General features: G+C 70.3%; 90 protein-coding genes and 1 riboswitch (2 of these 91 only partly in view). Of the genes, 54 read left to right on the forward strand and 36 right to left on the reverse strand.

Features of this window, described 5'->3' with window-relative positions; all coding sequences use genetic code 11:
* The 3 genes from AC1MLT_RS13070 to metH form a co-directional block, all read left to right on the forward strand.
* A protein-coding gene (locus tag AC1MLT_RS13070; RefSeq protein WP_481032632.1) for an amidohydrolase family protein crosses the window boundary here: on the forward strand, positions 1-1,435 show its 3' portion. The gene continues 86 nt to the left of window position 1, outside the view; the window shows 1,435 of its 1,521 coding nt (coding positions 87-1,521); its start codon lies beyond the left edge, outside the window; the stop codon is at positions 1,433-1,435.
* A 58-nt stretch (positions 1,436-1,493) separates the two neighbouring features.
* Positions 1,494-1,919, forward strand: a complete 426-nt coding sequence (locus AC1MLT_RS13075) for a DUF3830 family protein (RefSeq protein ID WP_481032633.1) — start codon at positions 1,494-1,496, stop codon at positions 1,917-1,919.
* Between the two features lie 46 nt (positions 1,920-1,965).
* A riboswitch (S-adenosyl-L-homocysteine riboswitch) is annotated at positions 1,966-2,047 on the forward strand.
* Between the two features lie 82 nt (positions 2,048-2,129).
* Positions 2,130-4,844, forward strand: coding sequence for a methionine synthase (metH, locus tag AC1MLT_RS13080; protein WP_481035014.1), 2,715 nt, complete (start codon positions 2,130-2,132; stop codon positions 4,842-4,844).
* A 28-nt stretch (positions 4,845-4,872) separates the two neighbouring features.
* On the opposite strand, the gene AC1MLT_RS13085 is transcribed toward metH, so the two are convergent.
* Positions 4,873-5,766, reverse strand: coding sequence for a gamma-glutamyl-gamma-aminobutyrate hydrolase family protein (locus AC1MLT_RS13085; protein ID WP_481032634.1), 894 nt, complete (start codon positions 5,764-5,766; stop codon positions 4,873-4,875).
* Between the two features lie 486 nt (positions 5,767-6,252).
* Between AC1MLT_RS13085 and AC1MLT_RS13090 the strand changes: the two genes are divergently transcribed.
* The 5 genes from AC1MLT_RS13090 to AC1MLT_RS13110 all read left to right on the forward strand — a co-directional run bounded on the left by AC1MLT_RS13090 (position 6,253) and on the right by AC1MLT_RS13110 (position 9,550).
* Positions 6,253-6,519, forward strand: coding sequence for a hypothetical protein (locus AC1MLT_RS13090; protein WP_481032635.1), 267 nt, complete (start codon positions 6,253-6,255; stop codon positions 6,517-6,519).
* Between the two features lie 65 nt (positions 6,520-6,584).
* The gene (infA, locus tag AC1MLT_RS13095) at positions 6,585-6,854 is read left to right on the forward strand and encodes a translation initiation factor IF-1 (RefSeq protein ID WP_429596829.1); all 270 of its coding nucleotides are present in this window, start codon (positions 6,585-6,587) and stop codon (positions 6,852-6,854) included.
* Between the two features lie 19 nt (positions 6,855-6,873).
* On the forward strand, positions 6,874-8,286 hold the full coding sequence (dbpA, locus tag AC1MLT_RS13100) for an ATP-dependent RNA helicase DbpA (RefSeq protein ID WP_481032636.1): 1,413 nt from the start codon (positions 6,874-6,876) through the stop codon (positions 8,284-8,286).
* A gap of 69 nt (positions 8,287-8,355) precedes the next feature.
* Positions 8,356-8,493: a hypothetical protein gene (locus AC1MLT_RS13105; RefSeq protein ID WP_481035086.1), complete on the forward strand. Its 138-nt coding sequence runs from the start codon at positions 8,356-8,358 to the stop codon at positions 8,491-8,493.
* Between the two features lie 202 nt (positions 8,494-8,695).
* Positions 8,696-9,550 carry an oxidoreductase gene (locus tag AC1MLT_RS13110; RefSeq protein ID WP_481032637.1) on the forward strand — a complete coding sequence of 285 codons (855 nt, stop codon included), beginning with the start codon at positions 8,696-8,698 and terminating at the stop codon, positions 9,548-9,550.
* A 45-nt stretch (positions 9,551-9,595) separates the two neighbouring features.
* On the opposite strand, the gene AC1MLT_RS13115 is transcribed toward AC1MLT_RS13110, so the two are convergent.
* The gene (locus tag AC1MLT_RS13115) at positions 9,596-10,921 is read right to left on the reverse strand and encodes an Nramp family divalent metal transporter (protein WP_481032638.1); all 1,326 of its coding nucleotides are present in this window, start codon (positions 10,919-10,921) and stop codon (positions 9,596-9,598) included.
* 155 nt (positions 10,922-11,076) lie between these two features.
* Here AC1MLT_RS13115 and AC1MLT_RS13120 point away from each other — a divergent pair, with 155 nt between their 5' ends.
* Together AC1MLT_RS13120 and AC1MLT_RS13125 are read left to right on the forward strand one after the other, a co-directional pair.
* Entirely contained in the window at positions 11,077-13,518 is a 2,442-nt protein-coding gene (locus tag AC1MLT_RS13120; protein ID WP_481032639.1) for a catalase, read from the forward strand.
* A gap of 202 nt (positions 13,519-13,720) precedes the next feature.
* On the forward strand, positions 13,721-14,515 hold the full coding sequence (locus tag AC1MLT_RS13125) for a transglutaminase-like domain-containing protein (protein ID WP_481032640.1): 795 nt from the start codon (positions 13,721-13,723) through the stop codon (positions 14,513-14,515).
* A gap of 46 nt (positions 14,516-14,561) precedes the next feature.
* Here AC1MLT_RS13125 and AC1MLT_RS13130 read toward each other — a convergent pair whose 3' ends face one another.
* The gene (locus AC1MLT_RS13130; protein ID WP_481032641.1) at positions 14,562-15,860 is read right to left on the reverse strand and encodes a YihY/virulence factor BrkB family protein; all 1,299 of its coding nucleotides are present in this window, start codon (positions 15,858-15,860) and stop codon (positions 14,562-14,564) included.
* 168 nt (positions 15,861-16,028) lie between these two features.
* On the reverse strand, positions 16,029-17,684 hold the full coding sequence (locus AC1MLT_RS13135) for a CYTH and CHAD domain-containing protein (RefSeq protein WP_481032642.1): 1,656 nt from the start codon (positions 17,682-17,684) through the stop codon (positions 16,029-16,031).
* Between the two features lie 183 nt (positions 17,685-17,867).
* On the opposite strand from AC1MLT_RS13135, the gene AC1MLT_RS13140 reads away from it, so the two are divergent.
* Together AC1MLT_RS13140 and glgX are read left to right on the forward strand one after the other, a co-directional pair.
* On the forward strand, positions 17,868-18,182 hold the full coding sequence (locus AC1MLT_RS13140; RefSeq protein WP_481032643.1) for a hypothetical protein: 315 nt from the start codon (positions 17,868-17,870) through the stop codon (positions 18,180-18,182).
* Between the two features lie 129 nt (positions 18,183-18,311).
* On the forward strand, positions 18,312-20,495 hold the full coding sequence (gene glgX, locus AC1MLT_RS13145; protein WP_481032644.1) for a glycogen debranching protein GlgX: 2,184 nt from the start codon (positions 18,312-18,314) through the stop codon (positions 20,493-20,495).
* A 106-nt stretch (positions 20,496-20,601) separates the two neighbouring features.
* Here the strand turns inward: glgX and AC1MLT_RS13150 are convergent, their stop codons facing one another.
* Positions 20,602-20,835: a DUF3606 domain-containing protein gene (locus tag AC1MLT_RS13150; RefSeq protein WP_481032645.1), complete on the reverse strand. Its 234-nt coding sequence runs from the start codon at positions 20,833-20,835 to the stop codon at positions 20,602-20,604.
* A 174-nt stretch (positions 20,836-21,009) separates the two neighbouring features.
* Between AC1MLT_RS13150 and AC1MLT_RS13155 the strand changes: the two genes are divergently transcribed.
* Positions 21,010-21,486, forward strand: coding sequence for an FKBP-type peptidyl-prolyl cis-trans isomerase (locus AC1MLT_RS13155; RefSeq protein WP_481032646.1), 477 nt, complete (start codon positions 21,010-21,012; stop codon positions 21,484-21,486).
* Positions 21,487-21,531: 45 nt separating this feature from the next.
* Here AC1MLT_RS13155 and AC1MLT_RS13160 read toward each other — a convergent pair whose 3' ends face one another.
* The 3 genes from AC1MLT_RS13160 to moaC all read right to left on the reverse strand — a co-directional run bounded on the left by AC1MLT_RS13160 (position 21,532) and on the right by moaC (position 24,635).
* Positions 21,532-22,695, reverse strand: a complete 1,164-nt coding sequence (locus AC1MLT_RS13160) for a polysaccharide deacetylase family protein (RefSeq protein WP_481032647.1) — start codon at positions 22,693-22,695, stop codon at positions 21,532-21,534.
* A gap of 8 nt (positions 22,696-22,703) precedes the next feature.
* Complete coding sequence (locus tag AC1MLT_RS13165; protein ID WP_481032648.1) at positions 22,704-23,732, reverse strand: glycosyltransferase family 4 protein; 1,029 nt, start codon at positions 23,730-23,732, stop codon at positions 22,704-22,706.
* Positions 23,733-24,134: 402 nt separating this feature from the next.
* Entirely contained in the window at positions 24,135-24,635 is a 501-nt protein-coding gene (moaC, locus tag AC1MLT_RS13170; protein ID WP_481032649.1) for a cyclic pyranopterin monophosphate synthase MoaC, read from the reverse strand.
* 93 nt (positions 24,636-24,728) lie between these two features.
* On the opposite strand from moaC, the gene AC1MLT_RS13175 reads away from it, so the two are divergent.
* Both AC1MLT_RS13175 and AC1MLT_RS13180 read left to right on the forward strand, forming a co-directional pair.
* Positions 24,729-26,321: a M48 family metalloprotease gene (locus tag AC1MLT_RS13175; RefSeq protein ID WP_481032650.1), complete on the forward strand. Its 1,593-nt coding sequence runs from the start codon at positions 24,729-24,731 to the stop codon at positions 26,319-26,321.
* Between the two features lie 159 nt (positions 26,322-26,480).
* A complete protein-coding gene (locus AC1MLT_RS13180; RefSeq protein WP_481032651.1) occupies positions 26,481-31,895 on the forward strand; it encodes an amino acid adenylation domain-containing protein in 5,415 nt (1,804 codons plus the stop codon).
* Positions 31,896-31,944: 49 nt separating this feature from the next.
* Here the strand turns inward: AC1MLT_RS13180 and AC1MLT_RS13185 are convergent, their stop codons facing one another.
* Positions 31,945-32,415 carry a hypothetical protein gene (locus AC1MLT_RS13185; RefSeq protein WP_481032652.1) on the reverse strand — a complete coding sequence of 157 codons (471 nt, stop codon included), beginning with the start codon at positions 32,413-32,415 and terminating at the stop codon, positions 31,945-31,947.
* A 122-nt stretch (positions 32,416-32,537) separates the two neighbouring features.
* Positions 32,538-33,275 (reverse strand): TerC family protein, encoded by a 738-nt coding sequence (locus AC1MLT_RS13190; RefSeq protein WP_481032653.1) that lies wholly within the window; start codon positions 33,273-33,275, stop codon positions 32,538-32,540.
* 500 nt (positions 33,276-33,775) lie between these two features.
* Here AC1MLT_RS13190 and AC1MLT_RS13195 point away from each other — a divergent pair, with 500 nt between their 5' ends.
* Both AC1MLT_RS13195 and AC1MLT_RS13200 read left to right on the forward strand, forming a co-directional pair.
* Positions 33,776-34,270, forward strand: coding sequence for a DUF3717 domain-containing protein (locus AC1MLT_RS13195; RefSeq protein WP_481032654.1), 495 nt, complete (start codon positions 33,776-33,778; stop codon positions 34,268-34,270).
* Between the two features lie 35 nt (positions 34,271-34,305).
* Positions 34,306-34,614: a DUF7577 domain-containing protein gene (locus AC1MLT_RS13200; protein WP_481032655.1), complete on the forward strand. Its 309-nt coding sequence runs from the start codon at positions 34,306-34,308 to the stop codon at positions 34,612-34,614.
* A 10-nt stretch (positions 34,615-34,624) separates the two neighbouring features.
* On the opposite strand, the gene AC1MLT_RS13205 is transcribed toward AC1MLT_RS13200, so the two are convergent.
* Complete coding sequence (locus AC1MLT_RS13205; RefSeq protein ID WP_481032656.1) at positions 34,625-35,185, reverse strand: YaeQ family protein; 561 nt, start codon at positions 35,183-35,185, stop codon at positions 34,625-34,627.
* 7 nt (positions 35,186-35,192) lie between these two features.
* On the reverse strand, positions 35,193-36,572 hold the full coding sequence (gene purB / locus AC1MLT_RS13210) for an adenylosuccinate lyase (RefSeq protein ID WP_481032657.1): 1,380 nt from the start codon (positions 36,570-36,572) through the stop codon (positions 35,193-35,195).
* A gap of 161 nt (positions 36,573-36,733) precedes the next feature.
* Here purB and AC1MLT_RS13215 point away from each other — a divergent pair, with 161 nt between their 5' ends.
* Complete coding sequence (locus tag AC1MLT_RS13215; protein ID WP_481032658.1) at positions 36,734-37,345, forward strand: glutathione S-transferase N-terminal domain-containing protein; 612 nt, start codon at positions 36,734-36,736, stop codon at positions 37,343-37,345.
* A 154-nt stretch (positions 37,346-37,499) separates the two neighbouring features.
* Here the strand turns inward: AC1MLT_RS13215 and AC1MLT_RS13220 are convergent, their stop codons facing one another.
* Complete coding sequence (locus AC1MLT_RS13220) at positions 37,500-41,144, reverse strand: indolepyruvate ferredoxin oxidoreductase family protein (protein WP_481032659.1); 3,645 nt, start codon at positions 41,142-41,144, stop codon at positions 37,500-37,502.
* 183 nt (positions 41,145-41,327) lie between these two features.
* Between AC1MLT_RS13220 and AC1MLT_RS13225 the strand changes: the two genes are divergently transcribed.
* Both AC1MLT_RS13225 and AC1MLT_RS13230 read left to right on the forward strand, forming a co-directional pair.
* Entirely contained in the window at positions 41,328-41,807 is a 480-nt protein-coding gene (locus AC1MLT_RS13225; RefSeq protein ID WP_481032660.1) for an Lrp/AsnC family transcriptional regulator, read from the forward strand.
* An 80-nt stretch (positions 41,808-41,887) separates the two neighbouring features.
* Positions 41,888-43,516: an MFS transporter gene (locus AC1MLT_RS13230; RefSeq protein WP_481032661.1), complete on the forward strand. Its 1,629-nt coding sequence runs from the start codon at positions 41,888-41,890 to the stop codon at positions 43,514-43,516.
* A gap of 58 nt (positions 43,517-43,574) precedes the next feature.
* Here AC1MLT_RS13230 and otnI read toward each other — a convergent pair whose 3' ends face one another.
* The 5 genes from otnI to mltA form a co-directional block, all read right to left on the reverse strand.
* Positions 43,575-44,411: a 2-oxo-tetronate isomerase gene (gene otnI, locus AC1MLT_RS13235; protein ID WP_481032662.1), complete on the reverse strand. Its 837-nt coding sequence runs from the start codon at positions 44,409-44,411 to the stop codon at positions 43,575-43,577.
* A 6-nt stretch (positions 44,412-44,417) separates the two neighbouring features.
* Positions 44,418-45,308 (reverse strand): L-threonate dehydrogenase, encoded by an 891-nt coding sequence (gene ltnD, locus AC1MLT_RS13240; RefSeq protein WP_481032663.1) that lies wholly within the window; start codon positions 45,306-45,308, stop codon positions 44,418-44,420.
* Positions 45,309-45,384: 76 nt separating this feature from the next.
* Complete coding sequence (locus tag AC1MLT_RS13245) at positions 45,385-47,622, reverse strand: PhoX family protein (protein ID WP_481032664.1); 2,238 nt, start codon at positions 47,620-47,622, stop codon at positions 45,385-45,387.
* Between the two features lie 230 nt (positions 47,623-47,852).
* Positions 47,853-49,853 (reverse strand): PhoX family protein, encoded by a 2,001-nt coding sequence (locus AC1MLT_RS13250; RefSeq protein WP_481032665.1) that lies wholly within the window; start codon positions 49,851-49,853, stop codon positions 47,853-47,855.
* A gap of 135 nt (positions 49,854-49,988) precedes the next feature.
* Positions 49,989-51,131, reverse strand: a complete 1,143-nt coding sequence (gene mltA / locus AC1MLT_RS13255; RefSeq protein WP_481032666.1) for a murein transglycosylase A — start codon at positions 51,129-51,131, stop codon at positions 49,989-49,991.
* Here mltA and AC1MLT_RS13260 point away from each other — a divergent pair.
* Together AC1MLT_RS13260 and AC1MLT_RS13265 are read left to right on the forward strand one after the other, a co-directional pair.
* Positions 51,130-51,312, forward strand: coding sequence for a hypothetical protein (locus tag AC1MLT_RS13260; RefSeq protein WP_481032667.1), 183 nt, complete (start codon positions 51,130-51,132; stop codon positions 51,310-51,312). The two genes, mltA and AC1MLT_RS13260, sit on opposite strands and share 2 nt — an antisense overlap.
* 239 nt (positions 51,313-51,551) lie before the next feature.
* Entirely contained in the window at positions 51,552-52,190 is a 639-nt protein-coding gene (locus AC1MLT_RS13265; RefSeq protein WP_481032668.1) for a YiaD family glycine zipper/OmpA-like lipoprotein, read from the forward strand.
* A 55-nt stretch (positions 52,191-52,245) separates the two neighbouring features.
* On the opposite strand, the gene AC1MLT_RS13270 is transcribed toward AC1MLT_RS13265, so the two are convergent.
* The 4 genes from AC1MLT_RS13270 to AC1MLT_RS13285 form a co-directional block, all read right to left on the reverse strand.
* Positions 52,246-52,872, reverse strand: a complete 627-nt coding sequence (locus AC1MLT_RS13270) for a response regulator transcription factor (RefSeq protein ID WP_481032669.1) — start codon at positions 52,870-52,872, stop codon at positions 52,246-52,248.
* A gap of 38 nt (positions 52,873-52,910) precedes the next feature.
* Positions 52,911-54,950: a sensor histidine kinase gene (locus tag AC1MLT_RS13275; protein ID WP_481035015.1), complete on the reverse strand. Its 2,040-nt coding sequence runs from the start codon at positions 54,948-54,950 to the stop codon at positions 52,911-52,913.
* 116 nt (positions 54,951-55,066) lie between these two features.
* Positions 55,067-55,882, reverse strand: coding sequence for a carbon-nitrogen hydrolase family protein (locus AC1MLT_RS13280; RefSeq protein WP_481032670.1), 816 nt, complete (start codon positions 55,880-55,882; stop codon positions 55,067-55,069).
* Positions 55,879-60,000 (reverse strand): YhdP family protein, encoded by a 4,122-nt coding sequence (locus AC1MLT_RS13285; RefSeq protein ID WP_481032671.1) that lies wholly within the window; start codon positions 59,998-60,000, stop codon positions 55,879-55,881. The genes AC1MLT_RS13280 and AC1MLT_RS13285 overlap by 4 nt, the downstream gene beginning before the upstream one ends.
* A 23-nt stretch (positions 60,001-60,023) precedes the next feature.
* On the opposite strand from AC1MLT_RS13285, the gene glnE reads away from it, so the two are divergent.
* Positions 60,024-62,849, forward strand: coding sequence for a bifunctional [glutamate--ammonia ligase]-adenylyl-L-tyrosine phosphorylase/[glutamate--ammonia-ligase] adenylyltransferase (gene glnE, locus AC1MLT_RS13290; protein WP_481032672.1), 2,826 nt, complete (start codon positions 60,024-60,026; stop codon positions 62,847-62,849).
* A 70-nt stretch (positions 62,850-62,919) separates the two neighbouring features.
* Here the strand turns inward: glnE and AC1MLT_RS13295 are convergent, their stop codons facing one another.
* A complete protein-coding gene (locus AC1MLT_RS13295) occupies positions 62,920-63,777 on the reverse strand; it encodes a ferritin family protein (protein WP_481032673.1) in 858 nt (285 codons plus the stop codon).
* A gap of 646 nt (positions 63,778-64,423) precedes the next feature.
* Here AC1MLT_RS13295 and yajC point away from each other — a divergent pair.
* The 4 genes from yajC (at position 64,424) to AC1MLT_RS13315 (ending at position 70,158) form a co-directional block, all read left to right on the forward strand.
* A complete protein-coding gene (gene yajC / locus AC1MLT_RS13300; RefSeq protein WP_481032674.1) occupies positions 64,424-64,756 on the forward strand; it encodes a preprotein translocase subunit YajC in 333 nt (110 codons plus the stop codon).
* Positions 64,757-64,810: 54 nt separating this feature from the next.
* On the forward strand, positions 64,811-66,694 hold the full coding sequence (gene secD / locus AC1MLT_RS13305) for a protein translocase subunit SecD (RefSeq protein ID WP_481032675.1): 1,884 nt from the start codon (positions 64,811-64,813) through the stop codon (positions 66,692-66,694).
* A 37-nt stretch (positions 66,695-66,731) separates the two neighbouring features.
* Positions 66,732-67,685: a protein translocase subunit SecF gene (gene secF, locus AC1MLT_RS13310; RefSeq protein WP_481032676.1), complete on the forward strand. Its 954-nt coding sequence runs from the start codon at positions 66,732-66,734 to the stop codon at positions 67,683-67,685.
* Between the two features lie 118 nt (positions 67,686-67,803).
* The gene (locus AC1MLT_RS13315; RefSeq protein ID WP_481032677.1) at positions 67,804-70,158 is read left to right on the forward strand and encodes a DUF1631 family protein; all 2,355 of its coding nucleotides are present in this window, start codon (positions 67,804-67,806) and stop codon (positions 70,156-70,158) included.
* A gap of 45 nt (positions 70,159-70,203) precedes the next feature.
* Here the strand turns inward: AC1MLT_RS13315 and AC1MLT_RS13320 are convergent, their stop codons facing one another.
* The 3 genes from AC1MLT_RS13320 to AC1MLT_RS13330 form a co-directional block, all read right to left on the reverse strand.
* Positions 70,204-70,722 (reverse strand): Smg family protein, encoded by a 519-nt coding sequence (locus tag AC1MLT_RS13320; RefSeq protein WP_481032678.1) that lies wholly within the window; start codon positions 70,720-70,722, stop codon positions 70,204-70,206.
* A 93-nt stretch (positions 70,723-70,815) separates the two neighbouring features.
* Positions 70,816-72,003: a DNA-processing protein DprA gene (gene dprA / locus AC1MLT_RS13325; RefSeq protein WP_481032679.1), complete on the reverse strand. Its 1,188-nt coding sequence runs from the start codon at positions 72,001-72,003 to the stop codon at positions 70,816-70,818.
* A gap of 20 nt (positions 72,004-72,023) precedes the next feature.
* A complete protein-coding gene (locus AC1MLT_RS13330) occupies positions 72,024-73,268 on the reverse strand; it encodes a LysM peptidoglycan-binding domain-containing protein (RefSeq protein ID WP_481032680.1) in 1,245 nt (414 codons plus the stop codon).
* A gap of 161 nt (positions 73,269-73,429) precedes the next feature.
* On the opposite strand from AC1MLT_RS13330, the gene def reads away from it, so the two are divergent.
* The 8 genes from def to AC1MLT_RS13370 all read left to right on the forward strand — a co-directional run bounded on the left by def (position 73,430) and on the right by AC1MLT_RS13370 (position 83,208).
* On the forward strand, positions 73,430-73,963 hold the full coding sequence (gene def, locus AC1MLT_RS13335) for a peptide deformylase (RefSeq protein WP_481032681.1): 534 nt from the start codon (positions 73,430-73,432) through the stop codon (positions 73,961-73,963).
* Complete coding sequence (locus AC1MLT_RS13340) at positions 73,960-74,496, forward strand: hypothetical protein (protein ID WP_481032682.1); 537 nt, start codon at positions 73,960-73,962, stop codon at positions 74,494-74,496. The genes def and AC1MLT_RS13340 overlap by 4 nt, the downstream gene beginning before the upstream one ends.
* Before the next feature lie 10 nt (positions 74,497-74,506).
* On the forward strand, positions 74,507-75,472 hold the full coding sequence (gene fmt / locus AC1MLT_RS13345) for a methionyl-tRNA formyltransferase (RefSeq protein ID WP_481032683.1): 966 nt from the start codon (positions 74,507-74,509) through the stop codon (positions 75,470-75,472).
* Positions 75,472-76,209 carry an AzlC family ABC transporter permease gene (locus tag AC1MLT_RS13350; RefSeq protein WP_481032684.1) on the forward strand — a complete coding sequence of 246 codons (738 nt, stop codon included), beginning with the start codon at positions 75,472-75,474 and terminating at the stop codon, positions 76,207-76,209. The genes fmt and AC1MLT_RS13350 overlap by 1 nt, the downstream gene beginning before the upstream one ends.
* Positions 76,206-76,544: an AzlD domain-containing protein gene (locus AC1MLT_RS13355; protein ID WP_481032685.1), complete on the forward strand. Its 339-nt coding sequence runs from the start codon at positions 76,206-76,208 to the stop codon at positions 76,542-76,544. Before AC1MLT_RS13350 ends, AC1MLT_RS13355 begins: the two co-directional genes overlap by 4 nt.
* Positions 76,545-76,738: 194 nt before the next feature.
* Entirely contained in the window at positions 76,739-79,162 is a 2,424-nt protein-coding gene (locus tag AC1MLT_RS13360) for a DUF6351 family protein (RefSeq protein WP_481032686.1), read from the forward strand.
* A gap of 188 nt (positions 79,163-79,350) precedes the next feature.
* Positions 79,351-81,801 (forward strand): DUF6351 family protein, encoded by a 2,451-nt coding sequence (locus tag AC1MLT_RS13365; protein WP_481032687.1) that lies wholly within the window; start codon positions 79,351-79,353, stop codon positions 81,799-81,801.
* A gap of 213 nt (positions 81,802-82,014) precedes the next feature.
* On the forward strand, positions 82,015-83,208 hold the full coding sequence (locus tag AC1MLT_RS13370; RefSeq protein ID WP_481032688.1) for a phosphoglycerate kinase: 1,194 nt from the start codon (positions 82,015-82,017) through the stop codon (positions 83,206-83,208).
* Between the two features lie 19 nt (positions 83,209-83,227).
* On the opposite strand, the gene AC1MLT_RS13375 is transcribed toward AC1MLT_RS13370, so the two are convergent.
* Both AC1MLT_RS13375 and AC1MLT_RS13380 read right to left on the reverse strand, forming a co-directional pair.
* A complete protein-coding gene (locus AC1MLT_RS13375) occupies positions 83,228-83,947 on the reverse strand; it encodes a hypothetical protein (RefSeq protein ID WP_481032689.1) in 720 nt (239 codons plus the stop codon).
* 52 nt (positions 83,948-83,999) lie between these two features.
* Positions 84,000-85,103 (reverse strand): fatty acid desaturase, encoded by a 1,104-nt coding sequence (locus AC1MLT_RS13380; RefSeq protein ID WP_481032690.1) that lies wholly within the window; start codon positions 85,101-85,103, stop codon positions 84,000-84,002.
* 194 nt (positions 85,104-85,297) lie between these two features.
* Between AC1MLT_RS13380 and pyk the strand changes: the two genes are divergently transcribed.
* From pyk to AC1MLT_RS13400, 4 genes are all read left to right on the forward strand, one after another.
* Positions 85,298-86,746 (forward strand): pyruvate kinase, encoded by a 1,449-nt coding sequence (pyk, locus tag AC1MLT_RS13385; protein WP_481032691.1) that lies wholly within the window; start codon positions 85,298-85,300, stop codon positions 86,744-86,746.
* Between the two features lie 85 nt (positions 86,747-86,831).
* The gene (locus AC1MLT_RS13390) at positions 86,832-87,746 is read left to right on the forward strand and encodes an alpha/beta hydrolase (protein WP_481032692.1); all 915 of its coding nucleotides are present in this window, start codon (positions 86,832-86,834) and stop codon (positions 87,744-87,746) included.
* A gap of 86 nt (positions 87,747-87,832) precedes the next feature.
* Complete coding sequence (locus AC1MLT_RS13395; RefSeq protein ID WP_481032693.1) at positions 87,833-88,720, forward strand: fructose bisphosphate aldolase; 888 nt, start codon at positions 87,833-87,835, stop codon at positions 88,718-88,720.
* A 125-nt stretch (positions 88,721-88,845) separates the two neighbouring features.
* A complete protein-coding gene (locus AC1MLT_RS13400; RefSeq protein ID WP_481032694.1) occupies positions 88,846-89,751 on the forward strand; it encodes a phosphoribosylaminoimidazolesuccinocarboxamide synthase in 906 nt (301 codons plus the stop codon).
* Positions 89,752-89,785: 34 nt separating this feature from the next.
* On the opposite strand, the gene AC1MLT_RS13405 is transcribed toward AC1MLT_RS13400, so the two are convergent.
* Both AC1MLT_RS13405 and AC1MLT_RS13410 read right to left on the reverse strand, forming a co-directional pair.
* Positions 89,786-90,277, reverse strand: coding sequence for an META domain-containing protein (locus AC1MLT_RS13405; RefSeq protein WP_481032695.1), 492 nt, complete (start codon positions 90,275-90,277; stop codon positions 89,786-89,788).
* 83 nt (positions 90,278-90,360) lie between these two features.
* Positions 90,361-91,281 carry a tetratricopeptide repeat protein gene (locus AC1MLT_RS13410; RefSeq protein ID WP_481032696.1) on the reverse strand — a complete coding sequence of 307 codons (921 nt, stop codon included), beginning with the start codon at positions 91,279-91,281 and terminating at the stop codon, positions 90,361-90,363.
* A gap of 36 nt (positions 91,282-91,317) precedes the next feature.
* On the opposite strand from AC1MLT_RS13410, the gene purE reads away from it, so the two are divergent.
* The 4 genes from purE (at position 91,318) to AC1MLT_RS13430 (ending at position 94,747) form a co-directional block, all read left to right on the forward strand.
* Positions 91,318-91,899, forward strand: a complete 582-nt coding sequence (gene purE, locus AC1MLT_RS13415) for a 5-(carboxyamino)imidazole ribonucleotide mutase (protein WP_481032697.1) — start codon at positions 91,318-91,320, stop codon at positions 91,897-91,899.
* Positions 91,896-93,113 carry a 5-(carboxyamino)imidazole ribonucleotide synthase gene (locus tag AC1MLT_RS13420; protein WP_481032698.1) on the forward strand — a complete coding sequence of 406 codons (1,218 nt, stop codon included), beginning with the start codon at positions 91,896-91,898 and terminating at the stop codon, positions 93,111-93,113. The genes purE and AC1MLT_RS13420 overlap by 4 nt, the downstream gene beginning before the upstream one ends.
* 40 nt (positions 93,114-93,153) lie before the next feature.
* Positions 93,154-94,179: an L-threonylcarbamoyladenylate synthase gene (locus AC1MLT_RS13425; RefSeq protein ID WP_481032699.1), complete on the forward strand. Its 1,026-nt coding sequence runs from the start codon at positions 93,154-93,156 to the stop codon at positions 94,177-94,179.
* A 151-nt stretch (positions 94,180-94,330) separates the two neighbouring features.
* Positions 94,331-94,747, forward strand: a complete 417-nt coding sequence (locus tag AC1MLT_RS13430; protein ID WP_481032700.1) for a hypothetical protein — start codon at positions 94,331-94,333, stop codon at positions 94,745-94,747.
* A 36-nt stretch (positions 94,748-94,783) separates the two neighbouring features.
* On the opposite strand, the gene dacB is transcribed toward AC1MLT_RS13430, so the two are convergent.
* Complete coding sequence (gene dacB, locus AC1MLT_RS13435; RefSeq protein WP_481032701.1) at positions 94,784-96,319, reverse strand: D-alanyl-D-alanine carboxypeptidase/D-alanyl-D-alanine endopeptidase; 1,536 nt, start codon at positions 96,317-96,319, stop codon at positions 94,784-94,786.
* Positions 96,320-96,373: 54 nt separating this feature from the next.
* On the opposite strand from dacB, the gene AC1MLT_RS13440 reads away from it, so the two are divergent.
* The 5 genes from AC1MLT_RS13440 (at position 96,374) to pyrF (ending at position 100,647) form a co-directional block, all read left to right on the forward strand.
* Positions 96,374-97,465: a DMT family transporter gene (locus AC1MLT_RS13440; protein WP_481032702.1), complete on the forward strand. Its 1,092-nt coding sequence runs from the start codon at positions 96,374-96,376 to the stop codon at positions 97,463-97,465.
* Complete coding sequence (gene tsaB, locus AC1MLT_RS13445) at positions 97,458-98,180, forward strand: tRNA (adenosine(37)-N6)-threonylcarbamoyltransferase complex dimerization subunit type 1 TsaB (RefSeq protein WP_481032703.1); 723 nt, start codon at positions 97,458-97,460, stop codon at positions 98,178-98,180. Before AC1MLT_RS13440 ends, tsaB begins: the two co-directional genes overlap by 8 nt.
* A gap of 61 nt (positions 98,181-98,241) precedes the next feature.
* Entirely contained in the window at positions 98,242-98,766 is a 525-nt protein-coding gene (gene rimI / locus AC1MLT_RS13450) for a ribosomal protein S18-alanine N-acetyltransferase (protein WP_481032704.1), read from the forward strand.
* On the forward strand, positions 98,763-99,743 hold the full coding sequence (locus tag AC1MLT_RS13455; RefSeq protein ID WP_481032705.1) for a uracil-DNA glycosylase family protein: 981 nt from the start codon (positions 98,763-98,765) through the stop codon (positions 99,741-99,743). The genes rimI and AC1MLT_RS13455 overlap by 4 nt, the downstream gene beginning before the upstream one ends.
* Before the next feature lie 79 nt (positions 99,744-99,822).
* Complete coding sequence (gene pyrF, locus AC1MLT_RS13460; RefSeq protein WP_481032706.1) at positions 99,823-100,647, forward strand: orotidine-5'-phosphate decarboxylase; 825 nt, start codon at positions 99,823-99,825, stop codon at positions 100,645-100,647.
* A gap of 21 nt (positions 100,648-100,668) precedes the next feature.
* Here the strand turns inward: pyrF and AC1MLT_RS13465 are convergent, their stop codons facing one another.
* From AC1MLT_RS13465 to AC1MLT_RS13475, 3 genes are all read right to left on the reverse strand, one after another.
* Positions 100,669-102,207 carry an EAL domain-containing protein gene (locus AC1MLT_RS13465; protein ID WP_481032707.1) on the reverse strand — a complete coding sequence of 513 codons (1,539 nt, stop codon included), beginning with the start codon at positions 102,205-102,207 and terminating at the stop codon, positions 100,669-100,671.
* An 88-nt stretch (positions 102,208-102,295) separates the two neighbouring features.
* Positions 102,296-102,523 (reverse strand): SlyX family protein, encoded by a 228-nt coding sequence (locus tag AC1MLT_RS13470; RefSeq protein ID WP_481032708.1) that lies wholly within the window; start codon positions 102,521-102,523, stop codon positions 102,296-102,298.
* Positions 102,524-102,571: 48 nt separating this feature from the next.
* Positions 102,572-103,402: an IclR family transcriptional regulator gene (locus AC1MLT_RS13475; RefSeq protein WP_481032709.1), complete on the reverse strand. Its 831-nt coding sequence runs from the start codon at positions 103,400-103,402 to the stop codon at positions 102,572-102,574.
* Between the two features lie 158 nt (positions 103,403-103,560).
* Between AC1MLT_RS13475 and hmgA the strand changes: the two genes are divergently transcribed.
* From hmgA to AC1MLT_RS13490, 3 genes are all read left to right on the forward strand, one after another.
* Positions 103,561-104,940 (forward strand): homogentisate 1,2-dioxygenase, encoded by a 1,380-nt coding sequence (gene hmgA / locus AC1MLT_RS13480; protein ID WP_481032710.1) that lies wholly within the window; start codon positions 103,561-103,563, stop codon positions 104,938-104,940.
* Positions 104,937-106,238: a fumarylacetoacetase gene (fahA, locus tag AC1MLT_RS13485; RefSeq protein WP_481032711.1), complete on the forward strand. Its 1,302-nt coding sequence runs from the start codon at positions 104,937-104,939 to the stop codon at positions 106,236-106,238. Before hmgA ends, fahA begins: the two co-directional genes overlap by 4 nt.
* 176 nt (positions 106,239-106,414) lie before the next feature.
* Positions 106,415-108,208, forward strand: coding sequence for an ABC transporter ATP-binding protein/permease (locus AC1MLT_RS13490; RefSeq protein ID WP_481032712.1), 1,794 nt, complete (start codon positions 106,415-106,417; stop codon positions 108,206-108,208).
* 50 nt (positions 108,209-108,258) lie between these two features.
* On the opposite strand, the gene AC1MLT_RS13495 is transcribed toward AC1MLT_RS13490, so the two are convergent.
* Positions 108,259-108,699, reverse strand: a complete 441-nt coding sequence (locus tag AC1MLT_RS13495; RefSeq protein ID WP_481032713.1) for an acyl-CoA thioesterase — start codon at positions 108,697-108,699, stop codon at positions 108,259-108,261.
* A 98-nt stretch (positions 108,700-108,797) separates the two neighbouring features.
* Here AC1MLT_RS13495 and AC1MLT_RS13500 point away from each other — a divergent pair, with 98 nt between their 5' ends.
* The 3 genes from AC1MLT_RS13500 (at position 108,798) to AC1MLT_RS13510 (ending at position 112,763) form a co-directional block, all read left to right on the forward strand.
* Complete coding sequence (locus tag AC1MLT_RS13500; RefSeq protein ID WP_481032714.1) at positions 108,798-109,691, forward strand: LysR substrate-binding domain-containing protein; 894 nt, start codon at positions 108,798-108,800, stop codon at positions 109,689-109,691.
* A gap of 227 nt (positions 109,692-109,918) precedes the next feature.
* The gene (locus AC1MLT_RS13505) at positions 109,919-111,580 is read left to right on the forward strand and encodes an L-lactate permease (RefSeq protein WP_481032715.1); all 1,662 of its coding nucleotides are present in this window, start codon (positions 109,919-109,921) and stop codon (positions 111,578-111,580) included.
* A gap of 31 nt (positions 111,581-111,611) precedes the next feature.
* Positions 111,612-112,763 carry an alpha-hydroxy acid oxidase gene (locus AC1MLT_RS13510; RefSeq protein ID WP_481032716.1) on the forward strand — a complete coding sequence of 384 codons (1,152 nt, stop codon included), beginning with the start codon at positions 111,612-111,614 and terminating at the stop codon, positions 112,761-112,763.
* 40 nt (positions 112,764-112,803) lie between these two features.
* Here the strand turns inward: AC1MLT_RS13510 and AC1MLT_RS13515 are convergent, their stop codons facing one another.
* Positions 112,804-114,315, reverse strand: partial view of an IlvD/Edd family dehydratase gene (locus tag AC1MLT_RS13515; RefSeq protein WP_481032717.1) — the 3' portion only. The gene runs 351 nt beyond the window's last position; only the last 1,512 of its 1,863 coding nucleotides appear in the window; the start codon falls outside the window, past its right edge — the gene reads right to left on this strand; its stop codon occupies positions 112,804-112,806.

The following is a 114,315-nucleotide window of genomic DNA, read 5'->3' on the forward strand; positions in this document are numbered from 1 at the left end:
CGCCGACGTGCGCATCCGCATCGCGCCGGACGGGCGCATCGCCACGCTCGACGCGCTCGGCCATGCCGCGACCGGGCGTCGCCTGCTGGCGCTGCCCGCGCTGGCCAACGCGCACGACCACGCGCGCACCTTCCGCAGCGCCACGCTCGGTGCCTTCGGCCAGCCGCTGGAGGGCTGGCTGCCGTTCCTGGGCGTGGTGCCGGGCATGGATCCGTACCTGTGCGCGGCCACGTCCTTCGCGCGTTCGGCGCGCCATGGCGTGACGCACCTGATGGTCCATTACACGCGCGTGCAGGGCGGCATGCCCTATGTCGACGAGGCCCGCGCCGTGGCCCGCGCGGCAGGCGACGTCGGCGTGCGCATCGGCTTCGCGGTGTCGATGCGCGACCGCCACGGCATCGGCTACGCGGACGACGCGGCCGTGCTGGCGGCGCTCAGGCCGGGCATCCGCGACGCCGTGGCCAAGCGGCTGGCGGCACCGCCGGTCGCGCCGGCCGCGCAGCTCGCGCTCGTGGACGAGGTCTGCGCCATGGTGGCGGAAGAGGGCCATGCCCACCACGTCACCGTCCAGTACGGGCCGACGGCGGTGCAATGGTGCAGCACGCCGCTGCTCGAAGCCATCGCGCGGGCCTCGGCCGACACCGGGCGGCCCGTGCACATGCACCTGCTGGAGACGCGCTACCAGCGCGACTGGGCCGATGCCGCGCATCCCGGGGGCGTCGTCCGCTTCCTCGACGACATCGGCCTGCTGAGCCCGCGCCTCACGCTGGCGCACTGCACCTGGGCGCGGCCGGACGAACTGGCGCTGTTGGCCGAACGCGGCGTCACGCTGGCGGTCAACACCAGTTCCAACCTGGGTCTGAAGTCCGGCATCGCGCCGCTGCCGGAGATGCTGCGGCAGGGCTGCCGCGTCGCCATGGGGCTCGACGGCCTGGCCCTCGACGAGGACGACGACGCGCTGCGCGAGCTGCGGCTGGCCTTCGCGCTGCATCGCGGCTGGGGCTACGACACCACGATGACGCCGCGCCAGCTGTGGGCCTTCGGCGCCGGTCACGGGCCGCGCAGCGTGGCCGGAGCGGCCGCGCGCGGGCAGGGCCGCATCGCGCCCGGCGAGCCGGCGGACATCGTGCTGCTGGACTGGGACGCGCTCGACGACGATGCCCTGTTCGCCGACACCGACCCGCTGGACCTGCTGCTGGCACGCGCCCACGGCGCGCACATCGCGCGGGTGCTGGCCGGCGGGCGCGCGATCGTCGAGCATGGCCGGGTGCTGGGCATCGACGAGCCGGCCCTGAAGGCCGAGCTGCTGGCGCGCACCCGCCACGCCCTGGCCGCCGATCCGGCCCACGCCGCCTGGCGCGAGGATGTCCGGGCGCTGGCCGACGACCTGGCGCCGTTCTATCGTCGTGGCCTGTTCGGCGGCTGCTGCGGCTGAACCCCGTCGCCCCGTCCTCCGTCCTTCCCGACCGACCTTTTTCCTCTCCATCGACCCCATGACCCGACTCAAGATCACCGCCGGCGGCCTCGAATTCATCGCCCTGACCCATCCCGACGCGCCGCGCACCGTGGCGGCGTTCCTCTCGCTGCTGCCCTACCGCCAGCAGTTGATCCACGTGCGCTGGAGCGGCGAGGGCTGCTGGGTGCCGCTGGGCGAGTTCAGGCTGGAGGCCGACGGCGCGCCGGTCGGCTTCGAGAACCACACCAGCCACCCGTCGGTGGGCGACATCCTGTTCTATCCGGGCGGCTACAGCGAGACCGAGATCATCCTGGCCTATGGCGCCTGCAGCTTCTCCAGCAAGATGGGCCAGCTCGCCGGCAACCATTTCCTCACCATCGTCGAGGGGCGCGAGCAGCTGCGCGCGCTCGGCGAGCGGGTGCTGTGGCAGGGCGCCCAGGACGTGCTGTTCGAACTCGCCTGACCGGCCCCACGGCGCGTCGGCCGGGCCGATGCGCCTAAAATCGCGCCTCCCCGAGGAGCGTTGCAGCGGAGCGCGTCGCGCCCCGCCAGGCTCGGGCGTGTTCCCCCCTGCAACGACGCTCGCCTGAACCTCCGCGAACCAGGTGAGTCCATGCCGTCGTCCTCCAGCCCCGCCACTTCCGCCGCCACATCCACCGCCGCCGTCCCGGCGATGAAGCTGTCGGGTCTCGAACCCGTGCAGATCGGCGAGGGAACCTTGTTCGTCAACATCGGCGAGCGCACCAACGTCACCGGCTCCAAGGCCTTCGCGCGCATGATCCTGAACGGCCAGTTCGAGGAGGCCCTGGCCGTCGCGCGCCAGCAGGTGGAGAACGGGGCCCAGGTGATCGACATCAACATGGACGAGGCCATGCTCGACAGCAAGGCCGCGATGGTGCGCTTCCTGAACCTGATCGCCTCGGAGCCCGACATCGCGCGCGTGCCGATCATGGTGGACAGCTCCAAGTGGGAGGTCATCGAGGCCGGCCTGCGCTGCATCCAGGGCAAGGGCATCGTCAACTCGATCAGCATGAAGGAGGGCGAGGACCAGTTCCGCCACCAGGCGCGGCTGCTGCGCCGCTATGGCGCCGCGGCGGTCGTGATGGCCTTCGACGAGAAGGGCCAGGCCGACACCTACGAGCGCAAGGTCGAGATCTGCGAGCGCGCCTATCGCATCCTGGTCGACGAGATCGGCTTCCCGGCCGAGGACATCATCTTCGACCCCAACATCTTCGCCGTCGCCACCGGCATCGAGGAGCACGACAACTATGCGGTCGACTTCATCGAGGCCACGCGCTGGATCAAGCAGAACCTGCCCGGCGCCAAGGTCTCGGGCGGCGTCAGCAACGTCAGCTTCAGCTTTCGTGGCAACGATCCCGTGCGCGAGGCGATCCACACCGTGTTCCTGTATCACGCCATCAAGGCCGGCATGGACATGGGCATCGTCAACGCCGGCATGGTGGGCGTCTACGACGACCTGGAGCCGGTGCTGCGCGAGCGGGTCGAGGACGTCATCCTCAACCGCCGAGCCGATGCCGGCGAGCGCCTGGTCGAGGTGGCCGAGACCGCCAAGAGCGGTGCCAAGGACGAGAGCCGGCGCAACGACTGGCGCGGCACGCCCGAGGCGCCGGTGAGCGTGGGCGACCGGCTCAGCCACGCGCTGGTCCATGGCATCACCGAGTTCATCGTCGAGGACACCGAGGAGGCGTATCGCGGCATCCTGGCCGGGGGCGGGCGTCCGCTGCACGTCATCGAGGGCCCGCTCATGGACGGCATGAACGTGGTGGGCGACCTGTTCGGCGCCGGCAAGATGTTCCTGCCCCAGGTGGTGAAGTCGGCCCGGGTCATGAAGCAGGCCGTGGCCCACCTGCTGCCCTACATCGAGGAGGAGAAGCTGCGCGACGAGGCCGCCGGCCGCGACGTGCGCACCAAGGGCAAGATCGTCATCGCCACCGTCAAGGGCGACGTCCACGACATCGGCAAGAACATCGTCACGGTGGTCCTGCAGTGCAACAACTTCGAGGTCGTGAACATGGGCGTGATGGTGCCCTGCCACGAGATCCTGGCGCGCGCCAAGGTCGAGGGGGCGGACATCGTCGGCCTCTCCGGCCTCATCACGCCGAGCCTGGAGGAGATGCAGTACGTCGCCGGCGAGATGCAGCGCGACGACCATTTCCGCATCAGGAAGATCCCGCTGATGATCGGCGGCGCCACCACCAGCCGGGTGCACACGGCCGTCAAGATCGCGCCGCACTACGAGGGCCCGGTGGTCTACGTGCCCGACGCCTCGCGCAGCGTCAGCGTGGCGCAGTCGCTGCTTTCCGACCAGGCCGCGAAGTACATCGACGAGCTCAACGTCGACTACGACAAGGTGCGCCTGCAGCACGCGAACAAGAAGCAGACGCCGCTGTGGCCGCTGGCCAAGGCGCGCGCCAACCGCACGCCGATCGACTGGAGCGGCTATGTCCCGCCGGTGCCGAAGTTCATCGGCCGGCGCGTCTTCCGCAACTTCGACCTCACCGAGCTGGCCAAGTACATCGACTGGGGCCCGTTCTTCCAGACCTGGGACCTGGCCGGGCCGTTCCCGGCCATCCTGAAGGACGAGGTGGTCGGCACCGAGGCCGTGCGCGTCTACGCCGACGGCCAGCGCATGCTCAAGCGCCTGATCGAGGGCCGCTGGCTCAGCGCCAGCGGCGTCGTCGGCTTCTGGCCGGCCAACAGCGTCGACGACGACGACATCGCGCTCTACACCGACGAGACGCGCAACGAGGTCGCGCTGACCTGGCACGGCCTGCGCCAGCAGACCGAGAAGCCGGTTATCGAAGGCGTGCCGCGCCCGAGCCGCTGCCTGGCCGACTTCGTGGCGCCGCGCTCGAGCGGACTGAAGGACTACGTGGGCATGTTCGCCGTCACGGCGGGCCTGGGCGTGGAGAAGAAGGAGAAGTACTTCGTCGACGATCTCGACGACTACTCGGCCATCATGCTCAAGGCACTGGCCGACCGGCTGGCCGAGGCCTTCGCCGAGGCCCTGCACCATCGCGTGCGCACCGACCTCTGGGGCTATGCCGCCGGCGAGGGCCTGAGCAACGAGGAGATGATCGCCGAGAAGTACCGCGGCATCCGTCCGGCGCCGGGCTATCCGGCCTGTCCCGACCACAGCGTCAAGCGCGCCATGTTCGATCTCATGGGCTGCGCCGACATCGGCATGACCCTGACCGAGAGCCTGGCCATGACGCCGGCGGCCAGCGTCAGCGGCTTCTTCCTGGCGCATCCCGACTCGACGTACTTCAATGTCGGCAAGATCGGCCACGACCAGCTGGCCGACCAGGCTGCGCGCCGCCATCAGCCGGAGTCGGAGCTGGAGCGCCTGCTGGCGCCCAACCTGTAGCCAGGCCAGGCCAGCCGGGGCCGGCGCCTCAGCGGCGCCGCAGCAGCAGCGCCTGGCGCAGCATGCGGGCGGCGCGGTCGCGGATCTTGCCCGGCATCAGGCGATGCGGTCGCGCGGGCTGCGCCTGCGCGCTGCGGCAGGCGCCCAGGAAGTCGTCGAGGATCGCGGTGTCGTCCACCGTGCTCACGGTGCTGCCGGGGCGGTGGAACTCCGGATGCCACTGCGTCGCGGCGATGTAGCCGCCGCCGGTGCGACCGGCGACGCGGCGGATCGCCTCGGGCACGCGGTCGGGATAGCTCCAGGCCTCGACCTCGAAGCCCGGCGCCAGATCCTTGATGCCCTGGTGATGGATGCTGTTGACGCGGGCATGCGCCACGCCGGGATAGAGCCTCGACAGCCGGGTGCCCTCGACCAGTTCGATGTCGTGGAAGTTCTGGTCGTAGCTCACCGGATCGCGATGGCGCAGCGCGTTGGGATGCTGCGTCTCGATGTCCTGGAACAGCGTGCCGCCGAAGGCCACGTTGATGAGCTGCAGGCCCCGGCAGACGCCGAAGATCGGCTTGCCGGCCTGCTCGAACGCCTCCACCAGCGCCAGGTCGTAGAGGTCGCGGATGCGGTCGCCGATCCACGCCTCGCGCAATGGCACCTCGCCATAGCTGCCGGGCCAGACGTCGGCGCCGCCGTGCATGACGACGCCGTCGAGCCATTCGGCGTAGTGCGAGAGCTTGGTGTCGCCGCGCGCGGTGGCGCCGGTCGGGCAGGGCACCATCACGACCATCGCGCCGGCGGACATCAGCCAGTGCGCGATCGACTGCTCGACATACTGCAGCGTCTTGTTGGTGAACAGCGGGCGGGACGGATCGGCATGCTGGAAGCAGGCGGAGAGACCGATCTTGAGACGGCCGGCGACAGTCTGGGGCATGGTGCGGGAACCCGCCGGGCGGGCGTGGGGACAGCGGAGGAAATCCATTGTGACCAGGCCGGGCCGTGGACGGGTCGGACGGCATCCTCAATGTCTCCGGGCCGCGACAGTCGGTGGTGGGTCGGCATCCCGTGGCGATTGACAGCATCGATGCGATCCACACGATGGCTCGTTAAAAGCTATAATCCTGGGTTCGTTTCGATATCACGACGAAGCATTTCGTCTTCCCTGCTGGCTGGCCCGGCGATCCCGTCACCAGGATCATCGGGCTTCCCGCCTCCCCAGCCAGCCGCACAGTGTGTTGGAGCGCCACGGTCCTTGCGGACCAGGCGTCCATGTGTGCCACCACTGCCTTCGTGCCTGTTGAAGCGAACCGCGCGCTCGTTAGGCGCCGCGGCCGGTCCGTATCGACGCCATCACGGCCGGCCCCGTCCCGTTCTCAACTGTATTCAGCGCATTCGCGGCGTCGCGGTGCGCAAGGCTTTCATGGACATCATTCAACACAGCGTGGCGATGGGTAAATACCTCGTCTCGCCCCTGATCAAGAACCTCGACGACGGTCGTTTCGCCGCCTCGGTCTCGATCCGCTCCGGCCGCGGCAGCGGCATGCACGATCGCGTGATGCGCTTCACGCCACGTTTCACCAGCCATTCGGCGGCCCTGCGCTATGCCGTCGACGAAGGACTGGGCTGGGTGCGCGAACGCACCGGCTCGCGCGTTGTATCGGCATCGCCGGTGCCGTGCGCCGCATGAGCGTTCCGCCCGCCCACCGCATCGTTTTCCCGTCATCACCGTCAACACACATCCAGAGGTAATTCATGGCCAAGGAAGAACTCATCGAAATGAACGGCGCAGTGACCGAAGTCCTGCCCGACTCGCGCTATCGCGTCACGCTCGACAACGGGCACCAGCTGATCGCCTACAGCGGCGGCAAGATGCGCAAGCACCACATCCGCATCCTGGCCGGCGACAAGGTGTCGCTGGAGCTGTCGCCCTACGACCTGACCAAGGGCCGCATCACGTTCCGCCACCTGGAGCGCCGTGGACCGCCGCCGGTCAACTCCGGCAACAACTCGCAGCGTCGCTGATCCCTCCGTGACCGCTCCCGTGACAGGTTCCGCTGCCGCCGATGCCGCAGCCGGGTTCGCCGCGCTGCCGCTCGCGCCGCAGACGCTCGCCAACCTTGCCCAGCTCGGCTATGCGCAGATGACGCCGATCCAGGCCGCCAGCCTGCCGGTGGCGCTGCTCGGGCACGACCTGATCGCGCAGGCCAAGACCGGCAGCGGCAAGACCGCCGCCTTCGCGCTGGCGCTGTTGGCCAATCTCAATCCGCGCCGCTTCGCCGTCCAGGCGATGGTGCTGTGCCCGACGCGCGAACTGGCCGACCAGGTCACCACCGAGATCCGCCGCCTGGCGCGCGCGGAGGAGAACGTCAAGGTCGTGACGCTGTGCGGTGGCGTCGCCCTGCGCGGCCAGACCGCCAGCCTGGAGCACGGCGCCCACATCGTGGTCGGCACGCCCGGGCGCATCATGGACCACCTCGAGCGCGGCAGCCTCGACCTGCAGGCCCTCAACACGCTGGTGCTCGACGAGGCCGACCGCATGCTGGACATGGGTTTCTTCGAGGACATCGCGACGGTCGCGCGCCAGTGTCCGCCGCAGCGCCAGACCCTGCTGTTCTCGGCCACCTATCCCGAGGGCATCGGCAAGCTGGCCGAGCGCTTCATGAAGACGCCCCAGCGCATCACCGTGCAGGCGCAGCACGAGGAGAGCCGGATCGTCCAGTACTGGTACGAGGTCGGCAACCACGAGCGCCTGCATGCGGTGTCGCAGCTGCTCGACCACTTCCGGCCGCAGAGCACGCTGGCGTTCTGCAACACCAAGCAGCAGTGCCGCGATCTGGTCGCCGTGCTGCAGGCGCAGGGCTTCAGCGCCCTGGCGCTGTTCGGCGAGCTGGAGCAGCGCGAGCGCGACCAGGTGCTGGTGCAGTTCGCCAACCGCAGCTGTTCGGTGCTGGTGGCGACCGACGTCGCCGCGCGCGGCCTCGACATCGCCCAGCTCGAAGCCGTCGTCAACGTCGACGTGACGCCCGATGCCGAAGTGCACATCCACCGCATCGGCCGTACCGGCCGGGCCGGCGCCGAGGGTCTGGCGCTCAATCTCGCGAGCATGGACGAGATGGGCAGCGTCGGGAAGATCGAGCAGCTCCAGGGCCGCGAATCGACCTGGCGGCCGCTCTCGGAGCTCACGCCGGGCAGCGGCGAGCCGCTGCGCCCGCCCATGTCCACGCTGCAGATCGTCGGTGGCCGCAAGGAGAAGATCCGCGCCGGCGACGTGCTGGGCGCCTTGACCGGCGAAGCCGGCTTCACCCGCGAGCAGGTCGGCAAGATCAACGTCAACGAGTTCTCCACCTATGTGGCGGTCGATCGGCGGATCGCGCGCGAGGCCGCCCACAGGCTCTCCACCGGTCGCGTCAAGGGCAAGTCCGTCAAGGTACGGCTGCTCGACGATGTGGCCTAATTCGTCCTTCGCATATTTCCACAGCAGAGTTTCAAGATGCCCCAAAAGATTCGTACCGAAGCAGACCGCATGGCCACCCCCCGTCCCACGCCCGTCGCCGGCTACAACATCCCCAAGAGCGGTGGCGGCCAGAAGGTCAGCCTGGAGCGCGGCACCGCCACGCGCAGCAAGAAGAACCCCGGCAAGCGTCCCAAGAAAGGCGGCTGAGGCCTCCGGTGCCGCCAGCGGCACCCGTGTCGCAGCAGCAGAGGAAAGCGCCCCGCGGGGCGCTTTTTTCATGGGCCGCGGGCTTGCCGTCGGTGCTCTCCGACACACCGGTCGCCCCGGCGGGCCCACCATCGCAGCCAGGCTCACGACCCGTCGTCCCGACCCTCCGGGCGCCGGCCGGGTCCGCCCGAAAGATCTCCTCATGACGACCTCCGACGCCACCACCCCCGTCTGGTTCATCACCGGCTGTTCGACCGGCTTCGGCCATGAACTCGCCCGCGCCGTGCTCGCGCGCGGCTGGCGCGTCGCGGCCACGGCACGCGACCGCTCGCGTCTCGCCGACCTGGTCGGGGCGGCGGGGGAGCGCGCGCTGGCGCTCGATCTCGACGTCACCGATGCGGCGCAGGTCGCCGCCGCCGTCGCCGCGGCCGAGGCGCGCTTCGGCCGCATCGACGTCCTGGTCAACAACGCCGGCTATGGCTATCAGTCCTCGGTCGAGGAAGGCGAGGAGGCGCAGATCCGGGCCCAGTTCGATGCCAACGTGTTCGGCCTGTTCGCCGTCACCCGGGCGGTGCTGCCGGGCATGCGGGCACGCCGCCATGGCCACGTGCTCAACATCACCTCGGTGGCTGGCTTCGTCGGCTTTCCGGGCTCGGGCTACTACGCGGCGAGCAAGCATGCGGTCGAGGGCTTCTCGGACGCCCTGGCCTTCGAGGGCGAGCCCCTGGGCATCCGGGTGACCTGCGTCGCGCCGGGACCGTTCCGCACCGACTGGGCCGGCCGCTCGCTGCGCCAGACGCCCAGCCGCATCGCCGACTACGCCTCGACCGCCGGCGCGCGCATGGCGGCCACCGCCACGCGCAGCGGCCACCAGCCGGGCGACCCGGTCCGCGCGGCCGAGGCCATGATCCACATCACCGAGATCGATTCGCCGCCGCGCCACCTGGTGCTCGGCGCCTTCGGCGTCGATGCCGTCGCCGGCCGCCTGCGCGGCAGCCTGGAGGAGATCGAACGCTGGCGCGACGTCGGCGTGGGCACGGATTTCCCGCCGGGCTGAGTCACGGTCGCGCGGCGCGACACCGCGCCCCGCCATGGGGCCGACTCAATCGGCGCCGCCCAGCGCGTTGCCCACCAGCCAGACATTGGCGATGGCGATCACGCCGAACAGTCCCCACGCCGCCATCCGCAGCGCCGGACCATTGACGAAGCGCCCCATCAATGCCGGGTCGCTGGTGAAGCGCACCAGCGGCCAGATCGCGAAGGGCAGTTGGAAGCTCAGCACCACCTGGCTGAGCACCAGCATGCGGCCGATGCCATCGTCGCCGAACCACCAGACGCCGACGAAGGCCGGCACCAGCGCCAGCGCACGCGTGGCGAGACGGCGCTGCCAGCACGGGATCTTCAGGTCGAGGAAGCCCTCCATCACGATCTGGCCGGCGATGGTGCCGGTGAAGGTCGAACTCTGGCCGGAGGCCAGCAGCGCGATGCCGAACAGCGCGGCGGCGAAGGCGCTGCCCACCAGCGGCTCGATGAGGTGGTAGGCATCCTCGATGCCGGTGACCTCGCGATGGCCGCTGGCATTGAAGGCGCTGGCCGCCAGCACCATGATGGCGGCGTTGACCAGCAGGGCCAGCGAGAGCGAGACGATCGCATCCGCCGTGCAGAAGCGGATCGCCTCGCTGCGCGCCGCGTCGGTCGGCGCCACCAGCCGGGTCTGCACGATCGACGAATGCAGGTACAGGTTGTGCGGCATCACCGTGGCTCCGACGATGCCGATCGCCAGGTACAGCGCGCCGGGCTGCTGCAGGCGCTCCAGGCTGGGCGCGAAGCCCATGGCGACGCCGAACCAGTTCGGCTGCGCCATCACCAGCTCGATCGCGAAGCAACCGGCGATGGTCGCCACCAGCGCCAGGACGATCGCCTCGACGCGCCGGAAGCCCGCGCCCTGCAGGCCGAGCACCAGGATGGTGTCGAAGGCCGTGATGGCGATGCCGGTGGTGACCGAGACGCCGAACAGCAGGTGCAGCGCCAATGCGCTGCCCAGCACCTCGGCCAGGTCGCAGGCGACGATGGCGAGCTCGGCGCCCAGCCACAGGAAGCGGTTGACCGCGGGCGAGTAGCGCTCCCGGCACAGGCGCGCCAGGTCCTTCTGCGCCACCAGGCCCAGGCGCACGCACAGCGTCTGCAGCAGCATCGCCGCCAGGCTCGCCAGCAGCACGACGAACAGCAGGCCGTAGCCGAAGCGCGAACCGGCCTCGATGTCGGTGGCCCAGTTGCCCGGGTCCATGTAACCCACCGAGACGAGGAGGCCGGGACCGGCGTAGCGCCAGAGCTTGCGATGGAAGGAGAGCGAGGGATCGACGGCGATGCTGCCCTTGACTTCGGAGGGGCAGAACGGCGCCGTGGCGGTGCGCGGCAGGAACGACATGCGGCGGATGATAGGTGCGCGACGATGGGCCGGCTGCCCGGGGTCAATGTCGCACCGTCCTACACAACGCATGAGGGGAGGTCCTTAGGTTGTCTTCAAAGGCGTCGTGAAATCCTCCCGACGTTCCTCCCCACCGATACCTCGAAAGCGCATACATGGCTCAATCCAGCAAGGCGTCGCCGCCTTCCTCCGTTTCCCCCGCCGTCGCGACCGCCGCCCAGGCCGCGGCCCGCAATACCGACAGCGGCCCCGCGCATCCGGCGCCTCCCGGTGCCGCCGGCGGCGACGTCCTGGCCCAGAAGGCCGCCGACACGCAGACCCTCGTCGCCGCCATGCCGGCCAACACCAACAAGGCCCTCGAACACGGCATGGACAACGCCCTGGCCGCGCCCCAGGGCCTGACGGCCACGCCGCCCTCGCGCCTGCCCACCGGCAGCACGCCGTCGGAGAGCAACTCGTCGGCCAAGGCGGGCACGGTGGCGCCCGAAGGCGTCAATGCCACCATCGGCACGCTCGACCGCGTGCGCGTCGACTCGTCGGGCCAGATCCTGACGACGAACCAGGGCGTGAAGATCGCCGACAACCAGAACTCGCTCAAAGCCGGCCTGCGCGGCCCGGCGCTGCTGGAAGACTTCATCCTGCGCGAGAAGATCACCCATTTCGACCACGAGCGCATTCCGGAGCGCATCGTGCACGCCCGCGGATCGGGCGCGCATGGCTACTTCGAAGCCTACGAGTCGCTGGCCAAGTACACCAAGGCCTCGGTGTTCGCCGAAGCTGGCAAGATCACGCCGGTGTTCGTGCGCTTCTCGACCGTCGCCGGCGAGCGCGGCTCCAAGGACACGGCCCGCGACGTGCGCGGCTTCGCGGTCAAGTTCTACACCGACGAAGGCAACTGGGACCTGGTGGGCAACAACATCCCCGTCTTCTTCATCCAGGACGCCATCAAGTTCCCCGATCTGGTCCATGCCGTCAAGCCGGAGCCGCACCACGGCATGCCGCAGGCGGCCTCGGCGCATGACACGTTCTGGGATTTCGTCTCGCTGATGCCCGAGTCGACCCACATGCTGATGTGGCAGATGAGCGACCGCACGCTGCCGCGCAGCTACCGGATGATGCAGGGCTTCGGCGTGCACACCTTCCGGCTGGTCAATGCCGAGGGTGAATCGGTGTTCGTGAAGTTCCACTGGCAGCCCAAGCTCGGCACGCACTCGATGGTGTGGGACGAGGCGGTGAAGATCTCCGGCGCCGATCCGGACTTCCATCGTCGCGACCTGTGGGAAGCCATCAATGCGGGCGAGTATCCGGAATGGGAACTGGGCCTGCAGATCTTCACCGAGGAGCAGGCCGCGGGCTTCAGCTTCGACGTACTGGACTCGACCAAGGTCATCCCCGAGGAACTGGTGCCCGTGCAGATCGTGGGCCGCATGGTGCTCAACCGCAACCCGGACAACTTCTTCGCCGAGACCGAGCAGGTGGCCTTCTGCACCGCGCACATCGTGCCGGGCATGGATTTCACCAACGACCCGCTGCTGGCCGGCCGCATCCACTCCTACGTGGACACGCAGATCAGCCGCCTGGGCGGCCCCAACTTCCACGAGCTGCCGATCAACGCGCCGATCGCGCCGGTCCACAACAACCAGCGTGACGGCATGCATCGCCAGGCGATCCCGCGCGGTCGCGTGTCGTACGAGCCGAATTCGCTGGCCGGCGGCGCTCCGTACCAGGCCGGTGCGGCCCAGGGCTTCCAGAGCATCGCCCGTCGCATCGACGCGGCGGAGTCGAGCGACAAGGTGCGCGGCAAGCCGGAGAAGTTCGCCGACCATTACACGCAGGCCACGCTGTTCTACGAGAGCCAGACGCCGGTCGAGCAGGCCCACATCGCCGCCGCGTTCCGCTTCGAGCTGTCCAAGGTGGCGGTGCCGGCGATCCGCCAGCGCATGGTCGCCGGCCTGGTGAACGTGTCGCCCGCGCTGGCGTCCCAGGTGGCCGCGGATCTGGGCATGGAAGTGCCCGCCGCGCTGCCGAAGGCCCTGGAGACCCCGGCGACGCCGGAAGTCGACAAGTCGCCCGCGCTGTCGCTGATGGCCCGTCCGGGCGATGGCGGCATCCGCACCCGCAAGATCGCGATCCTGGTGGCGCATGGCGTCGATGGCGCTTCCGCCGTGGCGGTGCACAAGGCCCTGTTCGATGCCGGCGCGGTGCCGCGCTTCGTCGCGCCGCGCCTGGGCACCGTGAAGACGGCCGATGGCACGCCGATCGAGGCCGATGCCACGCTGGAGAACACGCCCGGCTTCCTGTTCGATGCCCTGGTGCTGCCCGATGGCGCCGCCGGTGTCGAGCTGCTGGCCGGCGATGGCCACACGGCCGAGTTCGTCAAGGACCAGTACCGCCATTGCAAGACGCTGCTCGCCCTGGGTTCGTCGCAGGCATTGCTGACCGATGCGGGCATCCCGCTGACGCTGCCGGACGGCACCGACGACCCGGGCCTGATCCTGGCCGACGCGTCCGACGTCGGCTCCGCGACGGTGGCCTTCATCACCGCCGTCGGCCAGCCGCGCCACGCCGCGCGCGATTGCGATCCGCCGATGGTGTGAGGCATGCCGCCGGGCTCGTCCCGGTGGAAGCAATCCAGCCAGAGCCCGCCGACCGGCCACCCGCGCCGGGCCATGGCACATCAAGACGCCGTCCTCAGGGACGGCGTTTTTCGTGGGCGCCGTCCGATCGACTTGTCGTCCGGTCTTGGCACACTTGTTGAATGTTCCCCTCTCCCAACGCCTTTTTCCCCCAGGACCACCGATGAAGCTCAAAGCCAACTGCACCATGACCGTGAAAGCCGGCGCCGATTGCCCGGTGGTCGCCATGCTCCGTCCGCGCAGCGGCATGGCGCAATGGATGATCAGCGAACGCTACGAACTCTCGCCCTGGGTACGCACGGTCGAATATGTCGACAGCTATGGCAACCTCGGCCAGCGCTTCGTGATCCCCAAGGGCGAGATGCGCATCGAGGTCGAGATGGTGATGGAGACCGAGGACGAGATCCGCGTCACGCCCGGCGCGCCCCGCACGCCCGTCGAGGACCTGCCCGACGATGCGCTGCTCTATCTGCTCCAGAGCCGCTATTGCCCGTCCGACAAGATGGAGGCCAAGGCGCTGGAGATCGTCGGCAAGGCCAAGGCCGGCTACGACCAGATCGAAGCCATCCGTGCCTGGATCCACGACAACCTCGAATACCGCTATGGGGTCAGCGATGGCACCACCGACGCGCTCGACTCGCTGGCCCATGGCGCCGGCGTCTGCCGCGACTTCTCCCACATCGGCGTGGCGCTGACGCGGGCCTTGAAGATCCCGGCGCGCATGGTGGTGGGCTACCTCCACAAGCTCGATCCGATGGACATGCATGCCTGGTTCGAGGCCTTCGTCGATGGCCGCTGGTACACCTTCGACGCCACCCAGTCCGAGCCGTTGGGCGGACGCATCGTGGTGGCCTATGGGCGCGACGCGGCCGACGTGGCCTTCGTCTCGAACTACGGACCACTGGAGATGGGCGAGATGAAGGTCACGGTCGACCGGGTGGAACCGTCCGAGGAGTGACCGGCCGGCCTCACGGCCCGGATGGCCGTGGCGCCGCCGCGTGCGTTCAGCGGCGCAGCCGGCGCTCGAGACGGGTGGTGGCCTTGTGCTCGCGGCGCGCGGTCCTGCGCTGTCGCTTCTCCCAGTGCGTCGCGACGGTGGTGGCGAAGGTCGCCACCCCCAGCAGCAGCACCTGGCGCGCCAGGCTGGCCGTGGCGACATGCAGGCGTTCCTCGACCTCGCGCTGCGCCTCGACGGTGCGGCGCATGGTGTCGGCGTCCACCGCCAGACGCGTATCGCCCGTGCCGCCGGTGGCCGCCGGGCCGGCATCGCCCTGGGTCGCCGCCAGGGCCGAGCGGGCCGTCTCGTGCGGGGCGGCGCCCGGGACGATGGCATCGGTGCCGGCTTCCTTCACCGCGGCGACCGCCTGGGTGGCGGCCGTGGCCTTGGTGCCGGCGATCGAGCCGTGCTCGTTGGCATAGACCTTGGTGAACTCCGCGCCCAGCAGGAAGATCTGCGCCGCGTAGTAGACCCAGGCCAGCAGCACCACCAGCGAGCCGGCCGCGGCGAAGGACTCGTTGACGCCGCTCTTGCCGATGTACAGCCCGATCAGGGTCTTGCCGATCTCGAACAGCACCGCCGTCACGATGGCGCCGATCCAGACGTCGTGCCACTCGATCTTGGCCGTCGGCATGAGCTTGAAGATCATCGCGAACAGCACCGTCGTGATGCCGATCGACACCACGATGTTGAGCGCCATCAGCAGGATCTCCCAGCCCGGCAGCAGGCCCCCGGCCCAGCTGCCGAAGGCCGCCACGCTGGCGCTCACCAGCAGCGAGACCATGAGCAGGAAGGCCAGCCCCAGGATCAGGCCGAAGGACAGCACCCGCGCCCGCAGCAGTCCCCAGACGCCACTCGGCTTCTCGCGCTCGGGCACGTGCCAGATGCGGTCGAGCGAGCTCTGCAGTTCGCCGAACACGGTGGTCGCGCCGATGATCAGCACCACGATGCTGATCAGGCCCGCCACCAGGCCCTTGGCCGGCTCGTCGGCGCTCTTGATGAGGCCCTGCACCGCGATCGCCCCCTCGCGCCCGATCAGACCCTGCAGTTGCGTCACGATCTCGCCCTGCACCGCCTCGCGACCGAAGATCGCGCCAGCCACCGCGATGACGATCACCAGCAGCGGCGCCAGCGAGAACATCGTGTAGTAGGAGATCGCCGCGCCCATGCTCGGCGCGAGGTCGTCGATCCAGGCCATGACGGCCTTCTTGGCCAGGTCGAAGAAGTACTTGATCTTCGACCCCTTGGCCGCCGCGGAGGAAGACCCCGGCAGGATGGGGGCGGGAACGGATGGGGCGGTGGACATGACGTGGGTTTCCTCTCGTGGCGGCCTGATTAGCCGTCACGTTAGAAGCACGCGCCGCATGCGGGCGACGGACGATGTGAGTGCTTCGTGTCAGCCAGCGACCGTCCCGGAGCCGGTCCGCCAGGCCGCCGGCCGACAGCCACGTCGGCGGCGGCTGCCGCGTCGGCGTCAGCCCTGGCGCTTCCAGAACCTCGGTGCCTTGGCGATGCGGCGCAGCGCCTTCTGGCTGGCCCGCGTGGATGCCTCCTGCCGCGCGCTCAGCCAGCCGACGGCGAACCAGGCGCGCGGATCGGTCGCGGTGGCGCCGCGGAAGGCCTCGAGCGCGGAGGCCTCGTCGTTGGCCTCGCCCAGGGCATCCTGGGCCGGTGCCAGATGCGCGAGATAGCGTCGCGCGCCTTCGGCATCGAACAGCGGGGCGACGAACTCGGCCAGGTAGCGCAGGCGCTTGAGCTTCTTGCGCACGTCGTGGCGCGCCTCGATCTCCAGGGTGTCGAAGCGGTCGGCATCCTCGACCAGGCGACGGTGCAGCTTGCGCAGGCGCCGCTGAAGGGCGTGCCGGGCCTCGGGGGCGTCCAGTGGTTGCCCGGGCTCGGCATGCTCGCCGGTGTCGTCGCTCGGTGCCGCAGCGGCCGGTGCATCGATGGCCGCGAAGCCGATCAGATCGACCAGCACGGCCTGGAAGGCGGGATCGCGCACCAGGTCGCCCGGTGCCGGCGTGTCACCGGTCACGCTCTCCACGGTGGCGGATGGCGCGCCGGCGGCATCCAGCCGGGGCGCCAGCTTCTCGGCGCGCAACTCCTGGTCGCGCCGGGCGCCGAGGCCACGGAAGGCCAAGACCAGCGGTGGCTCCCACGCGGGATCGAAACCGGGGCCGAGCACGTCGAGCTCGCGCAGCGCGGTGCGCAGCCGGCGGATGCCCACGCGCAGCTGGTGCACGACATCGGCCGTGGCGTCGCCGGCGGCGATCTCGCTGGCGTTGGGCAGCATCTGCGCCAGGCAGGCCGCGACGACGGCGCGCTGGATCGCCGGGCCATCGGGGGCGTTCCGCCCATGCCGGTGGCTGCCCTTGCGCGCGCCCTTGCCCTTGCCCTTGCGGCCGGCCTTCTTGCCGGCGTCCTCGCGTGGCGCCGGTTCGACCGCCTCGAAGCGCGGTGGCCGCGCCTTCACGGCCGGTGCCGCGTCGAGGCCGGCCATCAGCCGTTCGCCGCGCTCGGCCTTCGACACGGTGCTCAGCCACAGGCCATGCGCCTGCGACCAGTGGCGGGCCAGTTCGACCAGGCCGGCGATGTCGCCATCGACCAGTTCGAGCTCGAGCTCGCACACCGGCGCGCGCCGCGCCGCGCCGCCCGCGGCCGGCGTGGCGACGACATGACCCAGGTCGAGCGCCAGTTCCACCGTCGTGCCGGCGCCGCCGTCCGGGGCAGGCACATGGACTTCGCGCGACAGGCGCCAGATGTCGGTGCCATAGGTCTCGACCAGGGGCTGCCCGGCGGCCTCGAGGTGGTGCGCGATGCGCTCGCCCACGGGAGTGCCGGCATGACGCCGCACATCGGGCTCGGGCATCTCGCCGGCCCGCGCCGGGCCCAGGTCGGCGTTGTGCTCCAGCCGGTGCAGCGGACCCTCGCCGAGCGCCTTGGCGGTCTGGACCCAGCGGTCGCCCTCCTGGCGCAGGCGCAGCACGGCGCCCTGCGCGGCCAGGCTGCCGTCGGCGGTGTCGAAATAGCGGGCCCGCAGTCGCGTGCGCCGGGTCGGCGCGCTGCGCAGTTCGGCCTTCAGGGCGGCGAGGCGATCGGCGGGGACTTGAAACTTGAACTCGATTTCCATGGACGTCGGGGATGCGCGAAGAGAAGAGAAGGAGAGGAGGGGGCCGGTGGTGCAACGGGGACCGGATCATGGTCGCACGCCGACCCCGCGGATTTGATGAAAGGCCGCGTCTCGCGCCGGGGTAGCGCCTACGATGGGGCCGCCTCCTTCCGCCACGTTCCCACGCCCGCCCGGGCCACCGCCATGACCGACGACTACCAGATCGACATCCCGCCCTCGTTCTTCGCGCTCCATGCCGACGCGCAGCGCCAGCGCCTGCGCGAACCCATCGCCACGGTGCGCGCGCGCTACGAGGTCTGCGAGGACCTGGCCGCGCATCTGGTGGAGCACGCGCGCGTGCTGGCGCATGTCGAGGTGCCCTCGGAGGACGAGGTGCTGCATCGCATCCATGCCGGGCTGCGCTCGGAAGCCTCGGGCGTCTCGGCCGACGAGGCCCGCTGGATCGTGCTGCGGCTGGCGGAGCTGCTGGGCTGGCAGACGCCGGCGCTCGACGCCTGAGCAGCGCTCTCCGGCCGACGGCTGTGCCTTCGGCCTACGGCAAATCCAGCCAACGGCTTTGCCGGCGATGGACGGGCGACCTCAGAGTCCCATGACTCCCGGTTTTCCCCAGCACCCACCCTTCCATCCATGACCGCCACCACGACCCCATCCACGGCCTCCGACAGCGCCGATTCGCCAGCCTTCACCCTCGAGGAAGGCGTCTCCCATCCGCGCGGTGCCACCTACAACGGACGCGGTGTCAATTTCGCCCTGTTCTCCGCCCATGCCACCAAGGTCGAGGTGTGCATCTACGACGAGAGCGGCACCAACGAGATCGCCCGCATCGCGCTGCCCGAATACACCGACGAGGTCTGGCACGGCTTCGTGCCCGGCCTGAAGCCCGGCACCCGCTATGGCTACCGCGTGCATGGTCCCTACGAGCCGCTGAAGGGTCATCGCTTCAACCCCAACAAGCTGCTGCTCGACCCCTATGCGAAGGCGCACATGGGCGAGCTCAAGTGGGGCCCCGAGGTGTTCGGCTACACCGTTGGCCATCCCGATGGCGACCTGAGCTTCGACGAGCGCGACAGCGCGCCCTTCATGCCCAAGTGCGTGGTGGTCGACTCGCGCTTCGAATGGAAGCAGACCGACACCGTGCGGGTGCCATGGAACGAGACCGTGTTCTACGAGACGCACGTCAAGGGCTACACGATGCGCCACCCCGGGGTGCCGGAGCATTTCCGCGGCACCTTCGCCGGCATGACCGACGAAGTCATCGCGCCGATCAAGGAACTGGGCGTGACCAGCGTCGAGCTGCTGCCGATCCAGATGTTCCTCAACCAGCCGTTCCTGCTGGAGAAGGGCCTGACCAACTTCTGGGGCTACGACACGATGGGCTTCTTCGCCCTCGACCAGCGCTACATGGACGGGCCCAACATCGACGAGTTCAAGGCCATGGTCGACCGCTTCCACGCCCACGGCCTGGAAGTGATCATGGACGTGGTCTACAACCACACGCCCGAAGGCAACGAGATGGGTCCGACGCTGTCCTTCAAGGGCATCGACAACGCCAGCTACTACCGGCTGATGCCCGGCGGCGAGGGCCAGGAGGGCCCCGGCCCGCGCTACTACATCAACGACACCGGCACCGGCAACACCTTGAACCTGAGCCACCCGCGCGTGCTGCAGATGGTGACCGACAGCCTGCGCTACTGGGTCACGGAGATGCGCGTCGATGGCTTCCGCTTCGACCTGGCGACCATCCTGGCGCGCGAGCCGCATGGCTTCGACGAGGGCGGCGGCTTCCTGGACAGCTGCCGCCAGGATCCGGTGCTTTCCAGCGTCAAGCTGATCGCCGAGCCGTGGGACATCGGCCCGGGCGGCTACCAGGTGGGTGGCTTCCCGCCCGGCTGGGCCGAGTGGAACGACCAGTTCCGCGACACCGTGCGCGCCTTCTGGAAGGGCGACGAGGGCATGGCGCCCGCGCTCGCGCAGTGCCTGACCGCCAGTGGCGACCGCTTCAACAAGCGTGGCCGTCGGCCCTGGGCCAGCGTCAACTTCATCACCGCCCATGACGGCTTCACGCTGGCCGACACCGTCAGCTACAACGAGAAGCACAACGAGGCCAACAACGAGAACAACCGCGACGGCCATTCCGACAACCGCTCGTGGAACTGCGGCGTCGAAGGCCCGACCGACGACGAGGGCGTGCTGGCCCTGCGCGCGCGCCAGCAGCGCAACCAGCTCGCCACGTTGCTGCTCTCGCAGGGCACGCCGATGGTGCTGGCCGGCGACGAGTTCGGCCGCACCCAGCAGGGCAACAACAATGCCTATTGCCAGGACGACGACATCTCGTGGGTGCAATGGCAGGACATCGACGAGCGCGGCGAATCGCTGCGCAGGTTCACCCAGCACCTGACCATGCTGCGCCGCCGACTGCCGGTGCTGCGCCGCAACCGCTTCCTGACCGGGCAGTGGAGCGAGGCCGCCCAGGTCAAGGACTCGACCTGGTTCGCCCCGGACGGCAACGAGATGCAGGCGCCGCACTGGCAGGATCCGCAGACGCGCTGCTTCGGCCTGCTGCTCGAGGGCACCGCGCCATCGTCGGCGCTGCCGCGTGCGTCGCACGACGACAGCGTGCTGATCGTCTTCAACTCCTGGGAAGGCGCGATCGACTTCACGCTGCCCTCGCGTGGCGAGGCCTTCGCCGGCAAGGGCTGGACGCGCGTGGTCGACACCGCGCTCGACACCCAGGAGGACGTGCCCTTCGAGCCGGGCCACCGCTACACGGTGACCGGTCGCTCGCTGCTGGTGTTCACCTCGCCGGCCTGAGATCCGCGCCGTCGGCCCCCGGTCTCCCGAGGCCGGAAGGGGCGGGCATGAAAAAAGGGCGGTGCATCGAGCACCGCCCTTTTTCTTTGCTCGTGGCCGTGGCCGCTCAGCTCGCGCCGCCGGCTTCCTCGACGCGCTCGGTGTTGGTGGTGCTGCGCGTGCCCTTCAGATGCATCTCGACATCCGTGGCGCGATCGCCGACCTCCGCGACCGCGTCCTTGAGCTGCTGGGACGTGACGTCGAGCTTCTTCGCCCATTCCTCCAGCGCGGCGTCGGACTGGACGTCGATGGTGTCGGGAGCGGTGGCATTGGGAGCGATGGGGGTGTCGTTGTCGGACATGGAGATTCCTTTGCGGGAGTCGAAGCGGGCCGCCTTGAGGCGGAAAGAAGCCTCAACCTAGTCCCGTCGCGCGTGCCGCGTTGTAGGCCGGGCGGACCGGTCGCGCGTCTGCCGACACCGACGCCGCATCCCGGACGGCACCCGGCATGCGCGCGATGTGGACAATCGATCGCCATGCAAATCCGAAAAAACACCGCCATCACCCTCCGCTACAAGGTCGCCGATGCCAAGGGCAAGCTCATCGAGGAAGCGCCCGAACCCATGACCTACCTGCACGGCGGCTACGACAACACCCTGCCCAAGATCGAGCAGGCGCTCGAAGGCAAGGAGACGGGTTACAGCGTCACGCTGCAGCTCAAGCCCGAGGATGCCTTCGGCGAACGCGATCCGGCGCTCGAACGCACGATCCCCAAGAGCGAATTCCCGCCGGGCGTGAAGGTCGGCGGCCAGCTCGAGGGACGCGACGAAGAAGGCCGGCCGCAGGTCTTCACCGTCAAGAAGATCAAGGGCGACAAGGTGCTGCTCGACGGCAACCATCCACTCGCCGGCATGGAGCTGCGCTTCACGCTCAAGGTGATCGAGGTCAGGGCCGCCTCGGCCGAGGAGATCGCGCACCGCCACGTCCACGGCGCGCACGGCCACCATCACTGAGCGGACGGTCCCGGGCGGTTGTCGGCGTCCCCCTGACGGGCCCCGCTACGAGCTCAGGACCTTGGACTTCACGAACAGCGCGGCCTTCTTCAGGTTGCGCAGCCGGTCCGACAGGCTCGGGGGCTTCAGGTAGGCCCGGGTGCCCGGCACGTAGGTCATGGCCCAGGCCTGGCGCATGAAGGGCGCATTGGCCTTGAGAGCGCCACCCTTGCCGGTCTCGGAGGCCAGGTAGTTGCCGTTGTGCGAGCGCAGGATGATCTGCGAGGCATTGACCGGAATGCTGTCGAACAGCGAATAGATGTCGCGCTCGTCGCAGAGGCGCACCGTCTCGTCGGCATCGGGGTTGACGCTCAGGTAGCGGCCCTCGGCCGTGCGCAGCACGATCTTGCCCTTGCCCTTGTCCTCCATGAAGAACTGCACGCGATCGTCCTTGATGGAATGACCCGACCAGTCCAGCGATGCGCTCTCGTCGTCCGAGTACTGGAGGAACCTGCCGTTCTGGCCCTTCAGGCCGAAGGTGTCGGCCGCCGGCGAGGTGAGCTGCGGGTCGTCGATCTCGTCCAGGCCGACGAAGCGGTAGCCCAGCGCCTGGAGCCGGGGGATCAGGTGGCGCGTGAGTTCCAGCGTCCGGCTCTTGGCGGCGACGGTGTCCATGTCGGCGATGCCGTCGTGCATCACGATGATGCCCTTGCCCTTGGACTCGATGTCCTTCAGGTAGACCTCGGCGGCTTCCTCGACCGACTTGCCCAGCTTCCAGTAGTAGCAGTCGATGCCGGCGATGTTCCAGTACACCGGACCGACGTGGCGGTAGGAGCTGCGCAGGTCGACGTTGAGCTCGTTGGCGACCTCGGGCGACCACTTGCCATAGGTGGCACGGAAGTAGATCGGCCGGTCCTTGTTGTATTTCTGGATGACCGTGTTGGTGCGGATGATCTGGTCGCGCACGTCACCGTTGACCGACACGTAGTAGGGCATGTCGGGATGCTCGAACGTGTGGTTGCCGATGATGTGGCCGTGGGCATGGAGTTCGTCCAGGATCTCCGGATGCTCGACGGCGAACTTGCCCACCACGAAGAAGGTGGCGCGCACGCCCTGCTCGTGCAGGAAGCGGCCGATCGCCGCGCTCGCCGGTCCGGGGCCGTCGTCATAGGTCAGGCACAGGGTCTTCTCGGGCAGGTCGACATCGACAATGTTCTGGGGGGCCAGCATCGGATTCCTTACATCTTGCCCAGTTCGAGGGCGACTCTCGACGACGGGCGGGAGAACACGTCCAGGTACTTCCGCGCGACGTTGCGCTTGGAATGCTCCTTCAGGTAGGCGACGCGGCACTCGGGCATCGGATCGCAGGCGGGCGCATCGAGCGCCTGCCGCAGCAGCCGGGTCAGTGCCTCCACGTCGCCCATCGGAAACACGTCGGCATGGCGATCGACCGCCTCGGCCAGTCCGCCGGCGTCGGCCACCAGCATCCGGCAACCGCAGGCCAGGCCCTCCAGCGCCACGATGCCGAAGCCTTCGTTGCCGGTCGAGGGAATGATCATGGTGCGATGGCGGTTCATGACGCGCGCCAGGGGCTCGTCACGCAGCATGCCCAGGAAGCTCACCTGGCCGGCCAGGCCCAGGGCCTCGACCTTGGCCTCGAGGCGGTCGGCCTCGGGTCCATAGCCCACGACGCTCAGGGTGAAGGGCCGCTTCAGGCGGCTGCAGGCCTCGATCAGCATGTCGCAGCCCTTCTGCGTCACCAGGCGGCCGACGAAGACGAAGTCGCGCGTCCGGCGCTCGTTCTCGTACAGCTTGAACAGTTCGTCGTTGTAGCAGTTGTAGATCACCGTCGAGGGCGCCGGCAGGGCCCGGGCGACGCTCCGGCTGACCGAGATGTTGGTGGTCGCCTTGCGGATCACCAGGCTCTTGAGCCGCGACTTGAGGCCGAGCGACTCTATGAGATGGAAGTCGTTGTGCGAAATCATCCAGCGCTTGAGCGGATTGAAGAACAGCAGCCAGATGCCCTTGAGCGTGATGTTGGGCATGTAGAAGATGTCGCTCCACATGAACAGGCGGATCTGGCTGAGCTTGTCGGCCGAATGGAAGATCTCGATGTTCTCCAGCGGTGTGCTGCCGGTCTGGGGCTGCTCGGTCACCACCTTGACCTCATGCCCGGCGCGAACGAATTCCTTGGCGAGGAACAGGGTGTGGTTCTCGATGCCGCCGATGGCGGGATAAAAAACTGAGCTGTAGATCAGTATTTTCATCCTTGTCGCTTTCCAATCTGAGAGGTTGAAATGTTTCCGCTCGTTGGAAAGCAGAGAGAGTCAGTAGGGCCCATATCGTCTTCACGAAAACTCGGATTCCTCCGGACCCTATCGTTTATATGTAACAAATCGAAAAACATCCGCGATCTTCCACACACTTTTCACTTACTTTTTCGAATTTCTTGAAAGGCTAAACGAAAGTAGTAAGGAATTTTCACAATCAGAAGCAATCAAGGGAAAACCTTAGGGATTCCGAGCCGTGTCATTGACAGTTCATCGACCGGCCGAGGCCTCGAAGGGCTTTTCTCGACGGCCACGACGAATCCGTCCGCTCGACGAAGCGGCGAATCTGGTCTGAAATGTTGCTGAAGGTAACTTGGCGGCGTTGCCGTGCAGCGACTGCTAGGGCGTGGCGGTCCAGCTGCCCGACTTGCCGCCGTGCTTCTCCAGCACCTGGACATCCGTGATGCGCATGCCGCGATCCACCGCCTTGCACATGTCGTAGATGGTCAGCAGGGCGACCTGCACCGCAGTCAGCGCTTCCATCTCGACGCCGGTGGGGCCGACGGTCTCGACGGTGGCGGTGCAGACGACCCGTGGCGGGTCGCCCGCCCGGCCGGAGGCGCCCCCGGCCGTCTCGAACACCACCGCCACCCGCGTGAGCGCCAGCGGATGGCACAGCGGGATCAGGTCGCTGGTCCTCTTGGCGCCCTGGATGCCGGCGATGCGGGCGATGCCCAGCACGTCGCCCTTCCTGGCCGTGCCCGATTCGATCAGCGCCAGCGTGGCCGGCAGCATCTCGATGCGCCCGCTGGCGATGGCGACGCGATGGGTGGCGGGCTTGGCGGCGACATCCACCATGTGGGCCTGGCCCTGGGCGTCGAAGTGGGTGAGAGAGCTCATGGAATTCCAGGGTACGCGGCGCGCGCGGGATGAACGGTCACGGGGGTGTGCATCATAGGAAATGGGCCCCACCTGGATTTCCCCGTTCCTTCCATGACGAAAAAAGTCTCGTTCCGGCGTCGCCTGCTGCGTCGCCTCGGCATCGGCGCCCTGGTCGCCGCGCAGCTCGCGGCCGGCGTCGCGCCGGTCCACGCGCAACTGCCGGGCATGGGCGACGGCGGCGAGATGACGGCCGCCGCCGAGCGCCGCCTGGGCGACCAGATCGCGCGCGAGCTGTTCCGCGATCCCGACTACATCGACGATCCGGTGATCGGCGACTATGTCCAGGGCATCTGGCAGCGGCTGATGGCGGCGGCGCGCGTGCGCGGGGAGCTGACGCCCGAACTCGACGAACGCTTCGCCTGGGTGGTGCTCGTGGGTCGCGACCGCAGCATCAATGCCTTCGCGCTGCCGGGCGGCTATCTCGGACTGCATCTGGGCCTGGTGGCGGCCACCGACAGCGCGGACGAACTCGCGACCGTGCTCGGCCACGAGCTGTCGCACGTCACGCAGCGCCACATCGCGCGTCTCATGGCCCGGCAGGGGCGCCAGCTGCCGCTGATGCTGGCGGCCATGGTGCTGGGCGCCATCGCCGCGAGCAAGAGTCGCACCGGCGATGCCGGCCAGGCCATGATCATGGGCGGCCAGGCCCTGGTGATGCAGAACCAGCTCGACTTCTCGCGCGACATGGAGCGCGAGGCCGACCGGGTGGGCTTCGGCGTCATGACGCAGGCCGGTTTCGCGCCCCAGGGCGCCGCCTCGATGTTCGAGAAGCTGCAGTACGCCTCGCGCCTGAACGACAACGGCTCCTATCCCTACCTGCGCAGCCACCCGCTCAACAGCGAGCGCATCTCGGACATGCAGGCGCGCTTCCAGTTCCGCGACGGCGCGGGTGCCCTGCCCATCGCCACGCCGGGCGCGACGCCACGCCTGCCCGCCGCGACGCGCCTGCTGAAGATGGATCACGCCCTGGTCGCCGCGCGCGCCCGCGTGCTCTCGCGCCCGGGCGTCGACGTGCTGCGCATGTGGATCGATGCGGCCTCCGGCGGCGAATTCGAACGCCGCACGCCGGTGCAGCAGGCCGCCCTCCTGTATGCCGGTGCCCTGGCGGCGAGCGAGTTGCGCGATGGCCGCGCGGCCCGGGCGCTGGCCGATCGCCTGGTCACGCGCGTGGCGGACGATGCCGCCTCGGCGCGTCTCGCGCGACTCCTGCAGGCCGAGATCGCGCTCGCCGCCGGCGACGCTCCGCGCGCGCAGCAGTTGCTCGATGCCCGCAGCCGGGAGCGCTCGGAGATGCTGCTGTCGGCCCAGGTCGCCCTCGCGCTGCGCCAGCCGGCTCCGATGGTGGCGCCATTGCGCGACTGGGTGGCCACGCATCAGCGCGATGCCACGGTGTGGCGCACCCTGGGCAATCTCTATGGCGCGCAGAACGACGCCCTGCGCGCCATCCGGGCCGATGCGGAATCGCAGGTCGCGACACTCGATTACGCCGCCGCGCGCGACCGCCTGAAGGCCGCCCAGGAACTCGTCGCGCGGGGTTCGGCGAGCCAGCCGATCGATCACTACGAGGCCTCGATCATCGACACGCGCGCACGTGTGGTCGACGCGCTGTTGCGCGAGCAGCAGGCCGAACCCCCGCCGCGCTAGCCCCGCGTATGCGGAGCGTCACGCGTCGACGGAGCGCCACGCGTCGATGCGGCTTCGTCGACCCGCCAGAGACGTATTCCACATTCCGGGATGGTTGTCTCATGCGCGCGGCATGAATGTCAGCGATAGTCAACTCCTGCTGCACTAAATAGCATCACTTTGTTTTCCTTTTCTTCCTCCTCCCTTTCCTCGCTCTTCGCGGCGCAATGCGCGAGGCAAGGCGACAAGCCGGCCTACGTCTTCCTGCGCGACGATCTCTCCGCCGCCGATGCCGTGAGCTTCGCCCAGCTCGGCCACGAGGTCCGGGCGCTGGCACGTCGCCTCGGCACCGTGGCGCCGGCCGGATCTCGCGTGCTGCTGGCGTTCCCACCCGGGCTGGACTTCGTGCGCGCGTTCTGGGCCTGCCTGCAGGCCGGCTGCGTGGCGGTGCCGGTGCCGGCGCCCGATCCGGTGCGCCTGCTGCATGGCCTGCCGCGCCTGCGCGGCATCGTCGAGGACACGGATGCCGCGCTGGTCCTGACCTCGGCCGAGCTGCTCGATGCGGGACGTCGTGTGCTGGAACCGGCCCTGCGGGCCCGGGTGCCCTGGATGGCGTTGAGCGATCTGGCGCCGGGCGCCACCGGCGCAGCCGCCTTCGACACCGATACCGATGGCACCGCCGCCGCGCCGGCGGGCCATGCGCTGGCCTACCTGCAGTACACCTCCGGCTCGACCCTGGCACCGCGCGGCGTGCGCATCACGCATGCGCAGGCGATCGCCAACCTGGAAGCGCTCAACGAGGTCGGCGGCGTCGGCCCCGACAGTCGCAGCCTGGTGTGGCTGCCGCACTTCCACGACTACGGCCTGGTGCACGGGGTGCTCGCGCCGATGATCGGCGGGCTGACGAGCTGGCTGATGTCGCCCCTGACCTTCCTGCGGCGCCCGCTGCGCTGGCTGGACGCGCTGGCGGCGCTGCGCATCACGCACTCGGGCGCCCCCGCCTCGGCCTATGTCGCCTGCCTGCGAGCGCTCGACGGGCGCCCACTGACCTGCGACCTGTCGGCCCTGGTCTCCCTCAATTGCGGCGCCGAGCCGATCCGCGCCGACACGGTGGCCGAGGTGCAGGTGGTCTTCGGCGCCGCCGGCATGCGGCGCGAGGCCTTCATGCCGGCCTATGGACTGGCCGAGGCGGTGCTGGGCGTGAGCGCCTCGCCGCGCGACCGGCCGGCCATGACGCTCGCGGTCGATGCCCGGGCGCTGGCGCGCGACCGCGTCCTGCCGGTGGCGACGGAAGCGGCCGGGCGGCCCGACGTCCGCCTGCTCGCCGGCTGCGGCCGCGCCCTGCGCGACACCGAGCTCCTGATCGTCGATCCGGCGACGTGCCGGCCCGCGCCGGCCGATGCGGTGGGCGAGATCTGGGTGCGTTCGCCCGGCGTCGGGGATGGCTACTGGCGCCAGTCCGAGTCCTCGGACGCGACCTTCGGCGTCCGGCTGGCCGCCGCTGCCACCGAAGCCGACACCGACACCGCCGCTGCCGTCGACACGCGGACCTTCCTGCGCACCGGCGATCTCGGCTTCCTGCAGGGCGACGAGCTGTTCGTCACCGGCCGCCTCAAGGATCTGGTGATCGTGCACGGCGGCAACCACTATCCGCAGGACCTGGAATGGACCGCCGAGCACGCGCATCCCGCGCTGCGGCCGGGTCACGGCGCCGCGTTCTCGATCGACGGCTCCGACGGCGAGGCGCTGGTGCTGCTGCTGGAGACCGAACGCCGCGTGGGCACGTCGATCGACGCCGACGCCATCGCGGCGGCGGTGCGGCGCGCCGTGGGCGAGGCCCACGGCCTGGCGGTGAGCGTGGTGGCGCTGGCGCGTTCGGGATCGCTGCCGCGCAGTTCCAGCGGCAAGGTCCAGCGCCGCCTCGCGCGCCAGCGCTATCTCGAGGGCGGACTGGACGTGCAGGCGATCGCGCCGCTGGCCGGTGTCGAGGCATCGTCCGATACGCCCGAGGACGCTGCGCGCGCGCTCGTCGTGATGCCGCGCGATGCCACGGAGCAGGCGCTGTGGGAGATCTGGCAGGAGGTCTTCGGCCGCGCCGCGTTCGGCGTGCACGAGAGCTTCTTCGAGCTCGGCGGCACCTCGCTGCTGATGACGCAGGTGGCGTCGCGCATCGGGCAGCGCCTGGGCATCGAACTGCCGCTGGCCGAACTGTTCGACCACACCAGCATCGCCGCGCTGGCGCGGCATGTCACCCTGTCGCTGGAGGCCCGGGCCGGGGGCGCGTCGCAGGCAGCGGCGTCGATGCCGGCCGTCATCGCGCGCGTGGCGCGGGGCGCGGCGCTGCCGGTGTCGCTGTCCCAGCGGCGCATGTGGGTGATCCAGCAGTTCGATCCGGCCTCGTCGGCCTACAACGTCGCGGTGACGCTGCGCCTGCGCGGCCTCCTGGACGCCGACCGGCTGCAGCGCGCCTTCGATCTCGTCGCCCGGCGCCACGAAGGCCTGCGCACGCGCTTCGCGCTGGGCGCCGACGAGCCGGTGCAGCTGATCGATCCGCCCTCGGCCGCGCCGATCCGCATCCAGCGGACCGATCTGCGCACGCATCTCGATCCGGTGGCGCAGGCGCGCGCGTTGCTGTCGACGCAGCTTGCCGAGCCCTTCGACCTGGCGCGCGCGCCGCTGCACCGCGCGATGCTGCTGCGCCTGGACGGACACGACCACGTGCTGTGCTGGGTCATGCATCACGCCATCACCGACAACTGGTCGTTCTCGGTCCTGATGCACGAACTGTTCACGGCCTACACCGCCTGGGAGGCGGGCCGCGAGCCGGTCTTCGAGCCGATGCCGATCGAGTACGCGGACTACGCCGCCTGGCAGCGCAGTCCCGAGGTCACGGCCCAGCGCCGGCCGCAGATGGCGTACTGGCTCGAGCGCCTGCGCGGGCTCGAGCCCCTGGACCTGCCGACCGATTTCACGCGTCCGCAGCGGGCCGGCTTCCAGGGCGGCCGCGTGGCCGCGACCCTGCCACCGCGCCTGCGCGACGCCATCCGCGCCTTCTGCGCCCAGACCGCCTCGACCCCGTTCGTGGTGCTGCTGGCGGTCTTCAAGCTGATGCTGTCGCGGGCCGCCCGCACCACCGACGTCGCCGTCGGCACGCCGGTGGCCAACCGCCATCGCTTCGCCGCCGAGCACCTGGTGGGCACGCTGGTCAACACGCTGGTGATGCGCACCGACCTGTCGGGCGATCCGAGCTTCACCGGCCTGGTCGAACGCGTGCGGGCGACCGCGCTGGAGGCCTATGCGCACCAGGAGGCGCCGTTCGACGAACTGGTCGAGGCACTCGGCCACGACCGCGCCACCCATCCCGAGGGACTGGTGCGCGTGCTGTTCAACGTGCTCAACGCGCCCCTGCGGCGCCTGGCCTATACCGGACTCGACGTCGAGGAATTCCAGATCGATCGCGCCACGGCGCAGTTCGACCTCGCCGTCCACGTCGACACCGAATTCACGCACCAGATCCACGTCGAGTACGCCACCGACCTGTATGCCCCGGACACCGCCGCGCGCCTGCTGGAGAACTACCTCGGCCTGCTGGAGCGGTTGCTGGCGGCGCCGTCGCTGCCGCTGTCGCACAACGCCATCGTCGCGCCGGCGCAGCTCGCGCGCTTGCGCGATGGCTGGAACGCGACCGCCATGGCGCTGCCCGCCGACGCGACGGTGCACCACGCGCTGGGACTGGCCGATCCGGCGCGCCACGACCGCGTCGCGGTGACCGATGCGACCGGGCGCGGCCTGACCTATGGCGAGCTGGATGCGCGCTCGAACGCGCTGGCGCGGGCCCTGCGGGCGCGCGGCATCGGTCGCGGCCAGCGCGTCGGCCTGGGGCTGGCGCGCGACGCGGTGATGCTGGTCGCATTGCTGGGCGTGCTCAAGTCGGGTGCCGCCTACGTGCCGCTCGACCCCGGCTTCCCGGCCGAGCGGCTGCGCTACATGGCCGGCGACGCCGGGCTCGCCGCGCTGCTGGTGCGCGGCGTGCCGCCGGACTGGCTGGCGGATGCCGACGTGCCGACGCTGACGCTGGACGACGATGGCCGGCCCGCCGAGGCCGGGAACGATGCCGCGCGCGCGCTGCCGCCGCAGCACCTCGCCGAGGCCGCCGACGCGGCGCTGCCGGCCGATGTCGCGCACGATGCCCGCGCGCTCGACGCCGCCTACATGATCTACACCTCCGGCTCGACCGGCCGTCCCAAGGGCGTGGCCGTGCCGCATCGCGCGGTGGTCAACTTCCTCGCCGGCATGGCGCGCGAGCCGGGCCTCGCGGCGACCGACCGGCTGGTGGCCGTGACCACCCTGTCGTTCGACATCGCCGTGCTGGAGCTGCTGCTGCCGCTGGCCGTCGGCGCCCACCTCGTGCTCGCGAGCGCGGCCCAGGCGCACGACCCGCACGCCCTGGGCGCGTTGCTGGCGCGCCACGACGCCACCGTCATGCAGGCCACGCCGACGCTGTGGCGCATGCTGGTCGATGCCGGCTGGTCCGGCCGCGCCCAGGGCGCCGGCTTCAAGGCGCTGATCGGCGGCGAGGCCCTGCCGCCGGTGCTGGCCGAGCGCCTGCTGGCCGTCGCGGGCGTCGAGCTGTGGAACATGTACGGACCGACCGAGACCACGGTCTGGTCGACGATCTGGCGCGTGGCCGCGCCGCGCGCCGGCATCTTCATCGGCCGGCCGATCGCCAACACCACCGTGCAGGTGCTCGACGAGACGGGCCATCCCTGCCCGGTCGGCGTGCCGGGCGAGCTGTGCATCGGCGGTGCCGGCGTCACGCTGGGCTATCACCGCCAGCCGGTGCTGACCGCCGAGCGCTTTCCGCCCGACCCCGAGTCGCGCGACGCGGCGGCCCGCTTCTACCGCACCGGCGACCTCGGCCGCTGGCGCCACGACGGGCAGCTGGAGCACCTGGGCCGGCTCGACCGGCAGGTGAAGCTGCGCGGCCTGCGCATCGAGCTCGGCGAGATCGAGTCGGCGCTGCTGGATCATCCGGACATCGCCGATGGCGTCGTCGTGACGCGCGCCCAGGGCGATGGCGATGGCGACGCCGCTGCCGGCGACGAGCGCGACGTGCGCCTGGTGGCCTACGTGGTGACGCGCGAGGCGAAGCCGTCCGGCATCGATGCCGCCGGGCTGCGCCAGCATCTGCGCGCGCGCCTGCCCGAATACATGCTGCCCCAGCACGTGATGCGGCTCGAAGCATTGCCGCTGCTGCCCAATGGCAAGATCGACCGCAAGGCCTTGCCGGCGCCTCAGCCGGTGCGCGCCGCATCGACGGCGTCCACCGCCGCGACGCAGACGGGCGACGCCGCGATGCCGACCGCGCGCGCGGATGGCCGCGGCGTGCCGACGCTGCCGGCCGAACGCGCCATCGCCGCCATCTGGTGCCGCCTGCTCGGCGTCGACGAGGTCGATCTGCGCGACAACTTCTTCGACCTGGGCGGCCACTCGCTGCTGGCGATGCGCGCCGTCGTCGCGATCCGCGAGGAACTCGGCCGGGAGGTCGATCCGCCGCGTCTGGTCTTCGAGACGCTGGAGCAGATCGCGCGCTGACCCGCCCGGCCGCGCCGGGCGCTCGCGCGCGCGGCGTGGCGTGGTGTTGCTACTCGGCGAAGCCGTTGGCGAGCACCAGGAGGGCGCCCAGGCCCATCGCCACGCCAGGGAACGACCAGCCGGCCTTGCCCTCGGGCGGCGCCACCGGGGCGACGGGCTCGAGCTCGACGCCGATCTTCGGCCGGCGCGCGTCGACGATGCGCACGCCGGCGCCATGGTCGCGCCGCAGGCGCAGCGTCAGTTCCGCGAGCGGGCCCTGCGCCAGCAGCGGCGTCACGGCGTCGCCGGGACGGCTGAGCAGCGGCACGACCTGGTCCTGCGTCTTGGCGAACCACTTGCCGCGCCAGTTCTCGCGCGCGCTGTGGCTGACCCACTTGCTGATGCGGTGCGTCATGCGGGGTGCGCAGGCCACCAGCACCCAGTGGCGGGCGCCATCGCCGCCGACCTGCTCGGCCGTGGCGCGCGCCAGGAACTCGCGGGCATAGGCCGCGTCGTCGACGTACAGGATGATCTTTTCCACAACGGTCTCCTTCGAAGTTCCTGATGAAAGCATCCGGCGCCGTGCGGATGCAGCGGCGCCGGATGCGTGTCGGATCATGCGCCGCCCGCCGTATCGGCGGCGGCGGCGCGGATGGGCGTTTCTCAGACGCCCGGGGCGTGCGTCACCTTGGGGCGGCGCGCGGCCACCATCTTGCCGATCACGAGCACCAGCAGGGCACCGGCGATGCCGGCGGCGTACTTGATGACATCGGTCTGCGGGATCTTCGGCACCCAGGTCCAGGCATCGGTGCGGACCACGGCCGGATCGGAGATCAGCATCGTGCCGGCGATCCAGCCCAGCAGCATGCCGCCGAGCGTGATGATCAGCGGGAAGCGGTCCATCAGCTTGATGACCAGCTGGCTGCCCCAGACGATGATCGGGATGCTCACGATCAGGCCGAAGATCACCAGCGGCATCTGATGGCCTTCGCCCGCGCCCTGCGCCGCGCCGGCGATGGCGATCACGTTGTCCACGCTCATCACCAGGTCGGCGACGATCACGGTCTTCACGGCGGCCCACAGCTTGTCGCTGCCGGCGATGTTGCCGTGCGCGTCGTCGCTCTCGGGTGCCAGCAGCTTGACGCCGATCCACACCAGCAGCAGCGCGCCGACGATCTTCAGGAACGGGATCGCCAGCAGCGTGAGGGCGAAGAAGATCAGGACCACGCGCAGCACGATGGCGCCCGCGGTGCCCCACAGGATGCCCTTGGTGCGCTGGGCCGGCGGCAGCTTGCGGCAGGCCAGGGCGATGACCACGGCGTTGTCGCCGCCGAGAAGAATGTCGATCATGATGATCTGACCGACTGCGACCCAGAATTCCGGGGTCATGAACTGTTCCATGGAGAGCGTCCTCTTTGTGTTTCGAGCCATCCCGTGCGAACTGGATCGAAGCCATCGATGGAAGACGTCGGCGGATGCCGTCGCCCACGCGGACGCGGGGGCGATGTCCTGGTTGCAATTGCTTCGATCAAACCTGCGCGGGTTCAAATCGAAGGTCTTGCTCGATCGCCCGGGTGGGGCGACCCGACAGGCCGGAAGCTGATGTGCTTCGTATTGACGACCGGTCGATACCCACCGTCGTCGACTGCAGGCGGGAGCTACTCCCCTTCGTGGCGCGGATTAAAGCATTGGCATCCAGGTGCCGCAACAGGGATTTGCCAGGTCCTTGAAAGAAACCGTCTCGCAACCTCGATCGGAGCTGGGTTCGATGCTCTTGATTCGATAGCAATCGATAATCCCCAGGGCTTGGCGGGACTTTGCGGCACTATCATTCCGACGTCCGCGTTCAGACGCTTCCCATTCCCTCGCTCGACGGTTCCCGTCCGCCGTTCCTCCCGCCCATGGCCGCCATCCACATCACCGACATCGAGGCCGCCATCAACTTCTGGCGCGCCCGCAAGCCCTCGCCCGACGGGGTGACGCTGGCACCCGAGTTGCGGGCATTGGCCGAGGTCTATGCGCTGATGGTCTATCACCACGAGGACGAGGTGGCCGAGCAGGGCTTTCCCGCCGCCGCCTGGGCCGCCTGGCTGGCCTGGTACGAGACCACGCCCGACACCCCCTGCATCGCCATCTGCTCGACCAGCCAGGGCGACGAGGAATGCAAGGGCTGCGGGCGCAGCTTCGGCGAGGTCCAGCACTGGCCGGCCATGACGCCGGCCGAGAAACGCCAGACCTGGCGCCGCATCACCCTGGAGGGTTCGGCCTGGCGCTTCAACACCTATGCCGAGCGGGCCCGCGAGACCGTGGACGCGCGGCCGGACGCGGCGGCCGCCGACGCGTCGCCCCCCGCCGCGGTCGACGCCGATGCCAAGGCCGGTGCCGGCCACGGCTGAGCACCACCGATACCGACCGCGCCGTCATCGTCACCATGCGCCGCCTCGCCCAGGCTCCCAATCTCGCCATCGCCACGCTGTGGGCCCATGCCCTGCGGGCCGATGGCATCGCGGCGAGCGTGCAGCGCGAGTTCCTCGGCGGCGCCCTCGGTCAGCTGCCGCCCGACCAGTGCCTGCCGGAGATCTGGATCGACGACGAGACCCAGTTCCCGCGCGCGGAAGCGGCCCTGCACGACCTGCGCCACCGGCCCCAGCGCACCTGGCATTGCCCGGCCTGCGGCGAACTCATCGAGGGTGGCTTCGAGCAGTGCTGGCAATGCGGCGAGATGATGCGCTTCGCCTGAGCCGGTCCGGCTAGCGCCAGCGCAGCGGCTCGATGTCGATGCTGTGCTTGCCGTCGCCCAGCATCAGCGCGCCTTCCTGCACCGTCGCCTGCAGCTGCATGCTGCGCTGGGCCAGGGCCGCGAGCGCCTGCGAGGCGGCCGTCGGGATGCGGAACACGCTCAGGTTGCGCACCCGGGTCAGCTTGTTCTCGATGCCCCGCCACCAGATCTCGGCGGCATGGTTGAAGCAGTAGAGCAGCACCTCGTCGCCCTTGCCGCAGGCCTTGATCAGGGGCTTGTCCTCGGGCTGGCCGACCTCGATCCAGACCCGCGTGCGGCCGGTGAAGTCCTTGAGCGAGACATCCGGATCGTCGGTGTTGGACAGGCTGTCGCCGAAGCCCAGCACGCCGTCGCCATCGAGCACGCTCTGCAGCTTGTGGGCGTTGAGCGCCAGCGCGACCAGCCGGATCATCATCCGCTCGTCGGTCTCGCTGGGATGGCGGGCCAGGGTCAGCGCGTGGTCGGCGTAGTACCCGTGGTCGATGTCGGCCACCGCGAGGTTGGCCTTGAAGATGGTGGATTTGAGGGCCATCGCGCGCTCAGACGCGGCGGGCCAGTTCGGTCGCCTTGCCCACGTAGCTCGCGGGCGTCATGGCCAGCAGGCGGTCCTTCTCTTCCTGCGGGATCTCCAGCGAGCGGATCAGGCCGTGCAGCGCCTCCGATGTCACGCGCTGGCCGCGCGTGACCTCCTTGAGCTGCTCGTAGGCGCCCTGCACGCCGAAGCGCCGCATCACGGTCTGGATCGGCTCGGCCAGCACTTCCCAGGCGGCGTCGAGGTCCTCGGCCAATGCCTCCTGGTTGAGCTCGAGCTTGCCCAGGCCGGTCGACAGGCTGGCATAGGCGAGCACCGCGTAGCCCAGCGCGACGCCGACATTGCGCAGGACCGTGCTGTCGGTGAGGTCGCGCTGCCAGCGGCTGATCGGCAGCTTCTCGCTCAGGTGGCGCAGCAGGGCGTTGGCCAGGCCCAGGTTGCCTTCGGCGTTCTCGAAGTCGATCGGATTGACCTTGTGCGGCATCGTGCTGGAGCCGATCTCGCCCTTCTTCAGCCGCTGCTTGAAGTAGCCCAGGCTGACATAGCCCCAGACATCGCGCGCGAAGTCGATCAGGATGGTGTCGGCGCGCGCCACGGCGTCGAACAGTTCGGCCATGTAGTCGTGCGGCTCGATCTGGATGCTGTAGGGCTGGAACGAGAGGCCCAGGCCGTTGGGCACCGGCGTCTCCACGACCCGGCGGCTGAAGGCCTCCCAGTCGAAGTCGGGCCAGGCGGCCAGGTGGGCGTTGTAGTTGCCCACCGCGCCGTTCATCTTGCCCAGCAGCTTCACCGCCGCGATCTGCTCGCGCGCCTTCAGCAGCCGCATCGCCACGTTGGCGATCTCCTTGCCGACGGTGGTCGGGCTGGCGGTCTGGCCATGCGTGCGCGAGAGCATCGACACATCGGCGAACTGGTGCGCCATCTCGCGCAGCCGGGCGATCAGGCCGTCGAGCGCGGGCAGCAGCACCTTGTCGCGCGCGGCCTGGATCTGCAGCGCGTGGCTGGTGTTGTTGATGTCCTCGCTGGTGCAGGCGAAGTGCACGAACTCGGCGGCGGCCAGCAGTTCCGGGCGGGCGTCGAACTTGCCCTTGATCCAGTACTCGACGGCCTTGACGTCGTGGTTGGTGGTCTTCTCGATCTCCTTGATGGCCATCGCATCGGCCTCGGAGAAGTTGGCGACCAGGCCCTGGAGATATTTGCGTGCGCCCGGCGTCAGCGGCTTGAATTCGGCGAACCCGCAATCCGACAGCGCCACGAACCAGGCCACCTCCACCTGCACCCGCCGGTGCATGTAGCCCTGCTCGCTCATCAGCGGACGCAGCGCCGCGAGTTTGGCCGCATAGCGGCCGTCAAGGGGGGAAAGGGCGGAAACGGTGGAAAAGCTCATCGCAGGATTTTAGGTGGGTGGTTCGTCGCGCCGTCTTCGGTGACAAATGCGTCATTTTTCTTGCACGATTCTGAGTTGATTCGACTACAGCGAATGCGTATGGGGTGGCGACACTAGAATCAAAACGCTACAACCAAGTCCCCAACGGAGAGAGAAAACGCATGAAACTGATCGGATCTGCCGCCAGCCCCTACGTGCGCAAAGTGCGCGTGGTTCTGGCCGAGAAGCGGCTCGACTATCAGTTCGTCATCGAGGACGTCTGGTCGGAGGCCACGGCGATCGCCAAGTCCAATCCGCTGGGCAAGGTGCCCTGTCTGGTGATGGAGGGTGGCGAGGCGATGTTCGATTCGCGCGTCATCGTCGAGTACCTGGACACGCTCTCTCCCGTGGGCAAGCTCATCCCCCAGTCGGGCCGCGAACGTGCCGAGGTCAAGACCTGGGAGGCGCTGGCCGATGGCGTGATGGACGCCGGCGTGCTCTGGCGCCTGGAGGCGACCTGGAGCGGCCGCGCCGATGGCGAGCGCAGCCAGGCCTGGATGGACCGCCAGCGCGGCAAGATCGAGGCCGGCATCGCCGCCATGGCCAAGGGCCTGGGCGAGAAGCCGTTCTGCATCGGCATCCACCTGACCCTGTCCGACATCGCGGTCGGCTGCGCGCTCGGCTGGCTCGACCTGCGTTTCCCCGAGATCGACTGGCGTGCCACCCACCCGAACCTCAAGCGCCTCCACGACAAGCTGAGCCTGCGGCCGAGCTTCGCCGACACCCAGCCCTGACCTGGGCTCGCCCCCAGGCTGCACGCACTTCGTGTCGCTGCGCCCACCCCTGCCGGGAGCGACACCGGTGGACCGGCGGAGCCGGCGCCACGGTGCCCCCGGTTTCAGGGGGGGACGGCCACCCGATCGCTCTCGAGGCAGGACGCCATCGAATTCATGCGGCGGCGCGCACCGATGCGCCGGTCGGCACCGCACCGGCTTCGCCGCGCCAGGTGGCCATCAGGCCGGTCCAGCGCGTGCGGGCCGCCGCCAGGTTGCGTTCCTTCACGTGGCCATAGCCACGGATCTGGTCGGGCAGGCTGGCGATGTCCAGCGCCAGGGCATGGTTGGTCGCTGTCAGGCCGGCGATCACTTCCTCGATGCTGGCGCGGTACTCCCCGATCAGCGCCCGCTCGGTCCGGCGTTCCTCGGTGCGTCCGAAGAGGTCGAGGGCCGTGCCGCGCAGGCCCTTGAGCTTCGCCAGGATCCGGAAGCCGGTCAGCATGGACGGGCCGAACTTCTGCTTCTGCAGCTCGCCCTTGCCGTTCCTCTTCGCGATGCCGGGCGGCGCGAGGTGGTAGTTGAGCTTGAAGTCGCCCTCGAACATGCCGTTGACGCGTTCGAGGAAGGCGCGGTCGGTGTGCAGGCGCGCGACCTCGTACTCGTCCTTGTATGCCATCAGCTTGAAGAGGTTGCGCGCCACCGCCTCGCCCAGGCCGGTCCGCCCGGGCGTGGCGGCCGCCTCGGCCTGGCGCACCCGTTCGACGAAGACCCGGTACTGCTCGGCATAGCCGGCGTTCTGGTAGCCGGTCAGGAACTCGACGCGACGCGCGACCAGGGTCTCGACCGTCTCGCGACGCTTGAACTCGATCACCTGGCCCGGTGAGACGCGCTGCTGCATCGAGGCCGGATCGTGCGCCGCACGGCGGCCCCATTCGAAGGCGGCCTTGTTGTTGTCGATGGCGACGTCGTTGAGCTCGATGGCGCGCATGAGCGACGCATGCGCGAGCGGCACCCAGCCGCGCTGCCAGGCATAGCCCAGCAGCATCGGGTTGGCATAGAGGCTGTCGCCCATCAGCGAGGTCGCGGTGGCATCGGCGTCGAAACCGCCCACGGCATCGGCGCCGACGAGGCGCGCGAGCTGGCCGGCGCAGTCGTCCTGCGGATTGACCCACTGGGCATTGCGCACGAAGGCGGCGGTGGGCGCGCCATGCGTGTTGAGCGCGATGTGCGTGCGGCCCTCGCGCAGACGCGCCAGCGTCTCGGGGTTGACGGCCACCAGCGGATCGGCCGCCAGCACCAGGTCGGCCGCGGCGGTGCCCACGCGGGTGGTGCGGATCGCGTCCTGCGTGTCGCCGATCAGCACGTGGCTCCAGGTGGCGCCACCCTTCTGCGCCAGGCCGGCCGCGTCCTGCGTGACGATGCCCTTGCCCTCGATGTGGGTCGCCATGCCCAGCAGCTGGCCGATGGTGATGACGCCCGTGCCGCCGACGCCGGCGACCACGATGCCCCAGGTCTGGCCGGTGGCGAGCGCCGGCACCGCGGGCTCGGGCAGGGCCGGCAGATCGCCCATGGAGGCGGTCGCCGGGGAGCGCTTGGCACGCTTCATCGTGCCGCCCTCGACGGTGACGAAACTCGGGCAGAAGCCCTTGAGGCAGCTCATGTCCTTGTTGCAGGTGCTCTGGTTGATGGTGCGCTTGCGGCCGAACTCGGTCTCCAGCGGCTCCACCGAGAGGCAGTTGCTCTTCACGCTGCAGTCGCCGCAGCCCTCGCACACCAGCTCGTTGATGACCACGCGTTTCGCCGGATCGACGGCGGTGCCGCGCTTGCGGCGGCGGCGCTTCTCGGTCGCGCAGGTCTGGTCGTAGATGATCGCGGTGGTGCCCTTGATCTCGCGGAACTCGCGCTGGATGTCGTCGAGCAGGTCGCGATGCTTGACCTGCGGGTCGCCCGCCACCTTCACGCCCTCGTACTTCTCGGGCTCGTCGGTGACGATGACGACCCGCGTGGCGCCCTCGGCCTGCAGGCTCTGCGCGATCTGCAGCACCGAATGGCCCTCGGGCCGCTCGCCGACCTGCTGGCCGCCGGTCATCGCGACGGCGTCGTTGTAGAGGATCTTGTAGGTGATGTTCACGCCCGCCGCGATGCTCTGGCGGATGGCCAGCAGGCCGCTGTGGAAGTAGGTGCCGTCGCCCAGGTTGGCGAAGATGTGCTGGTCGGTGGTGAAGGGCTGCTGGCCGACCCATGGCACGCCCTCGCCACCCATCTGCGTGAAGCCGATGGTGGAGCGGTCCATCCAGGTCGCCATGAAATGGCAGCCGATGCCACCCATCGCGCGCGAACCCTCGGGCACCACCGTGCTGGTGTTGTGCGGACAGCCCGAACAGAACCAGGGCTGGCGGTCGGCACCCTGCACGGCGCCACCGGCGCCGCCGACCCGCAGCACGTCCATCGAGCGTTCCTTGGCCTCCAGGATGGCGAGCTGGGCGTCGATGCGGGCGCGCATGTCGGCGCCGGCGCGCTCGAGCAGGCCGGTCTTCTTGAGGCGCTGGGCGATGGCGCGGGCGATCAGGGCCGGGTTCAGGTCGGCATTGGCGCGCAGCAGGGTGTGCGCGGTGGGATTGGGCATCGACCACTCGCCGCCCGAATAACCCTCGGCGGCGTGGACCTCGCCCTCGTCGAACTTGCCCACCACGTTCGGGCGCACGTCGGGGCGCCAGTTGTAGAGCTCCTCCTTGAGCTGGTATTCGATGACCTGGCGCTTCTCCTCGATCACCAGGATCTCCTGCAGGCCGGTGGCGAATTCGCGCGTGAGCTGGGCCTCCAGCGGCCACACCACGCCCACCTTGTGCAGCCGCACGCCCAGCTGGCGGCAGGCCGCGTCGTCCAGGCCCAGGTCGATCAGGGCCTGGCGGGTGTCGTTGAAGGCCTTGCCGCTGGCCATCAGGCCCAGGCGGTCGTTCGGGCCCTCGATGACGTTGTGGTTCAGGCGGTTGGCGCGGATGTAGGCGAGGGCGGCATACCACTTGTAGTGCATCAGCCGCGCCTCCTGCTCCAGCGCGTGGTCGGGCCAGCGGATGTGCAGGCCGCCCGGCGGCATCTCGAAGTCGGTCGGGATGACGATGTCGACGCGCTCGGGGTCGATCATGGCGGTGGCGCTCGACTCGACGATCTCCTGGATCGTCTTCATGCCCGACCACACGCCCGAGAAGCGGCTCATGGCGAAGGCGTGGATGCCCAGGTCGAGGATCTCCTGCACCGTGGCCGGGAAGAACACCGGCGTGCCGCAGGCCTTAAAGATGTGGTCGCTCTGGTGGGCGGCCGTGCTGCTCTTGGAGATATGGTCGTCGCCGGCCACCGCGATGACGCCGCCGAATTCGGTCGTGCCGGCCATGTTGGCGTGCTTGAAGACATCGGAGCAGCGGTCCACGCCCGGGCCCTTGCCATACCAGATGCCGAAGACGCCGTCGAAGCGGTTGGTGCCCGGCGGCGAGAAGCCCAGCTGCTGCGTGCCCCACAGCGCGGTGGCGGCGAGTTCCTCGTTGACGCCCGGCTGGAAGACGATGTTCTGCGCCTTGAGGTACTTGCTGGCCTTCCACAGGGCCTGGTCGTAGCCGCCCAGGGGGGAGCCGCGATAGCCGCTGATGAAGCCGGCGGTGTTCTTGCCCTGGCGCTGGTCGCGCAGGCGCTGCAGCATGGGCAGCTTCACCAGGGCCTGCACGCCGCTCATGAAGGCGCGGCCGTGGTCGAGCGAGTATTTGTCGTCGAGGGTGACCGTCTCGAGGGCTTTGCGGATGTGCTCGGGCAGGGGGGCGTTCATCGTCTCGGACTCCTGGTGTGGCGTGGCCTCGTGGGCCTGGCTGGGTGGGGTGGAGGCAGGCCCGGATCGGGTGCCGCGTCCCATGACCTGCGGAAAGTGTAGGCCGGTGACAAAGACAGGTGCTTCCATTTTTTGGCCGGGAAACCCTAATTCCTGGAAGATCCTTTCCTAGAATGCCGCCGGATGGAAAGCATCGACAAGTTTGACCTGGCCATCCTGCAGGAGTTGCAGGCCCACGGACGCCTGACCAACGCCGAGCTCGCCCAGCGCGTGGGCCTGTCGGCCGCGCCATGCTGGCGCCGGGTGCGCGCCCTGGAGGAGTCGGGCTTCATCAAGGGCTATCACGCCGAGATCGATCGCCGCAAGATCGGCCTGGGCGTGCTGGCCTTCGTGCGGCTGGACACCGAGCGCGCCAACAGCGAGGTCACGCGCAAGATCGAGGAGGCGATCCGCAAGCTGCCCGAGATCGTCGCCTGCCACTACATCAGCGGCACCGGCATGTTCGAGCTGCAGGTGGTGGCGCAGGACCTCGACGCCTTCTCGCGCTTCGCGCTCAACAGCCTGATGAACCTGCCCAACGTGAAGGATCTGCACACCAGCTTCTCGCTGGGGGAGGTGAAGTCTGGGTCGGCGCTGCCGCTGGGGCATCTGCGCATCAGGTGACCCGCATCGGGCGTCATGCGCGCCACCCGGGCGGCCAGGGTGCGAGGCGATCGGCGATGTCGGTCCACAATCCCTCCTCGATGCCGCCCCTTTCCCCCGAAGAATCCCCCATCCCCGCCATGCGCGCCGAGCCGGCCCGCATCGGTGCCCTGGTCCCCCTGAAGCTTCCCGTCTTCCGCATGCTGTGGAGCACCTGGCTGATCGCCAACGTGTGCATGTGGATGAACGACGTGGCGGCGGCGTGGATGATGACCTCGCTGACCACCTCGCCGATCTGGGTCGCGCTGGTGCAGACGGCCTCCACGCTGCCGGTGTTCCTGCTGGGCCTGCCCAGCGGCGCGCTGGCCGACATCCTCGACCGGCGGCGCTGGCTGATGGCGACCCAGTTCTGGCTGGCCGGCGTGGCGATCGTGCTGTGCGGGGCCGTCGCACTGGGCTGGCTGACGGCGCCATTGCTGCTGGCGCTCACGTTCTTCAACGGCATCGGACTGGCGATGCGCTGGCCGGTGTTCGCGGCCATCGTGCCGGAGCTGGTGCCGCGCGCGCAGCTGCCCGCCGCCCTGGGCCTCAACGGCATCGCCATGAACGCCTCGCGCATCATCGGCCCGCTGGCCGCCGGCATGCTGATCGCCAGCGCGGGGTCGCTGTGGGTGTTCGTGCTCAACGCGGTGCTGTCGGTGGCCTCGGGCTTCATCGTGCTGCGCTGGCGGCGCGAGCACACGCCCAACCCGCTCGGGCGCGAGCGGCTGATCGGCGCGATGCGCGTCGGCGTGCAGTTCGTGCGCCAGTCGCAGCGCATGCGCGCGGTGCTGGCGCGCGTGTCGCTGTCCTTCCTGCACTCGACCGCGCTGCTGGCGCTGCTGCCGCTGCTGGCACGCGGCCTGGAGGGCGGTGGCGCCGGCACCTTCACCTTGCTGCTGGCGGCCATGGGCTCGGGCGCCATCATCGCGGTGCTGTTCCTGCCGCGCCTGCGGCAGACCTACGAGCGCGATGCGCTGGTGCTGCGCGGCACCTTGCTGCAGTCGGCCTCGACCGCCGCGATGGCGCTCGCTCCCAATGCCTGGATGGCGGTGCCGGCCATGATGCTGGCCGGCATGGCCTGGATCGCGGTGGCCAATTCGCTGTCCGTCTCGGCCCAGCTGGCGCTGCCGGACTGGGTGCGCGCGCGCGGCATGTCGATGTACCAGATGGCGATCATGGGCGCGAGCGCGCTGGGCGCCGCGCTGTGGGGGCAGATCGCCACCGTCGGCACCCTGCAGCTGAGCCTGCTGGTCGCCGCCGTCAGTGGCGTGCTGACGATGCTGCTGGTGCTGCGCTTCGTGGTGGACGGCGGCACCGACGACGATGTCAGCCCGGCGCGCGCCGGCTGGGCCGACGCGCCGGCCGATGCGCATGCGTCGCCCGGCGAGGGGCGCCTGGTGATCACGGTCGAATACCTGATCGATCCGGCCCGCGCCGATGCCTTCCTCGACGTGATGCAGCAGACGCGGCGCACGCGCCTGAGCGAAGGCGCCATCGGCTGGGAGCTGCTGCACGACATCGCCGAGCCGGGCCGCTACCTGGAGCAGATCGTCGATCCCTCCTGGACCGATCACCTGCGTCGCTTCCAGCGCGCCACCGCCGCCGACCTGGCGCTGCGCGAACGCCGGCTGGCCTTCCACCTCGGCGAGGAGCGCCCGCGCGTGACGCGCTACGTCGTGCGCAGGTAGCGCCGGAGCCGGAGCCGGAGCCGGAGCCGGAGTTGGCGCGGGCCGGGGGCCACGGGCTTCAGCCGGCCTCGCCGTCCTTTGCGGAGCTGGCCGGACGCGGCAGCCACGACAGGCCGGCGCTCGTGCCGCCGGTCACGGCGCCGCGCCGGGGACGGTATTCGCAGCCGATCCAGCCATCCCAGCCGCATTGCGCCGACACCTCGTCGATGACGTCGAACAGGTAGGGGTAGTTCAGTTCGCCCCGATCGGGCTCGTGGCGCTCGGGCACGCCGGCGATCTGCAGGTGGCCGACCCGGCCGGTGGGCAGGTACTGGCGGATCTTCATCGCCACGTCGCCCTCGACGATCTGGCAGTGGTAGAGGTCCATCTGGACCTGGAGGTTGGGCGCGCCGACGGCCTCGACGATGCGGTGCGCCTGCGCCTGGTGGTTGAGGAAGAAGCCCGGGATGTCGCGCGGGTTGATCGGCTCGATGAGCAGGTCGCGCCCGGCCGCCCGCGCCGTTTCGGCGGCCCGGCGCAGGTTGTCGACATAGACCGCCTCGGCGCTGGCGCGATCGACATCGGCGGGCAGCAGGCCGGCCATCACGTGGATGCGCGGGCAGTCGAGCGTCTCGGCGTAGTCGAGCGCCCGGGCGATGCCGGCGTGGAATTCCCGCTCCCGGCCCGGCAGGCAGGCCAGGCCGCGCTCGCCGCCGGTCCAGTCGCCCGGCGGGCCATTGAACAGCACCTGTCGCAGACCGTGCTCGCGCAGCCGGGCGGCCAGTTCGCGGGCCTCGAATTCGTAGGGGAAGAGGTACTCGACGGCCTGGAAGCCATCCCGCGCCGCCGCCTCGAAGCGATCGAGGAAGTCGAGCTCGGGGTAGAGCATGGAGAGATTGGCGGCGAAGCGGGGCATGGCCTGTCAGTCCTTCTTCACCGGCAGCTCGATGCCGGGGAAGATCTTGATGACCGCGCTGTCGTCCTCGCGCGCGAAGCCGGCGCTCGAGGCCTGCATGAACATCTGGTGCGCGGTGGAGGCCAATGGCAGCGGAAACTTGCTGGCGCGCGCCGTGTCGAGCACCAGCCCCAGGTCCTTGACGAAGATGTCGACGGCGGACAGCGGCGTGTAGTCGGCCGCCAGCACGTGGGCCATGCGGTTCTCGAACATCCAGCTGTTGCCCGCGCTGTGGGTGATGACCTCGTAGAGCGCCGCGGCATCGACGCCCTCGCGCAGGCCCAGCGCCATCGCCTCGGCCGCGGCGGCGATGTGCACGCCGGCGAGCAGCTGGTTGATGATCTTGACCTTGCTGCCGGCGCCGGCGCGGTCGCCCAGGCGGTAGACCCTGGCGGCCATGGCGTCGAGCAGGTCGCCGCACTGTTCGTAGGCGGCCGGGGTGCCGGCGGTCATCATGGTCATCTCGCCACTGGCGGCCTTGGCGGCGCCGCCCGAGATCGGCGCGTCGAGGTAGAGCACGCCAAGCTCGGCCAGCCGCGCCTCCAGCGCGATCGACCAGTTCGGGTCGACCGTCGAGCACATCACGAAGACGCTGCCGCGCGGCAGGGCGGCGGCGGCGCCGTCCGGGCCGAACAGCACCGCCTCGGTCTGCTGCGCGTTGACGACGACCGAGACCAGCACGTCGCAGCCGACGGCCAGCTCGGCCGGCGAGGCGCAGGCGGTGCCGCCCTCGGCGGCGAAGTCGCGCGCGACTTCCGCCCGGACGTCGAAGACGCGGATCGCGTGGCCGGCGCGTCGCAGTGAACGCGCCATGCCGCCGCCCATGGCCCCCAGGCCGATCAGTCCGATGGTTTTCATGCGGACCATTGTGGCGACCACCCCGGGCCCGCCGCCAGCAGGAAGACCCGGGGATGAGGTCGCGATCGCGTGCGGCTCAGAGCCCGATCAGGCCGCCGTCGTTGCGGGTGATGACGACGGTCGCCGAACGCGGGCGGGCCGTGCCGCCATCGGGCCAGTGGCTGCCGAAGCTCGCCGGGTTGGCGTAGTTGGGCGCCGTGTCCTCGCCCGGATGCTGGATGTTGACGAACAGCGCCCGGCCGTCGCCCGACTCGGCGATGCCGGTGATCTCGCATTCCTTCGGGCCGACCAGGAAGCGGCGCAGGCCATCGGTGCCGGGTGCCTTGCCGACGATCGTCGCCTGCGTCGCGGTGGTGGCGCCGTCGACGTTGGTGATCGTGCGGGCGGCGCCGTCGCCGATGCGGCCGGGCAGGGCGGCCAGCAGCATGCAGTTGGTGACGTCGGTGTAGGCGCCGTCGTCGGTCTCCAGCCACAGCAGGCCGGGGGCCGCCTGGCTGAACCACATGCCGTCGGGGCTGGAGAAGTCGTTGCTGGCGTCCAGCGCCGAGATGTTGATGTCGCGCGATGCCGTGGCGCGGGCGCCGAAGAGGTAGACGTCCCACTTGAAGGTGGTCGCCGCCGGATCGGTGCCGTCGTCGGCGAAGCGCACCACGTGGCCGTTGGGGTTGCCGCGCTGGGCCGTCGCCGCCGTTCCCTTGGGATCGTTGTAGAAGCGCGGATTGGCCGCGTCGGTCGCGGTGACCGGACGCGAGGCCGCGTTGGTGTTGGTCAGCGTGACATAGACCTCGCCGGTCTTCGGGTTCACGGCGGTCCACTCGGGGCGGTCCATCTTGGTGGCGCCGGCGGCATCGGCGGCCAGGCGCGTGTTGACCAGCACGTCGGCCGCGTCGGCGAAGGCATAGGCCGCGTTGGCGGCGGTGATGCCGTTCACGCCCAGCTTGATCTCCAGCCAGCGGCCGGTGCCGTCGGCGTTGAACTTCGCGGCATAGAGGCGGCCGTCGTCCATGTACTTGTCGCCGGCGGCGATGCCACCGCCGATGTCGGCCGCGTCCCAGTTGCGGGTCGAGACGAACTTGTAGATGTACTCGTTGCGCGAATCGTCGCCCATGTACCAGACCAGCGGCTTGCCGACCACGACCGGGCCCAGGCAGGCGCCCTCGTGGTTGAAGCGGCCGAGCGCGGTGCGCTTCCTCGGCGTCGAGGTCGGAGCGAAGGGATCGATCTCCACCACCCAGCCGTACGTGAACGCGCCATTGCGATAGTCGGCGGTGGCCGAGGCGCCCAGAGCCTCGGTGTTCCAGCGGCCGTAGAGGCCGTCGGCGGTGTCGGGCGTAAGCGTGGCCCACAGCTCGCGGCCGTTGCCGGCGACGCCATAGCGCGCGAACGAAGCGAGTTCGCGCGCCGTGCGCTTGGCGTTGTCGGTGGCGGCGACGCGGCGGAAGTAGCCGGCCCAGTTCTCCTCGCAGGTCAGGTAGGTGCCCCAGGGCGTGGTGCCGTTGGCGCAGTTGTTGACCGTGCCGCGCACGCGGCTGCCATCGGGCGAGTACCTGGTCTTCACCGCGTCGGTGCGGGCCACCGGGCCGGAGAAGGCCATGTCGGTCAGCGTATGGACGCGGCGGTTGAAGGTCGAGGCCTGGCGATAGCTCCAGGCGCCGTTGGCGCCGCGGGCGGTCTCGATCACGCTGACGCCGTGCAGGTAGAACTCGCGCAGCACCTCGTCGGCCACCGTGCGCACCTGCTGGGTGCCGCTGCCGCTCGTGGTCTGGCCGGTCGCATGCAGGAAGGCCGGCGTGATGGCCTCGTGGTTCATCACCAGCAGGCCGCGGTCGGCCGCCGTGGGGCTCCAGCGGCCATTAGCGTCGACGCCGAAGAAGGTCATGCCGTCGTGGTGGTCGCCGGCGCGGCGGTCGTAGGTGGCGGCGGCATCGGTGCCGTCGTTGGCATAGGCGCCGACGCCGGCGGCGATCGGATCGCCCAGGCGATAGAGCACGCTGGCGGTGTAGCCGGCGGGCACGGCGACGGCGTCGGCCAGGTTCTTGGCGACGGCATTGAAACCGAGCTTCTGCGCCACCGGAGCGGGAGCGGGGGCCGGAGCCGGGGCCGGCGCCGGGGCGGGAGCGGGCGTGGGCGTGTCGTCGCTGCCGCCGCCGCAGGCGCTCAGCAGGGCCGCGCCGGCGGTGCCGACACCCAGGCCGAACAGCCGGCGCCGGCTCAGGCGCGTGGCGACGAGGCCGTTGAAGTCGGGATTGGCGGTGGTGTTGTAGCCGATGTCGTCGGGGTCGATCGTGGCGGTGTGGGAGGGCTTCGGATTCATCTGTGGGACTTTCGGGGGAAGTGCGGTCGGTGTCTGGTCGAGGCCCGTACGCTAAGAGCGCCTTGTGACGATTCCGAGGCAATGGCCTCCGGTTTGTCGGGAGACCTTCATCCGCCTGTCACGAAGTCCTGGCACCGGCGCACGAAAGCGGCGGACCAACGAACGAACGGCCGCTTGTCGGCGGCCGTCGTCGGGGGCGGGCGTGGCCGGGGCGGCCGGCGCGCGGGTCGTCAGCTCCTGCGGGCGCCGACGGAGAACTGCACCGGATCGGCCGTCAGGTAGCCGACGGCGGCGCCGAAGCGGTCCTTGTAGTTGGCGCGGATCAGCGGATCGAGCTGGCCCTTGACGGTGTTGTGGATGCCGCCCCAGTCGCCCGCGTGCTGGAAGTTGCTCATGACGTAGGTCCAGCCATTGAGCTCGTCGACCGCATGCAGGCCGGTCGATTCGCCGCCGGCGGGGATCGACATCACGCGCGACAGCAGCCGGGTGTCGACGTTGTAGGCCCACAGGAAGTTGTTGACGTGCTGGCCGCTGTCCTCGCCGATGAACAGCGTGCGCATCTTCTCGGAGAACTTCAGGTTGTCGGGGTTGGCGATCCGGTCGGGGTTGGCGGTGTTGCCCAGCGCATCGGCCGCGATGTCCTCGCCCACCAGCAGGGCGCGGGTGCGCGTGGGCACCCAGTCGCTGGCGATGGCGGTGCCGTCGGTGTCCTGCTGGCCGCCGGCGAGGTCGTGCGCCATCACGCCGCCAGCGCCGAGCTTCCTGGGCAGGGCGATGTTCGTGGCCGCGCTCCAGCCCTTGCCGCCGCTGACCATCGAGTCCTGGATGTTCTGCAGCGCCGAGTAGGCGACCTTGTCCCTGATGTTGACGGTGGTGCCTTCCATCTTCGTGAAGGCCATGCTCGCACCCTTGAGGTTGGCATAGCGATGGGTCTCCAGGAAGGCGGCGGCGCGCTCCATGCCGGGCTTGAGCCTGACCCAGTTGGCCACGCCGTCGACGAACAGCTTGGTGTAGGTGGCATCGGCCGGGTCGGTGGTGGCCACCGTCATGATGTCGGTGGCCTTGAGCGTGTTGGCCAGCTGCTCGATCTCGGCGCTGGTCGCGTGGCCGAGCCTGATCCAGTTGATCTTCGTCGCGGCGGCGGCCGGGTCGATCGAGTAGCCGGTGTCGTAGCGCGCGACATAGAGCGTGCCGGCCGAGAGGTCGCGCTCCCGGTCGGCGACGAACATGAAGAAGCCGCCGTTGGTGTAGTCGTCGCCCATGATCGCGGTGCGGTTGTCCGGCATCACCTGGATCAGCTCGTGCGAGATGCGGCCCATGCAGTAGTGCTTCTTCACGCTGCCGGTGCCGTCGGGGTTGACCGTGACTTCGGGCAGGTGCCCGTAGTGATAGGGGTTGGCCGTGGTCTCGTCGCCGAACACGTTCCGGCTGAAGGCCTTGAAGCGCGTGGTGCCCGAGGCGGTGACGGCATCGGGCTCGTACTCCTCGCTCGAGAGGTGCGTGCCCCAGGGCGACAGGCTGGCGCCGCAGGTGATCCACAGGCCGTGGACGGCCGAGGTGTCGACGTTGTGGTACTTCACCAGGCTGAGCCTGCCGGTCGTCTGGTCCTGGTCGAGCGTCAGCACGGCGATCGGCGAGGGCAGGGTGCCATAGGTGTCGTTGCCGCCCTGGTCGCGCGTCGTGTACTCGAACTGCACCACCGCGAACACGGCCTTGCCCTTGATGCCCGTCACGGTCGGGTTGGCCACGGCCAGCAGCGAGGTGCCGTCGGGCGAATCGGAGAAGAACTGGCGCTCCTTGCCGGCCACCGAGGCATCGATGATGGGCTGGTTGCGGATGTCGTAGTAGCCGCCCGCCAGGACGCGGCCGCCCTTGCCGTCGGGGAGCTGGTCGCCGGTGACGAAGAAGGGCTGGTAGGCCAGCTTGTAGGTGGTGCTGCTGCGGTCGTCGTAGGCGATGGTCAGGGTGGAGCCGACCGTCGTGGTGGCCATGGCCGCCGGCGCGCTCAGGGTCGGCGCGGCCATGCCGCTGAAGGTGGCCGACACGTAGTTGGGCGCCGCCGTGGCCGTGGGCGCGGTCGTCGGGGCGGTCGCGGCCGGCACGGGCGCGGCATCGGAATCGCCACCGCCGCAGGCGGCCAGCAGCGCGCTGCCTCCGAGCGGCAGGAAGGGCGCGGTGAAGAACTTGAGCGCCTGGCGGCGCGACGTGGGGCGAACGACGGAATCTGTCATGTTGTTTTTTCCTGGATCGTGGAGGGTGCGCGAGCCCCGGGGCCTCGGGTCGGCCCACGGGATCGACGCCGGGCGACGATAGGAGCGCGGGATGACGCCCGCGTGACGGCCGCAGCCGCCGTTCTCAGTGGCCGTTCATTTCGGCCACAGCGCCCACAGCCGCAGGGGCTGGTTCACCGTCGCCGCCAGCCGGCCGGCGTCGTTGCCGGTGCCGGCGAAGAAGTCGGCGCGCACCGCGCCGACGATGGCACTGCCCGTGTCTTGCGCCACCACCAGCCGGGCGAGCTGCACCGACGGCCCCGGCGATGCCAGCCAGACCGGCGTGCCATACGGGATGCTGTCGCGGTCGACCGCGATGGAGCGCCCCGGCGTCAGCGGCACGCCCTGCGCGCCACGCGGACCGGAGGCGGCATCGACGCCATTGAGCGACTCCTCGCGGAAGAACACGTAGCGCGGGTTGCTCCACATGAGCTCCTGGACGCGCAGCGGGTTCTGCGCCACCCAGGCCTTGGTGTCGTCGGGCCAGCGGCTCACGCGCGTGGCGCCCTGGCCGATGAGCCATTGCTGGATGCTGCGGTAGGGCTGCTCGTTGGTGGCCGCGAAGGCCACGCGCACGGTGCGCTGCGAGCCATCGGGCTCGGCGATGCGCAGGCGCCCCGAGCCCTGGATGTGCAGCATCATGGCGTCGACCGGATCGGCCATCCAGGCGATCTCGCGGCCTCGCAGGCCGGCCTGCACCTCGGGCAGGGTCTCGATCTGCTGGCGCGTGTACCACGGCCGGCGCGGCACCAGGCCGGGCGGCGCGGCATAGATCGGCACGTTGAACTGCATCGTCGGTCGACGCGAGGCGTCGTAGACCGGCTCGTAGTAGCTGGTGAGCTGGCCGTCGCTCAGGCCGGTGTGCGACTCGACGCGATAGGGCTGCAGGCGCTCGATCATCCACTGGCGCTGGGCATCGGCATCGGCGATGGCCAGGCGGCGCACGTCCTGGCACAGCGGAGCGAAGACGGCGTTGGGCCGCGCGCAGTTCGAGACCATCGCCGCCCAGGCCTCGTGCGTCGGATCGTCGGCGAAGCCGGGCAGCTCCGACCAGGCGACCGGGACCCAGCGGCTCTTGGGATGCGTGAGCGAGATGTTCAGCGGCCCTGGCGGCGGCACGGTGCCCGCGCCGGCGCCATGGGCGCCGGGCGCGTTCTCGAGCCGCGTGCCCGTCGAGCATCCCGCCAGCGTTGCTACGATCGCCAGCCCCGCCAGCCACCACCGGAGTCCTTGTGTCATGGGTCTGATTCTGCTTGAAGCCTTAGGTGCCCTCGTGCTGCTGGTGGTGATCGTCTGGTGGACGATGTTCGCCGGTCGCCGGCGTGGCGAGATCGCCGATCCGCCGGCTCCCGACACGCCCGCCGGGCCGGCCGCCGCGCCACCGCCGGCCGGGCGCGATCCTTCCCTCCCGGGCGATTGAGAGCGGGGTCGGGCCTGTCGGGCAAGAGCGCATCGTGCCGTCGGGGAACCGTCGATCCGCTATCGGAAAAATAGCACCGAATCCAGGATCCATGAGGCTCGCGGGAGTATCGTCATCAAGACGAGCGATCGGTGGCGGTGGCGCCGGAGGTCGTTCGACGCATTTGGTCGGGATAATGAGACGTCCGTGCCGCGGCTTGTCCGTGGCGTTGTAACCACTTCGTTTTCAAAGAGATTGCCATGAAAAAACTCGTCCTCGCCACCGCCGCCCTCGCCGTCGTCCTCACCGGTTGCGCCGGCATGACCGACACCCAGCGCAACACTGGCATCGGCGCCGGTGCCGGTGCCCTGGGTGGCGCGGCGCTCGGTTCGATCACGGGCGGACGCGCCGGCACGGGCGCGGCCATCGGCGCTGGCGTCGGTGCCCTGGGCGGCTACCTGTGGTCGCAGCGCATGGAAGCGCAGAAGCGCGAGATGGAAGCCGCCACCCGTGGCACGGGCATCGGCGTGACGCAGACCGCCAACAACGAACTGAAGCTGGCGATCCCGAGCGACGTCTCGTTCGACACCGGCCGCTCGGCGATCAAGGCCAACTTCGCGCCGGTGCTCAACCAGTTCGCCAACGGCCTGCGCAACAACCCGAATGCCGAGGTGCGCATCATCGGCCACACCGACAACACCGGCAGCGACGCCATCAACAACCCGCTGTCGGTCGATCGCGCCGCCAGCACGCGCGACTACCTGATCGCGCGCGGCGTGCCATCGACCGCCTTCCGCATCGAAGGCCGCGGCTCGCGCGAACCGATCGCCGACAACGGCAGCGATGCCGGCCGGGCCCAGAACCGCCGCGTCGAGATCTATGTCGGAGAGCGCGGCTGATCCTGCGGCTGCGCCGTCCGTGCCCCTGGCGGCGCGGACTTGAGATGGACGGGCGCTAGAGACCTCGCAGCAGGTTCGCCAGTTCGACGGCCGAGCGCACGGCCATCTTGTCGAACACGCGGGCGCGGTGGACCTCGACCGTGCGTACGCTGATGGCGAGCTGGTCGGCGATGAGCTTGTTGGGCAATCCCTCGACGATCAGGCGCATGACGTCGCGCTCGCGCTCCGACAGTTCGGCCACCTGGCGACGCAGCTGCTGGCGCTCCTCGCCAGCGCGCAGGGCCCGCAGGGAGGCGCCGAGCGCGCGCTCGATGCGATCGACCAGGGCGTTGTCGGAGAACGGCTTCTCGCAGAAGTCGAAGGCGCCACGCTTGACCGTCTCGACGGCGGTCGGCACGTCGGCATGTCCCGTGAGGAAGATCACCGGCATGGTGTCGAGCAGGTTGCGCTCGGCCAGGCGGTCGAACAGCACCAGTCCGCTGGTGCCGGGCATGCGCACGTCCAGCAGCAGGCAGTGCGGCTCCAGCGGCAGCCGCGTGTCGTCGAGATAGCTCTCGAAGGCATCGGCACTGCCGAAATGCTCGCTCGCCAGGCGGCGCGAGCGCAGCAGCCAGGCGAGCGCCTCGCGCACGCTGGCATCGTCGTCGACGATGAAGACCAGACCTTGGATCAGGGGTTGCATGGCATTCGAAGGGGAGGGAATCGGGGGCGGGTGCTGATTCAGGCCACCGGCAGGGTGAAGCGGAACGTCGTGCCGCGTGGCGCGTGGGGCTCGAACGCCAACACGCCGCCGTGCTGCTCGACCACGGTGCGGCACAGGCTCAGGCCCAGGCCCATGCCATCGGGGCGGGTGGTGAAGAAGGGCGTGAACAGACGCGCCGCGACATCGTCGGCGATGCCGCTGCCGAAGTCGGTGACCGAGAAGCCGAGCCAGCTGCGCGTCTCGCTCGCGCCCGAGCGCGCCACGCGCAGGCGCAGCACGCGCGAACGGCAGTCCGGCGCATCCATCGCCTGCATGCCGTTGCGCGCCAGGTTGAGCAGCACCTGCTCGACCAGCGTGCGGTCGCACAGCACGGGCGGCAACGCCTCCTCCAGGGAGATCTCGACGCGCACGCCCAGCTTGCGCGCCTGCAGGTGCACCAGCGGCAGCACGGCGTCGAGCAGCGCCTGCGGCGCCACAGGCTCGCGCGTGCGGTCGCGCCGGCGTACGAAGTCGTGCACGCTGCGGATGACCTGGCCGGCGCGGTCGGCCTGCTCGGCGATGCGGCGCACCGCCATCGCCACGTCGCTCCGGTCGACCCCGGGCAACGGCGTGGTCCGGTCCTGCATGCCATCCTGCAGCAGGTTGAGCGAGCCGGTCGCATAGCTGGCGATGGCGGCGAGCGGCTGGGTCAGCTCGTGGCTCAGGAGCGAGGCCATCTCGCCCACCGTCGCCAGCCGGGCGCTGGCCTGCAGCCGCTCCTGGCTGGCGCGCGAGAGTTCCTCGATGCGGCGCTGCTCGCCGATGTCGACGAAGGCGCTCATCCAGCCGGTCTGCTGGCCCTGCGCGTTCATCAACGGCGCCTCGAAGATCAGCACCGGGAAGCGCGAGCCGTCCTTGCGCATGAAGACCGACTCGAAGCCCTCGCGCGGTGGCATGCCGCCGGCCAGGCGCAGGTTCTGGCGCTTCTGGTATTCGTGCGCCAGTTCGGTCGGCCAATAGGGCGATTCGTCGGCGTCGGCGGCCATGATCTCGGTGGCGCTGAAGCCCACCATCTCGCAGAAAGCGGGATTGACGTAGGTGGTGCGGCCCCGCGTGTCGCGCGCGCGCATGCCGGTGATGACCGAGTCCTCCATCGCCTTGCGGAAGGCCAGCGCGTCGGCCAGTTCGCGCTCGGCGCGCAGGCGCCGCCGGGTGTCGCTCGCCAGCAGCGCCAGCACCGACACCAGGGCGATCGAGATCGCCGTGACCAGGCCGGTCAGCAGGTTGGGAAACACATCGGGCGCCGCGCGCCAGCCATCCACGCGCAGGGCGAGCGAGGTGTTGGCGAGATCGATCTGCTGGCGCGCCGTGAAGACCCGGCTGCCGCTGCGCCGCGCGGTGCCGACCGAGGCGAGGCGCGTGCCGTCGAGTTCGGTGAACGACACCTCCTGGCCGCGTCGCAGGGTCGGTGCGACCAGCTCGATCAGCACGTCGCGCAGCGCGTAGATGGCCACCAGGTAGCCGCCGCCGTCCACCGGCACGCACACCGCCATCACTTCCAGGCCGCTGGTGCCGGGCAGGGGGGCATAGATGCTGGAAGAGTAGGCGGCCGCGCCGAGCCGGCCGGTGGCGCTGCACGCCGCCAGCGCGCTCTCCTCGAGCGCGGCCTCGGCGCCGGCCGAGGACGGCGTCTCGGGCGCATCGGTGCGCCGGATGCGATAGGGCGTGTCGGTCGTCGCCACGCGGGCCAGGAGTTCGTCGCGCCATTCGAGCCGCAGCCATTCGCGGTGGCCGCGCATCAGCGCCGCCGATTCGGCCGGCCAGCGCTCGCGGTCGAGCCCGTTGGCCTGCAGCGCGCGCAATCCCTGCACGTTGCGCTGCAGCCCGGTGCGCAGGTCGGCGGCGGCATCGGCGGTGTCGCGGTCGAGTATCTCCTGCACCTGCTCGGCCTCGTGGCGCCCGGCCAGCCAGACCACGGTGGCCAGCAGCACCAGCACCAGCACCGCCAGCACGACCCACAGGAACCACCGCTGCCACACCGCGCGCAGGCTCAGGAAGGCCTGGCCGCCGATGCGGATCGCCAGGCGCGTGGCGAGGTTCTCGCGCCGTGGCGGCGAGGCGTCGGCGGCGGGGCGGGCGGCATCGAGCGGCGTCGCCCCGGCGCTGTCGAGCGGCGTCACGCGCGGCTCCGCATTCAGAGCACGGCGTGCGAGAGCGCCGGCAGCTGCGCGCGGGCGGCGGCGATCTGCTGCGCCTCGAGGTCGAACGTCACCACGCCCTCGCCATTCGCCCGCTGGGCGACGACGCGGCCCCAGGGATCGACCACCAGCGACTGGCCCCAGGTCTCGCGGCCGTTCTCGTGCCGGCCGCCCTGCGCGGGTGCCACGACCCAGGCCAGGTTCTCGATGGCGCGGGCGCGCAGCAGCACCTCCCAGTGCGCCGAACCGGTGGTGTGCGTGAACGCGCTGGGCACCAGCAGCAGATCGGCGCCGAGGCGGGCCAGCGCGCGATAGAGCTCCGGGAAACGCAGGTCGTAGCAGACCGACAGGCCGATGCGCCAGCGATGGCCATCGCGCGCCGGCAGCTCGAACAGCACCGGCTGGTCGCCCGCGGTCACCACGCGGCGTTCGTCGTGGCGCTCGGTGCCATTGTCGAAATGGAACAGGTGGATCTTGTCGTAGCGCGCCACGCACTCGCCCGTGGGCGCATAGGCCAGCGAGGCGTTGAAGACATGCGCGTCGTCGCCGGTCTCCAGGGGCAATGTGCCGCCGACGATCCACAGGCCGAGCTCGCGTGCCGTGGCGGCCAGGAAGTCCTGCACCACGCCCGCGCCCGGCCGCTCGCGCAGGGCCAGCTTGTCGGTGTCGCGCGCGCCCATGATGCAGAAATACTCCGGAAGCACGGCGAGCTCGGCGCCCGCCGCGGCGGCTTCGGCCAGCAGGATGCGGGCATGCGCCAGGTTGGTGGCGCGGTCGATGCCCGACACCATCTGGATGGCGGCGACTTTCATGGCGATTTCTCCTTCGGCGCGTCACCGGCCGAGAGGGCACGGCGCGGGACGCGGGTGATTTTCGGATCGGCCCAGGTGCCCTCGATCTGGAACTCCTGCGTGGCCGCGGCCGACAGCGGCCGGCTCAGCAGCCATTGCGCGAGGAACGTGCCCAGGCCGACGACCGGATTGATGGCGGTGGCCACCAGGGCGGCGGTGCCGGCCGTGATCTCCGGCACCACCACCACCCGCAGGTCCTGCGTCTCGCGCACCAGGTCGGCCGTGCCGTCCATCAGCACGGCGGCGTTGACGCCCTTCATCTGCAGGTTGTTGGTGCTGGCGCGCCCCTGCGCGATCCGCGCGTCGCCGCGCACGATATCAAAGGCGAAGCCTTCGCTGAAGACATCGCGGAAGTCCAGCACCAGCCGGCGCGGCAAGGCCTGCAGGTTCAGCACGCCGAGCAGCTTGGCCAGGCCCGGATCGGCCTTGAGGAACTGCCCGTTGACGACCTCGATGTGCAACTGGCCGTCCAGGCTCGCGGCATCGAGCGACAGCGGCGAGCCGCGCCAGCCGACCTCGCCGGCGAGCGAGCCGCGGCCGCGCCGGATCACCCCGGGCATGCCGAAGCGCGCGAGCAGGGCGCCCGCGTCGGCCATCTCCAGCTGGAAGGTCATGTCGGTGCGGCGCCGGTCGGACGCGGCGGCCTGGGCGTCGCCGGCGGTGGCCCACGAACCCTGGGCCGTGAAGCGGGTCTCGGCCATGGTGAAGGCGAGCCGGTTGAGGCGCCACTCGCGCCGCGCGCCACCCTGGTTGACGGCATCGATCTCGGCGCGGCCGAGGTGCCGGCCGAACAGCTCGAAGTCGTCGACCACGATGTCCAGCGCCGGCAGCGTGCCGGGCTGCTCGTCGAGCAGCGACTCCACGCCCTGGGCGGTCTCGCCCGGCGCGATCTTCAACCGGGCCAGGCGGGCATGCAGGCGGCCGGCCTGCGCGGTGTTGTATTCCACATAGCCGCTCAGCTCGGTGGCGTCGACGTTGGCGCGCCAGAGCGATCCCTCGCGCGAGCCGCCGAGCACCACCTCGTGCAGCGTGCGCCCGCCACCGATGGCCAGCGCCTGCGTCCGCACCGCCACGCTGGTGGGCAGGTAGCCGGCCGCATCGGGATCGGCGCCGCGCGCGGACGCGGTGCCCGTGGCGCCGGCGGGGCCGGGAGCCGCCGCCGATTCGTCCACCAGGGCCTGCCAGGCCGGCACGCTGAACGCGGGCAGGGCGAGGTCGAACAGCACGCCGTCGTCGGGCAGGGCCGGGCCCGTGCCATCGCGTCGCACCGCGCCGATGCCGAGCGCCCCGCGCAGCACGCGGGTGCGATCGCTCGACACGTCGCGCACGTAATGCGCCGAGGCGACGTCGCCGAGGGTGGCCGACAGGTCGTCGTGGATGCGCGGCGCCCCGTCGACGGTATCGCGCAGCACCACCTTCTGCTCGATGCGCAATGGCAGCACGGTCCCGCTGGTCTTGGCGAGCGGCGCCGGCAGGTCCAGTCCCAGTCCCTGCAGACTGCTCGCGAAGGTGAATTCGGGGACGCCGCCGCGCAGGGCGAAGGTGGCGTCGTAGCGGGCCGCGCCGGTCGCGCGCCGTGCCACGGCGGCCAGCGCGGGGACCTCGCGCAGGGCGCGCAGGCCCTCGGCGGTGGCCTGGCCCTGGGCGCCGAACTCCAGCTCGGCGCCCGCCGTGCCGCCATAGCGGCCCCGGCCCTCGATGCGCGCCTCGCCGCCGGCCAGGCGGGCCTGCACGTTGGCCAGCGAGAAACCGCTCTCGGTGAAGTTCAGGGTGCCGCGCGCCTGGGTCAGCACGGGTGCCTGCGGCATCAACCGCAGGTCGTTGCCGCCCAGCGTGACGCCGGCGCGCACGCGGGCCTGGTGCATTGCTTCCAGGGGCAGCTCGATGCGCAGGGCGTAGTCGGCGGCGCCGGTGGCATGCATGCGCCCGATCGCCGCGGCGCCATCGCCCAGCAGCGGCGCGCCGACCTTGAGCAGTTCGTCCAATGGACCCTTGGCCAGCGCGTCGATCTCCAGCACCGGCGCGTGGTGCGCCATGTCGGCGATCCGCACGTCGGCCTTCGTCACCTCGATGCCCGGAGCGCCCGCCAGACGGCCGCGCGCATCGCGCACCTGGAGCCCCGCGCGCTCGAAGATCAGTTCGCCCGACACTCCCGTCAGCCCCGGCCATGGCGCCGCCTTGCCAGTGGCGACGGACGACGGCTGCACATAGGCGTAGTCGACGCCGGTGACACGCGCGGCGATGCGGAACTCGCCCTGGCGCGCGCGCGCGATCTCGGCGGCGCTGGCCGTGCGTTGATCGGCGACTGGCACGCCGGCGAAGGGCACGTCGTGCAGATCGCCCTTGACGCGGAAGTCGACGCCCGTGGCCACGCCGCGCGTGACCGTCTCGCGCACGTAGTCGCGCGTGTGCCTGGGGATCGAGAGCGGCAGGTAGCGGGCCACGCGCGTGCCGTCGGCCCGCGTCAGCTGGCCCTGCAGATCCAGCACGCCCGGGAAGCGCGAATGGCTGCCGGAGACGGCCGGGTCGGCGGTGCGCCAGCTCGCCTGCGCCTCGCCGGCGGCATCGGCATTGGCCAGGCGCAGCTTCGTGACCTGCAGCTGGGCCCGGTCGCCATCGAGCTTCCATTGCAGCTGCGCCGACAGCATGTCCAGCGGGATCACCGGTTCCTCGAAGATGCCGGGGAAGTCGAGCGTGCCCTGCGCGATGGCGAGCGATGCGCTGCCGCCCTGGTGGCCGAAGTCGAAGTCGACGGTGGCGCCGCTCAGGCCGGGCGTCCGGTTCGCGGGTTGCGCGGCCAGGCTCAGGCCGCTGGCGCGCCCCCGCGCCTGGTAGCGCACGGGAGCGGCGAGCGGTCCCTGCCAGTTCGTGTCGATGGCGTCGATCACGCCGCGCGGCGCATAGGCGGCGATGGCGCGATGCGTCGTCTCGCCCAGCGGCAGCCGGCCGGCGATGAGCGCCAGGGCGGCCAGGTCGAGCCGGTCGGCCTTGAAGGTGCCGCGCTCGGGACGTCGCTCGCGACCCGGCGTGTGGCTGAACGAGAGGTTGCCGCCCGGCCAGCGCAGGCCGTCGGCGGCCTCGAACTGCAGCCGCTGCGTCGACACCTCCAGGCCGCCGTCGTCGTCGCGGCGACCGGCCAGGCGGCCGGTGACGGCGCGCAGCACCAGCGGCGACAGGCCGTCGCCGAGCGAGGCATCGATGCGATCGAGCGCCAGGTCGACGGCGCCGCCGCTCGGGCGGCCCCGGCGCACGTCGATCCAGGCGCGCAACGCGCCGCTGCCTTCGCGGATGCGCGCGTCGAGCGTCACGTAGCGGCCCAGGCGCTGGACGTCGATGCGCGGCAGCTCGGCATAGAGCTCGCCATTCCAGGTCTGCCAGTGGCCGCTGCGCACCGACAGCAGCGGCTGGCGGAAACGCCCGCGCAGCGTGAAGCGCTCGCCCCAGCCCTCGGGCGGCGTGGCATCCAGCCGCAACGCATGGCGCAGGCCGCCGTTGCGGGCGGCGAAGCGGACATCGGTCAGCAGCAGCGGTCCGCTGCCCCGGCGCTCGTCGGTCCAGCGCACCGTGCCGCCTTCGACGATCACTTCGCGCTGGGCGAATAACCAGTCGGCCGCGCGACCCTCGCCGCTGGTGTCGGTGGTCTGGACGTCGAGCCCGGCGACGTGCAGCCGGCCCTGCGCGTCCATGCGGACGTCGAGCTGCGGCTTCTCCAGGTAGAGCTGCTCCAGGCTCAGGCGCCAGAGCGAGCGGGGCGACACGCTGGCCACCACGCGCGCGAGTCGCAGGGCCTCGCGTCCCTGCGCGTCCCGCAGCGTGACGCCGCCGAGTTCGATGCTGGGGAAGATGCCATCCGAGCGCGCGGTGATGGTGGCGATGCGAACGGGTACCCCGATGGCGCGTGTGGCCTGGGTTTCCAGCAGGCCTCTGACCTCGCCGATTCGCGGCACAATCCAGCCGTGTAGGACAACGACCGACAGCGCAAACAGCAACCACGCGGCGATCAGCAGACCCAGCAGCCAGCGCGCCAGCGCGGTGGTGAACCTGAGCAGCCGTGAGGGAGAGGATGCCGGGTCGTTCATTGAGGATCGCTGTGCCAGGAATTATGACTCCCAGCCTTTCCAAGGGCCCCGATCCGGCCGCCCTTCCGCCCACGGGGCCTTCGGCCCTCGCGGCCCATTCCCGCTTCGTCCAGCGCCTGCGTCGGCGCTATGCCGGCGAGCTCGCGCTGCTGCCGGCGGGCGAGCCGCGTCGTGCCGCCATGCAGGCCACCTACGACGTGCTGCGCGCGCGTGGCGACGATGCCGGCGTCGCCCTGCGCATCGTGCGCCAGCTGGTGATGGAGCGCCTGGTGGTGCTCGACTGCGAACGACAGGCGCCGTTGGCCACCGTCACCGACGCGGTCACCGAACTGGCCGAGTTCGCGCTCGACATCGCCTGCCGCGAGAGCTTCGCCGAACTCGACGCGCGTCATGGCGCGCCATCGCGCCCGGATGGCGGCCGCGCCCAGATGTGGGTGGTCGGCATGGGCAAGCTCGGCGCGCGCGAACTCAACGTGTCGAGCGACATCGACCTGATCTATCTCTACGACCACGACGGCGAGACCGCCGGTGGCGCGGAAGGCCGCGGGCGCATCTCCAACCACGAGTACTTCGCCTTCGCCGTCAAGCGCATCTACGCCCTGGTGGGCGACACCACCGAGCACGGCTTCGTCTTCCGGGTCGATCTGGCGCTGCGGCCCAACGGCAACTCCGGGCCGAGCGTGGTCTCGGTCGACGCGCTGGAGGAATACCTGCAGGTGCAGGGCCGGGAATGGGAGCGCTTCGCCTGGATGAAGAGCCGCGTGGTGGCGCCGCGGTCGGTGATCGACGACGGCTCGGCGCAGGCGCTGCGCGCCGTGGTGCTGCCCTTCGTGTTCCGGCGCTACCTCGACTACGCCGTGTTCGACGCCCTGCGCGTGCTGCATCGCCAGATCCGGGAGCAGGCGGCGCGCCGCAGCGCCGGCCGTCCCGAGCGCGCCAACGACGTCAAGCTCTCGCGCGGCGGCATCCGCGAGATCGAATTCACGGTGCAGCTGCTGCAGGTGGTGCGCGGCGGGCAGTTCCCCGAACTGCGCACCCGTCCCACGCTCGATGCCCTGCAGCGCCTGGCACGTGCCGGCCTCATGCCGCAGGACACCGCCGATGCGCTGGCGCAGGCCTATGTCTTCCTGCGCCGCGTCGAACACCGCATCCAGTACCTCGACGACCAGCAGACGCACGTGCTGCCGGTCGAGGATGCCGATGTGCGCTGGATCGCCGCCAGCCTCGGCTACCCGGACTGCTGCGCCTTCCTGATGCAGCTCGACACCCATCGCGAGGTGGTGGCCCAGGAGTTCGACCGCCTGCTCGGCGGCGCGCCCCGGTGCGTCGGCTGCAATGGCGGCGCGCGCGCGGCGACGCCACCGGCCGATCTCGAGGATCTCGTGGCGCGCCTGCCGGTGGCCTTCCGGCAGCGCGTCGAGCACTGGCGCGGCAATCCGCGCATCCTGGCGCTGCGCGACGAGACCCGCGTGCGGCTGCGCCAGCTGGTGCAGCGCACCGGCGACTGGATCGGCACCCCGGCGCCGGGCGAGGCGGGTGGCGAGACCGCCGCCGCCGAGGCCCTGGCGCAACGCAGCGAGGCCGCCCTGCGCTGGGCCGACTGGATCGAGCCGCTGCTGCGGCGGGAGAGCTATCTCGCGCTGCTGGTGGAACGGCCGGCCGTGCAGGCGCGCCTGCTGGGCCTGCTGGCGGCGGCGCGCTGGCCGGCGCGTTACCTGCTGCAGCATCCGGGCGTGATCGACGAGCTGGCCAGCGACGAGATGCTCGAGGGCCGCTTCGATGCCACCGAGTTCGAGCGCGAACTGGAGCGGCGCCAGGCCTCCCTGCGCCGCACCGGCGAGGACGACGAGGAGCGGCTGCTCAACCTGCTGCGCCATGCCCATCACGCCGAGGTCTTCCGCACGCTGGCACGCGATGTCGAGGGTCGCATCACCGTCGAGCAGGTGGCGGACGACCTGAGCGCGCTGGCCGACACGGTGCTGCGCGTCACGGCGCGCTGGTGCTGGCAGCACGTGCGCGACCGGCACCGCGAGACACCACGCTTTGCGATCATCGGCTACGGAAAACTCGGGGGCAAGGAACTTGGCTATGGCAGCGACCTGGACATCGTTTTCGTCCACGAGGACGACGACGAGCGTGCCGGCGAGGTCTATGCGGCCTATGTGAGGCGACTCATCAAATGGCTGTCGGTGAAGACGCGGGAGGGCGACCTGTTCGAGATCGACACGGCGCTGCGCCCGAACGGCAATTCCGGCCTGCTGGTCACCAGCCTCGCGGCCTACGAGAAATACCAGCTCGGCCGCGGCGGCAACACCGCCTGGACCTGGGAGCACCAGGCCATGACGCGCGCGCGCTGCATCGACATGACCGATGCGACCTTCGGCGAACCGGCCTTCGGCGCCGCGCTGGGCGCGCACTTCGATCGCATCCGGGAAGCGGTGGTCACCGCGCCGCGCGACCGGGCGGCCTTGCGCCAGGAGATCGTCGCCATGCGCGCCAAGGTCCGTGCCGCCCATCCGGTGAAGCCCGGACGCTTCGACGTCAAGCACAGTCCCGGCGGCATGGTGGATGCCGAGTTCGCGGTCCAGTTCCTGGTGCTGTCGCAGGCGCACGCGCATCCCGAACTGGTGCCCAACGTCGGCAACATCGCCTTGCTGCTGCGGGCCGAGGCGGCCGGTCTGTTACCGCAGGACGTCGGCCGGCGCGCTGGCGCGGCATATCGCGAACTGCGGCGCATCCAGCATCGCGCCCGCTTGAACGAGGAGCCGACCTCGGTCGCCCTGCCGGCACTGGCGCTGGAACGCGAGGCGATGCTGGCGCTGTGGAAGGCCGTGTTCGAGAGTCCGTGAATCCGGCCCGCCGGGCCGGGGGCCGGGGGCCGGGATCCGTGGGCCGCCGTCGGCGGCCACGGTGCGGTGCTCAGGCGCCCTGGTATTCCTGCTTCGAGCCGAGCGACGTGGCGATTTCCTTGCGATAGCGGTTGAGCTCCTGCACGCTCTTGAAGCTGCGGTTCATCAGCAGGCTCAGGTTGTGCAGGATGCGCTCGCCGACCTTGGTCTCCCAGGCGGCATCGAACTTGATCTGGTTGTCGAGCCAGTGCTCCAGCCAGTCGGGGTCGGGCATGCGACTCTGGATGGTGTCGTTCGGGAACAGCGCCTTGCTCACGTGCAGGTTGGTCGGGTGCAGGGCCTGCGCCGTACGGCGCGCACTGGCCATCAGCACGCCCACCTTGGTGAAGGCGCCGCGCGCCTCGTCGCCGAATTTCTCCAGGGCCCGCTTCATGTAGCGCAGATAGGCGCCGCCATGGCGCGCCTCGTCCTGGCTCAGCGTGGTGTAGATGTGCTTGATGACGGGTTCGGTGTGCCATTCGGCGGCACGCCGGTACCAGTGGTTCAGGCGGATCTCGCCGCAGAAGTGCAGCATCAGCGTCTCCAGCGGTGGCGCCGGATCGAAATCGAAGCGGATGTCGTGCAGTTCCTGCTCGGTCGGCGCGTGCTGCGGAGCAAAGCGCTTGAGGTATTCCATCAGCACCAGGGAGTGCTTCTGTTCCTCGAAGAACCAGATCGACATGAAGGCGGAGAAATCGCTGTCGTGCCGGTTGTCCCGCAGGAACATCTCCGTGGCCGGCAGGGCGGCCCACTCGGTGATGGCATTCATCTTGATGGTCTGGGCCTGCTCGTCGGAGAGCTTGTCGCCTTCGAACTTGTCCCAGGGGATGTCACGGTCCATGTCCCAGCGGACGGATTCGAGTTGTCTGAAAAGTTCCGGATAGAGCATGGGGATCCTTCGTGCGCTGACGGAAAGAGGAAAAATCACGCGGGACACGCGTGGAAGCGTAGCCGAGCCACAGAAGTTAACAGGATATGTCGACGATTCTGCGACGAAACACCGCCATTCGACACAAGACCATTCCCTCCGAATGTGGCCTGCGACGACGAAAGACCGTCAGCCTGGACCTCCTCGATCCGACTGCGGCGATGGCCCGGGACCACGTGGGGCGGATTCATCTGGTCACAAACAACGGTCCGGAACCAGGGAACCCGCGCCACGGACCCGCGCTCCATTCGACAGGCGGCATGGATGGCGCCCGATGCTTTTCATGCTGCGAAGCCTGCCGGTCGCTCGCGCGATCGCTCGAAATCCCGGGATGATTCCTCCTCCCTCCTCTTTGTGCCGGGGCGCTTCGCAGCATTTTTATTCGATGTGTGGACATGGATGGGGGCGTGCGCGGGCAGCGGCAATGTCCCGATGGCGTCCCGGGCCGCGCGCCGGACGGCCCGGAATCGGCGCCCTACAATGCCGGGCGACGTGAGCGGCCCCTGTCGCTCGGGTTGGCCGCAAGGTCCGGCTTCCTCGTCGTCGACTGCGACTCCGACGCGGACGTTCCGACCCACCCCTCCCTTTGTTTCTGCTGGAGATTCCCTTGTTCATTTCCTCTGCCTTCGCCCAGGCCGCACCCGCCGCTTCCACCGGTGGCGACCTGATGTCCTCGCTCGGGAGCATGCTGCCCCTGGTGCTGATGTTCGTGGTGCTGTATTTCGTCATGATCCGGCCGCAGATGAAGCGCCAGAAGGAGGCGCGCGCCATGATCGAAGCGCTGGCCAAGGGTGACGAGGTGGCGACCGCCGGTGGTCTGCTCGGCCGCATCACCTCGCTGGGCGATCAGTACCTCGGCCTCGAGATCGCCAATGGCGTCGAGATCCGCGTGCAGCGCACCGCCGTGGTCCAGGTCCTGCCCAAGGGCGCGATCAAGTAAGCCGTCTCCGGCCGCCCTTTCCCCACGCGGCACTGCCGCAACATCGATGCGATCATGAACCGTTATCCGGTCTGGAAGTACGCGATCCTCGTGATCGTGCTGCTGGTGGGGCTCGTCTATGCCTTGCCCAATTTCTTCGGCGAGGCGCCGGCCGTGCAGGTCTCTGCGGCCAAGTCGACCGCCAGGGTCGACGCGGCCACCCAGGCCCGCGTGGAGAGTCTGCTCAAGGACGGGGGACTGGTGCCCGACATGCTGACGCTCGATGCGAACTCGGTGCGTGCCCGCTTCGCCACGCCGGACGAGCAGCTCAAGGCCCGCGACGTGCTCCAGCGTGGTCTGGTGCCCGATGCCAATGATCCCGCCTACGTGGTCGCCCTCAATCTCGTGCCCCGCTCGCCCGCCTGGCTGAGCGCGCTGCATGCGTTCCCCATGTATCTGGGCCTGGACCTGCGCGGTGGCGTCGACTTCCTGCTGCAGGTCGACATGAAGGGGGCCATCGACAAGAAGGTCGAATCCTTCGCCAGCGACCTGCGCACGTCGCTGCGCGACAAGGGCATCCGTGGCAGCGCCGTCAACCGCAACGCCCAGGCGGTCGAGATCCGCCTGCGCGACGCCGCCAGCGCCGAAGCGACCCGGCGCCTGCTGCAGGACCAGTTCCCCGACCTCGCGGTCGCCGACAGCCAGGACGCGACCGGCTGGCTGCTCACCGCCACCATCAAGCCCGAGGCGGCGCGCCGCCTGCAGGACGCCGCGCTCAAGCAGAACATCACGACGCTGCACAACCGCATCAACGAACTCGGCGTGGCCGAGCCGGTGATCCAGCAGCAGGGCCTCGACCGCATCGTGGTGCAGCTGCCGGGCGTGCAGGACACCGCCAAGGCCAAGGACATCCTCGGCCGCACGGCGACGCTGGAGATGCGGCTGGTCGACGAGAGCGCCGAGGGCCGTGCCGCCGAACTCGGCACCGGTCCGGTGCCCTTCGGCTCCGAACGTTTCCTCGACCGCCAGGGCCGCCCGGTGATCGTCAAGAAGCAGGTCCTGGTGACCGGCGAGAGCCTGACCGACGCGCAGCCGGGCTTCGATTCGCAGACCCAGCAGCCCAAGGTCGACCTGACGATGGACGCCAAGGGCGGCCGCATCATGCGCGACGTCAGCCGCGAGAACTTCCGCAAGCGCATGGCGATGCTGATCTTCGAGAAGGGCAAGGGCGAAGTGCTGACGGCGCCGTCGATCAACGGCGAGCTGGGCAACCGCTTCCAGATCTCGGGCTCGATGAACGTCGTCGAGGCCAACGACCTCGCGCTGCTGCTGCGTGCCGGCTCGCTGGCCGCGCCCATGGAGATCATCCAGGAACGCACCATCGGTCCCAGCCTCGGCGCGGACAACATCAGCAAGGGCTTCCGCAGCGTGGCCTACGGCTTCCTGGCGATCATGGTCTTCATGTGCGCCTACTACGCGCTCTTCGGTGTCTTCTCCTCGATCGCCCTGGCCGTCAACCTGATGCTGCTGGTGGCCATCCTGTCGATGCTGCAGGCCACGCTCACGCTGCCGGGCATCGCCGCCATGGCGCTGGCCATCGGCGTGGCGATCGACTCCAACGTGCTCATCAACGAGCGCGTGCGCGAGGAGCTGCGCAACGGCGCCTCCCCGCAGGCGGCCATCCATGCCGGCTACGAGCGCGCCTGGGGCACCATCCTCGACTCCAACGTGACCACCCTGATCGCCGGCATCGCGCTGCTGGCCTTCGGCTCGGGTCCGGTGCGCGGCTTCGCGGTGGTCCATTGCATCGGCATCGTGACCTCGATGTTCTCGGCCGTGTTCTTCTCGCGTGGCCTGGTGAACCTCTGGTACGGCGGCAAGAAGAAACTCAAGAGCGTGTCGATCGGCACGGTCTGGCGCCCCAAGGCCGACGGCTCCGCCGTGGCCGAGGCCCACTGACAGCAAGCCCGATCACAGAGACAGCCGCAGGACCGTCATGGAATTCTTCCGCATCCACCGCACCATCCCGTTCATGCGCCACGCCCTGGTGCTGAACATCATCTCGTTCGCCACCTTCGCGCTGGCGGTGTTCTTCCTGCTGCATCGCGGACTCCACCTTTCGGTCGAGTTCACCGGCGGCACGGTGATGGAGGTCGCCTACACGCAGTCGGTCGACGTCGGCCAGGTGCGCGAGACCATCGGCAAGCTGGGCTATGCCGAGGTGCAGGTCCAGAACTTCGGCACGTCGCGCGACGTGCAGATCCGCCTGCCGGTGCAGAAGGGCCAGACCTCGGCCCAGCAGAGCACCCAGGTCATGGACGCGCTCAAGGCGGCCGACCCCTCGGCCACGCTGCGCGGCACCGAGTTCGTCGGTCCGCAGGTCGGCGAGGAGCTCACCACCAACGGCCTGAAGGCCCTGGGCATGGTGGTCGTGGGCATCATGATCTACCTGGCGTTCCGCTTCGAGTGGAAGTTCGCCGTCGCCACCGTGCTGGCGAACCTGCACGACGTGGTGATCATCCTGGGCTTCTTCGCCTTCTTCCAGTGGGAGTTCTCGCTCGCCGTGCTGGCGGCGGTGCTGGCGGTGCTGGGCTACTCGGTGAACGAATCGGTGGTGATCTTCGACCGGGTGCGCGAGAACTTCCGCCGCTTCCGCAAGCTCTCGACGCCGCAGGTGATCGACGGCGCCATCACCTCCACCATCAGCCGCACCATCATCACGCACGGTTCCACGCAGCTGGTGGTGCTGTCGATGTTCTTCTTCGGTGGACCGACGCTGCATTATTTCGCGCTCGCCCTCACGATCGGCATCTGCTTCGGCATCTACTCGTCGTGCTTCGTGGCCGCGGCCATCGCGATGTGGCTGGGCATCAAGCGCGAGGACCTGATCAAGACCGCGCCCAAGCGCGAAGGCGACCCGGACGACCCGAATGCGGGGGCCACCGTCTGATGCGACGGGCGCGTCGCATGCGTCCATCCGTCGCCGAGAGGCGCTGTCCTCTTGTGCGGCGACGCATCCACGGGCAAGCTGATGCGTCGGGGTCGTGGCCCCAGACAGCCTTGACACCATGAGCATCGACCGGCCTTCCGTTAATTCTCTGCAGATCGCTCGCGAAGCCCGGGAGCGTTTCGTGCGGGCCACCGAGAATCTCGTCGCGCCCGTGACCCGCGCGATCCATGAACGCCTGATCACGCTCACCGGCGAATCGGGCACCGCGCGCGACATGCAGGATCGCCGCGACGACTTCCTGGCCTTCCAGTCCCAGGGCGAGACCTGGGCCGATGGCACGCGTGCAGCCTGGCGCCAGGCCTTGGCCGCCAGCGGCGTCGCGACGCCGTCGAACTCGCTCCTGCGTCTCGAACTCATCGGCGACGACGTCGTGGAGACGCAGATCCTTTCCTCCCGGCTCGCGCAGGCGATCCAGGGCAAGGCGAATTTCGACTTCAGCGACCTGCGCCTGCGCATCCAGCATCTCGAAGGCACATCGGAGCTCGACAGCCGCGACGTGCTGCGCCCCGAGACCCTCGCCAAGGTCTGGGTCGAGCAATGGCTGGCGGCCGGACTCAGCCGCGCCCTGTGGACGAAGCTGCAGGACACCGTCCAGCGCGAGGTGCTGGACACGGTCGCCGGCGCCTATCGCGATGTCAATGTCTTCCTGGTCGAGCAGGGCGTCATGCCCGAGATCGACCTGAAGAGCTTCGTGCGACGCCCGACCAGCACGTCCTCGGGCGTCATGCCGTTGTCACCCGGTCCGACCCGGGGGGCGGGTGATGCCCATCGCCCGCCGGGAACGGAGGACGGGGCGAGGACCCCGATGGGCGCCGGTGGCGCCGGCCCGTCCGGTCTGGCCAATCACGGCTATGGCCATGCCGCCTCGATGGGGGCGTCGCCACTGGTGGCGGCGCGGCAGCGTGCCCAGGGGGTGCTGCAGAATCTCAAGCGCTTCGTCGCCGCCCGTATCGGCGGCGAGGGCACCGGTCCGGGCGGTCCCGGATTCGGCGGAGCCGGTGGCGACAGCGGTGGTCCCGGCAGCATCAGCGCCCGCGCGTTCGCCGCCGCCATCGCCGATGCCGGCATCGCCTATCAGGCCTCCGCATCGCACTATGCCGTCGGCAACGACGCCCTGGCGCTGCAGCAGAGCGCGGCCGAGCTGCGCCGGCGCACCAGCGAGCTCAAGCGCCGCGCGCCCACCACGGCCGACAAGGCCACGGTCGAGGTCGTCGCGCTGATGTTCCAGGCCATCCTGTCGGAGGAACGCATCCCCTTCTCCGCCCGCGTCTGGTTCGCGCGGCTGCAGATGCCGGTGCTGCGCGTGGCCATCGCCGAGCCCGAATTCTTCGGCACCATCCAGCATCCGGCACGGATGCTGATCGACCGCATGGGTTCGGTCGTGATGGGTTTCGACGCCGCGGCCATCTCCGGCAGCGCGCTGGAGGGCGAGATCCGTCGCGTGGTGCAGGTGATCGAGCAGTATCCCGAGACCGGGCAGCGCGTCTTCAAGCTGGTGTTCGACGAATTCGTGGCCTTCCTCAACAAGTACCTGACGCAGAGCGATGCCACCCAGCGCGTGATGAGCGTGGCGCAGCAGGTCGAGCAGAAGGAGACGATGGCGATCCAGTACACCATCGAGCTGCGCAAGATGCTCAACGACATGCCCGTGCGCGAGGAGATCCGCGAGTTCCTCTTCAAGGTCTGGGCCGAGGTCATGGCGATCGCCGCCCTGAAGTACGGCGTGCAGGACACGCAGACCGTGACCCTCAAGCGTGCCGCCTCCGAGCTCGTCTGGGCCGCCAGCGCCAAGCCCAGCCGGCCCGACCGCGCGCGCGTGATCCAGGACCTGCCACGCCTGCTGCAGCAACTGCGCGTGGGGATGACGCTGCTGGGCGTGGTGGGCGAGGCCCAGGAAACGCACATCAAGACCATCGGCACGACGTTGACGGATGCGTTCATGTCCAAGACCGAAGCCATCCCGGCGGCGCAGATCGACGCGCTGGCCAAGCGCCTGGCCCACCTCGAGGACTTCGTGAGCGACGAAGGCACGGGCGAGCTGTCGCTGGACGCGGCCAGCATCGAGCTGCTGCTGGGCGTCGACGCGGCCACCATCGACGTCGCGCCCGACACCAGCATCAAGGCGACCGAGGACATGCTGCAATGGGCGCGCGAACTCCAGGTCGGCCACTGGTTCATGCTCGACCACAACGGGCGCGCCAGCCAGGTGCAGTTCGTCTGGCGCAGCGAGCGCGGGCAGCTCCACCTGTTCGCCTCGGCCGACGGCCGCAGCTTCCTGATCCAGACCGGCCGGCTCGGGTCCTACCTGCAGACCGGCATGCTGGTGCCGGCCGAGGACGAGGCACTGACCGTGCGCGCCACGCGCGAGGCGCTGGCCAAGCTCGACGCGCATCCGGAGAGCCTGCTGAACTGAGGGCCGGCCGCGGGGCCCGCGACGGGCCCGCACCTCGATCCGGTCTCAGTGCGCGGTGCGGCTCGAACGCTCGTTGAGCAGTTCGTCGAGCATCAGCGCATCGGGCTCGAGGCCGCTGCTCCAGTGCACCATCAGCAGGATGATCTTGAAGTCCTCCAGCGACACCGGGCACGAGGGTGCCGCCATGGCGCGCTCGACGACGATCTCGCGCAAGCCGCCGGGCAGCACCCCGGCCGATTCCACGAAATGCAGGAAGCCCAGGCATTCGGCGCCGAGCATGTCCTGCTCGACCCCCGAATAGACGCGGATCGCATCGGCCGAGGCGGCCCGCACGTCGCCCCGGCCCCCGGAAGCACTGACGATGGCCGCCGATGCATCGGTGGGGTGGGGCATGAGCGGCAGGCCCTGGGTGGCCTGACTCAGCTCGTCGAGCCACCGCAGCGCGATGCTGATCTCGTCGGCATCGAAGCCCTGGGCGCTGAGTTTGCGGCCGAGTTGTTCGGATTGGGGACAGGCGTCGCCGCGCCAGTAGTTTTCATAGACGAATGCGAGCACTTCGAACATGGGGCCAATATAGCCCAGGCCATGCCGGCCTCCCGGGGCTGGACGATCACCGGATTGGACCGGTGGTGCCGACGGCGTGGCCGCCGTCGACGGTCAGGCGCAGGCCCGGCGCTGGAACAGTCCGCCGGGCAGACGGGCCACCAGCCCGTCGAGCTCGAGTTCGAGCAGCTGCGCCTGCAATTGTGCGGCGCTCCAGCCACTGCGCGCGCAGAGGGCGTCGAGGCTGATGGCATCGAAGCCGAGCAGCCGCAGCAAGGCCGATTCGGGGGGCGCGGCGACGGAGCCGGCCGCATCGGGCGAGGGTCGCGGTGTCCCGGGCGCCCCGGGCGGCGCGTCGTCGAGCGGCAGTTCCTCCAGCACGTCCTGCACCGACTCGACCAGCTTGGCGCCCTGGCGGATCAGGGCATGGCAGCCGCGCGACTGCGGGGCGTGGATCGAGCCCGGGATGGCGAACACCTCGCGCCCCTGTTCGACCGCCAGCCGGGCCGTGATGAGCGAGCCCGACTGCAGGGCCGCCTCGACCACCAGCGTGCCGCGCGAGAGCCCGGCGATGATCCGGTTGCGCTTGGGGAAATTCGGGTGGAGGGGCGGCGTGCCGAGCGGGAATTCGCTCACGATCAGGCCGCGCCGGGCGATGCGGTGGGCCAGGTCGCGATGGCGCGCCGGGTACACGCGGTCGAGTCCGGTGCCGACGACGGCCACCGTCACGGGCCACCCGGGCGGGACGTCGCCGGCCCGCGCACCGGTGGCATCGGCGTCGGCATCCAGGGCTCCCTGGTGCGCGGCCCCGTCGACGCCCAGCGCCAGGCCCGAGATCACCGCGATGCCGCGCTCGCCGAATGCCCGGGCGAAGGCGCGGGCGTTGTCCTCGCCCTGCGGCGTCGGGTTGCGGCTGCCGACCATCGCCACGCTGCGGTCGAGCTGCGTCAGGTCGAGCGTCGCGGGACCGATCAGGTGGAGCATGAGCGGCGGATCGGCCATCTCCAGCAGCGCCGCCGGATAGCCGATGTCGCCGAGCGTCACGAGCCGATGCACGACGCCACCGGCTTCCTCCTGGGCCAGCCAGCCGAGCGTGCGCTCGACCAGCGCCGGCAGTGCCTCGGGCATCCGGCCCAGGGCCTGGACCTGGGCCGCCGTCGCGACCTCGCGCAGCCGCGCGGCCGGTTGCGCCAGGACGTCGGCCGGCAGGCCGAAGGCCGCCAGCAGCCTGCGCGCCGTGACGTCGCCGATGCCGGGCGTCGACACCAGGCGCAGCCAGCCCGTGAGCTCTTCGCGTTCCATGGCGCTCGCGCGGGGCGGACTCAGGGATTGACCAGCAGGTCGCCCACGCGCGGCGTGTCGTTGACCTCCAGCACCAGCGCGTACGACACCCGCTCGAAGGGACGGAACACCATCAGCAGGCCGATGCGCTCGCTGGGCAGCTTGAGGGTCTCCTTGCCACCGCCGGTGCGGTCGACGACGGTGTCGCCGTTCTTCAGGATCGCCAGCACGTGGCCGCTCTCGATGCCGTCGCGCAGGCCCTTGCTGATCGCCACCACCTGGTTCTGCGCCGCGAACTGCACGCCGTTGCCATAGACCGAGACGATGCGGGCATCGATCGGCTGGGCCGGCGCATGCGGCGTGTAGCTCACCAGCTGGCGCGGCGGCTCCGGCAGCAGCCGGTCGCCGGCGCGGATCTCCTCGCGCGCGGCAACGATGTCGATGGTCGCCGGCACGATGCGGGTGACCTCCTTGTCGCCCTCGCGGGCCGGCACGGTGGATTCGCCGCGCTGCAGCTGGGCCTTGCCCAGGTAGTGCGCCTCGTAGCCCAGGATCTCGCCGGTGGACGGGTCCGCCAGGGGGGTGGCATCGCGGAAGACGCGATAGGTCTTGAGCGGTCCGGGCGTGTCGAGCAGGGGCGCATCGGGTTCGCCGCGCGCGTAGGCCCGGTCGCCCCGCGCCAGCAGCACGCGGTTGTCGTTGCCCGCCACGATGCGCGGCGCGCGCGTCAGGGTATCGGCATCCACCACGATCGGCTCGCTCAGGAAGGGCTCGATCAGGCTGGGCTTGAGGGTGGGCAGCGCCATGCCGGCCAGGGATTCGACGCGCGTGCGCGGGCTCAGCCTGACGGTGTCGATGCCGCCGCCGGCGCCGCCGCGGCGCGTGCCCAGGCGGGCACGGCCGTCGCTCTTGTCCAGATAGAGCACCTGGCCGGGAAAGATGCGATGCGGATTGGCGATGTCGTCGAGATTGAGGCCCCAGAGTTCCGGCCAGCGCCACGGACCGCGCAGATAGAGCCGCGAGATCGCCCACAGCGTGTCGCCGGAGCGGACCGTGTATTCGTCGGGAGCGCCGGGCGCGAGTTCCTCGATCGGGACGCCGCTGCGGGCGGCCTGCTGCGCGGTGGCGCGCTGCGTGGGGGTGACGGTCAGATTCTGGGCACCGGTCGTCAGGGGCGTGGCCAGGGCGGCCAGGGCGAGCAGGGCGCCGCCGCAGGAGAGGACGGGACGGCGCGCGGTGCGCCCGACGAACCGCGGAAGGAAGTCGGAAGGAAGGATTTTTTTCATGGTTCGATCGAACGGCACCCGAACCCATGCCGACCTCGGGATGCTCACAATTTGCAACGAATTCTGCGCTGAAGCCCCTGATAGGGCAACGCCTTGGCGGAAGCCGGATCGCGGCGTCACGGGGAATTGGGGAAAATAGCGACACTATTCCCCCAGTTTCCATGGCCAAAAGAACCATTCTCAGTTTTCCCGACCCGCGTCTGCACACGGTCGCCAAGCCGGTCCAGGGCGTGGATGCCCGCATCCGCACGCTGGTGGCCGACATGCTCGAGACGATGTACGACGCCAGCGGCATCGGCCTGGCGGCGACGCAGGTCGACGTCCACGAACGTCTGGTGGTCATCGACGTGTCCGAGGATCGCGACCAGCCGCTGGTGCTGATCAATCCCGAGATCGTCTGGGCCAGCCCGGAGCGGGTCCTCAACGAGGAGGGCTGCCTGTCGGTGCCCGGCATCTACGACGGCGTGGAGCGATCCACGGCGGTGCGCGTGACCGCGCTCGACCTCCAGGGCGAGCCCCGGACGATCGAGGCCGAGGGCCTGCTGGCGATCTGCATCCAGCACGAGCTCGACCACCTGCTGGGCAAGGTGTTCGTCGAATACCTCTCGCCCCTCAAGCGCAATCGCATCAAGAGCAAGCTCCTCAAGCAGCAGCGCGAGGATGCGCGTGGCGACACGCGCGAGGGCCGACGATGAACACGATCTCTTCCTCCCTGCCCGGCGGCCTCGCGGCCGCCCGGCGCGCACGCGCCCTCCTGGTCGCGTGCGCCGTGGTGGGCGCGCTGGCCGGCTGCGCCAGCGATCCGTCCCGGTTGCCGGCCGGCGCCACGCGCGCCGAGACCCTGCAGCGCCTGGGCACGCCCACGGCCACCTACCCGCTGGCCGATGGCGCGGAACGGCTGCAGTACTCGCGCGCGCCGGCCGGCACGGAAGTCAGCAACGTCGACATCGACGCGGCCGGCCGCGTGGTGTCCAACCGTCAGGAACTCGACGAGCGGCTGTTTGGCGACACCATCCGCGTCGATGCCTGGACCGAGGCCGACGTGCTGCGCACCTATGGCCGGCCGTTCGAGATCCGGCGGGTCGCGACCTACGACGGCGTGGTCTGGTCCTGGCGCTATCGCGCCCTGAACGACCTGCGCCTGCTGCACATCTACATCGATCCGAGCGGACGGGTCACGCGCTATCACACCGGTCCCGACCTCACGCGTCAGTGGATGCGCTGGTGAGGGCGGCTCGTTGAGCGCGCGGATCGCCTTCGCGGGCACGCCCGAATTCGCCCGCGTCGCGCTGGAGGCGCTGCAGGCGGCGGGTTTCGAGATCGCATGGGTGCTGACCCAGCCGGACCGCCCGGCCGGTCGCGGCATGAAGCTGCAGGCCTCGCCGGTCAAGCAGTTCGCGCTCGGGCACGGCTGGCCGGTGGCGCAGCCGCGCAGCCTGCGGCTGGACGGCAAGTATCCCGACGACGCGCGCGCCGCGCAGGCGATCATCGAGGCCGCCCGGCTCGATGCGATGGTGGTGGCCGCCTATGGCCTGATCCTGCCGCAATGGGTGCTCGACGCGCCGCGCCTGGGTTGCCTCAACATCCATGCGAGCCTGCTGCCGCGCTGGCGCGGCGCCGCGCCCATCCATCGCGCGATCGAAGCCGGCGACACCGAGACCGGTGTCACGCTGATGCAGATGGATGCCGGTCTCGACACCGGCGCCATGCTGCTGCGCGAGGCGGTCGCCATCACCGAGGACGACAGCACCGCGCGCCTGCACGATCGCCTGGCCGCGCTCGGTGGCCGGCTGGTGGTCGATGCGCTGCGGCTGGCGCTCGAGGGCGCCCTGCGGCCGGTGCCGCAGCCGGCCGCGGGCGTGACCTACGCCCACAAGATCGAGAAGCACGAGGCGCCGGTCGACTGGCGCCAGGATGCCGCCACCATCGCGCGCCGCATCCGCGCCTTCGATCCGTTTCCGGGCGCCACCGGCACGCTCGTTGGCGAGACGGTCAAGTTCTGGCGCGCCCAGGCCTTGCCGGATGCGGCGCCGGCGTCCCCGTCGCCGGGCACCGTGCTGGCCGTCGCCTCCGAGGGCATCGACGTCGCCGCCGGCAGCGGCGTGGTGCGGCTGACCGAGTTGCAGCGCGCTGGCGGCAAGCGCCTGCCGGCCGCCGATTTCCTGCGCGGCTTCGACATCGAACCCGGCCGGGTCCTCGGCTGATGTTCTTCGACCCGGCAGTGCGCCGCGAGCCCGCCTTCGGACGCGGCTTCCGGCACATGGCGCCGATGGCCGCGGGCATCGGCGCCTGGGGGCTCATGACCGGCGTTGCCATGGTGAAGTCGGGCATGAGCGTGATCGAGGCGGCCGCCATGACGCTGCTGGTGTATGCGGGCAGTTCGCAACTCGCGGCCATTCCGCTGCTGGTGGCCGGTGCGCCGGCCTGGGTGATCCTGGCGACCGGTTTCTGCGTCAACCTGCGTTTCGTGGTCTTCAGCCTCCACCTGCGGCCCTATCTCATGCACATGCCGCGCTGGCGACGCATGACGCATGGCTACCTCACGGCCGACCTGAGCTATGCCGTCTTCACCGGCCGCTATCCGGTGCCGGCCACCACCAGCGCCGGGAGGCGCGAGCAGGAGGCCTTCCTCACCGGCGGCTATTGCGTGACCTGGCTGTCCTGGATGGGACTGAGCCTGCTGGGCATCGCGCTGGCCAACCTGATCCCGCCATCCTGGGGGTTGGGCTTCGCCGGCGTGCTGAGCCTGGTGGGCATCCTGTGCTCGATGGCGACCACGCGGCTGCGCCTGCTGGCCGCCGCCATCGCCGGCGCGACGGCGGTGGCGGCCTATGCGCTGCCGCTCAAGCTCAACATCGTCACCGGCATCGGCGTGGCGGTGCTGCTGTCGTTCTGGCTGGAGCGGCAATTCGTGCGTGATCCGGCGGAGGCCGACGCATGAGCGCCCAGACCGATGGCTGGACGCTGGCCGTGATCGTCGGCCTGGCGGGCGTGACGGTGCTCACGCGCTGCTTCTTCTTCATCCTCGACCGGCCCTGGGGCCTGCCGGACTGGGCGCACCGCGCGCTGCACTACGCGCCGGTGGCGGCGCTGGCGGCGGTCGTCATCCCGGAGATCGTGATGACCCAGGGCCACCTGGTGTCGACCTGGCGCGACGCGCGCCTGTTCGCGGCATTGGCCGGCGCGCTCTGGTACTTCGCGCGCGGCGGCGTGCTCGGCACCATGCTCGCCGGCATGGCGGTGTACCTGCCGCTGCACCTCGGATTGGGCTGGTAGGGCCCGCCCGGCGGCGGCCGGCGGACTTCCGGCATGCCGGCTCGCCGGCCTTCCGGACCTGCGGTGCTGCCGCAGCGCCGGTCGGTCGGCGTCTCTCGCGAGCGAGCATCACCGAATCCTGACAATGCGCCCGAGTCGCCGGGTCCGGCGGTCCCGCAAGTGCCTCGACGCACGCATTCCAGGGAGAGAGATTCATGTCCAGCCGGTCGACGACCTTCGCCTCGCGGCGGCACCGCAGGGTGCCATCCGTTCCCATCGTGCTTCCCACGGCGCTTCTCGCCACGCTCATGCTCGTGGGCTGCGGCGGCAGCGCCCATCGGGGCGACCCGTCCGTCAGCCGGCTGGAGATCCGCACGCTGTCGGCGCGCGCCGACTGGGTCACCGATGGCGATGCGCTGGTCGAACTGCTGCTGCCACCGGGCGTGGGCGCGACCGGCCTGGCAGTGGATGTCGACGGGCGCGATGTCACCAGCGCCTTCACCACCCGCGCCGATGGCCGCACGCTGGGCCTGGTCACGGGTCTGAAGAGCGGCGCCAACGTGCTCAACGCGCGCACCGCCATCGCCGCGGCGAGCCTGACGATCACCAACACCGGGCGCAACCTGCCGGTGTTCTCCGGCGCGCAGGTCACGCCGTTCTACTGCGCCACGCCGGTGCCCCGGGGCGCCACGGCCGGCGCGCCGGCGAGCAATGCCAGCGGCCTGGCGACAGCGGCCACCGACGCGCAGTGCACGACGCCCAGCGAGTTCAAGCTGTACTACCGCACCACCACCGCCGGGTGCTCGTTCGCGCTTCCTGACCCGAGTCCCAACGTCACCTACACCGACGTCGCGCCGACGACCACGGCGCCGGCGCCGGCCAATCCCTGTTTCAAGCCCTATGTCGCCGGCGCGGCGGCCCCGGCCGACCTGGCCACCACCACCACCGATGGCGGCGTCAGCGTGCCCTACATCGTGCGCGTGGAGCGCGGGGTGATGAATCGCGGCATCTACGACCTGGTGGTGCTGCACGATCCGGCCAAGGCCTGGACGCCGACGGCGCCGCAGCCGCAGTGGAACGGCAAGGTCTACTACCAGTTCGGCTCCGGCACGGGCCAGCCCCGGCGCCAGATCCGTCCGCAGAGCGCCTGGCCGTCGTTCGACGCCCAGCTCGCGCGCGGCTACCTGGTGGCGGCCAACAGCATGACCGACTCGGCCAACAACGCCGATCGCATCCAGATGACCGAGACGCTGGCGCGCATGAAGGAGCGCATCGTCGACGGCTATGGCCCGATTAGGTTCACGATGGGCGCGGGCTGCTCGGGCGGCGCCATCAATCTGCATGCGAGCGCCTCGGTCGTGCCGGGGCTGCTCGACGGCGTGATCGCCTCGTGCGCCTATCCGGACTCGGAGACCACCGCCATTGAGGTCGGCGACTGCGTCCAGCTGGTGGAGGCCTACCGCAAGCCGCAGTGGCTGGCGCTGATGCGCGCCCAGGGCGTCCCGGCCGAAGCCGAAGCGGCCAAGAAGGCGGCGATCAACGGCCATGTCGATCAGAGCGGCTGCCATGGCTGGTACAACACTTTCGGCAGCAACGCCAAGGCCGGCAACTACGTGCAGAAGCTGGTGCTCTCGCCCGATGGCGTGCTGGTCGCGCCCGGCACCCTGGTCAACAACTGCCAGGTGCCCGCCGCCCTGGTCTACGACCCGGTCACCAATCCCGGTGGCGCGCGCTGCAATGCCTGGGACTGGTCGGTCGCGACCTTCGGCAGGACCGCCGATGGCATCCGCGCCAACGAGACGCGCGACAACGTCGGCGTGCAGTACGGCCTGAAGGCGCTGCTGGCCGGCAGCATCACGCCCGAGGAGTTCGTCGTCGTCAACGAGATCGCCGGTGGCGTCGACCACGACACTAACCCGCAGATCGCGCGTAGCCAGGCCGACATGCCAGCGCTGTCGGTGGCCTATCGCACCGGTCTCGTCATGAGCGGGCGCAACCTGGCCAGGACGGCGGTGATCGACCTGCGCGGCTGGGACGACTCCGGCCTCATCCTGCAGCCGGGCACCACCGCGCGTCGCACCATTCCCATCCATCACATCTGGCGCAGCTTCTCGATCCGCGACCGCCTGGCGCGCGAATATGGCGATGCCGGCAACCATGCGCTGTGGCGCTTCGGCCGTGGCGGGCTCGGCTCGCCGAGCCTGATGCCCCAGGCCTTCGACACCATGGACCAGTGGCTCACCACGATCGAGGCCGACACCAGCAGCCGCGGCATCGAGGACAAGGTGCGCGCGGCGCGACCGGCTGGCGCGCAGAACTTCTGCCTGCTGTCGAGCGACGTGGCGCAGTCGACGCGCGTGACCGATGCGGCCGCGTGCGATGCCGATCCGTTCCTGAAGGCATCGTCCTCGCCGCGCCAGGTGGCTGGCGGGCCGCTGTCGGAGAACATCCTGAAGTGCCAGCTGCGCCCGCTCGACGCCAGCGACTACGGCGGCCGGCTCGATGCGACGCAGCTCGCACGCCTGCAGGCGGTGTTCCCTGGCGGCGTGTGCGACTGGAGCAAGCCCGGCGTCGGCCAGCAGGCGGCGGTGGGTCCGTTGGGCTTCAGCGCCGGCCCGGGCGGCCGGATGTCGCGCTAGGTCCGCGCAGCGGCTCTCGCGACGCGATCCGACTGGAACCTGCGCGACAGGGGATGCTGGAAATCCCGGAGGCCCGGCGCGGCTCGACGTCGCAGACTGACGCCCGTCCCGGCCATGCGTACTGGTTGCCGGGTCCGACGGGCCCCAGCAGCCACGTTTCCGTACATCCTCTTCAGGAGACAGTTTCCATGCATTCCCACGATTCGACGGCCTTCGCGCCGCGCGGCAGCCGTTGGCTGCCGGTCGCTCTGGCCGCGGCCGCGCTCGCGGCCTGCGGCGGCAGCGGCGATGACGACAACACCAACACGGGCGGGACCGGCGGGGCGTCCGTCAGCCGGCTGGAGATCCGCACGCTGTCGGCGCGCGCCGACTGGGTCACCGATGGCGATGCGCTGGTCGAACTGCTGCTGCCACCGGGCGTGGGCGCGACCGGCCTGGCGGTGGATGTCGACGGGCGCGATGTCACCAGCGCCTTCACCACCCGCGCCGATGGCCGCACGCTGGGCCTGGTCACGGGTCTGAAGAGCGGCGCCAACGTGCTCAACGCGCGCACCGCCATCGCCGCGGCGAGCCTGACGATCACCAACACCGGGCGCAACCTGCCGGTGTTCTCCGGCGCGCAGGTCACGCCGTTCTACTGCGCCACGCCGGTGCCCCGGGGCGCCACGGCCGGCGCGCCGGCGAGCAATGCCAGCGGCCTGGCGACAGCGGCCACCGACGCGCAGTGCACGACGCCCAGCGAGTTCAAGCTGTACTACCGCACCACCACCGCCGGGTGCTCGTTCGCGCTTCCTGACCCGAGTCCCAACGTCACCTACACCGACGTCGCGCCGACGACCACGGCGCCGGCGCCGGCCAATCCCTGCTTCAAGCCCTATGTCGCCGGCGCGGCGGCCCCGGCCGACCTGGCCACCACCACCACCGATGGCGGCGTCAGCGTGCCCTACATCGTGCGCGTGGAGCGCGGGGTGATGAATCGCGGCATCTACGACCTGGTGGTGCTGCACGATCCGGCCAAGACCTGGACGCCGACGGCGCCGCAGCCGCAGTGGAATGGCAAGGTCTACTACCAGTTCGGCTCCAGCACGGGCCAGCCCCGGCGCCAGATCCGTCCGCAGAGCGCCTGGCCGTCGTTCGACGCCCAGCTCGCGCGCGGCTACCTGGTGGCGGCCAACAGCATGACCGATTCGGCCATCAACTCCAACCGGGTGCTGATGACCGAGACCGTCGGCCGCATGAAGGAGCGCATCGTCGACGGCTACGGGCCGATCAAGTTCACGATGGGCGCCGGCTGCTCGGGCGGATCGATCAACTCGCACATGAGTGCTTCCATCTCGCCCGGCCTGCTCGACGGCGTGACCATCTCGTGCGCCTATCCGGACTCGGAGACCACCGCCATCGAGGTCGGCGACTGCGTGCAGCTGGTCGAGGCCTACCGCAAGCCGGCCTGGCTCAATCTGATGAGCGCCAATGGCGTCACGCCCGCCGTCGAGGCGGCCAAGAAGGCCGCCATCAACGGCCACCCCGACCAGACCGCGTGCCATGGCTGGTACAACGCCTTCGGCAGCAACGCCAAGGCCGGCAACTACGTGCAGAAGCTGGTGCTCTCGCCCGATGGCGCGCTGGTCGCGCCCGGCACCCTGGTCAACAACTGCCAGATGCCCGCCGCCCTGGTCTACGACCCGGTCACCAATCCCGGTGGCGCGCGCTGCAATGCCTGGGACTGGGCGGCGCCGATCTTCGGCAAGGCCGCCGATGGCATCCGCGCCAACGAGACGCGCGACAACGTCGGCGTGCAGTACGGCCTGAAGGCGCTGCTGGCCGGCAGCATCACGCCCGAGGAGTTCGTCGTCGTCAACGAGATCGCCGGTGGCGCCGACCACGACACCAACCCGCAGACCGCGCGCACGCTGGCCGACACGCCGGCGCTCTCGGTGGCCTATCGCGCCGGCATCGTCATGAGCGGCCGCAACCTGGCCAAGACAGCGGTGATCGACATGCGTGGCTGGGACGACTCCGGCCTGATCCTGCAGCCGGGCACCACCGCGCGCAGCACCATCCCGATCCACTACGTGTGGCGCAGCTTCTCCATCCGCGACCGCCTGGTACGCGAGTATGGCGACGCCGGCAACCACGCGCTGTGGCGCTTCGGCCGTGGCGGACTGCTGTCGCCGGTGCTGGCACCGCAGGCCTTCGACACCATGGATCAGTGGCTCACCACGATCAAGGCCGACACCAGCGGCCGCGGCATCGAGGACAAGGTGCGCGCGGCGCGCCCGGCCGGCGCGCAGAACTTCTGCCTGCTGTCGAGCGACGTGGCGCAGTCGACGCGCGTGACCGATGCGGCCGCGTGCGATGCCGATCCGTTCCTGAAGGCGTCGTCCTCGCCGCGCCAGGTGGCTGGCGGGCCGCTGTCGGAGAACATCCTGAAGTGCCAGCTGCGCCCGCTCGACGCCAGCGAATATGGCGGCCGGCTCGATGCGACGCAGCTCGCACGCCTGCAGGCGGTGTTCCCTGGCGGCGTGTGCGACTGGAGCAAGCCCGGCGTCGGCCAGCAGGCGGCGGTGGGTCCGTTGGGCTTCAGCGCCGGCCCGGGCGGCCAGGCGCTGGCCGCGGTGCCGGTGTCGATCGCGAAATGACCTGAAGCCGGTCCAGGGCGGCGCGGAGCGTACCGGGAATCCGGGCGATCCGCGTCGCCGACCCGGCGTCCAGGGCCGGCGGAGCGATCCGCCGGCCCTTTTTTCCTGTGGGGTCTTCCGACAGGCGGCTCCTACAATTCCGCGTCGCGGACACCCGGCCCCGGCGCCGCTGTGACCCACCCCCTTTCCTCAGCTCCTCCCATCACCATCGCCATGAACGTCATCCGCTTTTCCGATCTCTGTGCCCAGGGCCGCGTCGCCGGGCAGCGCGTCTTCATCCGCGCCGACCTCAACGTGCCCCAGGACGACACCGGCCGCATCACCGAGGACACCCGCATCCGCGCGTCGGTGCCCTGCATCCGCCAGGCGCTCGACGCCGGCGCGGCCGTCATGGTGACCTCGCACCTGGGGCGTCCGACCGAGGGCGAGTTCAAGCCCGCCGACTCGCTCGCGCCGGTCGCCGTCCGCCTGGGCGAGCTGCTCGGCCGCGACGTGCGCCTGGTGGCCGACTGGGTCGATGGCGTGGAGGTCGCGCCCGGCGAGGTGGTGCTGCTGGAGAACTGCCGCCTCAACAAGGGCGAGAAGAAGAACGACGAGGCGCTGGCGCGCAAGCTCGCCGCGCTGACCGACATCTACGTGAACGACGCCTTCGGCACCGCGCACCGCGCCGAGGCCACCACCTATGGCATCGCGCAGTACGCGAAGGTCGCCGCCGCCGGCCCGTTGCTCGCCGCCGAGATCGACGCCATCACCCAGGCCCTGGCGCAACCCAGGCGTCCGCTGGTCGCGATCGTCGCCGGCTCCAAGGTCAGCACCAAGCTGACCATCCTCAAGAGCCTGGCGGAGAAGGTCGACCAGTTGATCGTGGGCGGCGGCATCGCCAACACCTTCATGCTGGCCTCGGGACTGTCGATCGGCAAGTCGCTGGCCGAGCCGGACCTGGTCGACCAGGCCAAGGCCGTCATCGAGGCCATGCGCGCGCGCGGCGCCGCCGTGCCGATCCCGGTCGACGTCGTCACCGCCAAGACCTTCTCGGCCACGGCCGAGGCCAGCGTCAAGCCGGCCGACGCGGTGGCCGAGGACGACCTGATCCTGGACATCGGCCCGAAGACCGCCGAGATGCTCGCCGCGCAGCTGCGCGAGGCCGGCACCATCGTCTGGAACGGCCCGGTCGGGGTGTTCGAGTTCGACGCCTTCTCCAAGGGCACGGAAGCGATCGCCCGGGCCATCGCCGAGAGTTCGGCATTCTCGATCGCGGGCGGTGGCGACACGCTGGCGGCGATCGCCAAGTACGGCATCGAGGACCGGGTCGGCTACATCTCGACCGGCGGCGGCGCCTTCCTGGAGATCCTGGAAGGCAAGACGCTGCCGGCGCTCGAGATCCTGGAGAAGCGCGCGGCGGGCTGACGCGCCCGCGCGGACGCGCTCAGTCGGCGTCCGCGCCGCTGGGCGCGCCGAGCGCGATGAACAGGCGCGTCTGCATCAGCAGCAGGCCGAAGTAGCAACCCATCTCGGCCAGTTCCTCGACCAGCATGCGCAGCGCCTCCGGCGCCGAGTCCTCGAAGAACATGCTGCTCTCGGACAGCGTGGACATGACGGCGGCGGTCACGACCAGCGCCAGTTCGGCCCAGGGAAAGCGCCGCTGCCGCATCAGGGCGAGCAGCGGCCGATCGAGGCGCCAATAGACGAAGGCCAGCGCCGCCGCCCCCACGGCCAGCAGCACCAGCGGCTTGATGGCCATGTGATACCAGAGCTTGCTGGACGAGAAATAGGGGCCGTCGGCCTCCATCACGCCCCGGGTCAGGAAGGTGGCGCCCCAGCTGGTCTCCCGTCCGGCGCACATCAGCCAGAACGCCATGGCGATCAGGCTCAGGCGCAGCACCGTCTGGCGCGTCGACGGCGCGCGCGGGTCCGACGTGCCGCGGCGCAGGTCGCTGCGCATCCAGGCCGCGCACAGGAAACCGATGATCAGCATGGCGAGCTGCGTCCGCTCCAGCCAGCCGTTCTCCCAGCTCAGGCTCTCCGGCAGCCGCAGTGCCAACGGGTAGATGGCCAGCAGGAATGCCAGCAGGAACCAGCGTGCGGCCTGGAGCAGCCAGGCGCGCGCCGGTGCATGCAGGGGGAGCGTCGAAGCATGAAGAGCCATCGTGAAGACCTTAGGGAATGAAAGGTCGACACGCTAGCGGCCGACGCCTTCTTTACATGGATTGCGCGACGCGCGGAATGCTGGTCGGACGACCATCGAAATCGGTCCAGCACTGGCGCGTGAAGTCATAGAGCTTGCACGCCCGCGCGGTGTCGAAGTACCAGCGCCAGGAGAAGCGCTGGATGATGATCCGCTCGGGCAGCAGATGCTCCAGCATCTTCTGCGCCTCCTTGAGCCTGTAGAGCGGGATGCTCATGTCGACGTGGTGCGCGGTGTGCTCCATGATGTGATGGAGCAGGGCGCCGACCTGCAACGGGAAGGTCAGGTGCACGGTGGTCGAGACGAAGGGCTGGGCGCGCTGCCAGGCGGCGCGGTCGTCGTGCCACTGGGCCTTGACGTGGGTATGGTGGCCATAGATCACGAAGCCCATCATGTGGAACCAGAACACCACCGGCACGCCGAAGCCCGCCAGCAGCACCCAGCCCACCGACTGGTCCGTGGCCAGGGCGCCGGCCACCAGCGCGGCGACCCAGGCGATGGCGAAGGCGCTCACCAGCAGGCAGTCCTTCCAGAAGATCGGGCGCATCGTGTTGCCCAGCGCCTTCTGCGTCGGGAACATCATCTTCTTCCACCAGATCTCGATCATGTAGTAGGCCCCCGGGCCCCAGCCGCTGCGATAGAGGCGCTGGAGCAGGCGGCCGACCGGCGACAGCGCGCGGTACTCGTCGCGCGTCAGCGGGGCCCAGACGAAGTCCACGCCCTTGAGGTTGGTGAAGCCGTGGTGGACCACGTTGTGGCCCATGTCCCAGAGGCTGTAGGCCGTGAGCGAGGGCAGGAAGGCGATGCGCCCGAGCCACTTGTTGAGCCGCCGGTGCGGCGTGAGGCTCTGGTGGCAGCCATCGTGGCCGATGATGAACAGCCGCCCGATCACGAAGCCCGCCAGCAGGCCGGCCAGCAGCTTGAGCCAGATCGGCTTGACCAGCACCGTGGTCGCGAGCAGGGCGCCGAACAGCAGATAGTCGATGGCCAGCAGCACGAAGGCGCGCACGGTGGTGCGCTGGGCCAGCGGGATCAGCCACGACCGGATCACCTTGCGGTGGGGCAGGGGAGCGTCGAGCGGCAACGGCGAGGGAACGGGTTCGATGGGGGACTGCATGGGACGAACGCAAAGGAGTGGAGGAATCGCGGCACGCGAGGCGCCCGCGTCGCATTCATCGTGGGGAGGGTCGTGACGGACGGGAGCCGATGGCGGCGCGAGGGCCGATCGGGTCCCGGACGATCTTGCATGCCGTGCCATGTCACGACCTCGTGTGAGAATTGTGCCAAAAGCCCCAAACCGGAGACCCCCTCATGGACATCGTCCGCCTGCCCCGCCATGCCACGAAGATCGTCGCGACGCTCGGCCCCGCCTCCAACACGCCGGAGCTGCTCGAGCAGATGATCCACAGCAAGGTCAGCGTGGTGCGCCTGAATTTCAGTCACGGCACGGCGCAGGACCACATCGCCCGTGCCGCGATGGTGCGCGAGGCGGCGCGCAAGGTCGGTCGCGAGGTGGCCATCATGGCCGACCTGCAGGGGCCGAAGATCCGCGTCGGCAAGTTCGCCGAGGGCCGCGTCTGGCTCGAGCCGGGCGCGAGCTTCACGCTCGACGCGGCGCGCACGCTGCCGGGCGACGTCGAAGCGGTCGGACTCGACTACAAGGACCTGCCGCGCGACGTCAAGGCCGGCGACCGGCTGCTGCTCAACGACGGCCTGATCGTGCTGCGCGTGGACGCGGTCAAGGGCGAGACCGTCGCCACCACCGTCGTGCTGGGCGGCGAACTGTCCAACAACAAGGGCATCAACAAGCAGGGCGGCGGCCTGACCGCGCCGGCGCTGACGGCCAAGGACATGGAGGACATCCGCACCGCCATGAGCTTCCAGGCCGACTACGTGGCCGTGAGCTTCCCCAAGAACGCCACCGACATGGAGATGGCGCGCCAGCTGTGCAACGTGGCGGCCGCCGAATACGGCCACCGGCCCGGCATGATCGCCAAGATCGAGCGCGCCGAGGCGATCCCCAAGCTGGAGGAGATCCTGCGCGCGAGCGACGGCATCATGGTCGCGCGCGGCGACCTCGCGGTCGAGGTGGGCAACGCGGCGGTTCCGGCCCTGCAGAAGAAGATGATCCGCATGGCGCGCGAGATGGACAAGGTCGTCATCACCGCCACGCAGATGATGGAATCCATGATCACCAATCCGGTGCCCACGCGCGCCGAGGTGAGCGACGTGGCCAACGCGGTGCTCGACGGCACGGATGCGGTCATGCTGAGCGCCGAGACGGCCTCGGGCCGCTATCCGCTAGAGACCGTGCAGGAGATGAGCCGCATCTGCGAGGCGGCCGAACAGGCCGAGGACACCGCGCGCGACACCGACTTCAGCGGCCACACCTATGCCCGCATCGACCAGGCCATCGCCATGGGCGCGCTGTTCACCGCCCACCACCTGGGCGCCAAGGCGATCGTGGCCTTGACCGAGTCGGGCTCCACGCCGCTGTGGATGAGCCGGCATTCGGCCCACATCCCGGTCTATGCGCTGACCTCGCGGCTGGCCACGCAGCGCCGGATGGCGCTCTACCGCAACGTCCGGCCGCTGCTGATGGATTCGCACACCGACCGCGACACGGCGCTCGACCACGCCGAGGCGCATCTCAAGAAGCGCGGCATCGTGCAGAGCGGAGATGTCTACGCCATCACCTGCGGCGAACCCATGGGAGCACCGGGCGGCACCAACATGCTGAAGATCTGCCGCGCGACCTGAGCGATGCGAGCGGCGCGTGCGCGGCATGCGTGACCGCTGCGCGCGGTCCGCGAAACCGAAGCGTCCGAAGTCGCGTATCCCCCGCATGACCCTGCCCTTCCTGCCTTCGCGCCGGCGCCTGCTGGCACCGGCCCTCGCCCTGGGCGCCGTCGCGGCGCTCTCCGCCTGCTCCCCGGCCCGGCTCGTCAACGGGCTGGTGCCGGCCGACACCTATCGCTTCGAGGGTGGCATCGCCTATGGCGCGGCACCCCGCCAGAAGCTCGATCTCTACCGGCCCCTGGCCGGCACCTCGGACGTCCCGGCCGATGGCCGCAAGCCGCCGCTGGTGGTGTTCTTCTATGGCGGCACCTGGACCCATGGCGACCGGGCCGGCTTCCGCTTCGTCGGCGAGGCATTGGCCGCGCGCGGCGCGATCGTGGCCATCCCCGACTACGGCCTGGCGCCGGAATTCAGGTATCCGGTCTTCGTGCGCGACAGCGCGCTGGCCGTGAAATGGGCGCTCGACCAGGCGGCGCGGCTGGGCGCCGACCCGGCCCGCGTGTATGTCATGGGCCACAGCTCGGGCGCCTACAACGCCGCGATGGTGGCGCTCGACGGGCGCTGGCTGGGCGAGCTCGGCGCGCGGCCGAACCAGCTCGCCGGCTGGATCGGCATGGCCGGTCCCTACGACTTCCTGCCGATCGAGAATCCGCAGGCCCGGGTGGCGTTCAACTGGCCGGCCACGCCCGCCGACTCGCAGCCCTATGCGCATGCCGGCAGCGGCGCCCCGCGCACCCTGCTGATGGCGGCGGGCGACGACCGGACCGTCGATCCGCGACGCAACACCGCGCGCCTGGCGCAGCGGCTGCGCGCCGCTGGCGTCGACGTGCGCACCGAGTCGTTCGACGACCTGGGCCACGTCACGCTGATCGGCGCCATGGCGCGTCCATTGCGCTGGATCGGTGGTCCAGTGCTGCCTCCCGTGACCGAATTCCTGGGCCTGACTAGAACTAAAGGGTAAAGTTTTAGGCGGTCGATACAATCTTGCGCAACCTTTTTTCGCATGCCATCAACGGCCTCCAGGGCCACGAACAAGAGAATCAAGCAGTGAATCAGCAACAACTGAACCAAGTCACCACGGGCAAAGGCTTCATCGCCGCGCTGGACCAGAGCGGAGGCAGCACGCCCAAGGCCCTGAAGCTCTATGGCATCGAGGAAAGCGCCTACCAGGGCGATGCCGAGATGTTCGACATGGTCCACGCCATGCGCAGCCGCATCGTCACCAGCCCGGCCTTCGACGGCCGCCGCGTGATCGGCGCCATCCTGTTCGAGGCCACCATGGACCGCCAGATCGACGGCATCGACGCCGCCACGTACCTGTGGGACCGCAAGCAGGTCGTGCCCTTCCTCAAGGTCGACAAGGGCCTGGCCGCCGAGGCCGATGGCGTGCAGCTGATGAAGGACATGCCCGAACTCGACGTGCTGCTGCAGCGTGCCGTCGCCAAGGGCATCTTCGGCACCAAGATGCGCTCGGTGGTCAACAGCGCCAACGAGAAGGGCATCGCCGCCGTGCTCGACCAGCAGTTCGCCGTCGGCCAGCAGATCCTGGCCGCCGGCCTGATGCCGATCCTGGAGCCCGAGGTCTCGATCGGCGCGGCCGACAAGGCCGAGGCCGAGGTCATCCTCAAGAAGGGCTTCATCGAGCGCCTGAACGCGCTGCCGGCCGAGTCCAAGGTCATGCTCAAGCTGACGCTGCCGACCGTCGACGGTTTCTTCCAGGAACTGGTCGACCACCCGAAGGTGGTGCGCGTGGTGGCCCTGTCGGGCGGCTACGACCGCAACGGCGCCAACGAGCGCCTGGCGCGCAACCCCGGCGTCATCGCCAGCTTCAGCCGCGCGCTGACCGAAGGCCTGAGCGCCCAGCAGTCGGACGACGAATTCAACGGCGCGCTGGACAAGGCCGTCGAATCGATCTACCAGGCTTCGATCACCTGAGCCTCGACGCTCCGCCGGGACCCCGCGTCCCGCCGCACCGGCCACCGCTCGCGGTGGCTTTTTTCTGCGCGCACAATCCGCTTCCCGATCCACCTTTTCGTCAGTTTCCCATCCACGCCGCCGCCATGACCACCGTCCACACGTCCTCGATCCAAAGCCTGCCCCTGCTCGCGCGCGGAAAGGTCCGCGACAACTATGCGGTCGGCGAGGACCGCATCCTGATGGTCGCGAGCGATCGCCTCTCGGCCTTCGACGTCATCATGGGCGAGCCGATCCCCGGCAAGGGCGTGATCCTCACGCAGATGGCGCTGTGGTGGTTCGAGCGCCTGGGCCATCTGTGCCCCAACCACCTGACGGGCGAGGCGCCCGAGAGCGTGGTGACCGTCGCCGAGGTGCCGCAGGTGACCGAGCGGTCGATGCTGGTGCGCCGCCTGAAGCCGATCCCGGTGGAGGCCGTGGTGCGCGGCTATCTGGCCGGCAGCGGCTGGAAGGAATACCAGGAGACGCGATCGGTGTGCGGCGTGCCGCTGCCCGAGGGCCTGACCAACGCCAGCAAGCTGCCGCGTCCGATCTTCACGCCCGCGGCCAAGGCCGCCGCCGGCGAGCACGACGAGAACATCAGCTACGACCGCGTGGTCGAGATGATCGGCCCCGTGCTGGCGCAGCAGATCCGCGAGACCAGCATCGCGATCTACGAGACGGCGGCGCAGATCGCGCTGGCCAAGGGCATGATCATCGCCGACACCAAGTTCGAGTTCGGCCTGGACGACGCCGGCACGCTGGTGCTGATGGACGAGGTGCTCACCCCCGACAGTTCGCGCTACTGGCCGGTCGAGGGCTACGAGGACGCGCTCGCCGCCGGCGCCAATCCGCCGAGCTACGACAAGCAGTTCGTGCGCGACTGGCTCGAGGCCACCAGGATCAACGGTAAGCCCTGGGACAAGACGCCCCCGGCGCCGCGCCTGCCGGCCGAGGTGATCGAGAAGACCGCCGCCAAGTACCGCGAGGCGCTGGAGCGGCTGACCGACTGACGCCACCGCGCCCGCGGTCGCGGTGCGCTGCCGCTCAGCGGTTCTCCAGCACGGCCAGCGTGCGGCCGCCGGCATCGAGCAGCGTGAGCTGGGTGCCGCCGAGCAGGCTGTAGCCGGCGGTGGCCTGCAGGGCGTCGACGAAGGCGCTCTCCAGCATGCCGCGCTCCGCGTCCAGGCAGGCCATGCGCGTGGCCACCAGCGGGCCGATCCGCAGGGTGTGGCCGTCGCGCTGGTAGCCGCCGGAGACTCGGTTGCAGCCGCCCGAGCCGCTCACGCGCGTGCCGTCGAAGCGGATCTGGGGATCGCGCTGCGGATCGTTGCCGGCGGCGACCGGTTGCGACCCCAGCCGCGTCAGGCGCCAGACGCGCGATTCGATCGGCTCGTCCAGGCTGATGCCCGAGCCGCACGCCGCCAGCAGCGCCGTGGTCGTCGCGGCGAAGCCCGCCCTCAGGACGCCGCGTCGGCGCGTGGTGGCGGTCTCGGAGGGCGTCGGCGTGGCGTCGTGGTGATCGGCGGAGAAGCGCATGGCAGGGTTCCTTTGTGACGGTCATTGTGGAGCGGTGGCCTCCACCCCGGCGATCGGGTCGTACCCGCCCGGGCGCGACGGGCTCAGCTCAGGACCACGCTGCTGAGCCGTCGGCGATAGGTCGCCACCGTCGGATCGTCCGGCGGGATCTGGCCGTCGGCGACCTTCGGCCGGGGCGGCTCGATGATGTCGAGGATGGCGATGTAGGTCTTGCGCGCCAGGTCCTCGCTCCAGGCCTTGTCACGCATCAGGATCTCCAGCAGCTCGTCCATGGCGTCGGTCCAGCGCTGCTCGGCCAGCAGCAGCCGCGCGCGGCCGAAGCGGGCCTCGAAGTCGCGCTTGGCGCCGGCGATGCGGGCGTCGAAGGCCGCCAGGGACGGCGCCTCGCCGGCCACCGGCCGCGCGAAGTCGATGGCATCCATCCAGCGCGCCAGCGCGTCCAGGCGCCGCACCTGGGCGGTCTTGGCGATGACCGGGGCGAAGGCGACCTTGGCATCGTCGATGCGGCCGAGCTGCAGCAGCAGCTTGACGTAGTCGAAGCGGGCATCGTCGTTGGCCGGGTCGGTGGCCACGGCATGCTGCAGCTTCTCGAGCGCGCCCTCGGTGTCGCCCGCGGCGAGGGCGTCCAGCGCCGCTTCCTCCTCGGCCGCGGCCTCGACCTCCTCGGCCGCCGGCACGTGCTTGTCGAGGAACTCGCGGATCTTGTCGGCCGGAATGGCGCCGACGAAGCCGTCGACCGGCTGCCCGGCGACGAACATCACGCAGAACGGGATGCTGCGCACGCCGAACATTTGCGAGAGCTGCGAGGAGATCTGCGGCACCTTGTCGGCATCGAGCTTGGCGAGCGTGAAGCGCCCGCCATACTCGGTCTCGAGCTTTTCGAGCACCGGGCCGAGCTGCTTGCACGGGCCGCACCATTCGGCCCAGATGTCGAGCAGCACGGGCGTCTGGGCCGAACCTTCGATGAGGTCGGTCTGGAAGTTTTCGAGGGTGATATCGATCATCGGGAGCAGATGGGCACGAAACGTAAAATTGCGACCATGAACCAAACAATCCGGGTCGGTGTGGTGATGGGCTCGAACTCCGACTGGGAGACGATGCGCCATGCGGTAGAGATTCTTACGCAATTCGGCATCGCTCACGAAGCCCGCGTCGTATCGGCCCATCGCATGCCCGACGAACTCTTCGCCTATGCCGAGGGGGCCGCGGCGCGTGGCCTGGGCGCCATCATCGCCGGCGCCGGTGGCGCCGCCCACCTGCCGGGCATGCTGGCTGCCAAGACCACCGTGCCGGTGCTCGGCGTGCCGGTGGCGAGCCGCCACCTGCAGGGCGTCGACTCGCTCTACAGCATCGTGCAGATGCCCAAGGGCGTGCCGGTGGCCACCTTCGCGATCGGCACCGCCGGCGCGGCCAACGCGGCGCTGTTCGCCGTGGCGATGCTCGCCGCGGCCGGCGACATCGCGCTGCGCGAACGACTCGAGGCCTTCCGCGCCCGGCAGACCGCCGCCGCCCGCGCCATGACCCTGCCGCCGCTGGAGCCGGCCTCCGGGGTCGCCGCCACGGCGGATGCGCCGCTGGCCGCGGTCTCGCCGTTCTCGCCGCAGGGCGGAGGCGCGCTGTGACGGCGCCCGCGACCCCCTGCCTGGCGCCCGGCGCCACGCTCGGCGTGCTCGGCGGCGGCCAGCTCGGACGCATGTTCGTGCATGCCGCGCAGCGCATGGGTTACGCCACGGCGGTGCTCGATCCCGATGGCGACAGCCCGGCCGGCCGCGTGAGCCATCACCACGTGCATGCCGACTACACCGACGTCGCCGGCCTGGCGCGCCTGGCCGGGCTGGCCGAGGCCATCACGACCGAATTCGAGAACGTGCCCGCGCCCTCGCTGGAGCACCTGGCGGTGGCGCGACCGGTCGCGCCGGCGTCGGCGGCGGTCGCCATCGCGCAGGACCGCATCCAGGAGAAGGCGCATTTCGTGCGCTGCGGCGTCGCCTGCGCGCCCTATGCCGTGATCGAGAACGCCGTCCAGCTCGATGCCGTGCCCGACCACCTGCTGCCGGGCATCCTGAAGACCGCGCGCCTGGGCTACGACGGCAAGGGCCAGCAGCGCGTGGCCACGCGCGCCGAGCTGCTCGACGCCTGGAACATCACCAACGGCCTGCCCTGCGTGCTGGAGCAGCTGCTGCCACTCGAGTCCGAGTGCTCGGTGATCGTCGCGCGCGGTCACGATGCGCAGATGGTCCATCTGCCGGCGCAGCGCAACTGGCACCGCGACGGCATCCTGGCCGTCACCGAGGTGCACGAGGCCAACCTGCCCGCCGACGTGGCGCGCCGCGCCGTCGAGGCGACCCGCGCCATCGCCGAGGGCCTGGACTACGTCGGCGTGCTGTGCGTCGAGTTCTTCGTCCTCGCCGATGGCAGCCTGGTCGTCAACGAGATGGCGCCGCGCCCGCACAACAGCGGCCACTGGTCCATGGACGCCTGCGACGTCTCGCAGTTCGAGCTGCAGGTGCGCACGCTCGCCGGGCTGCCGCTGTGCCCGCCGCGCCAGCACAGTCCGGTCGTCATGCTCAACCTGCTGGGCGACCTGTGGTTCACCGGCCCGGCCGCCGGGACGGGCCGCGAGAGCCGCGAGGACCGCGACGCCATCCAGGAACCGCCCTGGGCCGACATCCTGGCGCTGCCGGGCACGCACCTGCATCTCTACGGCAAGACCGATGCCCGGCGCGGCCGCAAGATGGGGCACCTGAACATCACCGGGCCCGACATCGAGACGGTGCGCAAGACGGCCGATTTCGCCGCCGCGCTGCTCGGCCTGCCGATCCCGCTGTCGGAGTGAACGCGATGCGCGACTCCGGCAGCGTCGCGGGGAGCCCGTCGTGATCCGCGACGGCCGCATCGCCACGGCCGGCGCTGCGGCGGCCGACGCGGTGCTCGCCAAAGCCGCGCGGCGACTGCGCGCGGGCGCGCTGGTGGCCTTTCCGACCGAGACCGTCTACGGGCTGGGCGCCGATGCCGCCAGCGACGAGGCCGTCGCCGGCATCTTCCGCGCCAAGGGCCGGCCGAGCGACCATCCGCTGATCGTGCACATCGCCGCCGGCGCGCATGGCGAGCAGGCGCTGTCGCGCTTCGCGCAGCCGCTGCCGGCCTTCGCGCGCCGGCTGGCGCAGGCCTTCTGGCCCGGACCGCTGACGCTCATCGTCACGCGCCAGCCGGGCGTCGCCACGGCGGCGGCGGGCGGCCAGGACACCATCGGCCTGCGCTGCCCGGCGCATCCGGTGGCGCTGGCATTGCTGGAGGCATGCGCCGCGCAGGGCGTCGCCGGCCTGGCCGGACCGAGCGCCAACCGCTTCGGCCGCGTCAGCCCGACCACCGCGCAGCACGTGCGCTCCGAGTTCGGCGACGACCTGTTCGTGCTCGATGGCGGTCCGTGCGAGGTCGGCATCGAGTCGACCATCGTCGACTGCAGCCGGGGCGCCCCGGTGCTGCTGCGTCCGGGCGCCATCACGCGCGCCCAGATCGAGGCGGCCTGCGGCGAGCCGCTGCGCGACCGCCACGACCTGTCGGCGCCCGACCCGCGAGCCTCCGGCACATTGGCCGCGCACTACGCGCCCGATGCCCGGGTGCGCCTGATGGACGCCCGCACGCTGCAGTCGGCGCTCGACGTGCTCGGCGCCCAGGCCGCGCATCTGGCCGTCTGGACGCGCACCGGGATGCGCACGGCATCGCCGGATGTGCTGCGGCGGCGCATGCCCGACGACGCGGATGCCGTGGCGCGCGAGCTGTTCGCGGTGCTGCGCGATTTCGATGCCCGGGGCATCCGGCTGATCTGGATCGAGACGCCGCCCGATGCGCCCGAGTGGGAGGGCGTGCGCGATCGTCTGCAGCGCGCTGCGGCGGCCTGAAGGGGCGCCCCCCCGCCGGGTGGGCCGGCCCTGGAACATGCCGCGTTTCCAGGGCCCGGGCGACGGGTTTCAGGCTTTTCCTGGATCGCTTCGAGGTGACGTGCCGGCAACATCAAATGCCCCGTATCCCCTCCAGTATTTGGAATCCGCGATGACAAAGACGTCCTGCAATGCCACGCACCTCGACGACGCCCTGGTGGCCATTCGCGCGGCGCTGGCTTGCCTGGACCGTCCGCCCCAGCCGGCGCCCCCGGCCGGACCCGTCACGTCCTCCTCCTCCTCTTCGCCGATCGCCACGCGCGCGCCAGGCGGCCCCACGCCGGCCGAGTGCCGGGCCGAGCAGCTCGCCGTCCATCACTACCTGGCGGCGGCGAGCCTGCTGCTCGACGCCTCGCTCAAGCTGCTGGGTCAACCGCCGCAGCGTTCGTCCTTCGAGCGCTCGCGGCAGTGGTCGATGGTGATCCAGCAGACCAAGACGGCGGGGCGGATGGTCTATGGCGGCGCGCTGGCGCTCGCCGATCCCCAGGCGCCGGTCCCGACGTCGCCGGCCGCATCGCCGCGCGCCTGAGACCGCACCGGCGACCTCGCCCGCCGATGGGGTCGTTCAGTCCTGGACGGCCCAGTCCACCAGGGCGTCGAAGGCCGGCCGCGCCGCGGCGGCATGGGCATGGTTGGCGATGGCCACCACCACATAGCGCCGGCCGCTCGCGCCATCCACGAAGCCGGCCACGCCGGCGGCGTCGCGCAGGGTGCCGGTCTTCAGGTGGGCCGAGCCGCCCGAGCGCAGGGCGCGCCGGCGCAGCGTGCCGTCGACGCCGGCGGCCGGCAGCGAGGCCATCAGTTCCGACATCACCGGCGAACGCCAGGCCACCTGCAGCATCCGCGCCAGCGCCCCGGCGCTGATGCGCTCCTCGCGCGACAGCCCCGAGCCGTTGTCGAACACCGGCGCGTCGTCGTCGCCGCCGATGCGCTCGCTCCACCACTGGCGCATGACGGCGCGCGACGCCTCCAGCGTGCCGCGCCGCTTCTGCTGCAGCCCGAGCGTGAGGAACAGCTGCTGCGCCATCACGTTGTTGCTGTACTTGTTGATGTCGCGGATCACCTCCGACAGCGGCGGCGAGGCGACCTCGAACACCGGCTTCGAGCCGGCGGGCACGCGGCCGTCGCGGACCTGGCCGCGCACCTGGCCCCCCATCTGCGCCCAGGCGCCGGCGATGGCGCGCGCCGCGAAGGTGCGCGGCTCGGCATAGGCCACGCCCCACGTGCGCTCGCCGCAGGCGGCGATGTAGCCGCCGGCGAAACGCAGGCGCGACGGATCGGCCAGGTCGGCCGCCAGGGCGGTCTGCCAGTCGCCGCACTCGCCGGCCGCCAGCGGCACCGTGGCCTGCATCGCCACGCCGGCGAGCGCCGGCTCCCAGCTCACGCGCGCGACCTCGGCGCCACGGTCGGGCACGAAGGTCGCGACCACCGACTTGAAGTTGACCAGGAGGGCGTCGGGTCCGGCGTTGTAGGGCCGCAGGCCTTCGCCGTCGAAGGCGGCGGGATCGGCCTCGGCGGTCTCGAAGGCCTGGCGGTCCAGCACGATGTCGCCCGCGATGGTCTGGATGCCCAGGCCCTGGACGCGGCGCAGCAGCAGCCACAGCCGCTCGGCGACCAGCCTGGGATCGCCCTGGCCCTGGATGTAGAGGTTGCCCTGCAGCACGCCGTCGCGCACCGGGCCGTCGACGTGGACCGGCGTGGTCCAGGCGAAGGCCGGGCCCAGCAGGTCGAGGCCGGCATAGGTGGTGACCACCTTCATGATCGACGCCGGGTTCATCGGCGCCTGCGGCCGCCAGGCCAGGCGCGGCGCGCGGGCGCCATCGGCATCGGCGACCAGCAGCGTGACGGCCTCGCGCGGCACCTTGGCGCGGGCCAGCGCGGCATCGACCCCGGGTGGCAGGACCTGGGCGGCGGCGGCGCCGGCGAAGGCGAGGGTGCCGAGCCAGGTCGCGATCCCCAGCAGGCCGCCAGCCAGCGCGCGGCCCGGCCGATGGCCGGTGCGGGCGCGAGTGGCGGGGCGGTCGGAGCGGGCGGCGGAGGCGGAAAGGGCCGGGAAAGCGGGCCGGGTGGAAGGAACGGAAGACGCGATGACGGCGGGCATCGCCGAATTATCCCGGCCGGGACGCAGCGGCGGGCGGGCCTCGATAATCGGTGGATGTCCTGCGCCGTCCGTCCTCCGTCCCGATTCACCGCGCGCCAGCTGGGCCTCGCGGCGGCGGTCGTCACGGTGGTGGTCTGGACGGCCTTCATCCTGGTCGCCCGCGCCTCGGCCGCGCGCTCGCTCGCACCCCTGGACATCGCCTTCCTGCGCATCTGCGGCGCCGGTCTGGTGCTGGTGCCCTGGGGAGCCTGGCAGGTGGCGCGGGCACGCCAGGAGGCGGCTGCGGCGGGCGGGCCCGGCATCGCGCGGCCGGATTCGATCCTCGGCCTGTCGCCGCTCGGACTGCGACTGACGATGACGACGGGACTGCTCGGCGGCCTGATGTACGCCCTGCTGGCCTACAGCGGCTTCTTCTACGCGCCGGCGGCGCATGCCTCGGTGCTGCTGCCCGGCAGCCTGCCGCTGTGGACGTCGCTGCTGGCGGTGGTGGTGCTCGGCGAGCGCATCACGCGGTTCCGCGCCCTGGGGCTGCTGCTGATCGTCGCGGGCGACCTGCTGGTGGGCGGACGCAGCCTGCTGCAGGCCTTCGCGGGCGGACAGGTCTGGAAGGGCGACCTGTTCTTCATGGCGGCGGCGTTCTGCTGGGCCTCCTACAGCGTGCTGGCGCGGCGCCATGCGCTCGACGCGGTGCGCGCCACCATCGCCATCACGGTGTTCGCGTTCGTCGCCTATCTGCCGGCCTACACGGTGCTGGCCGCGACGGGTCTCGTGGCGAGCCGGCTCGCCATCGCGCCGGTCGGCGAGATCGTGTTCCAGATGCTGTTCCAGGGTGTCGGCTCGGTCGTGATCTCGGGCATCGCGTTCACGCAGATGATCCGGTACTTCGGCCCGGTGCGCTCCACCATGATCACCGCGCTGGTGCCCGGGTTGTCGGCCGTCGGCGCGGTGCTGCTGCTGGGCGAGCCGCTGTACTGGAACCTGGTGGTGGGACTGCTGCTGGTGACGGCCGGCATCCTCTTCGGCATCCGCCGATCCACCGTGCCGGCCACGCCGGAGCCCGCCATGCCCGCGCCCGTCGCCATGCCCGTCAACGCCACCCCCACCACCGCCACCGCCACCGCCACCGTGAGGGGCTGCCATGGCTGAGCGCCTCCTCGCCTTCGACACCAGCACCGATCGCCTGTCGATCGCGGTGCGCCATGGCGGACACGTCGTCGCGCACGACGGTCCCGGTGGTGCGCAGTCGTCGACCACGCTGATCCCGCGCATCCGCGCCCTGCTGGCGGAGGCCGGCCTGACGCTCGGCGCGCTCGATGCCATCGTCTTCGGCCGTGGACCGGGGTCGTTCACCGGCCTGCGCACGGCCTGCGCGGTGGCGCAGGGCCTGGGCTATGGCGCCGATGTGCCCTTGCTGCCGGTCGACACGCTGCACGCGCTGGCCGAGGACGCGCGCCATCGTTTCGGCACGCCGCGCGTGGTGGCATTGCTCGATGCCCGCATGGACCAGGTCTATGTGGCACGGGTCGCGTTCGACGGCGCCATGGCGACGGTCGCCGACACCGAGGTGATGGCCCCCGAGTCGGTGGTCGTGCCCGCGGGCTGGGTGCTCGCGGGCAATGCCTTCGCGGCCTATGGCGAGCGTCTGCCCGCCGCCGCCGGACGCCACGAGGCCTGGCCCACCGCCGAGGCGCTGCTGCGCCTGGCGCCGGCCCTGCTGGCGGCCGGCCGGGCGGTCGCGCCGGCCGATGCCTGGCCCCTGTACGTGCGCGACAAGGTCGCCCAGACCACCGAGGAACGCGCCGCCGCCAAGGCCGCCGCGATCCTGGCGACGCCGGCGCCGAGCGCGAAGGTCGTCCCGTGAGTTGGGCGATGGTCCGTCCCCGATCCATCCACATCGCGCCGAGCCATCCGGAGGTCGTCGAGTGAATGCCGTCCTGCAAGCCCCCGAGGTGCGCCTCGAATCGATGACGCTCGAACATCTCGACGCGGTCTGCGCCGTCGAGACGACCGCCTACGACCATCCCTGGAGCCGGGCGAATTTCGCCGACTCGCTGGCCGTGGGCTACCACTGCCAGCTGCTCGTCGGACCGGCCGACGAGGCCGCCGGCGGCGCCGAGACCCTGATCGGCTATTTCGTGGCGATGAAGGGGGTGGAGGAGGTGCACCTGCTCAACATCACGGTGGCGCCGGCGTTCCAGCGCCAGGGCTGGGCGTCGCTGATGCTCGACATCCTGGCCGGCTGGTCGCGCGCCCAGGGCGCGCAATGGCTCTGGCTGGAGGTGCGCACCGGCAACGCGCGGGCGCTGCAGGTCTACGAACGCCAGGGCTACCGGCGCGTGGGCGTGCGCAAGGGCTACTACCCCGCCCATGGCGGGCGCGAGGACGCGATCGTCATGAGCCTGCGCCTGGACGCGCCGGCCAGCGCCTGGGCGGGATTGCCGTCATGAGCGACGCGGCCTCGACATCCTCGTCGTCCGCCGTCGCCCGCGACGACGACGCACGGACACCGGCACCGGCCGCGCCGGGCCTGCGCCTGGACGCGCGGCAGCGCGCGATGCTCGACGAGATGGGCGTCAAGGTGTGGTGGCCGGCGCAGCGCACGCCGCCGGCCGGCATGGCGACTGGTGATGGGGCCGGTGACGCCGTGGGTGACGCGGCCGGCGATGCAGCCCTCCCGCCGTCGCGGCCCGTGTCGCGGGACATGTCGTCGTCGCCCCCGCCGGCCCCGCCGAGGCCTGCCGCCGCGCGTCCGGACCCGGCGCTCGACGTCCGCCCGCCGGCTGCCCCCGCGGCCATCGGTGCGACCCGGCCCGCGTCCGCATCGGCCCCGTCGGCCCCGTCGATCCGGTCCGCATCGCCATCGCGCGGCGTTCCCGGCGTGGCCTTCGACGCCCCGTTGCGGCTCTACGAGATGCTCGACGAGGACGGCCTCGCGGGACCGGCGACGGGCGGCTGGCTGGTGGTCGCGGACATGCCGCCCGAGACCGACGGCCGTCCCGGCGAACCATTCGCGGGCGAGGCAGGCCGTCTGCTGGACAACATGCTGCGCGCCCTGCAGCTGCACGACGGCCGCGCGCCGGTGCACCTGATGCGCACGCGGCGCGCCGCCGCGCCAGCGGGCGCCGCCGAGGCCGAGGCCGACTTCGCGTCGCTGGCGGATGGGCTGGCGCCACGTCTCGTCCTGGCGCTGGGGCCGCTGGCCGCCCAGAGCCTGCTGCAGAGCACCGATCCCCTGGGCCGCCTGCGGGGCCGCGCCGCGCCGCTGCGCCTCGCGCCGGCCGGGTCGCTCCATGCCCTGCCGGTGGTGGTCAGCTACCCACCGGCCTATCTGCTGCGCAATCCGGCCGACAAGGCCCGGGCCTGGGCCGATCTGTGCCTGGCGGCCGACTGCTTCGCCACGCCTGCGGACACGCCTGCGGCCTGACCGCCGGTTCCCTCGTCGCCACGTCCTCTGCCCGGGGCCGCCCTGCCGCGGCCCGCTACCCCGCACCTAGAATTCCCGCATGAACTTCCTCGACAAGCTGCGCGCCGCAGAACAGAAGAACCGCTCGCTGCTGTGCGTCGGCCTCGACCCCGAACCCGCCCGCTTTCCCGCCGGCCTCACCGGCGACGCCAGCCGGATCTACGACTTCTGCGCCCGCATCGTCGATGCCACGGCCGACCTGGCGATCGCCTTCAAGCCGCAGATCGCGTACTTCGCCGCCCATCGCGCCGAAGGCCAGCTCGAACGCCTGCTCGAGCACATCCGCCGCACGGCACCCGACGTGCCGGTCATCCTCGACGCCAAGCGCGGCGACATCGGATCGACCGCCGAGCAGTACGCCATCGAGGCCTTCGAGCGCTATGGCGCCGATGCGGTCACGCTGTCGCCGTTCATGGGTTTCGACTCGGTCGAGCCCTATCTGCGCCATGCCGGCAAGGGCGCCTTCCTGCTGTGCCGCACCAGCAACCGCGGCGGCGACGACCTGCAGGGCCAGCGCCTGGCGAGCGTGGCCGGCGAGCCGCTGCTCTACGAGCACGTGGCCGGACTGGTGCAGGGTCCCTGGAACATCAACGGCCAGCTCGGGCTGGTCGTGGGCGCGACCTATCCGACCGAGATCGAGCGGGTCCGCGCTCTGGCGCCGACCGTGCCGCTGCTGATCCCCGGCATCGGCGCGCAGGGCGGCGACATGGTGGCCACGGTGCGCGCCGGCTGGCGCCCCGATGCCCCGATCGTGGTCAGCTCGTCGCGGGCGATCTGCTATGCCTCGTCGGGCGACGACTTCGAGGCCGCCGCGCGTCGCGAGGCCACCCGCACCCGCGACGCCCTCGAGGCCGCCAAGTCCTGAGATGGCGCGCCCGGGCGGGGCCTAGGATCCGAAGAGCTTGGCGGCCTCGACCGGCTTGCTGAAGAGCCAGCCCTGCGCCAGCGCATGGGGCGCCAGCGTCAGGAAGTAGGCGGCCTGGTTCTCCTCCTCGATGCCCTCGATGACGATGCCCAGGCCCAGCACCTCGGCCATCGCCACGATCTGCGGCGCGATGGTGTCCTGGTCGCTCTGGTCGTGCAGCGCCTGCATGAAGGTGCGGTTGATCTTGATGGCGTCCACGCGCAGGCGCGAGAGGTAGGACAGGCTCGAGTAGTCGGTGCCGAAGTCGTCGATGTAGACCTTGTAGCCGGCCTCCCGCAGGCGGGCGATGGCACGGCCCATCTCGCGGCTGTTGGCCGTGGTGCGCTCGGTCAGCTCGAGCCCGATGCTGGCGGCCTTCAGGCCGGCGTCGTGCAGGCGCGAGTTCAGGAACGGCAGGAAGCTGCTGTCCATGATGTCGCTGGCCGCCACGTTCACGGTGATCTTGTAGTCGGGCCGGCGCCGCAGCTCGTCGCCCAGCTCCTGGAGCACGTGGTTGATGACGAAGCGGGTGATCTCGTTGATGAAGCCATCCTGCTCGGCCACGCTGATGAAGGCGTCGGGGCTGACCTGCTTGCCGGTGGTGTCGGTCCAGCGCAGCAGGGCCTCGGCGCCGACGCGGCGGCGGTCGGTCAGGCGCACGATGGGCTGGTAGACGAGCTTGAGCTTGCCCGAATGCAGCGCGAGCCGCAGCTGTCGTCCGAGCGAATTGGAGCGCCCGATCAGCGAGCTGAGCACGAAGCCGCCGCTCAGTCCGAGCAGCAGGCCGAAGATGCCGAACTCCAGCAGCACCGGCGAGCGCAGGATCGAGGCCGGCCTGCGCAGGGTGGCGACGATGCAGCTGGTGTGGGTGCTGGAGCAGCGCACCTCGTAGCGACGGTCCTGGACGTCGAAGGACTCGCCGGTGCGCAGCGGGATCTGGTCGAGTTCCAGCGCCGGTCCGTCGGAGAACAGGACCCGGCGCCTGCCGCCGGTCTCGGCCACCACGGTATAGGACAGCCGGGGGTCGACGGCATCGGCATAGGCCCGACCGTTGACGGTGACCACGGCGTCGCCCTGGGCGATCATCAGTCCCGAGGCGTCGGGGACGCCCAGCTGCGGCGTCGACAGCAGCACCCGCCGGCCCTGCGCATCGACGAAGTCGGGCGTGGGCAGGGCCACCGGGGGATCGACGCGGCCGATGGTCGACGTGCACACCAGCCGGCCATCCTGCAGTCGGGACGCCACCTTGATGTACTGCGAGGCCAGCACGATGCCGCGCAGGCGCCCGATCTCCTCGTCCGAGCACGCGACGCCCGGCAGGCGCGCGATCCGGCCGAGCGCCTCGGTGGCCTCGGACGTGATGCGGTCGGTGCGCGTGATGTAGGTGCCGGCCAGTTCCGCGGCTTCGATCTGCTGCTGGCGCTGGACCGTGAACTCTCCGATCAGCAGGGCCAGGGACGTGACCGCGACGGCCATGCCGAGCATGCTGATGACGGTGCGGGCCAGGGGTTTTTGGAACATGTTCGTGGGGCGGCAGCCGAAAGCCGGAAAGCTGGATTCTCGATGACGTGCACCGCGCCTGGACGTGAGGATGGTAACGGGCCCGGCCTCAATAGTGAGGGGGCACCTCGGAACGCGAATTGTGTCCTGAGGCAGACGTTCCGGGGCCGTCCTCCGGCAACTGGCGGCGCAATTGGTTCAGCTCGCCGATCAGGCGGTCGATCTGCTCCTGCTGGCGGTAGACCAGCAGGTTGAGCCGGTCGAGCAGGTCCTCGGTGAAGCTGGCCTTGACCTCCAGGTCGATCAGGCGGCTTTCGATGCGGGTTTCGTGTGACATCGCGGGATTGGACAGGAAGATGGGAAGGGGCGACGCGCGGGTCGGCGCTCAGCGACCCAGGCGCGACGAGACCGCGTTCGCGCTCTCCTTGAGCGCATGGGCCACGGGGCCGTCCCAGTCGGTGTCGAAGGTGCCCGAGGGACCGATCGCCGTCATGGCCAGCACGATGGCGCCGGTGTGGTCGAACACCGGCGCGGCCATCGCGCTCACCCCGGGCACCACCTCGTTGGTCGAGCGGCTCGCGCCTTGGGTGCGCACCTCCTGCAGCTGGGTCTCGAACTCGGTCCAGGACGGCAGTGGCGGCAGCACGGGCAGACCGGGACGCGCGGGGGTGTCGGCTTCGGCCTCGGCCGCCGGGCGCTGCTTCTCGCGCCGGCGTTCGGCATCGAGCTGTTGGCGCACGATCTCCGGCGCCAGGTAGGCGGCGAACAGCCGGCCGGACGCCGTGCGCGTGGGCGAGAAGACGGTGCCGTGGCGCAGGCTCACGTGGACCGGCGAGGGCGACTCGGCGATCTGCACGATGGTCGCGCCGCGCGCGCCCCACACGGCGATCGCCACGGTCTGGCCGATCGCCCGCGCCAGCGGCGCCAGCAGTGGCGCGGCGATGCGCACCGGATCGGCCTGCTGCAGGCCGATCAGTCCCAGTTGCAGGGCCAGCGGTCCGAGCAGGTAGTGGCCGCTGGCGCCATCCTGCTCGATCAGTCCGAGCCGGCCGAAGCTCACCATGTAGGGATGCGCCTTGGCCGGCGTCATGTCGGCTTCGCGCGCCAGGTCCTTCAGCGCCATCGGCCGGCCGTGATGGACCATGGCGCGCAGCAGCTGGCCGCCCACCTCGATGCTCTGGATGCCGCGCTGCACGCGGTCGCTGCCGGTGGCCATCGATATGCCCTGTCTTTCTTTGGAGTCGTGAGGACAGGGGATTAGACATGAAGCGCCGGACGCCCTAAACTCGCCGAATTCGCTCTCAGCGAATGAATTCAGGTTAGACGAACGACATGGCCGACCGGCCAGTTCCCACCGACCCAGGAGACCGCCCCATGACCTCACCCTCCACCACCACGCCGCCCCGGGCGCCGGACGCCGCGCCGGATGCCACGCTGCGCTACCAGTCCGGCTTCGGCAACGAATACGCCACCGAGGCCGTCGCCGGCGCCCTGCCACGGGGCCGCAACAGCCCGCAGCGCGCGCCCTTCGACCTCTATCCCGAGCTGATCTCGGGCACCGCCTTCACCGCGCCGCGTCACGAGAACCGGCGCAGCTGGCTGTATCGCCGCCAGCCTTCGGTGGTGGCCGGGCGCTACCAGCCCCACGCGCAGCCGCACTGGACGACCGGTGGCGGTCCGGCGCTGGTGCTGCCACCGGAACCCCTGCGCTGGGCCCCGCTGCCGTTCGACGGCGTCGATGCCGACTTCGTCGACGGCATGCGCACCGTGGCGGCCAATGGCGATGCGCAGATGCAGACCGGCGTGGCGGCGCATGTCTACCTGGCCAACCGCTCGATGACGCGGCGCGCCTTCGTCAACGCCGATGGCGAGATGCTGCTGGTGCCGCAGCAGGGCCGCCTGGTGCTGACCACCGAGATGGGCGTGCTCGAGGTGCGCCCGGGCGAGATCGCCGTGCTGCCGCGCGGCGTGGCGTTCAAGGTCGGCCTGCCCGATTCCGAGGCGGGCCAGGGCTTCTCGCGCGGCTATGTCTGCGAGAACTATGGCGCCCAGTTCCGCCTGCCCGAGCTCGGCCCGATCGGCTCCAACGGCCTGGCCAACGCGCGCGACTTCCAGGCGCCCGTGGCCGCCTACGAGGACGACGCCGCATCGGACGCGGCCGCGGACATCGGCGGCTACGAGATGGTGAAGAAGTTCGGCGGCCACTTCTGGCGCGCGCCGCTGCGGCGCTCGCCCTTCAACGTCGTGGCCTGGCACGGCAACCTGGCGCCGGTGAAGTACGACACCGCCCACTTCATGACCATCGGCTCGATCAGCTTCGACCATCCCGATCCCTCGATCTTCACCGTGCTGACCTCGCCCAGCGACACGCCCGGCACCGCCAACTGCGACTTCGTCATCTTCCCGCCGCGCTGGCTGGTGATGGAGGACACCTTCCGTCCGCCGTGGTACCACCGCAACCTCATGAGCGAGTTCATGGGACTGGTCTACGGCCAGTACGACGCCAAGCCCGGCGGCTTCAAGCCCGGTGGCGCCAGCCTGCACAACCCGATGGTGCCGCACGGCCCCGACGAGGAAGCCTTCGACAAGGCCAGCCACGGCGACCTGCAGCCGCACAAGCTCGATCACACCCTGGCATTCATGTTCGAGAGCCGCTACCGTCTCGTTCCCACTCCCTTCGCGATGCAGTCGAGCGCGCTCGACGACGACTATGCCGACTGCTGGGCCGGCCTCAAGGATCAATTCAAACCATGAACACCCCTCTCGACATGCACCCCGACGCCTCGACCCTCGACGCCACCCACGATCCCCTGCTGCGCAGCTGGGTCGCCTCGGCCAACGAGGCGGGCTGCGACTTCCCGATCCAGAACCTGCCATTCGGCCGCTTCCACACTGCCGGCGACCCGGCGCCACGCATCGGCGTGGCGATCGGCGACCGCATCCTCGACCTGCGCGCCGCCGGCGTGGTCGACCATGACGACATGAACATCCTGATGGCGCTGCCCTCGGCGCAGCGCGCCGCATTGCGCGCGCGCCTGTCGCAGGGCCTGGCGCAGGGCAGCGACCGGCAGGCCGCCTGGGAGCCATGCCTGGTCGAGCAGGCGGACGCGACGATGCACGTGCCCTGCCGCATCGGCGACTACACCGACTTCTACACCAGCGTCCATCACGCGACCACCGTGGGCAAGCAGTTCCGCCCGGACAACCCGCTGCTGCCCAACTACAAGTGGGTGCCCATCGGCTACCACGGCCGCGCCTCGTCGATCATCCCGAGCGGACAGCCATTCCGGCGTCCCAAGGGCCAGACCAAGCCGGCGGATGCCGAGGTGCCGACCTTGGGCCCGTCCCGGCGGCTCGACTGCGAACTCGAGCTCGGCTGGCTGATCGGCCCCGGCAACGCCCTGGGCGAACCGATCGAACTGGCCGATGCCGAGCAGCACCTGTTCGGCGTCACGCTCTTCAACGACTGGTCGGCGCGCGACATCCAGGGCTGGGAATACCAGCCGCTCGGCCCGTTCCTGTCGAAGAACTTCGGCAGCACCATCTCGCCCTGGGTGGTGACGATGGAGGCACTGGCGCCGTTCCGCACCGCGTTCGAGCGGCCGGCGCTCGATCCGCAGCCGCTGCCCTACCTCGACACGCCGGCCAACCGCGCGCGGGGCGCCATCTCGATCGCGCTCGAGGTGCTGCTGCAGACCGAGCGCATGCGCATCGCCGGCGAGGCGCCGGTGCGGCTCACGCTCACCGACATGGCGCGCGCGGCCTACTGGACGCCGGCCCAGCTGGTCGCGCACCACACGGTCAACGGCTGCAACCTGCAGCCGGGCGACCTGCTGGGCTCGGGCACGCTGTCGGGTCCCGGCGAGGACGAGGCCGGTTCGCTGATGGAGCTCACCGGCGGCGGCAAGCGGCCGCTGTTGCTGGCCAACGGCGAGCAGCGCACCTTCCTGGAGGATGGCGACACGCTGATCCTGCGCGGCTGGTGCGAGCGCGAGGGCGCGGTGCGCATCGGCCTGGGCGAGGCCAGCGGCACGGTGCTGCCGGCCCGCTGATCCCGTCGCGCCGCCCGCTGCGGCGCCCCGGTGACTTCGTCCGACACGGGGAGGGGAGAGGCGCCACCCAGAATCCGGCGGTGCCCGATCCCGCCCCCTCTCCTCCGCTTCCCGTGTCCGACATCCCCTCACCCTCCCGAAAGCCACGCCGCGGACGCCGGGCACCGACGCTCTCGATGACGGCCTGGCGGCAGTTCGTGGCCGTGGCCAAGCCCTACTGGCTGGGCGACCAGAGGAAGCGCGCCTGGTCGATGATCGCGCTGCTGGTGGTGCTGATGCTGTGCGAGACCCAGCTGGCGGTGATGCTCAACGACAAGACCGGCGAGCTGACCTCGGCGCTGGCCGGCCGCGAGGCCGACCGCTTCTGGAGCGCGGTGCGCGCCTGCCTCGCCGTGCTGGCCTTCGCGGTGCCGGTCTACGCGTTCTACTACTACCTGCGCGATGCCTTCTCCAACGGCTGGCGGCGCTGGCTGACCGCGCGCTTCCTGGATGGCTACCTGGGCAGCCGCCGCTACTACGAGATCGGCGCCAGCGGCGACCTCGACAACCCCGACCAGCGCATCAGCGAGGACATCAACACCTTCACCGGGCGCTCGATCCACTTCATGCTGATCTTCATCGGCTCGCTGATGCAGCTGGTGGCCTTCAGCGCCGTGCTGTGGTCGATCTCGCACGTGCTGGTGGGCTTCCTGGTGCTGTACGCGCTGGCCGGCACGGTGGGGGCGCTCTACCTGTTCGGCGCGCCGCTGATCCGGCTCAACTTCTGGCAGCTGCGGCGCGAGGCCGATTTCCGCTTCGGCCTGATCCGCCTGCGCGAGAACGCCGAGTCGATCGCGTTCTATCGCGGCGAGTCGCAGGAGCGCGTCGAGATCGACGCCCGCTTCGGACAGGTGTTCGTCAACTACGCCCGCCTGATCAAGAAGCAGCGTTCGCTCAACCTGTTCCAGCGCGCCTTCAGCCAGCTCACGCTGGTGCTGCCGAGCATCATCCTGGCCAACGACGTGCTCTCGGGCGAACTGGAGGTCGGCCGCGCGGTGCAGGCGGCCGGCGCCTTCGCCGCCGTGCTGGGAGCGATCTCGCTGATCGTCGACAACTTCGAGAGCCTGAGCCGCTTCGTGGCCGGCATCGACCGGCTGCACACGCTGTCGCAGCGGGTCTTCGGCGGACCGGTGCCCACGAGCGGCCACGTGGCCAAGCCCACGGCCTCGAGCACCAAGGCGGCCCGGCGGCAGATCGTCGCCGGCGCCGAGAACGTCGCCGTGGAAGGCGAGGGCGCGACCGGCGCCGCGGGTCCGCAGATCCAGGTCGAGATCGGCGACCAGCTCACGCTGGCCGCGCTCACGCTCTACACGCCGCGCTTCGGCCGCCTGCTGGTGCGGGACCTGAGCCTGTCGCTCGCGCCGGGCGACGGCCTGCTGATCACCGGGCCGAGCGGCTGCGGCAAGAGCTCGCTGCTGCGCGCCCTGGCCGGACTCTGGCGCACCGGCAGCGGCACGGTGCGCCATCCGCCACCGCAGGAGGTGTTCTTCCTGCCGCAGCGGCCCTACATGCAGTTCGGCTCGCTGCGCAGCCAGCTGCTCTACCCGGGCGGCAGCGACACCCAGGTCGACGATGCCCGGCTGGTGGCGATCCTCGACGAGGTCCAGATGCCCGAGCTCCTGCAGCGCGTCGGTGGCCTGGACGCGGCGCACGACTGGGAGAAGCTGCTGTCGATGGGCGAGCAGCAGCGCCTGGCCTTTGCGCGCGTGATCGTGCGCCAGCCCCGGCTGGTGATCCTGGACGAGGCCACCAGCGCGCTCGACAGCGCCAACGAGGCGGTGCTCTACCGCCGGCTGCGCGATGCCGGCATGACCGTCGTCAGCATCGCGCACCGCCCGGCGGTGCTGCGCTATCACTCCCACGTGCTGCGCCTCAAGGGGGGCGGGGACTGGGAACTGCTGCGGGCGGAGAACTACACCTTCGACGATTGAGGAACGCGCGCGGCAGGGCGCGCCGACCGCCGCCGCCCCGGATCGGATGCCTAGGCTGGCGTGCGGCCGGCTTCCAGATAGGCGCGCGCCCGCTGGGCCAGCGCCATCTCGCCCGGCGTGGCCGGCGCGAAGGCATCGACCGGCAGGGGTCGGCCCTGGGGGTCGAGTGCGACGAAGACCGCCAGGCACTCGGTGGCGGTCTGCATCTCGGCGCCGGTCATGTCGCCGCTGCGCACTTCCACCGAGAGGTTCATGCCGGTCCTGCCGGTGTAGGCCAGCCGGGCTTCCACCTCCACCAGGCTGCCGACGTGGATCGGGCGCTGGAACCGGATGCTGCCGACGAACACCGCCACGGCATGGCGCTGGGCCCACTGGGTGGCGCAGGCGCAGCCGGCCTCGTCGATCCAGCGCAGGACGGTGCCGCCGGGGATCCTGCCCCCGACGTTGACGGTGCCGGCTTCGGCCAGGAAGCGCAAGGTGATGGAGGACATGGGCGGACTCTCACGGATCGGAAGCGATCGGTGGGTGGATTATCCCGGCGCCCGGCCGGGGCGAGGCGGCCACAATGGCCGATCCCGTGCCCGAATCGATGACATCGCCCCGCATCCCCCCCATTCCCGGCCTGCTCGCCTTCGAGGCCCTGGCGCGCCTGCGCAGCGTGACGCAGGCGGCCGAGGCGCTCAACGTCACGCCCAGCGCCATCAGCCACCGCATCCGCCAGTTGGAGACGCAGCTCGGCTTCAAGGTCTTCGCGCGCGGCGACTTCAGCCTCAGCACGGATGGCGCGGCCTACCTGGTGCGGGTGCGCGAGGCGCTGGCGGCGCTGCAGCAGGTGCCCGGCCGGATGCCGCAGCCCTGCGCGCCGGCGGTGACGCGCCTGCGCGTGGCGGTCACGCCGACCTTCTCGCGCCAGCTGCTGCTGCCGCGCCTGGCGCTGTTCCGCCATGCCTTTCCCGACATCGAGCTGATCCTGCAGGTGACCATCCCCGTCCATTACGTGACGGCGGAGGAGGCCGACATCGAATTGCGCTTCGGCACCGGACCGTTCACCGACCGCGAGTCGATGCACCTGCTCTCCGACGAGGTCTGTCCGGTGTGCAGCCCCGACTACCTGCACGAGGTCGGTCCGCTCGACGGCTTTTCCAGCGACGAGATGGTGGCGCGCGCGCACCTCATCCGCTCGCCGCTGGAGCCATGGCGCACCTGGTTCCGCGCCACCGGCGTGACGCTGCCCGAGCCCCTGGCCGGCGCGCAGTTCAATGACCTGGGGCTGGTGCTGGACGCGGCCGTGGCCGGCTTCGGCGTCGCCCTGATGCGGCTGCGTCTGGGCCAGGCCTGGCTCGACAACGGGCGGCTGGTGCGGCTGTCGCGCGAGAGCGTGCGCTCGCCGCACGACTACTTCCTGTGCTGGCGTCCGGGCACGCTGGAGCGCTGGGAGTGCGCGGCGTTCGTCGACTGGCTGCGCCAGGCCCTGAGGGATTGAACGATCCCGGTCCCGGGCCGCGTGGCCACGTGTCGCGCATTCGACGGGTGGCAGGGATAGCACTCCCCGGCATGCCCTCGCCGACTGTGAAAATCCTTCACGCGGCGGCGCACTGAAATTCACGTCGATCGCGCCGGGGCTTCCTACAGTCGCTGGCGCATGCACGTGCAGGAGTGCGGCGCGGTCCGTCATCGGACATCCCACAACAAACCTCGGAGACGAACCCCATGGTCTGGCAACAGATATACAACCCCTTCGGCAACATGATCATCTCGACCGCCCTGGCGGCGATCCCGGTGATCGTGATGCTCGGCGCCCTGGGTTTCTTCCACATCAAGGCCCACATCGCCGCCGGCATGGGGCTGGTGGCGGCGCTGCTGGTGGCCGTCTTCGCCTATGGCATGCCGGTCGACATGGCCGGCCGCGCCGCGCTGCTGGGCGGCTTCACGGGCCTGCTGCCGATCGGCTGGATCGTGCTCAACATCATCTTCCTGCACCAGCTGACCGAGCAGAACGGCAGCTTCAAGGTGCTGCAGGACTCGCTCTCCGGCATCACCGAGGACCGGCGCATCCAGCTGCTGCTGATCGCGTTCTGCTTCGGCGCCTTCTTCGAGGGCGCGGCCGGCTTCGGCACGCCGGTGGCGGTGACGGCGGCGATCCTGATCGGACTGGGCTTCTCGCCGCTGGCGGCCTCGGGCCTGTCGCTGATCGCCAACACGGCGCCGGTGGCCTTCGGCGCGCTGGGCACGCCGGTGATCACGCTGGCCCAGGTGCATGGCTACGACCTGCAGCAGGTGACCGCCATGATCGGCCGCCAGCTGCCGTTCTTCTCGCTGCTGGTGCCGTTCTGGCTGATCTGGGCCTTCGCCGGCTTCAAGGGCATGAAGGAGATCTGGCCGGCCATCCTGGTGACCGGCCTGTCGTTCGCGATCCCGCAGTACCTGGTGTCGAACTTCATGGGCCCCGAGCTGGTGGACATCATCGCCGCCATCGTGTCGATGGTGTGCCTGGTCGCCTTCCTGCGCGTCTGGCAGCCTCGCACGGTCTGGACCTCGCCGGCCCTGCGCGGGCGCGACATCAGCGCCGCCGAAGCCAAGCCGCCGCAGCCCGTGGTGCGCCATTCCCGCCAGGCGCTGATCGCCGCCTGGACGCCCTGGATCATCCTGTCGGTGTTCGTCTTCATCTGGGGCCTGCCGCCGGTGAAGGCCTGGCTCAACGGCATCTTCTCGCCCAGGTTCCCGATGGAGGGCCTGCACAACCTGGTGATGAAGGTGCCGCCGGTGGTGCCCACCCCGCATCCCGAGGCCGCCATCTACACGCTCAACCTGCTCTCGGCTACCGGCACCGGCATCCTGCTGGCGGCGCTGGTCAGCGCGGTGGTCATGAAATACAACCCCGTGGCCATCGTGCGGACCTTCTTCAAGACCGTGTGGCTGGTCAAGTTCTCGCTCCTGACGATCGTGCTGATGCTGGCGCTGGGCACCCTGACGCGCTTCTCCGGCACCGACACCACGCTGGGCCTGGCGTTCGCCAACACCGGCGTGTTCTATCCGTTCTTCGGCACGCTGATGGGCTGGATCGGCGTCGCGCTGACCGGCTCGGACACGGCGTCCAATGTGCTCTTCGGCGGCATGCAGAAGGTCGCGGCCGAGCAGCTGGGACTGTCGCCCAACCTGATGGGCGCGGCCAACAGCTCCGGCGGCGTGATGGGCAAGATGATCGACGCCCAGTCGATCGTGGTGGCCTCCACCGCCACGCGCTGGTTCAACCACGAGGGCGACATCCTGCGCTACGTGTTCTTCCACTCGATCGCCCTGGCCTCGCTGGTCGGCCTCTACGTGACGATGCAGGCCTATGTCTGGCCCTTCACCCTGATGGTCGTGCGCTGAGCGCCGGCCTTCCCAAGCACACCCCGAACCCATGACCGTCATCACCACGATCGAGGACCTGCGCGTCCTCGCCGAGCGCCGCGTGCCGCGCATGTTCTACGACTACGCCGACTCCGGCTCGTGGACCGAGGGCACCTACCGCGCCAACACCGACGACTTCAAGAAGATCCTGCTGCGCCAGCGCGTGGCCGTGAACATGGAGGGCCGCTCGCTGGCCACCACCATGGTCGGCCAGGCCGTGAAGATGCCGGTGGCCATCGCGCCGGTCGGCCTCACGGGCATGCAGCATGCCGATGGCGAGATCCATGCCGCGCGCGCGGCGGAGAAGTTCGGCATCCCGTTCACGCTCTCGACCATGAGCATCTGCTCGATCGAGGACATCGCGCAGAACACCACCGCGCCGTTCTGGTTCCAGCTCTACATGATGCGCGACCGCGACGCCATGGCCCGCATGATCGAGCGCGCCCGCGCCGCCCGGTGCAGCGCGCTGGTGCTGACGCTCGACCTGCAGGTGATCGGCCAGCGCCACAAGGACCTGAAGAACGGCCTGACCGCGCCGCCGCGCCCGACCCTGCGCAACATCGTCAATCTGGCGACCAAGCCGGGCTGGTGCCTGGGCATGCTGGGCACCAGGCGCCATACCTTCCGCAACCTGGTGGGCCACGTCAAGGGCGTGAGCGACATGCGCTCGCTCTCGGCCTGGACCAACGAGCAGTTCGACCCGACGCTCTCGTGGGCGGATGTCGAATGGGTGAAGAAGCAGTGGGGCGGCCGGCTGATCCTGAAGGGGATCATGGTGCCGGAGGACGCCCAGCTGGCCGTGGATGCCGGCGCCGACGCCATCGTGGTGAGCAACCACGGCGGCCGCCAGCTCGACGGCGCGCCCTCGAGCATCGAGGCGCTGCCGCCGATCGTCGATGCCGTGGGCTCGAAGACCGAGGTCTGGATGGATGGCGGCATCCGCAGCGGCCAGGACGTGCTCAAGGCCTGGGCCCTGGGCGCGCGCGGCACCATGATCGGCCGCGCCATGGCCTATGGCCTGGGCGCCATGGGCGAGGCCGGCGTCACCAAGGCCCTGCAGCTCATCCACAAGGAGCTCGACGTCACGATGGCCTTCTGCGGCCACACCGACATCCGCAACGTCGACAAGTCGATCCTGCTGGCGGGGACCTACCCCACCTGAGCCCGGACGGTCCGGGCCGGCCGGCCGCTCCGGCGGTGGCTCAGTGGTTGTCGCGCGGCACGCCGAAGGTGGCGTCGATGCGCTGGTACTTCACCGCCGGCTTGAGCACCATGCCCTCGGACAGCTCGCCGACGATCGCGCGCTGGATGTCCTGCCACGGCGTCTGGCTCGGCGGATACCGGTAGCCGCCGGCGGCATCGAGCTCGGCGCGGCGGCGCCGCAGTTCCTCGTCGTCCACCAGCATGTCGGCGCTGCGCTTGTTCAGGTCGATGCGCACGCGGTCGCCGGTGCGCAGCAGGGCCAGGTTGCCGCCGGTGGCCGCCTCGGGCGAGGCATTGAGGATCGAGGGCGAGCCCGAGGTGCCCGACTGCCGGCCGTCGCCGATGCAGGCCAGCGCCAGCACGCCGCGCTTGATCAGGTAGTCGGGCGCGCGCATGTTCACCACCTCGGCCGCGCCGGGGTAGCCCACCGGGCCGACGCCGCGCATGAACAGCACGCTGTGCTCGCTGAGCTCGAGCGCCGGGTCGTCGATGCGCCGGTGGTAGTCCTCGGGGCCGTCGAACACCGCCGCCGTGCCCTCGAAGGCCATCGGGTCGGCCGGATCGGCCAGGTAGCGCTCGCGGAATTCCAGCGTGATCACGCTGGTCTTCATGATGGCCGAGTCGAACAGGTTGCCCTTGAAGTGCAGGAAGCCGGCATCGCCCTTCATCGGCGCGTCGTAGGCGAAGATGACGTCGCGCTCGTCGGTGAAGCGGTTCTCGCAGTTCTCCACCAGCGTCTTGCCGTTGGCCGTCAGCGCGGCCTGGATGCGGCCCTGGGCGATCAGCTCGGCCACCACCGCCGGCACGCCGCCGGCGCGGTAGAAGTCCTCGCCCAGGTACTTGCCCGCCGGCTGCAGGTTGACCAGCAGCGGCACGTCGTAGCCGTGGGCCTCCCAGTCGTCGTTGTCGAGCGCGACGCCGATGTGCTTGGCGATCGCGTTCAGGTGGATCGGCGCATTGGTCGAGCCGCCGATGGCGGAATTCACCACGATGGCGTTCTCGAAGGCCGCGCGCGTCAGGATGTCCGAGGGCCGCAGGTCCTCGCGCACCATCTCGACGATGCGCCGGCCGGTCATGTAGGCCATCTCCTGGCGGTCGCGATAGGGCGCCGGGATCGCCGCGCTGCCCGGCAGCGTCATGCCCAGGGCCTCGGTCAGCGAGTTCATGGTGGAGGCCGTGCCCATCGTGTTGCAGTGGCCGGTGGAGGGCGCCGACGAGGCCACCAGCTTCAGGAACTCCTGGTAGCCGATGGTGCCCGCGGCCATCAGCTCGCGCGCCTTCCAGACGATGGTGCCCGAGCCGGTGCGCTCGCCCTTGTACCAGCCGTTCAGCATCGGCCCGGAATTCAGCGCGATGGCCGGGATGTCGACCGTGGCGGCGGCCATCAGCTGCGCCGGCGTGGTCTTGTCGCAGCCGGTGGTCAGCACCACGCCATCGATCGGATAGCCATAGAGCACCTCGACCAGCGACAGGTACTGCAGATTGCGGTCGAGCGAGGCGGTCGGGCGCTT

It is taken from the genome of Variovorax sp. PEI5 (assembly GCF_056679935.1).

Excerpts from the sequence above, each read along its gene's own strand:
- AC1MLT_RS13075 (WP_481032633.1), top strand. The coding sequence starts at position 1,494 with ATGACCCGACTCAAGATCACCGCCGGCGGCCTCGAATTCATCGCCCTG.
- metH (WP_481035014.1), top strand. The coding sequence starts at position 2,130 with ATGAAGCTGTCGGGTCTCGAACCCGTGCAGATCGGCGAGGGAACCTTG.
- AC1MLT_RS13085 (WP_481032634.1), bottom strand. The coding sequence starts at position 5,766 with ATGCCCCAGACTGTCGCCGGCCGTCTCAAGATCGGTCTCTCCGCCTGC.
- AC1MLT_RS13090 (WP_481032635.1), top strand. The coding sequence starts at position 6,253 with ATGGACATCATTCAACACAGCGTGGCGATGGGTAAATACCTCGTCTCG.
- infA (WP_429596829.1), top strand. The coding sequence starts at position 6,585 with ATGGCCAAGGAAGAACTCATCGAAATGAACGGCGCAGTGACCGAAGTC.
- AC1MLT_RS13105 (WP_481035086.1), top strand. The coding sequence starts at position 8,356 with ATGGCCACCCCCCGTCCCACGCCCGTCGCCGGCTACAACATCCCCAAG.
- AC1MLT_RS13110 (WP_481032637.1), top strand. The coding sequence starts at position 8,696 with ATGACGACCTCCGACGCCACCACCCCCGTCTGGTTCATCACCGGCTGT.
- AC1MLT_RS13115 (WP_481032638.1), bottom strand. The coding sequence starts at position 10,921 with ATGTCGTTCCTGCCGCGCACCGCCACGGCGCCGTTCTGCCCCTCCGAA.
- AC1MLT_RS13120 (WP_481032639.1), top strand. The coding sequence starts at position 11,077 with ATGGCTCAATCCAGCAAGGCGTCGCCGCCTTCCTCCGTTTCCCCCGCC.
- AC1MLT_RS13125 (WP_481032640.1), top strand. The coding sequence starts at position 13,721 with ATGAAGCTCAAAGCCAACTGCACCATGACCGTGAAAGCCGGCGCCGAT.
- AC1MLT_RS13130 (WP_481032641.1), bottom strand. The coding sequence starts at position 15,860 with ATGTCCACCGCCCCATCCGTTCCCGCCCCCATCCTGCCGGGGTCTTCC.
- AC1MLT_RS13135 (WP_481032642.1), bottom strand. The coding sequence starts at position 17,684 with ATGGAAATCGAGTTCAAGTTTCAAGTCCCCGCCGATCGCCTCGCCGCC.
- AC1MLT_RS13140 (WP_481032643.1), top strand. The coding sequence starts at position 17,868 with ATGACCGACGACTACCAGATCGACATCCCGCCCTCGTTCTTCGCGCTC.
- glgX (WP_481032644.1), top strand. The coding sequence starts at position 18,312 with ATGACCGCCACCACGACCCCATCCACGGCCTCCGACAGCGCCGATTCG.
- AC1MLT_RS13150 (WP_481032645.1), bottom strand. The coding sequence starts at position 20,835 with ATGTCCGACAACGACACCCCCATCGCTCCCAATGCCACCGCTCCCGAC.
- AC1MLT_RS13155 (WP_481032646.1), top strand. The coding sequence starts at position 21,010 with ATGCAAATCCGAAAAAACACCGCCATCACCCTCCGCTACAAGGTCGCC.
- AC1MLT_RS13160 (WP_481032647.1), bottom strand. The coding sequence starts at position 22,695 with ATGCTGGCCCCCCAGAACATTGTCGATGTCGACCTGCCCGAGAAGACC.
- AC1MLT_RS13165 (WP_481032648.1), bottom strand. The coding sequence starts at position 23,732 with ATGAAAATACTGATCTACAGCTCAGTTTTTTATCCCGCCATCGGCGGC.
- moaC (WP_481032649.1), bottom strand. The coding sequence starts at position 24,635 with ATGAGCTCTCTCACCCACTTCGACGCCCAGGGCCAGGCCCACATGGTG.
- AC1MLT_RS13175 (WP_481032650.1), top strand. The coding sequence starts at position 24,729 with ATGACGAAAAAAGTCTCGTTCCGGCGTCGCCTGCTGCGTCGCCTCGGC.
- AC1MLT_RS13190 (WP_481032653.1), bottom strand. The coding sequence starts at position 33,275 with ATGGAACAGTTCATGACCCCGGAATTCTGGGTCGCAGTCGGTCAGATC.
- AC1MLT_RS13195 (WP_481032654.1), top strand. The coding sequence starts at position 33,776 with ATGGCCGCCATCCACATCACCGACATCGAGGCCGCCATCAACTTCTGG.
- AC1MLT_RS13200 (WP_481032655.1), top strand. The coding sequence starts at position 34,306 with ATGCGCCGCCTCGCCCAGGCTCCCAATCTCGCCATCGCCACGCTGTGG.
- AC1MLT_RS13205 (WP_481032656.1), bottom strand. The coding sequence starts at position 35,185 with ATGGCCCTCAAATCCACCATCTTCAAGGCCAACCTCGCGGTGGCCGAC.
- purB (WP_481032657.1), bottom strand. The coding sequence starts at position 36,572 with ATGAGCTTTTCCACCGTTTCCGCCCTTTCCCCCCTTGACGGCCGCTAT.
- AC1MLT_RS13215 (WP_481032658.1), top strand. The coding sequence starts at position 36,734 with ATGAAACTGATCGGATCTGCCGCCAGCCCCTACGTGCGCAAAGTGCGC.
- AC1MLT_RS13220 (WP_481032659.1), bottom strand. The coding sequence starts at position 41,144 with ATGAACGCCCCCCTGCCCGAGCACATCCGCAAAGCCCTCGAGACGGTC.
- AC1MLT_RS13225 (WP_481032660.1), top strand. The coding sequence starts at position 41,328 with ATGGAAAGCATCGACAAGTTTGACCTGGCCATCCTGCAGGAGTTGCAG.
- AC1MLT_RS13230 (WP_481032661.1), top strand. The coding sequence starts at position 41,888 with ATGCCGCCCCTTTCCCCCGAAGAATCCCCCATCCCCGCCATGCGCGCC.
- otnI (WP_481032662.1), bottom strand. The coding sequence starts at position 44,411 with ATGCCCCGCTTCGCCGCCAATCTCTCCATGCTCTACCCCGAGCTCGAC.
- ltnD (WP_481032663.1), bottom strand. The coding sequence starts at position 45,308 with ATGAAAACCATCGGACTGATCGGCCTGGGGGCCATGGGCGGCGGCATG.
- AC1MLT_RS13245 (WP_481032664.1), bottom strand. The coding sequence starts at position 47,622 with ATGAATCCGAAGCCCTCCCACACCGCCACGATCGACCCCGACGACATC.
- AC1MLT_RS13250 (WP_481032665.1), bottom strand. The coding sequence starts at position 49,853 with ATGACAGATTCCGTCGTTCGCCCCACGTCGCGCCGCCAGGCGCTCAAG.
- AC1MLT_RS13260 (WP_481032667.1), top strand. The coding sequence starts at position 51,130 with ATGGGTCTGATTCTGCTTGAAGCCTTAGGTGCCCTCGTGCTGCTGGTG.
- mltA (WP_481032666.1), bottom strand. The coding sequence starts at position 51,131 with ATGACACAAGGACTCCGGTGGTGGCTGGCGGGGCTGGCGATCGTAGCA.
- AC1MLT_RS13265 (WP_481032668.1), top strand. The coding sequence starts at position 51,552 with ATGAAAAAACTCGTCCTCGCCACCGCCGCCCTCGCCGTCGTCCTCACC.
- AC1MLT_RS13270 (WP_481032669.1), bottom strand. The coding sequence starts at position 52,872 with ATGCAACCCCTGATCCAAGGTCTGGTCTTCATCGTCGACGACGATGCC.
- AC1MLT_RS13280 (WP_481032670.1), bottom strand. The coding sequence starts at position 55,882 with ATGAAAGTCGCCGCCATCCAGATGGTGTCGGGCATCGACCGCGCCACC.
- AC1MLT_RS13285 (WP_481032671.1), bottom strand. The coding sequence starts at position 60,000 with ATGAACGACCCGGCATCCTCTCCCTCACGGCTGCTCAGGTTCACCACC.
- glnE (WP_481032672.1), top strand. The coding sequence starts at position 60,024 with ATGACTCCCAGCCTTTCCAAGGGCCCCGATCCGGCCGCCCTTCCGCCC.
- AC1MLT_RS13295 (WP_481032673.1), bottom strand. The coding sequence starts at position 63,777 with ATGCTCTATCCGGAACTTTTCAGACAACTCGAATCCGTCCGCTGGGAC.
- secD (WP_481032675.1), top strand. The coding sequence starts at position 64,811 with ATGAACCGTTATCCGGTCTGGAAGTACGCGATCCTCGTGATCGTGCTG.
- secF (WP_481032676.1), top strand. The coding sequence starts at position 66,732 with ATGGAATTCTTCCGCATCCACCGCACCATCCCGTTCATGCGCCACGCC.
- AC1MLT_RS13315 (WP_481032677.1), top strand. The coding sequence starts at position 67,804 with ATGAGCATCGACCGGCCTTCCGTTAATTCTCTGCAGATCGCTCGCGAA.
- AC1MLT_RS13320 (WP_481032678.1), bottom strand. The coding sequence starts at position 70,722 with ATGTTCGAAGTGCTCGCATTCGTCTATGAAAACTACTGGCGCGGCGAC.
- dprA (WP_481032679.1), bottom strand. The coding sequence starts at position 72,003 with ATGGAACGCGAAGAGCTCACGGGCTGGCTGCGCCTGGTGTCGACGCCC.
- AC1MLT_RS13330 (WP_481032680.1), bottom strand. The coding sequence starts at position 73,268 with ATGAAAAAAATCCTTCCTTCCGACTTCCTTCCGCGGTTCGTCGGGCGC.
- def (WP_481032681.1), top strand. The coding sequence starts at position 73,430 with ATGGCCAAAAGAACCATTCTCAGTTTTCCCGACCCGCGTCTGCACACG.
- AC1MLT_RS13340 (WP_481032682.1), top strand. The coding sequence starts at position 73,960 with ATGAACACGATCTCTTCCTCCCTGCCCGGCGGCCTCGCGGCCGCCCGG.
- AC1MLT_RS13350 (WP_481032684.1), top strand. The coding sequence starts at position 75,472 with ATGTTCTTCGACCCGGCAGTGCGCCGCGAGCCCGCCTTCGGACGCGGC.
- AC1MLT_RS13355 (WP_481032685.1), top strand. The coding sequence starts at position 76,206 with ATGAGCGCCCAGACCGATGGCTGGACGCTGGCCGTGATCGTCGGCCTG.
- AC1MLT_RS13360 (WP_481032686.1), top strand. The coding sequence starts at position 76,739 with ATGTCCAGCCGGTCGACGACCTTCGCCTCGCGGCGGCACCGCAGGGTG.
- AC1MLT_RS13365 (WP_481032687.1), top strand. The coding sequence starts at position 79,351 with ATGCATTCCCACGATTCGACGGCCTTCGCGCCGCGCGGCAGCCGTTGG.
- AC1MLT_RS13370 (WP_481032688.1), top strand. The coding sequence starts at position 82,015 with ATGAACGTCATCCGCTTTTCCGATCTCTGTGCCCAGGGCCGCGTCGCC.
- AC1MLT_RS13375 (WP_481032689.1), bottom strand. The coding sequence starts at position 83,947 with ATGGCTCTTCATGCTTCGACGCTCCCCCTGCATGCACCGGCGCGCGCC.
- AC1MLT_RS13380 (WP_481032690.1), bottom strand. The coding sequence starts at position 85,103 with ATGCAGTCCCCCATCGAACCCGTTCCCTCGCCGTTGCCGCTCGACGCT.
- pyk (WP_481032691.1), top strand. The coding sequence starts at position 85,298 with ATGGACATCGTCCGCCTGCCCCGCCATGCCACGAAGATCGTCGCGACG.
- AC1MLT_RS13390 (WP_481032692.1), top strand. The coding sequence starts at position 86,832 with ATGACCCTGCCCTTCCTGCCTTCGCGCCGGCGCCTGCTGGCACCGGCC.
- AC1MLT_RS13400 (WP_481032694.1), top strand. The coding sequence starts at position 88,846 with ATGACCACCGTCCACACGTCCTCGATCCAAAGCCTGCCCCTGCTCGCG.
- AC1MLT_RS13405 (WP_481032695.1), bottom strand. The coding sequence starts at position 90,277 with ATGCGCTTCTCCGCCGATCACCACGACGCCACGCCGACGCCCTCCGAG.
- AC1MLT_RS13410 (WP_481032696.1), bottom strand. The coding sequence starts at position 91,281 with ATGATCGATATCACCCTCGAAAACTTCCAGACCGACCTCATCGAAGGT.
- purE (WP_481032697.1), top strand. The coding sequence starts at position 91,318 with ATGAACCAAACAATCCGGGTCGGTGTGGTGATGGGCTCGAACTCCGAC.
- AC1MLT_RS13430 (WP_481032700.1), top strand. The coding sequence starts at position 94,331 with ATGACAAAGACGTCCTGCAATGCCACGCACCTCGACGACGCCCTGGTG.
- dacB (WP_481032701.1), bottom strand. The coding sequence starts at position 96,319 with ATGCCCGCCGTCATCGCGTCTTCCGTTCCTTCCACCCGGCCCGCTTTC.
- AC1MLT_RS13440 (WP_481032702.1), top strand. The coding sequence starts at position 96,374 with ATGTCCTGCGCCGTCCGTCCTCCGTCCCGATTCACCGCGCGCCAGCTG.
- tsaB (WP_481032703.1), top strand. The coding sequence starts at position 97,458 with ATGGCTGAGCGCCTCCTCGCCTTCGACACCAGCACCGATCGCCTGTCG.
- AC1MLT_RS13455 (WP_481032705.1), top strand. The coding sequence starts at position 98,763 with ATGAGCGACGCGGCCTCGACATCCTCGTCGTCCGCCGTCGCCCGCGAC.
- pyrF (WP_481032706.1), top strand. The coding sequence starts at position 99,823 with ATGAACTTCCTCGACAAGCTGCGCGCCGCAGAACAGAAGAACCGCTCG.
- AC1MLT_RS13465 (WP_481032707.1), bottom strand. The coding sequence starts at position 102,207 with ATGTTCCAAAAACCCCTGGCCCGCACCGTCATCAGCATGCTCGGCATG.
- AC1MLT_RS13470 (WP_481032708.1), bottom strand. The coding sequence starts at position 102,523 with ATGTCACACGAAACCCGCATCGAAAGCCGCCTGATCGACCTGGAGGTC.
- AC1MLT_RS13475 (WP_481032709.1), bottom strand. The coding sequence starts at position 103,402 with ATGGCCACCGGCAGCGACCGCGTGCAGCGCGGCATCCAGAGCATCGAG.
- hmgA (WP_481032710.1), top strand. The coding sequence starts at position 103,561 with ATGACCTCACCCTCCACCACCACGCCGCCCCGGGCGCCGGACGCCGCG.
- fahA (WP_481032711.1), top strand. The coding sequence starts at position 104,937 with ATGAACACCCCTCTCGACATGCACCCCGACGCCTCGACCCTCGACGCC.
- AC1MLT_RS13490 (WP_481032712.1), top strand. The coding sequence starts at position 106,415 with ATGACGGCCTGGCGGCAGTTCGTGGCCGTGGCCAAGCCCTACTGGCTG.
- AC1MLT_RS13495 (WP_481032713.1), bottom strand. The coding sequence starts at position 108,699 with ATGTCCTCCATCACCTTGCGCTTCCTGGCCGAAGCCGGCACCGTCAAC.
- AC1MLT_RS13500 (WP_481032714.1), top strand. The coding sequence starts at position 108,798 with ATGACATCGCCCCGCATCCCCCCCATTCCCGGCCTGCTCGCCTTCGAG.
- AC1MLT_RS13505 (WP_481032715.1), top strand. The coding sequence starts at position 109,919 with ATGGTCTGGCAACAGATATACAACCCCTTCGGCAACATGATCATCTCG.
- AC1MLT_RS13510 (WP_481032716.1), top strand. The coding sequence starts at position 111,612 with ATGACCGTCATCACCACGATCGAGGACCTGCGCGTCCTCGCCGAGCGC.